General features: G+C 61.1%; 97 protein-coding genes, 8 tRNA genes and 2 pseudogenes (2 of these 107 running past the window's edge). 28 read left to right on the top strand and 79 right to left on the bottom strand.

Annotation, left to right across the window (positions count from 1 at the left end):
- The 3 genes from BN1188_RS15055 to recQ form a co-directional block, all read right to left on the bottom strand.
- Positions 1-123, bottom strand: the beginning of a protein-coding gene (locus BN1188_RS15055; protein ID WP_148485258.1) for a FimV/HubP-related protein. Its footprint begins 2,160 nt before the window's first position; 123 of the gene's 2,283 nt are visible here — the first part of the coding sequence; it begins with the start codon at positions 121-123; its stop codon lies beyond the left edge, outside the window.
- A gap of 83 nt (positions 124-206) precedes the next feature.
- Positions 207-644 carry a transcriptional regulator SlyA gene (gene slyA, locus BN1188_RS15050; RefSeq protein WP_040262240.1) on the bottom strand — a complete coding sequence of 146 codons (438 nt, stop codon included), beginning with the start codon at positions 642-644 and terminating at the stop codon, positions 207-209.
- A gap of 91 nt (positions 645-735) precedes the next feature.
- Entirely contained in the window at positions 736-2,868 is a 2,133-nt protein-coding gene (gene recQ, locus BN1188_RS15045; protein WP_040262239.1) for a DNA helicase RecQ, read from the bottom strand.
- A 160-nt stretch (positions 2,869-3,028) separates the two neighbouring features.
- On the opposite strand from recQ, the gene BN1188_RS15040 reads away from it, so the two are divergent.
- On the top strand, positions 3,029-3,616 hold the full coding sequence (locus tag BN1188_RS15040) for a UPF0149 family protein (RefSeq protein ID WP_040262238.1): 588 nt from the start codon (positions 3,029-3,031) through the stop codon (positions 3,614-3,616).
- Between the two features lie 210 nt (positions 3,617-3,826).
- Here BN1188_RS15040 and BN1188_RS15035 read toward each other — a convergent pair whose 3' ends face one another.
- On the bottom strand, positions 3,827-8,575 hold the full coding sequence (locus BN1188_RS15035) for a retention module-containing protein (protein ID WP_040262237.1): 4,749 nt from the start codon (positions 8,573-8,575) through the stop codon (positions 3,827-3,829).
- A 537-nt stretch (positions 8,576-9,112) separates the two neighbouring features.
- Between BN1188_RS15035 and BN1188_RS15030 the strand changes: the two genes are divergently transcribed.
- The gene (locus BN1188_RS15030; protein WP_040262236.1) at positions 9,113-10,468 is read left to right on the top strand and encodes a TolC family outer membrane protein; all 1,356 of its coding nucleotides are present in this window, start codon (positions 9,113-9,115) and stop codon (positions 10,466-10,468) included.
- Between the two features lie 134 nt (positions 10,469-10,602).
- Here the strand turns inward: BN1188_RS15030 and BN1188_RS15025 are convergent, their stop codons facing one another.
- Entirely contained in the window at positions 10,603-11,568 is a 966-nt protein-coding gene (locus tag BN1188_RS15025) for an NAD(P)H-quinone oxidoreductase (protein ID WP_040262235.1), read from the bottom strand.
- 174 nt (positions 11,569-11,742) lie between these two features.
- On the opposite strand from BN1188_RS15025, the gene BN1188_RS15020 reads away from it, so the two are divergent.
- The 3 genes and pseudogenes from BN1188_RS15020 to BN1188_RS15010 all read left to right on the top strand — a co-directional run bounded on the left by BN1188_RS15020 (position 11,743) and on the right by BN1188_RS15010 (position 16,316).
- Entirely contained in the window at positions 11,743-13,818 is a 2,076-nt protein-coding gene (locus BN1188_RS15020; protein WP_187375328.1) for a carboxy terminal-processing peptidase, read from the top strand.
- Between the two features lie 121 nt (positions 13,819-13,939).
- Positions 13,940-15,703 carry a bifunctional diguanylate cyclase/phosphodiesterase gene (locus BN1188_RS15015; RefSeq protein WP_040264015.1) on the top strand — a complete coding sequence of 588 codons (1,764 nt, stop codon included), beginning with the start codon at positions 13,940-13,942 and terminating at the stop codon, positions 15,701-15,703.
- Positions 15,704-15,857: 154 nt separating this feature from the next.
- Positions 15,858-16,316: pseudogene (locus tag BN1188_RS15010) on the top strand (REP-associated tyrosine transposase).
- A gap of 54 nt (positions 16,317-16,370) precedes the next feature.
- Here BN1188_RS15010 and BN1188_RS15005 read toward each other — a convergent pair.
- The 25 genes and pseudogenes from BN1188_RS15005 to leuC form a co-directional block, all read right to left on the bottom strand.
- Positions 16,371-16,751, bottom strand: a complete 381-nt coding sequence (locus BN1188_RS15005; protein WP_040262233.1) for a hypothetical protein — start codon at positions 16,749-16,751, stop codon at positions 16,371-16,373.
- A 211-nt stretch (positions 16,752-16,962) separates the two neighbouring features.
- A complete protein-coding gene (locus tag BN1188_RS15000) occupies positions 16,963-17,412 on the bottom strand; it encodes a YkvA family protein (RefSeq protein WP_040262232.1) in 450 nt (149 codons plus the stop codon).
- Between the two features lie 294 nt (positions 17,413-17,706).
- A complete protein-coding gene (locus tag BN1188_RS14995) occupies positions 17,707-18,468 on the bottom strand; it encodes a BamJ family beta-barrel-assembly machinery protein (protein ID WP_040262231.1) in 762 nt (253 codons plus the stop codon).
- A gap of 161 nt (positions 18,469-18,629) precedes the next feature.
- On the bottom strand, positions 18,630-19,568 hold the full coding sequence (gene pcaQ, locus BN1188_RS14990; protein ID WP_040262230.1) for a pca operon transcription factor PcaQ: 939 nt from the start codon (positions 19,566-19,568) through the stop codon (positions 18,630-18,632).
- Positions 19,569-19,621: 53 nt separating this feature from the next.
- Positions 19,622-19,981, bottom strand: a complete 360-nt coding sequence (gene nirD / locus BN1188_RS14985; RefSeq protein WP_040262229.1) for a nitrite reductase small subunit NirD — start codon at positions 19,979-19,981, stop codon at positions 19,622-19,624.
- The gene (nirB, locus tag BN1188_RS14980; RefSeq protein ID WP_040262228.1) at positions 19,978-22,545 is read right to left on the bottom strand and encodes a nitrite reductase large subunit NirB; all 2,568 of its coding nucleotides are present in this window, start codon (positions 22,543-22,545) and stop codon (positions 19,978-19,980) included. Before nirB ends, nirD begins: the two co-directional genes overlap by 4 nt.
- A 294-nt stretch (positions 22,546-22,839) precedes the next feature.
- The gene (locus tag BN1188_RS14975; RefSeq protein ID WP_040262227.1) at positions 22,840-26,589 is read right to left on the bottom strand and encodes a bifunctional nitrate reductase/sulfite reductase flavoprotein subunit alpha; all 3,750 of its coding nucleotides are present in this window, start codon (positions 26,587-26,589) and stop codon (positions 22,840-22,842) included.
- Positions 26,590-27,056: 467 nt separating this feature from the next.
- Positions 27,057-27,133 (bottom strand) — tRNA-Asp (locus BN1188_RS14970).
- Between the two features lie 95 nt (positions 27,134-27,228).
- Positions 27,229-27,305, bottom strand: a tRNA-Asp gene (locus BN1188_RS14965).
- Positions 27,306-27,350: 45 nt separating this feature from the next.
- Positions 27,351-27,426, bottom strand: a tRNA-Val gene (locus tag BN1188_RS14960).
- Positions 27,427-27,508: 82 nt separating this feature from the next.
- A complete protein-coding gene (locus BN1188_RS14955) occupies positions 27,509-28,276 on the bottom strand; it encodes an SDR family oxidoreductase (RefSeq protein ID WP_040262226.1) in 768 nt (255 codons plus the stop codon).
- A gap of 5 nt (positions 28,277-28,281) precedes the next feature.
- The gene (locus tag BN1188_RS14950) at positions 28,282-29,496 is read right to left on the bottom strand and encodes an O-succinylhomoserine sulfhydrylase (protein ID WP_040262225.1); all 1,215 of its coding nucleotides are present in this window, start codon (positions 29,494-29,496) and stop codon (positions 28,282-28,284) included.
- A gap of 11 nt (positions 29,497-29,507) precedes the next feature.
- On the bottom strand, positions 29,508-31,013 hold the full coding sequence (gene purF, locus BN1188_RS14945; RefSeq protein ID WP_040262224.1) for an amidophosphoribosyltransferase: 1,506 nt from the start codon (positions 31,011-31,013) through the stop codon (positions 29,508-29,510).
- 16 nt (positions 31,014-31,029) lie between these two features.
- On the bottom strand, positions 31,030-31,611 hold the full coding sequence (locus BN1188_RS14940; RefSeq protein WP_040262223.1) for a CvpA family protein: 582 nt from the start codon (positions 31,609-31,611) through the stop codon (positions 31,030-31,032).
- Between the two features lie 131 nt (positions 31,612-31,742).
- Positions 31,743-32,359: pseudogene (locus BN1188_RS14935) on the bottom strand (SPOR domain-containing protein).
- Positions 32,343-33,650 (bottom strand): bifunctional tetrahydrofolate synthase/dihydrofolate synthase, encoded by a 1,308-nt coding sequence (folC, locus tag BN1188_RS14930; protein ID WP_040262222.1) that lies wholly within the window; start codon positions 33,648-33,650, stop codon positions 32,343-32,345. The pseudogene BN1188_RS14935 and the gene folC overlap by 17 nt, the downstream one beginning before the upstream one ends.
- Positions 33,647-34,561 (bottom strand): acetyl-CoA carboxylase, carboxyltransferase subunit beta, encoded by a 915-nt coding sequence (accD, locus tag BN1188_RS14925; RefSeq protein WP_040262221.1) that lies wholly within the window; start codon positions 34,559-34,561, stop codon positions 33,647-33,649. The genes folC and accD overlap by 4 nt, the downstream gene beginning before the upstream one ends.
- A 202-nt stretch (positions 34,562-34,763) precedes the next feature.
- Positions 34,764-35,387 (bottom strand): phosphoribosylanthranilate isomerase, encoded by a 624-nt coding sequence (locus tag BN1188_RS14920; protein WP_040262220.1) that lies wholly within the window; start codon positions 35,385-35,387, stop codon positions 34,764-34,766.
- 61 nt (positions 35,388-35,448) lie between these two features.
- Positions 35,449-36,303 (bottom strand): tRNA pseudouridine(38-40) synthase TruA, encoded by an 855-nt coding sequence (gene truA, locus BN1188_RS14915; RefSeq protein ID WP_408633607.1) that lies wholly within the window; start codon positions 36,301-36,303, stop codon positions 35,449-35,451.
- A gap of 73 nt (positions 36,304-36,376) precedes the next feature.
- Entirely contained in the window at positions 36,377-38,962 is a 2,586-nt protein-coding gene (locus BN1188_RS14910; RefSeq protein ID WP_040262218.1) for a motility hub landmark protein FimV, read from the bottom strand.
- 75 nt (positions 38,963-39,037) lie between these two features.
- Complete coding sequence (locus BN1188_RS14905; RefSeq protein WP_040262217.1) at positions 39,038-40,039, bottom strand: aspartate-semialdehyde dehydrogenase; 1,002 nt, start codon at positions 40,037-40,039, stop codon at positions 39,038-39,040.
- Positions 40,040-40,230: 191 nt separating this feature from the next.
- Positions 40,231-41,343 carry an aspartate-semialdehyde dehydrogenase gene (asd, locus tag BN1188_RS14900; RefSeq protein ID WP_040262216.1) on the bottom strand — a complete coding sequence of 371 codons (1,113 nt, stop codon included), beginning with the start codon at positions 41,341-41,343 and terminating at the stop codon, positions 40,231-40,233.
- A 63-nt stretch (positions 41,344-41,406) separates the two neighbouring features.
- Complete coding sequence (gene leuB / locus BN1188_RS14895; RefSeq protein ID WP_040262215.1) at positions 41,407-42,489, bottom strand: 3-isopropylmalate dehydrogenase; 1,083 nt, start codon at positions 42,487-42,489, stop codon at positions 41,407-41,409.
- A gap of 103 nt (positions 42,490-42,592) precedes the next feature.
- Positions 42,593-43,234, bottom strand: a complete 642-nt coding sequence (gene leuD, locus BN1188_RS14890; protein ID WP_040262214.1) for a 3-isopropylmalate dehydratase small subunit — start codon at positions 43,232-43,234, stop codon at positions 42,593-42,595.
- Entirely contained in the window at positions 43,231-44,664 is a 1,434-nt protein-coding gene (gene leuC, locus BN1188_RS14885) for a 3-isopropylmalate dehydratase large subunit (RefSeq protein ID WP_040262213.1), read from the bottom strand. The genes leuD and leuC overlap by 4 nt, the downstream gene beginning before the upstream one ends.
- 163 nt (positions 44,665-44,827) lie before the next feature.
- Between leuC and BN1188_RS14880 the strand changes: the two genes are divergently transcribed.
- Positions 44,828-45,706, top strand: coding sequence for a LysR family transcriptional regulator (locus BN1188_RS14880; protein ID WP_040262212.1), 879 nt, complete (start codon positions 44,828-44,830; stop codon positions 45,704-45,706).
- A gap of 39 nt (positions 45,707-45,745) precedes the next feature.
- Positions 45,746-48,655, top strand: a complete 2,910-nt coding sequence (locus tag BN1188_RS14875; protein ID WP_040262211.1) for a sensor domain-containing protein — start codon at positions 45,746-45,748, stop codon at positions 48,653-48,655.
- Between the two features lie 78 nt (positions 48,656-48,733).
- Here the strand turns inward: BN1188_RS14875 and BN1188_RS14870 are convergent, their stop codons facing one another.
- From BN1188_RS14870 to uvrB, 9 genes are all read right to left on the bottom strand, one after another.
- Positions 48,734-49,186: an Hsp20 family protein gene (locus tag BN1188_RS14870; RefSeq protein ID WP_040262210.1), complete on the bottom strand. Its 453-nt coding sequence runs from the start codon at positions 49,184-49,186 to the stop codon at positions 48,734-48,736.
- A 112-nt stretch (positions 49,187-49,298) separates the two neighbouring features.
- Positions 49,299-50,258, bottom strand: coding sequence for a tRNA dihydrouridine synthase (locus BN1188_RS14865; protein WP_040262208.1), 960 nt, complete (start codon positions 50,256-50,258; stop codon positions 49,299-49,301).
- Positions 50,259-50,261: 3 nt separating this feature from the next.
- Entirely contained in the window at positions 50,262-50,705 is a 444-nt protein-coding gene (locus BN1188_RS14860) for an acyl-CoA thioesterase (RefSeq protein WP_040262207.1), read from the bottom strand.
- A gap of 97 nt (positions 50,706-50,802) precedes the next feature.
- Positions 50,803-50,878, bottom strand: a tRNA-Glu gene (locus tag BN1188_RS14855).
- 42 nt (positions 50,879-50,920) lie between these two features.
- Positions 50,921-50,996: transfer RNA gene (locus BN1188_RS14850), tRNA-Ala, on the bottom strand.
- A 49-nt stretch (positions 50,997-51,045) separates the two neighbouring features.
- Positions 51,046-51,121, bottom strand: a tRNA-Glu gene (locus BN1188_RS14845).
- Positions 51,122-51,191: 70 nt separating this feature from the next.
- Positions 51,192-51,267, bottom strand: a tRNA-Ala gene (locus BN1188_RS14840).
- Positions 51,268-51,468: 201 nt separating this feature from the next.
- The gene (gltX, locus tag BN1188_RS14835) at positions 51,469-52,950 is read right to left on the bottom strand and encodes a glutamate--tRNA ligase (protein WP_040262206.1); all 1,482 of its coding nucleotides are present in this window, start codon (positions 52,948-52,950) and stop codon (positions 51,469-51,471) included.
- A 283-nt stretch (positions 52,951-53,233) separates the two neighbouring features.
- The gene (gene uvrB, locus BN1188_RS14830) at positions 53,234-55,249 is read right to left on the bottom strand and encodes an excinuclease ABC subunit UvrB (RefSeq protein ID WP_040262205.1); all 2,016 of its coding nucleotides are present in this window, start codon (positions 55,247-55,249) and stop codon (positions 53,234-53,236) included.
- A gap of 228 nt (positions 55,250-55,477) precedes the next feature.
- On the opposite strand from uvrB, the gene BN1188_RS14825 reads away from it, so the two are divergent.
- Complete coding sequence (locus tag BN1188_RS14825) at positions 55,478-56,674, top strand: amino acid aminotransferase (protein WP_040262204.1); 1,197 nt, start codon at positions 55,478-55,480, stop codon at positions 56,672-56,674.
- A 135-nt stretch (positions 56,675-56,809) separates the two neighbouring features.
- A tRNA-Asn gene (locus tag BN1188_RS14820) sits at positions 56,810-56,885 on the top strand.
- A gap of 100 nt (positions 56,886-56,985) precedes the next feature.
- On the opposite strand, the gene BN1188_RS14815 is transcribed toward BN1188_RS14820, so the two are convergent.
- The 4 genes from BN1188_RS14815 to BN1188_RS14800 form a co-directional block, all read right to left on the bottom strand.
- On the bottom strand, positions 56,986-57,546 hold the full coding sequence (locus tag BN1188_RS14815) for a DUF1285 domain-containing protein (protein ID WP_040262203.1): 561 nt from the start codon (positions 57,544-57,546) through the stop codon (positions 56,986-56,988).
- Between the two features lie 11 nt (positions 57,547-57,557).
- Positions 57,558-58,172: a DUF4823 domain-containing protein gene (locus BN1188_RS14810; RefSeq protein ID WP_408633606.1), complete on the bottom strand. Its 615-nt coding sequence runs from the start codon at positions 58,170-58,172 to the stop codon at positions 57,558-57,560.
- 74 nt (positions 58,173-58,246) lie between these two features.
- On the bottom strand, positions 58,247-58,525 hold the full coding sequence (locus tag BN1188_RS14805) for a DUF1145 domain-containing protein (RefSeq protein ID WP_040262202.1): 279 nt from the start codon (positions 58,523-58,525) through the stop codon (positions 58,247-58,249).
- A gap of 63 nt (positions 58,526-58,588) precedes the next feature.
- Positions 58,589-59,323: a PA1041 family peptidoglycan-binding anchor lipoprotein gene (locus BN1188_RS14800; RefSeq protein ID WP_040262201.1), complete on the bottom strand. Its 735-nt coding sequence runs from the start codon at positions 59,321-59,323 to the stop codon at positions 58,589-58,591.
- 150 nt (positions 59,324-59,473) lie between these two features.
- Between BN1188_RS14800 and BN1188_RS14795 the strand changes: the two genes are divergently transcribed.
- Positions 59,474-59,965, top strand: coding sequence for a DUF6231 family protein (locus BN1188_RS14795; RefSeq protein WP_040262200.1), 492 nt, complete (start codon positions 59,474-59,476; stop codon positions 59,963-59,965).
- Positions 59,966-59,967: 2 nt separating this feature from the next.
- Positions 59,968-60,450 carry a YchJ family protein gene (locus BN1188_RS14790; RefSeq protein WP_040262199.1) on the top strand — a complete coding sequence of 161 codons (483 nt, stop codon included), beginning with the start codon at positions 59,968-59,970 and terminating at the stop codon, positions 60,448-60,450.
- 104 nt (positions 60,451-60,554) lie between these two features.
- Here BN1188_RS14790 and BN1188_RS14785 read toward each other — a convergent pair whose 3' ends face one another.
- Positions 60,555-61,085: a hypothetical protein gene (locus BN1188_RS14785; protein ID WP_040262198.1), complete on the bottom strand. Its 531-nt coding sequence runs from the start codon at positions 61,083-61,085 to the stop codon at positions 60,555-60,557.
- Between the two features lie 95 nt (positions 61,086-61,180).
- Between BN1188_RS14785 and BN1188_RS14780 the strand changes: the two genes are divergently transcribed.
- Positions 61,181-61,648 (top strand): LEA/WHy family protein, encoded by a 468-nt coding sequence (locus BN1188_RS14780; RefSeq protein WP_040264011.1) that lies wholly within the window; start codon positions 61,181-61,183, stop codon positions 61,646-61,648.
- 6 nt (positions 61,649-61,654) lie between these two features.
- Positions 61,655-61,855: an SEC-C metal-binding domain-containing protein gene (locus BN1188_RS14775; RefSeq protein WP_084596234.1), complete on the top strand. Its 201-nt coding sequence runs from the start codon at positions 61,655-61,657 to the stop codon at positions 61,853-61,855.
- Between the two features lie 51 nt (positions 61,856-61,906).
- Here BN1188_RS14775 and BN1188_RS14770 read toward each other — a convergent pair whose 3' ends face one another.
- The 5 genes from BN1188_RS14770 to BN1188_RS14750 all read right to left on the bottom strand — a co-directional run bounded on the left by BN1188_RS14770 (position 61,907) and on the right by BN1188_RS14750 (position 66,473).
- Positions 61,907-63,985, bottom strand: a complete 2,079-nt coding sequence (locus BN1188_RS14770) for an LTA synthase family protein (protein WP_040262196.1) — start codon at positions 63,983-63,985, stop codon at positions 61,907-61,909.
- A gap of 101 nt (positions 63,986-64,086) precedes the next feature.
- Complete coding sequence (gene speE, locus BN1188_RS14765) at positions 64,087-64,947, bottom strand: polyamine aminopropyltransferase (RefSeq protein ID WP_040262195.1); 861 nt, start codon at positions 64,945-64,947, stop codon at positions 64,087-64,089.
- 146 nt (positions 64,948-65,093) lie between these two features.
- Positions 65,094-65,282, bottom strand: coding sequence for a PLDc N-terminal domain-containing protein (locus BN1188_RS14760; protein WP_040262194.1), 189 nt, complete (start codon positions 65,280-65,282; stop codon positions 65,094-65,096).
- Between the two features lie 58 nt (positions 65,283-65,340).
- The gene (locus BN1188_RS14755) at positions 65,341-65,874 is read right to left on the bottom strand and encodes a hypothetical protein (RefSeq protein ID WP_040262193.1); all 534 of its coding nucleotides are present in this window, start codon (positions 65,872-65,874) and stop codon (positions 65,341-65,343) included.
- A 71-nt stretch (positions 65,875-65,945) separates the two neighbouring features.
- Positions 65,946-66,473, bottom strand: coding sequence for an ankyrin repeat domain-containing protein (locus BN1188_RS14750; protein WP_040264008.1), 528 nt, complete (start codon positions 66,471-66,473; stop codon positions 65,946-65,948).
- Between the two features lie 337 nt (positions 66,474-66,810).
- On the opposite strand from BN1188_RS14750, the gene BN1188_RS14745 reads away from it, so the two are divergent.
- Positions 66,811-67,089, top strand: coding sequence for a DUF3509 domain-containing protein (locus BN1188_RS14745; RefSeq protein ID WP_040262192.1), 279 nt, complete (start codon positions 66,811-66,813; stop codon positions 67,087-67,089).
- Positions 67,090-67,196: 107 nt separating this feature from the next.
- Here the strand turns inward: BN1188_RS14745 and mtnC are convergent, their stop codons facing one another.
- From mtnC to aroC, 5 genes are read right to left on the bottom strand one after another with little or no spacing between them, the layout of a single operon-like run.
- Positions 67,197-67,880 (bottom strand): acireductone synthase, encoded by a 684-nt coding sequence (gene mtnC, locus BN1188_RS14740; protein WP_040262191.1) that lies wholly within the window; start codon positions 67,878-67,880, stop codon positions 67,197-67,199.
- A 12-nt stretch (positions 67,881-67,892) separates the two neighbouring features.
- Entirely contained in the window at positions 67,893-68,438 is a 546-nt protein-coding gene (locus tag BN1188_RS14735; protein ID WP_040262190.1) for a 1,2-dihydroxy-3-keto-5-methylthiopentene dioxygenase, read from the bottom strand.
- 15 nt (positions 68,439-68,453) lie between these two features.
- Positions 68,454-69,068 (bottom strand): methylthioribulose 1-phosphate dehydratase, encoded by a 615-nt coding sequence (locus tag BN1188_RS14730; protein WP_040262189.1) that lies wholly within the window; start codon positions 69,066-69,068, stop codon positions 68,454-68,456.
- Positions 69,065-70,225, bottom strand: a complete 1,161-nt coding sequence (locus BN1188_RS14725; protein ID WP_040262188.1) for an MFS transporter — start codon at positions 70,223-70,225, stop codon at positions 69,065-69,067. Before BN1188_RS14725 ends, BN1188_RS14730 begins: the two co-directional genes overlap by 4 nt.
- 25 nt (positions 70,226-70,250) lie before the next feature.
- Entirely contained in the window at positions 70,251-71,345 is a 1,095-nt protein-coding gene (gene aroC / locus BN1188_RS14720; protein WP_040262187.1) for a chorismate synthase, read from the bottom strand.
- Positions 71,346-71,481: 136 nt separating this feature from the next.
- Here aroC and BN1188_RS14715 point away from each other — a divergent pair, with 136 nt between their 5' ends.
- The gene (locus tag BN1188_RS14715) at positions 71,482-72,477 is read left to right on the top strand and encodes an alpha/beta hydrolase (RefSeq protein WP_040262186.1); all 996 of its coding nucleotides are present in this window, start codon (positions 71,482-71,484) and stop codon (positions 72,475-72,477) included.
- Positions 72,478-72,548: 71 nt separating this feature from the next.
- The gene (locus tag BN1188_RS14710) at positions 72,549-73,337 is read left to right on the top strand and encodes a hypothetical protein (RefSeq protein WP_040264006.1); all 789 of its coding nucleotides are present in this window, start codon (positions 72,549-72,551) and stop codon (positions 73,335-73,337) included.
- 39 nt (positions 73,338-73,376) lie between these two features.
- Here the strand turns inward: BN1188_RS14710 and prmB are convergent, their stop codons facing one another.
- The gene (gene prmB / locus BN1188_RS14705) at positions 73,377-74,285 is read right to left on the bottom strand and encodes a 50S ribosomal protein L3 N(5)-glutamine methyltransferase (RefSeq protein ID WP_040262185.1); all 909 of its coding nucleotides are present in this window, start codon (positions 74,283-74,285) and stop codon (positions 73,377-73,379) included.
- 133 nt (positions 74,286-74,418) lie between these two features.
- On the opposite strand from prmB, the gene BN1188_RS14700 reads away from it, so the two are divergent.
- From BN1188_RS14700 to BN1188_RS14675, 6 genes are all read left to right on the top strand, one after another.
- Positions 74,419-75,009 carry a cysteine hydrolase family protein gene (locus BN1188_RS14700; RefSeq protein WP_040262184.1) on the top strand — a complete coding sequence of 197 codons (591 nt, stop codon included), beginning with the start codon at positions 74,419-74,421 and terminating at the stop codon, positions 75,007-75,009.
- A gap of 114 nt (positions 75,010-75,123) precedes the next feature.
- Positions 75,124-75,447, top strand: coding sequence for a hypothetical protein (locus tag BN1188_RS14695; RefSeq protein WP_040262183.1), 324 nt, complete (start codon positions 75,124-75,126; stop codon positions 75,445-75,447).
- A gap of 33 nt (positions 75,448-75,480) precedes the next feature.
- A complete protein-coding gene (locus tag BN1188_RS14690; protein WP_040262182.1) occupies positions 75,481-76,038 on the top strand; it encodes a Smr/MutS family protein in 558 nt (185 codons plus the stop codon).
- Positions 76,039-76,128: 90 nt separating this feature from the next.
- Entirely contained in the window at positions 76,129-76,674 is a 546-nt protein-coding gene (folE, locus tag BN1188_RS14685; RefSeq protein ID WP_040262181.1) for a GTP cyclohydrolase I FolE, read from the top strand.
- 467 nt (positions 76,675-77,141) lie between these two features.
- A complete protein-coding gene (locus tag BN1188_RS14680; RefSeq protein ID WP_040262180.1) occupies positions 77,142-78,332 on the top strand; it encodes a benzoate/H(+) symporter BenE family transporter in 1,191 nt (396 codons plus the stop codon).
- Between the two features lie 73 nt (positions 78,333-78,405).
- Complete coding sequence (locus tag BN1188_RS14675) at positions 78,406-79,170, top strand: meso-2,3-butanediol dehydrogenase (protein WP_040262179.1); 765 nt, start codon at positions 78,406-78,408, stop codon at positions 79,168-79,170.
- A gap of 155 nt (positions 79,171-79,325) precedes the next feature.
- Here the strand turns inward: BN1188_RS14675 and BN1188_RS14670 are convergent, their stop codons facing one another.
- The 9 genes from BN1188_RS14670 to pyrF all read right to left on the bottom strand — a co-directional run bounded on the left by BN1188_RS14670 (position 79,326) and on the right by pyrF (position 87,611).
- Entirely contained in the window at positions 79,326-80,231 is a 906-nt protein-coding gene (locus BN1188_RS14670) for a DUF1349 domain-containing protein (RefSeq protein ID WP_040262178.1), read from the bottom strand.
- Positions 80,232-80,417: 186 nt separating this feature from the next.
- The gene (gene rffA, locus BN1188_RS14665) at positions 80,418-81,554 is read right to left on the bottom strand and encodes a dTDP-4-amino-4,6-dideoxygalactose transaminase (protein WP_040262177.1); all 1,137 of its coding nucleotides are present in this window, start codon (positions 81,552-81,554) and stop codon (positions 80,418-80,420) included.
- A gap of 48 nt (positions 81,555-81,602) precedes the next feature.
- Entirely contained in the window at positions 81,603-81,977 is a 375-nt protein-coding gene (locus BN1188_RS14660) for an EamA family transporter (RefSeq protein WP_084596233.1), read from the bottom strand.
- Between the two features lie 61 nt (positions 81,978-82,038).
- Positions 82,039-82,704, bottom strand: a complete 666-nt coding sequence (locus BN1188_RS14655; protein WP_040262176.1) for an acetyltransferase — start codon at positions 82,702-82,704, stop codon at positions 82,039-82,041.
- Positions 82,701-83,336: a class I SAM-dependent methyltransferase gene (locus BN1188_RS14650; RefSeq protein ID WP_040262175.1), complete on the bottom strand. Its 636-nt coding sequence runs from the start codon at positions 83,334-83,336 to the stop codon at positions 82,701-82,703. Before BN1188_RS14650 ends, BN1188_RS14655 begins: the two co-directional genes overlap by 4 nt.
- Entirely contained in the window at positions 83,317-84,246 is a 930-nt protein-coding gene (locus BN1188_RS14645) for a glycosyltransferase family 2 protein (RefSeq protein WP_040262174.1), read from the bottom strand. Before BN1188_RS14645 ends, BN1188_RS14650 begins: the two co-directional genes overlap by 20 nt.
- Positions 84,246-84,938 carry a WbqC family protein gene (locus BN1188_RS14640; RefSeq protein ID WP_040262173.1) on the bottom strand — a complete coding sequence of 231 codons (693 nt, stop codon included), beginning with the start codon at positions 84,936-84,938 and terminating at the stop codon, positions 84,246-84,248. The genes BN1188_RS14645 and BN1188_RS14640 overlap by 1 nt, the downstream gene beginning before the upstream one ends.
- Positions 84,935-86,773 carry a hypothetical protein gene (locus tag BN1188_RS14635; protein ID WP_052469289.1) on the bottom strand — a complete coding sequence of 613 codons (1,839 nt, stop codon included), beginning with the start codon at positions 86,771-86,773 and terminating at the stop codon, positions 84,935-84,937. The genes BN1188_RS14640 and BN1188_RS14635 overlap by 4 nt, the downstream gene beginning before the upstream one ends.
- Positions 86,774-86,909: 136 nt before the next feature.
- Complete coding sequence (gene pyrF / locus BN1188_RS14630; protein ID WP_040262172.1) at positions 86,910-87,611, bottom strand: orotidine-5'-phosphate decarboxylase; 702 nt, start codon at positions 87,609-87,611, stop codon at positions 86,910-86,912.
- A gap of 147 nt (positions 87,612-87,758) precedes the next feature.
- Between pyrF and BN1188_RS14625 the strand changes: the two genes are divergently transcribed.
- Together BN1188_RS14625 and BN1188_RS14620 are read left to right on the top strand one after the other, a co-directional pair.
- Complete coding sequence (locus tag BN1188_RS14625) at positions 87,759-87,926, top strand: DUF2897 family protein (protein ID WP_084596232.1); 168 nt, start codon at positions 87,759-87,761, stop codon at positions 87,924-87,926.
- Between the two features lie 78 nt (positions 87,927-88,004).
- Positions 88,005-88,589, top strand: coding sequence for a TetR/AcrR family transcriptional regulator (locus BN1188_RS14620; protein ID WP_040262171.1), 585 nt, complete (start codon positions 88,005-88,007; stop codon positions 88,587-88,589).
- 359 nt (positions 88,590-88,948) lie between these two features.
- Here BN1188_RS14620 and fabF read toward each other — a convergent pair whose 3' ends face one another.
- The 3 genes from fabF to BN1188_RS14605 form a co-directional block, all read right to left on the bottom strand.
- The gene (gene fabF / locus BN1188_RS14615) at positions 88,949-90,217 is read right to left on the bottom strand and encodes a beta-ketoacyl-ACP synthase II (protein ID WP_040262170.1); all 1,269 of its coding nucleotides are present in this window, start codon (positions 90,215-90,217) and stop codon (positions 88,949-88,951) included.
- A gap of 174 nt (positions 90,218-90,391) precedes the next feature.
- Positions 90,392-90,646, bottom strand: a complete 255-nt coding sequence (locus BN1188_RS14610) for a ComEA family DNA-binding protein (RefSeq protein ID WP_232430963.1) — start codon at positions 90,644-90,646, stop codon at positions 90,392-90,394.
- A gap of 161 nt (positions 90,647-90,807) precedes the next feature.
- On the bottom strand, positions 90,808-91,902 hold the full coding sequence (locus tag BN1188_RS14605; RefSeq protein ID WP_040262168.1) for a lactonase family protein: 1,095 nt from the start codon (positions 91,900-91,902) through the stop codon (positions 90,808-90,810).
- Positions 91,903-92,078: 176 nt separating this feature from the next.
- Here BN1188_RS14605 and BN1188_RS14600 point away from each other — a divergent pair, with 176 nt between their 5' ends.
- Entirely contained in the window at positions 92,079-92,342 is a 264-nt protein-coding gene (locus tag BN1188_RS14600) for a hypothetical protein (protein ID WP_040262167.1), read from the top strand.
- Positions 92,343-92,381: 39 nt separating this feature from the next.
- Here BN1188_RS14600 and BN1188_RS14595 read toward each other — a convergent pair whose 3' ends face one another.
- On the bottom strand, positions 92,382-94,379 hold the full coding sequence (locus BN1188_RS14595; protein WP_040262166.1) for a polysaccharide biosynthesis protein: 1,998 nt from the start codon (positions 94,377-94,379) through the stop codon (positions 92,382-92,384).
- A gap of 273 nt (positions 94,380-94,652) precedes the next feature.
- Between BN1188_RS14595 and BN1188_RS14590 the strand changes: the two genes are divergently transcribed.
- From BN1188_RS14590 to BN1188_RS14580, 3 genes are all read left to right on the top strand, one after another.
- Complete coding sequence (locus BN1188_RS14590; RefSeq protein ID WP_040264000.1) at positions 94,653-95,567, top strand: glycosyltransferase family 2 protein; 915 nt, start codon at positions 94,653-94,655, stop codon at positions 95,565-95,567.
- Positions 95,568-95,807: 240 nt separating this feature from the next.
- On the top strand, positions 95,808-96,386 hold the full coding sequence (gene cysC / locus BN1188_RS14585) for an adenylyl-sulfate kinase (protein ID WP_040262165.1): 579 nt from the start codon (positions 95,808-95,810) through the stop codon (positions 96,384-96,386).
- A gap of 6 nt (positions 96,387-96,392) precedes the next feature.
- Entirely contained in the window at positions 96,393-97,760 is a 1,368-nt protein-coding gene (locus BN1188_RS14580) for an FAD/NAD(P)-binding protein (RefSeq protein WP_040262164.1), read from the top strand.
- A 103-nt stretch (positions 97,761-97,863) separates the two neighbouring features.
- Here BN1188_RS14580 and BN1188_RS14575 read toward each other — a convergent pair whose 3' ends face one another.
- The 11 genes from BN1188_RS14575 to BN1188_RS14520 all read right to left on the bottom strand — a co-directional run.
- The gene (locus tag BN1188_RS14575) at positions 97,864-99,768 is read right to left on the bottom strand and encodes a hypothetical protein (RefSeq protein WP_040262163.1); all 1,905 of its coding nucleotides are present in this window, start codon (positions 99,766-99,768) and stop codon (positions 97,864-97,866) included.
- Positions 99,769-99,916: 148 nt separating this feature from the next.
- Entirely contained in the window at positions 99,917-101,146 is a 1,230-nt protein-coding gene (locus BN1188_RS14570; protein WP_040262162.1) for a glycosyltransferase family 4 protein, read from the bottom strand.
- Positions 101,147-101,148: 2 nt separating this feature from the next.
- The gene (locus tag BN1188_RS14565; protein WP_232430929.1) at positions 101,149-102,165 is read right to left on the bottom strand and encodes a glycosyltransferase family 2 protein; all 1,017 of its coding nucleotides are present in this window, start codon (positions 102,163-102,165) and stop codon (positions 101,149-101,151) included.
- A complete protein-coding gene (locus BN1188_RS14560) occupies positions 102,138-103,070 on the bottom strand; it encodes an NAD-dependent epimerase/dehydratase family protein (RefSeq protein ID WP_040262161.1) in 933 nt (310 codons plus the stop codon). The genes BN1188_RS14565 and BN1188_RS14560 overlap by 28 nt, the downstream gene beginning before the upstream one ends.
- Before the next feature lies 1 nt (position 103,071).
- Positions 103,072-105,531 (bottom strand): rhamnan synthesis F family protein, encoded by a 2,460-nt coding sequence (locus tag BN1188_RS14555; RefSeq protein WP_084596231.1) that lies wholly within the window; start codon positions 105,529-105,531, stop codon positions 103,072-103,074.
- Between the two features lie 18 nt (positions 105,532-105,549).
- Positions 105,550-109,800 (bottom strand): glycosyltransferase, encoded by a 4,251-nt coding sequence (locus BN1188_RS14550; RefSeq protein WP_052469287.1) that lies wholly within the window; start codon positions 109,798-109,800, stop codon positions 105,550-105,552.
- Between the two features lie 3 nt (positions 109,801-109,803).
- Positions 109,804-111,222, bottom strand: a complete 1,419-nt coding sequence (locus tag BN1188_RS14545) for an ABC transporter ATP-binding protein (protein WP_052469286.1) — start codon at positions 111,220-111,222, stop codon at positions 109,804-109,806.
- On the bottom strand, positions 111,212-112,048 hold the full coding sequence (locus tag BN1188_RS14540) for an ABC transporter permease (protein WP_040262160.1): 837 nt from the start codon (positions 112,046-112,048) through the stop codon (positions 111,212-111,214). The genes BN1188_RS14545 and BN1188_RS14540 overlap by 11 nt, the downstream gene beginning before the upstream one ends.
- 568 nt (positions 112,049-112,616) lie before the next feature.
- Positions 112,617-113,018 (bottom strand): GtrA family protein, encoded by a 402-nt coding sequence (locus BN1188_RS14530; protein WP_040262158.1) that lies wholly within the window; start codon positions 113,016-113,018, stop codon positions 112,617-112,619.
- A gap of 43 nt (positions 113,019-113,061) precedes the next feature.
- Positions 113,062-113,802: an SDR family oxidoreductase gene (locus BN1188_RS14525; RefSeq protein ID WP_040262157.1), complete on the bottom strand. Its 741-nt coding sequence runs from the start codon at positions 113,800-113,802 to the stop codon at positions 113,062-113,064.
- Positions 113,799-115,072, bottom strand: partial view of an FAD-binding oxidoreductase gene (locus BN1188_RS14520; protein ID WP_040262156.1) — the 3' portion only. 37 nt of this gene lie beyond the right edge of the window; the window shows 1,274 of its 1,311 coding nt (coding positions 38-1,311); the start codon falls outside the window, past its right edge; the stop codon is at positions 113,799-113,801. The genes BN1188_RS14525 and BN1188_RS14520 overlap by 4 nt, the downstream gene beginning before the upstream one ends.

Genomic DNA, 115,072 nt, shown 5'->3' with positions numbered 1-115,072 from the left:
CAGGCCAAGCGCGCCAGCCAGGCTCGACCATGCCAGGATGAAGCCGCCCAGCAGCGTGCGAAGGCCCAGGCGAGAGCCCCCTACAGGCGTGGACCAGACAGTTCGGGTAAAACGCTTGCGCATGAGCATCCCTTTGGAGCGACTTCCACAGCCTTCCTTATAGCGTGCGACCCGGGGAAACTCAAAGCGCAACGCCGGTTATAGCCTTAACTGCGTTTTTCCAGGTTGGCCAGTACCTTCGCGTGCACGGCCATGGCAGTGGCCAGCTCCTGCTCGCTGACCCCCGTGAACAACTCGGCACGCAAGGCATTGGCGATGGTCTCGATCTGCTCGATCAGGGGAAGCGCCGATTCGCTGAGGCTGATCTGCTTGGCCCGGCGATCCTCCACGACCGCATGGCGGCGCACCAGGCCCTGGCTTTCCAGGCTATCGAGCAGACGCGCCAGGGTCGGCCCTTCCACGCCGACGCTTTTGGCCAATTCACGTTGGGTGGGGGGCGTTTCGAAGCGGGCCAGATGCAGCAATACCAGCCAGCGCGCCTGGGACAGGCCAAGCCCGGCCAGACGACGGTCCAGTTCAGCGCGCCAGCCACGGGACAGATGCGCCAGCTGCATGCCGAAGCGGTGTTGGTCAGTCAAAGGCATAGGCTACTCTAATCAATTGCAACTATTAGCGAGCTAAGCATGTGTCACGGTCAATTGGCAAGGCCCTGGCCACTTGCAACCATCCGCTGGTTCATAGCTCGAACTCCGACTGCAACGCGGCGCGTACGCAGTAGAGCACTCCTTCGGGGACACGCCCCTTGAACTGCTCCGCGATCTCGCTGACCGGCGGCAGCTCGCCCTCGCCATCCAGGAAACTGTCCTGAATCTCGCTGAGCAGCTCGAACGGCAAGTCCAATGCCTGTTCAAGCGACAGCTGCTGAGCGGCAATGGCTTCGGCGAGCAGCGTATAGACATTCTTCTCGGAGCAATTGAGCTGCCCGGCCATCTGCGCGGGGGTCATGCCGGCCCGAGCCAGGCTCACCAGCTCATGACGCAGATCCGCTACGGGCGCGCGGGCTGGCGCACCCTCGCCACCGGCGAGAACTTCCAGGAAGGCGGCACCATACCGTTCCAGCTTGCGCGCGCCGACGCCACTGACGCGTGCCATTTCGGCGAGGCTCGTGGGTTGGCTGCGCAGCATTTCCAGCAGGGTAGAATCCGGGAAGATCACATAGGGCGGCACACCGTGCTCTTCGGCCAAGCGCCGGCGCAAGGCACGCAAGGCTTCCCAACGCTCGCGCTCCTCGCCACGCACCAGCTGGCTGGCCGGGCTGGCACCGCCACGGGCGACTGCCTGGGGCTTGAGATCACGGCGCAATTCCAGACTGACTTCGCCACGCAACAAGGGACGACAGGCATCGGTCAGGCGTAGCCCGCCATAGCCCTCCAGGTCGATATCGGCCAGGCCGCGGGCCACCAGCTGGCGATACAGAGAGCGCCACTCGCCTTCGGCGCGGTCTTTGCCAACACCGAACACGGCCAGGCGTTCATGCCCGGCGCCGCGCACCTTTTCATTGTCACGGCCGAGCAGCACGTCCACCAGATGGCCCACGCCATAGCGCTGCCCAGTGCGATAGACGGCGGACAGCGCCTGGCGAGCGGGCTCGGTGGCGTCCCAGGTCTGCACACCGTCCACGCAGTTGTCGCAGTGCCCGCAGGGCTGGGGAAGGACTTCGTCGAAATAGGCCAGAAGCGCCTGGCGGCGGCAGCGGGTTTCCTCGCACAAAGCCAGCATGGCATCGAGCTTGTGTTGTTCGACCCGCTTGTGACGCTCATCGCCCTCGGAGTTCTGCATCATCTGCTTGAGCATGAGCACGTCCTGAAGGCCGTAGGCCATCCAGGCATCGGCGGGCAGGCCATCGCGACCCGCCCGGCCGGTTTCCTGGTAGTAGGCTTCCAGGGACTTGGGCAGGTCCAGGTGGGCCACGTAGCGTACGTTGGGCTTGTCGATGCCCATGCCGAACGCGATGGTGGCGACCATGATCAGGCCTTCCTCATTGAGAAAACGCTTTTGGTGGAAGGCGCGCAGCTCCGCCGGCAGACCGGCGTGATAAGGCAAGGCCGGGAACCCCTGGCCGACCAGGTAGGCGCAGACTTCATCCACCTTCTTGCGTGACAGGCAATAGACAATGCCGGCATCCCCCTTGCGCTCGGTGAGGAAGGCCAGCAGCTGCTTGCGTGGCTGCTCCTTGGGAACGATCCGATAGAAGATGTTCGGCCGGTCGAAGCTGGAGAGGAAGCGTTCAGCGTCATGCAGTTCCAGGCGGTTGACGATTTCTTCCCGAGTTCGCTTGTCCGCGGTGGCGGTGAGCGCGATGCGCGGCACATCCGGGAACAACTGGGCGAGCTGGCCCAACTGCAGGTATTCCGGCCGGAAATCGTGGCCCCACTGGGATACGCAGTGCGCCTCGTCGATGGCGAACAGTGCAATGTTCAACTGCTGCAGGAAACTGAGCATGCGCGGCTGCACCAGCCGCTCCGGGGCCAGGTACAACAGCTTGATCTCGCCTTGGCGCAGCCGCACCGCCAGTGCGCGCTGCTGCTCGGCATCGAGCGTGGAGTTCAGGGCAGCTGCGGGCACGCCGAGTTCATCCAGGGTCGCTACCTGGTCTTCCATCAGGGCGATGAGCGGAGACACGACGATGGCCAGGCCGTCACGCAACAGCGCCGGCACCTGGTAGCACAATGACTTGCCGCCGCCGGTGGGCATCAGCACCAGTGCATCCCCGCCCCGCGCCACCCGCTCGATGATCGCGCCCTGGCGGCCGCGAAAGCTGTCGTAGCCGAAGACGTCCTTGAGGACACGTTGTGCCTGTTCCAGCATGCATGACTCCCGGAAAGCGCGAAACACCGACCACGGGTCGCAAAAATGGCAGGCAGTATATCAAACCGCCTGGCCGGACGCTTTTACCCGCCTTGCGGTGGCGCTAGACCGGGTTGAGGGCCTAGAATTCACCCTTGTCATTTCCCCAAGGTAGCCCTACATGTCCTTCGCCGAGCAACTCACCCGCCTGCAAGTCTTCCTGGACGCCGACGAGCTCCACGAAGAAGCGCTGGATTTCGTAGCGGCGCATGGCTTCTTGACCGCGCTGTCCATTTCCACCGAAACGGTGCCGGAGCGCGAATGGATTGACGCGCTCTTCGCCGAGGAGCCGCGCTACGCTGATGCCGCGGAGCGCGAAGCGATCGAGAGTACCCTGGTGCAGCTCAAGGCACACATCGCCCGGCAGTTGGCCAGCGATGACGAGTTCGAGCTGCCATGCGACCTGGACCTGGGCGACGACCCGGACGACTCGGAACTGCGCGGCTGGTGCATCGGCTTCATGGAAGGCGTGTTCCTGCGCGAAGCGGCTTGGTTCGAAACGGCCGAGGATGAAGTGAGCGAACTGTTGCTGCCGATCATGGTGGCGTCCGGGCTGTTCGATGAGCAGCCGGAATTCGCCGACATCGCCGCCAGCCCGGAACTGCAGGCGGAAATGGTCGAGCAGATCCCGGAAATCCTCACTGGCTTGTACCTGCTCAGCCACGCCCCGGACGAAAAACCCGCGCTGCTCAAGCCGCGTACTCACTGATTCGTCGAAGGCAAGCCTTTCCCCAGCTGGCGCTGGGTCCTACCAAGGCCATGCAAGGTTCAAGGCTTTTCGGGCTGAGTGAACACTCACGGTAGGAGGCAGCGCCAGCTGCCGAACGCCCCGATGAAACGGCACTCACCTGCTCTGCCGACTCCTGCCGGGATCCCGGGAAGCCCCTCGAACGGGGCTTCCCAGATTCCCAAGCCCCGCTTACACCGTGCTGTCCACCTTCAGGGAATGGTCGCCCAGCAGGCCATTGATGATGGCCGAGTTGTTCTGCAACCCCACTACCATCCCATTGGCATCGGTGCTCACGTTATAGGCCTGGGCCAGGTTCACATGTTGCAGCTCGATGCTCTGGACAGCAGCGCCCCCGGCGGTGGCGCTGATGTCGATGGTCGAGACCAGGCTGTCGCCGCTGCCGCTTACCTTGAAGCTGAGCAAGCCTTCCAGGTCGCTGTGGCTGGCGTCCCCCAGCAGGGCAGCGAGGTCAAGGGTATCGGTACCTAGCTGGAAGTCAGTGACCGTGTCCGTACCGCTGTCGCCCGCCTGCCAGACGAAGGTATCTGCTCCAGCCCCACCGCTGAGCGTGTCGTTGCCGCTCCCCCCGATCAGCGTATCGGCCCCGGCACCGCCGTACAGTTGGTCATTTCCCTTGCCGCCTTCCAGGATGGTGGCGCTATCGCCGGCGTGGAAGATGTCGTCGTAATCCGACCCGATCAGATGCTCGATGCTGTTCAGGGTCTGCCCGCTGGCCCAGCCCCCCGTGCTGCCATCGCGCAAGTCCACGGTCACGGCGCTGGTGGCCGCGGCGTAGCTGGCGGTATCCGTGCCCTCACCGCCGTCGAGCAGCACGGTGTGGGCGCCAGCGATCAACAGGTCGTCGCCCGCGCCACCGTGCAGCTCCTGGGCGTCGGTATCATTGGCTACCAGCGTATCGTCCGCCTCGGTTCCGTTGACCACGGCAACGCTCGCCGCCTGCGTTTCGACCAAGGCGCTGCTGTGCGCGTTTGTCTCGGCCTGGGCGGTGTCGGTGGTGCTGGCCGTCGCGGTCGATGCCTGGGCCTGGCTGTAGTCTAGCGTCAGGTTCAGGTCATACGCCTCGGTGCCGGTGGCCGCGTCGGTGTTGGTCAGGGTGATATGGTAGGTGCCCGCGGTGCTCGCGGTAATGCTGTTGTCGCTGACCGCCACGGCGCTGCCATCGTCCAGGGTGTAGGTGGCCGTCACTGCCCCCGTGTTGATCGCAGCGGAGTCCAGCACCAGGGTTTCGCCCTGACGCAGGGATACGCTGATCGTGTCACTGGCAGTGGCCGACTGAGCGACGCCCAGGGTACCCGTGATCAACAGTGCCGCGGTCAGCGCGACGGTATTGGCGTAGAACTGCGCTCGCTGCACGTCCAGGCTGGTGCCGCTCACTGCCAGGGTAGCGACACTGGTAGCGGTGAAATCCGCCGCCAGGCTGGCGGACGCCTCGCTGCTCTGCGCGCTGGCAATCGCACTGGCCGCAGCCTGCGGGTTCACGTTCACAGTGAGGGTAGAGCTGGCGCGGTCACCGTCATTGTCGACCAGGGTATAGCCGAACTGCTCGGTGTAGCTGTTGCTGTTGTTCGCGGCAACGTACTGGTACTGGCCGGTTTGCAGGTTGATGACGAAGGTGCCGCCCTGGCTGGTTTCCACCGTCAGCGCGCCGCTGGTGCTGTCGAAGCTCCAGGTGCTGCCGGCGCTGCTGGCGCTGACCGCGCTGGCGCCGTCGAAGGTGTAGGTCACGCCGTCCACACTGACGGACAGCACATGGCCGCCGTCCACGCCGAACTCGGCAACACTGGTCAGGGTGCCACTGGCTGAACCACCGGTCACTGTTCCGCTGAGCACGGCTGACAGTTGCGAGAGATCGCTGACCACCACCGGTGCCGTGTCCGTGCCCGTGGTGCCATCGTAGGCGATCGGGTCCAGGTAGACAGCCTTGGCGCTTGGTCCAAGGCCGATGGCATAGGACTGGATCTGGTTGGCATCCAGGAAACTCTGCCAGGCCGCCTGCTCCGTGCTGTCGATGCCGTCGCCCAAGGCGGTATCGGTCTTGTTGCCGGATTGGCCATTGCCGGTCTTCGGACGGTCGTCCGACAGCGTCGGGTTGCCGTCGGAGAGGAAGTAACTGACGTTCTGTGCCCCGGTCAGCTTGCCAGCGGTGGCCCAGGCCTGTTCAGCGCCGGCCAGGGCGTAATCGTAGTTGGTGCCGCCACCATTGGTCAGGGCATCGCTGTTGATCAGCGCCTTGGCTTCGGCCACCGTCATCCACTGGGTGCTGAGCACGTTCTCATGGTTGTTGAAGGTCACCACCTGCACCCGCACATCGCCCAGATTGTCGTACTGGGTCAGTAGCTCGGTGATCGCCTGCTTGGCCAGGTCCAGACGGCTGAGCCCATTGACCTTCGAATCGTTGCCCATGCTGTTGGAGATATCCAGCACCACCAGTACGTTGGTATCGACAGTGGACGAGGCCACGCTTTCGGTAATGGGCGCGGCGACAGGGTTGTCGTCCTCGATGCGGACGTTGAGCCAGGCGGTGCCAGAGTCGCCATCGCAATCGGTGGCCACCAGCTTGAAATCTTCGGACAGCTCGCTCTCCCCGACATTGTGCTGCTGCGCCTCGGACAGGGTATAGCTGTAGCTCACTACGCCGGTGCTGGCATCGTAGCCAGTGATGGTCAGGGCGTTACCCAACTGACCTGTGATGGTCACCGGCAGGCCGGTGGAACTGCCACCGATGACGTCCACTCCATCGATGGTCAAGGTAGCCAGGCCATCCCTGGTATCGAGGGTAAAGGTGCCGGTACGGGTCAGCTCGGTAGCGTCGGGGTCGCTGCCGCCTGGCAGGTTGGCCTCGTAGACGCGCTGCTCGCCGCCGTCCACGCCCAGCCCGATGAAGGTCACCGGATCATCGGGGTTGGTGACGTTGACGGTCAGGGTCGTGGTTGCCGTATCGCCATCGCTGTCGATCACCGAATAGCTGAAGACATCGGTGCCGTTGCCGACGGTCGCATTGCCGGCGAGCAGGTCCCGGTAGGCCTGGCTGGTGGTGTCGAGGGTGTAGGTATAACTGCCGTCCGCCGCCAGCACCAGGGTGCCATAGGTGCCAACGTAGGTGCCGGCATTGATGACCGGGCTGGCGATGGCATCGGCGCCCAGGGCGTCGTTCCCAAGCACGTTGCCACTGACCACCGAGGTGGTGTCGTTCACGTCGGCGGTGTCAGCGACGGCAACAGGGTTATCGTCCTCGATGCGCACGTTGAGCCAGGCAGTGCCACTGTCGCCGTCGCGATCCGTAGCGACCACCTGGAAGTCTTCAGATAGCTCGCTTTGCCCCTGGTTGTGCTCCTGGGCAACGGAAAGGGTATAGCTGTAGCTGACCACACCCGTGGCGGCGTCATAGCCAGTGATGGTCAGCGCATTGCCCAACTGGCCGGTAATGGTCACCGGCAGGCCCGTGGCAGTGCCGCCGATGACATCCACGCCGTCGATGGTCAGGGTGGCCAGACCATCCCGGGCGTCCAGGGTAAAGGTACCGGTACGGGTCAAGGCGGCTGCGTCCGGATCGCTGCCGGTACTGAGGTTGGCCTCCAGTACGCGCTGCTCGCCTCCGTTCTGCCCAAGGTTGCGGATGATCACCGGGTCATCCAGGTTGGTCAGGTTCAGCGTCAGGGTCGCGGTACTGCTGTCGCCGTCGGAATCGCTCAGGGTATAGGTGAAGGTATCGCTGGCCGAGCGCCCGCCATAGAGGGCATCGAAGGCGGCCCCGGCGGCATTCAGGGTATAGGTGTAGCTGCCGTCTGCTGCCAGCACCAAGGTGCCATAGGTACCCACGTAGGTGCCAGCGGCTACACCGCCTCCGGCGACCGCGTCCGCGCCCTGGGTATCGTTGGCCAATACGTTTCCACTGACGCTGGTCAGTTGCTCGGTGGCCGTCACTGCCTGGGCATCACCCACGGCGGTTGGCACGTCGTCCTGGATCACAACGTCCAGGCTGCCCGTGGCGGTCGTACCGTTGCTGTCCACCGCAGTGACGGTGAGGCTTTCGCCCAGGGTGTTGGTACCGTCCCCGGCTGGATGCTGCTGATTGCCGACAAGGGTATAGGTGTAGGTCAATACTCCGGTGGTGGTGTCGAAACCCGTAACCGTGAAGAGGTTGCCGTCGGCGGTGGTGAAGGACTGCCCTATTCCCACGACCTGGCCGGCGCGTATCACCTCCAGGGTTCCGATGAGCAGGCTCGTCAGGCCATCGGCCGCCGTCACCGTGAAGCTGCCGCTCTGGGTCAGCGCGGCCGCGTCCGGGTTCGACCCCGTGGCCAGGTTCGCCTCGTTCACGCCCACCTCGCCCCCGGCGACATCCAGGCCGCCCAGCACGACTAGGTTATCGGGAGGCAGTACCGGAGCCGCTGCAGCCAATGTCACCAGAGGCGGCAGGTCCGGATCGGGAAATTCAGGCGTGGCGGCCAGGCCAGCGGTAGGAAAGCCGACCGTCGGCGCAACAGCGCCGCCTACCTCGGTCAGCAATACGAAGCTATGCCCCCCGCCGCCACTCGGAACCCCGGTAGCGCCCGTACCTGTCGGGCCGGCCGCGGTCGGCTCGGAGGCCAGGGTAGGGTCGACGCCTGCGGCGATGGCCTGCTGCAAGGCATTGACGTCGTCCAGGGCGGTGTCGGCGATACGGTCGCCCTCGACCTGGATGTCCGGGGCCTGATGGTCCAGCAGCCCTTCGTTCAGAACCAGCGCGCTGCCACGGCCCAGGGCCAGCTCCTGGCCGTTCTGCAGATGCACGGACACGGCACCGCCAACGCCGGTATCCAGTTGCTCGCCCGCATAGAGACGATCACCTTCCACCAGAATGCGACGGGTGCCATCACCGGCGACTGCGAATACCTGCCCAATAACTTTACTGACGACACCGATCAAGGTTGCCATTGCCCACTCCTCCATTGCTTCTCAGCACCAGGCCGTTGCGCAAAGGAGACAGGAGATGTGCCCCGGAGTTCATGACCGGCTGGCGAATTGCTAGCTCTGACCATGGCAAAGCGCCATTTTTTTGCGTAGGGTACTGAACAAACGCAGTAAAGTTACGCTCTGAGACGCTTTGTATCGAACATGAGAGCGGAAAACCGCCCTGCGGACTGCGGTGACAGAAAACCGCCACCCTCACATTTGCCCAAATTCCTTCTGGAGTACGACCCGCCGATCCCTTTTCACGCCTCTCGACTACTACCGGCAATCTATCCGGAGGCCGCCCCATGCGGCGCTTCCAGCGTTTCCGGCGTAGCTAAGATGAACCCAAAGGCACGGCGCTTCATAAGTTTATTTGGCGATAAGTGTTATGAAAAAAAGTTCTTAACGATCCAGAATTTTCTTTGTATCTCCAGTGTTAGGATCCGTGCACGGAATTATAAGAAAATTCGCCAAAAAAATGGCGACTGCCAATATTCAGGGACAGGGAGAAGTACATCGATGCGCATTTTAACCCCCATCTGCAGCGCGGTATTGTTGGCGATCGGGGCCTCCCAAGCCCACGCCATGACGCTCCAGGAGGCGATCCAGAGCACGGTGGACACCCACCCTGAATTGCAATCGAACATCAACAGCCGGCTAGCCGCTGATGAGGACATCAAGGTTGCCCGGGGCGCTTACCTTCCCAGCGTCGACTTTGTCGGCGGCTATGGCCGCGAAAGGTCGGACACGCCCACTACCCGCGCCCAGGGTGGGCATCACAAGGAGCTGCTGACCTACACCACCTCCGAACTGCGCCTGCGCCAGATGCTGTTCGATGGCTCCAGCGCCACTCGCGAAGTGTCTCGCACCCAGGCGGTGTCCACTTCGCGCGCGTTCTATGTCCAAGGCGTGGCCCAGGACCTGGCCCTGCGTGCCGTGGAGGTTTACCTGGAGGTGCTCAAGCGGCGCGAGCTGGTAGACTTGGCCAAGAACAATCTGCAGGCCCATTTGCGGGTCAACGACCAGATCGGCCTGCGCACCGAGCGCGGCGTGGGTAGCACCGCCGACAGTGATCAGTCCCGCGCCCGTCGCGCCCTGGCCGAGAACAACTACCAGACCGCCCTGGTCGACCTGGCGGACGCCGAAGCCAATTTCTTCAGCGCCACCGGCCGCATGCCCGATGAACTGGAGGCCCCGGCATCCATCCGTGGCGAGCTGCCGGCCGATATCACCGAAGCACGCCAGACGATGATCGATGCCAACCCCTACCTCAAGTCCGCGCAGGCTGATGTACAAGCCGCCGAGCAGCAGTACGAGGGAGCCAAGTCGCAGTTCTACCCACGGGTGGATGCCGAGGTGGCGGTAGGCGCCAATAACAACATCTCCGGCGAGGAAGGCCACGCCAACGACTGGCGCGCCGGTGTCGCCGTCAGCTACAACCTGTTCCGCGGCGGTAGCGACAAGGCTCGCCTGCAAGGCGACGCGCATCGCATCAACCAGGCGATGGACATTCGTAACAATGCCCTGCGCAGCCTGAACGAAAACCTGTCCCTGGCCTGGAACGCCATGCTCAACGCCCGCCAGCAGGCACCGAGCGCCCGCGAATACGCTGAGACGACCACCAAGGTACGCGCGGCCTATCAGAACCAGTTCGGCCTGGGCCAGCGTACCCTGCTGGACCTGCTCGACAGTGAAAACGAACTCTACAACGCCAACCGCCGCTATACCGAAGTGCGCTATACCGAGGAGTATTCGATGTACCGGGTATTGGCGAACATGGGTGAGTTGCTGCCAAAGTCCAGGATCGTGCTGCCGGCAGAGGCCGTGGCCAAGACTGATGTGAAGAGCGAAGCGCGGTTGCCTGAAATGCGTTAAGCCAGACCGGCGCCAGGGTTCGCCCGCTGGCGCTGGCCCCTACCGGAAACCAGGGCAAACCGAAGACCGGCAGGGGTAGCGGCAAATGACGAATGCGGCGTAAGGGCATACCCGCATTCGCCAGCCTTTGCGGGTCAACCCACCAAGGATGGATCGATCACCAGCACCACCTTGCCGGTGATCTGGTTGCTGGCCAGTTCGGCGAAGGCTTCCTCGGCTTCGCCGATTGGGAAGGTCCGGGCAATCTGAGGGTTGAGACGTTTTTCCGTGAACAATGGCAGCACTTCCTGGCCCAGCTCGCGAAGGAGTTCGGCCTTGAAGCTGTCGTCACGGCTGCGCAGGGTGGAGCCGATCAGCTGTATGCGCTTGCCCAGCATCAGCCCCATATCCAGCTGGGCCTGGCGTCCGCCCATCACACCGATCAACACCCAACGGGCGTCCTGTGCCGCTACTTGAAGGTTGAGTTCTGCGTAGCTGGCGCCGACCGGGTCGAGGATGACATCGAAGGGCCCCAGGTCCTTGAGCCCGTCCAGGCCGTTGTCGCGCACCACCCCACCCTGGGCGCCGAGCTGTTCGCAGTAGGCCAGGCGCTCAGCCGAGCCGACCGTCACCCAGGTAGGGTTGCCGAAAGCCTTGCACAGCTGGATCGCCGCCGAGCCGATGCCACTGGCGCCGGCATGCAGCAGAACCTTCTGGCCGGGCTGCAGGGCGGCCAGCTGGAAGAGGTTCAACCAGACCGTGCCATAGACTTCCAGGATAGCCGCGGCCTCGATCAGCGTCAGGCCTTCCGGCACCGGCAACACATGGCGGGCATCCACCACCACTTCCTCGGCCATGCCGCCGCCGGCCAGCAAGGTGCAGACCCGGTCTCCGATGTTGAGGGACACCCCCGCCCCCACTTCGGTGATGATCCCGGCGCATTCAAGCCCTAGGACTTCGCTCGCGCCGGGCGGTGGCGGGTAATGCCCGGCCCGCTGCAGCAGGTCGGCCCGATTGAGCCCGGCGGCCGCCACGCGTATGCGCACCTGCCCCACATCGCACGTCAAGTCCGGGTACTCGGCCCATTCCACATGCCCTTCCACGCCTTGCAATGCCTTCACGCTGCCTCCATAGTTCACTCAGACTGAGCCCCGCGCACTGGCGCGGGGTTTTTTGCATAATGTGACCCAAATACCGGGCTACCGCATGAACAGGATTTAATGTAGTAGCCCTGGAACCGGTCCATTCAAAGACGGCCTAATATGCGTGATCAATTGTCCCCTCGTCGAATGAGCATGAAGCAACTATTCCCCGGTACCGCCCTGGCGTTAGGCATCAGCCTCAGCCTGCTGTCAGCCCCAGGCTTTGCGGCCAACAGCTGGAACAGCCTTCAGCCTGACCGCGACGAGGTGATCGCCAGCCTCAACGTCGTCGAATTGCTAAAGCGTCATCACTACAGCAAGCCACCGTTGAACGACGCCCGTTCGGTCATCATCTACGACAGCTATATCAAACTGCTCGATCCTTCGCGCAGTTATTTCCTCGCCAGTGACATTGCCGAATTCGACAAGTGGAAGACCCAGTTCGACGACTTCCTCAAGAACGGTAATCTCGACCCTGGCTTCACCATCTACAAGCGCTACCTGGACAGGGTCAAGGCTCGCCTGGACTACGCGCTGGACCTTCTGGACGAAGGCGTGGACAAGCTCGACTTCAGCAGCAACGACACGCTCGAAGTAGAGCGCAAGGATGCTCCGTGGCTTACCAGCAATGCCGAGCTCGACGATCTGTGGCGCAAGCGTGTCATGGACGAGGTGCTGCGCATGAAGCTGGCGGGCAAGGATTCCAAGCAGATTCAGGAAACCCTTACCAAGCGCTACAAGAATCAGCTGGCCCGCCTGGACCAGACCCGCGCCGAAGACATCTTCCAGGCGTACATCAATACCTTTGCCCAGTCCTACGACCCGCACACCAACTATCTGTCGCCGGATAACGCCGAGAACTTCGACATCAACATGAGCCTGTCCCTGGAAGGCATCGGGGCGGTGTTGCAGAGCGACAATGACCAGGTAAAGATTGTACGCCTGGTACCGGCCGGCCCCGCCGACAAGACCAAGCAGGTAGCCCCTTCCGACAAGATCATCGGCGTGGCCCAGGGCGACAAGGAAATGGTCGATGTCGTCGGCTGGCGCCTGGACGAAGTGGTCAAGCTCATTCGCGGGCCCAAGGGTTCGGTGGTGCGTCTGGAAGTGATCCCGCACACCAACGCCCCCAACGACCAGACCAGCAAGATCGTCTCCATCACCCGCGAAGCGGTGAAGCTCGAGGAGCAGGCGGCGAAGAAGTCGGTATTGCACCTGAATCAGGACGGCCGTGACTACAAGCTGGGGGTTATCGAGATCCCGGCCTTCTACCTGGACTTCAAGGCCTTCCGCGCCGGGGACCCGGACTACAAGTCCACCACCCGTGACGTGAAGAAGCTGCTCAGTGAGCTGCAGAAGGAAAAGGTCGACGGGGTGGTCATCGACCTGCGCAACAACGGTGGCGGCTCCTTGCAGGAGGCGACCGAGCTGACCAGCCTGTTCATCGAGAAAGGGCCGACCGTGCTGGTGCGCAACAGCGACGGCAAGGTAGACGTACTCGAAGACGAAAACCCGGGCGCCTTCTACAAAGGCCCCTTGGCGCTGCTGGTCAACCGCCTCTCGGCCTCGGCTTCGGAAATCTTTGCCGGCGCCATGCAGGACTACCACCGTGCCTTGATCATCGGCGGCCAGACCTTCGGCAAGGGCACGGTACAGACCATCCAGCCCCTGAACCATGGCGAGCTGAAACTGACCCTGGCCAAGTTCTATCGCGTTTCCGGGCAAAGCACCCAGCACCAGGGCGTGCTACCGGACATCGCCTACCCATCCATCATCGACACCAAGGAGATCGGCGAGAGCGCGCTGCCTGAAGCCATGCCGTGGGACACCATCAAGCCTGCGGTCAAGCCTGAAAGCGACCCGTTCAAGCCGTTCCTGGCCCAGCTGAAGGCCTTGCACGACAAGCGCACCCAGGACGACGCCGAGTTCGCCTACATCCGCGACCGTCTTGCCCTGAGCCAGAAGTTGGCGGAGCAGAAAACGGTGAGCCTGAACGAGGCCCAGCGCCGGGCCGAGCACACCAGTATCGAGGCCCAGCAACTGGCGCTGGAAAACGCGCGTCGCAAGGCCAAGGGCCAGGAGCCGCTCAAGGAGCTGAAGAAGGAGGAAGAAGACCCGCTCGCCGGGGCACCTGACGACAGCAAGCCGGAAGAAGACGCCTACCTGGCCGAGACCGGGCGCATCCTTATCGACTACCTGCGCCTCAACACCCAGGTAGCGAAACATTGATAAGCCCGAACGTTAAAGCCGGATGAATGATGGCTTTTAGTCATCATTCTGTCATGCAACTGTCGTGAAATACCAAGCCGGGCTCAGGCCCGGCTTTTTCTTTTGCGGCATCGGGGCTCGCATGACCATCACCGAACAGCTCGGCGCCCTGGAGGCCATCCTGGCCCAGGGCAGCGTCCATACCCTCTTCCAGCCCATCGTGTCCTTGGCCGAGCGTCGCCTGCTCGGCTACGAAGCCTTGACCCGGGGCCCCTCCAACAGCCCGCTGCACTCACCGCTGAATCTGTTCGCCGTGGCCCGGCAAACCGAGCACCTCAGCGAGCTCGAAGTGCTGTGCCGGCAGACCGCATGCCGTTGTTTCAGCGAGCAGCGCTTGCAGGGCAAGCTGTTCCTCAACGTTTCGCCGGAATCGCTGCTCGAACCCGTGCATCCCTCCGGGCTGACCCTGCAATTGCTGCAACGCTATGGCCTGTCGCCGAGCCAGGTGGTGATCGAGCTGACCGAGCAGACGCCCACCGATGACTTTCAGTTGCTGTCACGGGCACTGCACCACTACCGCGCCATGGGCTTCACCATCGCCCTGGATGACCTTGGCGCCGGCTATTCGAGTCTGCGCCTGTGGTCCGAATTGCGTCCGGACTACGTCAAGATCGACCGGCATTTCATCGAGGGCATTCATCAGGACGCCCTCAAGCGCGAGTTCGTCGGGTCTATCCTGCAGATCGCTCGCCGCTCCCGTGCTCAGGTGATCGCGGAAGGCATCGAGCAGGTGGAAGAACTCACAGTGCTCAGCGAGATGGGCGTGGACCTGGTTCAGGGTTACCTGATCGCACGCCCTCAGGATCGCCCCGTGCGTGATGCCAGCGCCCTACTGCCTCGGGTTGAAACGGCACCCATACTCGCCGAGGAAGGCCGCGACCTGCGCGACCTGTTGTTATCCCAGGCCGCGGTGCGCGCCGATGTCCCCATCGCCAAGGTGCTGGAGGCCTTCCGCCTGCAAGCCAACCTCAATTCCATGGCGGTGCTCGATGAGCAAAGCCGGCCATGCGGCATCGTGCATCGTCACTCGCTGTCCGATGCCTTGCTCAAACCATTCGCCACCGATCTGCTCGCCCGCAAGCCCATCAGCCGCCTGATGGGTGAAGACTTCCTCGCCGTGGAGATGGGTCAGTCGTTGCAGCAAGTGAGCCGATTGCTTACCAGTCGCGCGCGCCAGCGCATCGAGGAAGATTTCATCATCACCGAGGGCGGGACCTACCAGGGCATGGGTCGGGTCATCGACGTACTAAAGCTCATCACGGAATTGAAGATCGAACAGGCTCGCTATGCCAACCCCCTCACCCTGTTGCCGGGCAATGTACCCATCCGCCAGTGCCTGGAACGGGCACTGTCCCAAGGGCGGGAGGTTGCCGTGTGCTACATCGACATCGACAGCTTCAAACCCTTCAATGACCTTTATGGCTATAGCCGCGGAGATGAGGTGTTGCTGGCCCTGGCTCACTGCCTGAACGAGCGGGTGGACCCGAGCCGGGACTTCCTGGGGCATATCGGTGGCGACGACTTCATGCTGGTACTGGGCTCGGGGGACTGGCAGCCGCGGCTGGACCGGCTGATCGAAGACTTCACCCAGCAATGCCGCCGGTTCTATCGCAGCGAGCACCTGGCCGAGGGCAATTTCGTTTCCCACAACCGTCAGGGGGTGCGTCAGACCTTCCCGCTGCTGTCCCTGTCCATCGGCGTGGTTCATGTAAGGGCCGAAGATTGCCATGCCCTGAATGCCGAAGACCTGGCAGCGAAAGCCTCCGAGGCCAAGCACAGGGCCAAGGAGATAGAGGGTTCGGCGGTGTTCATGCAGCCGGCAAATGGGGCGGGTATCACACCGTAGCAGCCGGCCTTGGCCGCGACCGGGTCTGACACCAAGCCATGCCCCGCCGCCACCGGCCGCGGTGGGGTCTCAATCAAACCCGGAAACAAATGATCTGTGAGCGCGTCGGCGTTCAGGCAATACCCTTTCTGTACATCCGCCAGGAAGGCTCACAATGGCTTATCGCACTCATACGCTCAGGCACGGTCGTTTTTCTGAGATTGGCCGTGCGTATCTGATTACCATCACCACGGACAAGCGCCTCGCGCGCTTCATGGACTGGTTTCAGGCCAGGCCTGTGATCGAAGCTCTCAGGGCCGCCGATCAGGAGATCGGACGTCGCCACCTACGCCTGGGTGGTCATGCCTGACCATCTGCACTGGTTGTTCTCCCTACGAAACCGCGATCTTGGTAGTGTCGTGGGTCGATTCAAATCGCGTTCCACCCAAGGCTACGACCGAGGCGTGGGGCGCACGGGGAAGCTGTGGCAAAAGGGTTACACGATAGCGCGTTGCGTTCAGAACACGCCCTACGCCAGGCGGCTCGCTATATCGTCGCCAACCCGTTACGCGCCGGCCTGGTACGCCGGGTCGGCGATTATCCAATGTGGGATGGGTGCTGGCTGGCCCTGTAGCCCGCTCTTGGCGGCGACGGAGCATGCTGGTCGTCCAGGACACGCGCCGCCAAGCTACGAGGGGTCGGCGTGGTAGGCCCCTGGATAGCTGTACTCGAATACCCGCGCCACTTCGGAGGCATGCCAGGACGCGGCGGCCACGCCATCCACCGGGCCGGAAAACCGGCCCAGGCGCTCCACGCACTCGAAAAAACCGGTACGTGGCAGGCGGCTGGCGCCCTGGCTGATCACCAGGGAGCTGCGCAAGGGCTGTTCGGCCCGAGCATCGAGCATGGCCAGATGTTCCAGGGCAGCGGTAAGTGTCTGCATGGCGGGGGTGGGCAGTTGCAACCGCTCCAGTAGCGCGCGATAGGTAAGCAAGTGCCGCTGGCGGCGCGCCACGTCCAGTTCGCTGAGTAGCTCATCCCAGTGCTGTCGGCTGATCCTCACCGGCATCCTTCGCCCTCCACGCCAAGGATGGCGCATAGCGCGACGACGCGCAGCGCGCGTTCCGGTTGAGCGACCTGCGCTTGACCTGGGAATGTCATTGAAACCCTCCTGGAAACCGGCCAGCGGCCCGATGACGACAGAAGGGACATCTTAACAGCGCCGGCGCTGGCGAGGAGCACCACGCAGCGCCGGGCCGACATACGTGACTGTCGCCCCCTCAGGAACGGCCCAGGTACTCCCCTTCCAGGGGCGCGACCTGCTCGGGTACGCGCTCGGCCACATTCAGCGCTTCCGGAGTTTGCCGGGAGCGCCAGGTGCGGAAATGTTCCAATTCCGCCTGGACCACGCGCATCACGAAGCCCAACACGGCGATGTCGTCGAGCATGCCCACGCCTAGCAGCCAGTCCGGCACCGCGTCGATCGGGCTGACGAAATACAGCAGGCCGGCAACGATGGAGAACACGGCCTTGGTGCTGACGGCTCGGTATTCTCCGCGCCAGTAGGCCAGGCACAGGGCTTGCAGCAAGGCTATATCCTCTTTCACCTGGCCCAGGCGTTTGCCACGCATCTTGCGGGTCACGGCAATGGCCAGGGCCGGGAGCCGACCACGGGCAACCAGGCGCTCGGCCAAGGGAAGAAAGCGGGTGAAGCCAAAGGGTGCCTTCATGAAGCCTCCGGGCAGGTCTGAAGGATATCCACAGTTTTTGTGGATAACCATGTGAACAGTGGCGCTGGATCGGGCTACAGGCCCCAGCGCTCAAGGGTCAGGGTCGAATCGGCGTTTTTTCGTTCACATCTCGTTGTAAACGAACGCCTATAACAGGGCCGTGAAACGGATACAACCCCTCTGGATTCTGACTTGCCGCCAGGCTGAGGGTTCGCTTCCATACGCCGCCAACGCATGCCAGGCCCTTGAAACGACAACGCCCCGGCAGGCGGGGCGTGGTCGACAGCGAACGGCTTACTGCTTCTTGGCAGCGGCGTCGTCTTCAGGCGCCTGCTCGGCGTCCTCGTTCGCGGCCGCCTTGGCCGGATCCTTGATACCGATCAGTTCCAGGTCGAATACCAGCACCGAGTTGGCCGGGATGGTCGGGCTTGGGCTCTGCGCGCCGTAGGCCAGGTCGCTCGGGATGAACAGCTTCATCTTCTCGCCCACGTGCATCAGCTGCAGGCCTTCCACCCAACCGGGAATCACACCGCTGACCGGCAGGTCGATGGGGCTGCCGCGTTCCACGGAGCTGTCGAATACCTTGCCGTCGATCAGCTTGCCAGTGTAGTGGACGGTCACCACGTCGGTGGGCTTGGGCTGCGGGCCGTCGCCTTTCTGCACGACCTGGTACTGCAGGCCGGAGGCCGTGGTTACCACGCCGTCCTTCTTGCCGTTTTCTTCCAGGAACTTCTTGCCGGCGGCCAGGGACTCCTCGCTCATCTTGGTCATCCGCTCCTCCGCGCGCTTCTGCAGCGCAGCGAAGGCCTCGACCAGCTCCTCGTCCTTGAGTTTCTGCTCTTTCTTGCCCACCGCGTCTTCGATGCCCAGGGCTACTGCCTTGGAGTCCAGGTCATCCATGCCTTCCTGGGCCAGGCTCTTGCCCATGTTCAGGCCGATCCCGTAGGACGCCTTCTGGGCAGGGGTTTTCAGCTCGACGCTGCTGGTTTGCTTGTCGCAACCGGCGAGAACCAAACCTACCAGGGCGATCGCAGCCGCCAACCGATGCTGTTTCATGCTGTTTCCTTGTGTGGGGCGCCATACGAAGGGCGGTCGAGTAAAGCCGCGAGCTTAGCAGGCGGGCCAGACCAAAGGCTATGCCATAGGAGAGGCAAAGGTCCGATAAGTTCAAGCTACCAAAGGATTTTCCCTTTGGCAGCTGAAATTTTGTTTACCTCTCAGGCACGGTTTTCCTCGCCGTCCCGATAGCTCGCCGCTACCTCGCGAACTGCGTCGCAGAGCCATTGCCCTGGTAAGGACAACGGCAAGGCCGCATTGCTGCAGATGCCCACGGAGCCACCAGGTTCGCGTACCCCCAAGCGCAGCTCGCACAGCTCGCCTTGCTGGACGTCGCTGAGCACTGCATCCCGCGGAGCCACCCAGATGGCATCGCTGGCCAAGACATAACGACGGCTCAAGGTCGGCGAGAGGGTCTCCAGGCGCTGGGCAGACGGCGCAATGCCGCACTGCACGAACAGGCTGTCGGCATGCTTGCGGATGGTGGTGCCCGCGAGCGGCAGCACCAGAGGGAACGCGGGTATCCGAGCGACGTCCGTGGCGTCCCCCTGCCGGAGCGGATGGCCCGGTCGCACGACCAGGGTCATGGCCTCGCTGTACAGATGCTCGAAGGTCAGCCCCTGGATCTGCGGATTGTCGGCCACGCGGCCGATCACCACATCCAGTTCCCCCACGTGCAACTGCCCCAGCAGATAAGCCCCCGGCCCGGTGGCCACGCTCACCACCAGGGAGGCATGACGCTCGTGCAACAGACTGAGCACCTGGGCCATGAACTGGCTCTCTACCGTCGAAAGGACGCCCACCCGTACCAGTGGCGGTTCATGGGCGCTGTCTCGCAAGGTACTGACGCCATCGCGCAGTGCCTGCACACAAGGCCCGGCGTAGCGCATGAAACGCACGCCGGCGGGCGTCAGGGCCACGCCTCCTTTGCTGCGCTCGAACAGACGCGCCTGCAGGAGCTCCTCGAGCTCCTTGAGGGTCTTGGAAATGGCCGGCTGGCTGATGGAAACCGCGTCGGCCGCCTTGGCGAAGCTGCCATGACGGGCGATTTCCAGGAAGCACAGCAGGTGACGAAATTTGATTCGGGTATCGAGATTCATGGCGCCGATTCTACTCGGATCGCCATGCCTGGCGTCGAAACCTTATCTGGGGCCTAGCTGGCGATCTCCACCCGTCCCTGACGCAACCTCACCGGCCAGGTACTCAGCATCTGGGCCGGATCTTCCAGACAACGCCCGTCGCGCAAGCTGAAATGCTGCTTGTACAAAGGCGCGGCGACCACGGGTTCGCCACTCAGGTCGCCGATCAGGCCACGACCGATCACCTGGGCGCCTGAGCGCGGGTCGCGGTTGTCCACGGCGTAGAGCTCGGTCGACTGCCCCGGCAGGTAGAAGAGCGCGACCTGGCGACCCTGGTGCCAGGCCACCACCCCTGAAAACGGCACCAGGTCCCCTTCCTGGCACAGGGTGATCCATTCGGGTTCGGCGGATTGGATACGGTTCACGGCGCTCATCCCAGCACCTCCTCGGCAACCTGGACAGGGATCAATGTGACTTCATCCGCACGGGCCGGCCGACGCTGGCCGCGCTCGCGCACGAAGCGCAGGCTCGGGTCGTCGCGATGCTCGTTGACGAAGGTGCGGAAGCGCTTGAGCTTTTCCGGGTCTTTCAGGGCATTGGCCCATTCGCATTCATAGCGATCCACCACCAGTTGCATTTGTGCTTCCAGTTCATCCCCCAGCCCGAGGCTGTCGTCGATGATCACGGCCTTGAGGTAGTCCAGCCCGCCTTCGAGGCTTTCGCGCCAGACGGAGGTCCGCTGCAGCTTGTCCGCCGTGCGGATGTACAGCATCAGGAAGCGATCGATGTAACGGATGAGGGTCTGGTCATCCAGGTCAGTGGCGAACAGCTCGGCATGCCGCGGGCGCATACCGCCGTTGCCGCACAGGTAAAGGTTCCAGCCGTTTTCCGTGGCGATCACGCCTACGTCCTTGCTCTGGGCCTCGGCGCATTCCCGGGTGCAGCCGGATACGGCGAACTTGAGCTTGTGGGGCGAGCGCAGGCCCTTGTAGCGATCCTCGATGAGCAGCGCCATGGCGACGCTGTCCTGTACGCCGTAGCGGCACCAGGTGCTGCCTACGCAGGATTTGACGGTGCGCGTGGACTTGCCGTAGGCATGCCCAGTTTCGAAGCCAGCGTCGATCAGCTCTGCCCAGATGTCAGGCAGTTCGTGAAGCTGGGCGCCGAAGAGGTCGATGCGCTGCCCCCCGGTGATCTTGGTATAGAGATCGTATTTCTTGGCCACCGCGCCGATGGCGATAAGCTTGTCCGGGGTAATCTCGCCACCAGGAATACGGGGCACCACTGAATAGGTACCGTTCTTCTGCATATTGGCCATGAAGGTGTCGTTGGTGTCCTGCAGCGGTACCAGCGAAGGCTCCATGATCGGCCGGTTCCAGCAGGAGGCCAGGATAGAGCCCACCGTGGGCTTGCACACATCACACCCGAGGCTGCCGCGGCCATGGCGGGCATGCAGCGCCTCGAAACTCTCGATACCTTCTACCCGCACCATGGCGTAAAGCTCCTGGCGGGTGTAAGGGAAGTGCTCGCACAGGCTCTTGTCCACGGCGACCCCGCGGGCGCTGAGTTCATGCTCGAACACCTGCTTGAGCAAGCCGGCGCAACCGCCGCAGCCAGTGCCTGCCTTGGTCTGGCACTTGAGCGCGCCAAGGTCGCCACAACCCCCGTCGATGGCAGCGCAAATGGCGCCCTTGCTCACGTTGTGACACGAGCATACGGTCGCGGTGGCAGGCAAGGCATCGGCACCCAGCAGCGGTGCCGCTTCGCCCCGGGGCAGGATCAGGCTGGCAGGGTCCGCCGGCAATGGCAGGCCATTCTGGGCATACTGCAGCAAGGTGTCGTAATAGCTGTTGTCGCCGACCAATACGGCGCCGAGCACCTTTGTGCCGCTGGCATCCACTACCAGACGACGATAGCTGGCGGTGGCCTCGTCGATGAAGCGGTAGCTGCGGGCCCCTGGGGTAGCTGCGTGTGCGTCGCCGATGGAGCCCACGTCGACCCCCAGCAGCTTGAGCTTGGTGGACATGTCCGCGCCGCTGAAGCTGCCGCTTGCGGTTTCGGTCAACAGGCCGGCCAGGTTGCGCGCCATGGTGTAGCCAGGGGCGACCAGGCCGAACACCATGCCGCCCCAGGCGGCGCACTCGCCGATGGCGAAGATGGCTGGATCACTGGTGCGGCAGTCATTGTCGATCACGACCCCGCCCCGTGGCCCGATCTCCAGGCCGCACGCACGCGCCAAGGTGTCCTGAGGCCGGATACCGGCGGAAAATACGATCAGGTCGGTTTCCAGGCATTCGCCGCCGTCGAAGTTCATCCGGTAGCGATAAGTCTCCCCGGCTTCCACGCACTGAGTAGCGCGAGACAGGTGTACGCCTACCCCGAGGGCTTCGATCCGCGCGCGCAAGGCAGCTCCGCCTTCGGCATCCAGCTGCACCGGCATCAGCCGCGGCGCGAACTCCACCACATGCGCTTCGAGCCCGAGTGACTTCAATGCATTGGCCGCCTCCAGCCCCAACAGTCCACCCCCAACCACCACGCCTCGCCGCGCGCTGCTGGCGGCCGCGCGGATGCGGTCGAGGTCACCCAAGGTACGGTACACCAGACGGGCGTCGCCCTCGCAGCCGGCAATGGGCGGCACAAAGGGGTAAGAGCCCGTGGCCAGCACCAGGCGGTCATAGTGGTACCGGCCCTTGTCAGTGACCACGGCACGATGGACCCGGTCGATCTCAAGCACCGTCTCGCCGTGGTGGGCCTGGATGCTGTTGTCCCGGTAAAAGCTCTCGCCATTCATGGCCAGGGTTTCGGCATCCTTGCCGGTGAAGTATTCGGACAGGTGCACCCGGTCGTAGGCGCGCTGAGGCTCTTCACCAAAGACATGGACGTCGAAGCGCGCGGTGGCGCCATGCTGTACCAACTGTTCAAGCAGATGGTGGCCAACCATGCCGTTTCCGACGACGATCAGCTGTTCACGCGGCGTGTGGGTCAAGATCGAGTTCATAGGCTGCCTCGCTTGGCTAAAAACAGAAAGGCGCCTGGAGCCCAAGAGAGCTCCAGGCGCCTTTGCCTGGTATTCACGGTATGTGTTGTAAGGGAGCCGCGTTGCTCACCACCGCCATGCCGGTCGGCTTTGACCGCATGACACCCGGGCGCTGCGCCGGGTTTGTTGATACCTACTTTGCAACGCCTGTGCCAATCCGTAACCGGTTGATTTTTCTGAGCTTCTGTCAATCTGCAGAAGCTCTGGATGACCCAGGGCGGTGCATGGCCATTCAACAGTCCCGGTTATGGGGCATCAATAAACGTCTCGCAGATAGCGATGTTCACGCCCCAGCGCGTCCAGGTAATCGTTGGCCTGGGTGGCGCTCAAGCCACCGAATCGCTGAATGACCTCCAGCAACGCCCCCTGTACGTCTCTGGCCATGCGCTGGGCATCCCCACACACATAGAAGCTGGCGCCCTCCTCCAGCCACTGCCACAGGCGCGCGCCCTGCTCCAGTAAGCGGTGTTGCACATACACTTTCTCGTCCTGGTCGCGGGAAAACGCGGTATCCAGATGAGTCAGGTGCCCGCTGCGCAGCCAGCCTTCCAGTTCTTCCCGGTAGTAGAAATCGGTGGCGCGGTACTGCTCGCCGAACACCAGCCAGTTACGGCCCCTGGCCCCTTGGGCCTCACGCTCGTGGAGAAAACCGCGGAAAGGGGCCACGCCAGTGCCAGGCCCTACCATGATCACTGGGGTGTCAGGATTTTCGGGGATATGAAAGCGCGCCGACGGCTGAATGAACAGCCGCACCTGGCTGGCGCTGGCGCGGTCCGCCAGGTAGCCCGAGGCAACCCCATGGCGGCCCTGCTGGCCATACCGGTAGCGCACCGTGGACACAGTGATCTGGACTTCGTCCGGGGTATGCGCGGCGCTGGAACTGATGGAGTAGAGCCGTGGCTGCAGGGGCTTGAGCAGCGACCGCAGTTCGTCCAGGGAGGGGCGCAGGCTGTAGGCCTGGAGTAGGTCCACTAACTGACGGCCCCACAGCCAGCCCTGCAGTTCGGTCTTGTTCTCGGGCGCCAGTAGCCGTTGCAGCTCCGAATCCCCACTGGCGCAGGCCACCCAGGCCAGCCATTGCGGGGTGACCCGGCTGATATCCAGGTGCAAGCGCAACGCCTCGGCCAGGGGCAGCGAACCCTGCTCCAGGTCCCAGCTCGCCTGGCCATCCAGCCCTAGGCTGATGAGGAACTCCTCCACCAGCGCGGGGCAATTCTCCGGCCAGATGCCGAGGGCATCCCCGGCTTTATAGGTGAGGCCCGAGCCACTGAGGTCGAACACCAGTTGCCGGGTTTCCTTGGTTGCCCCTGGGCCGCTGAGCAGCCGGTTGTGCAACAGGCGCGTGCTCAAGGGGTTACAACGGTCATAGCCTGCTTGTCGGGCTTGCTCGGCGATCGGCACGGGCACCGCCAGGGGCGACTCCAAGGCCAGGGCCTGGCATAGCTGGCGCAGCCACTGCCCCGACCTGGCGCTATCGCCGCCATGGCAGTCCTGCCGGGGCACCAGCGCGGTGGCACCCAAGGCTTGCAGTTGTTCGTCCAGGCGTCGTCCAAAGCCACAAAAGGCGTCGTAACTGGGATCACCCAAGGCCAGCACGGCATAACGCAGGTTGGCCAGCGCTTCTTCGTTTTGCAGCGCGGCCCAGAAGTTCGCGGCGTTATCCGGCGCCTCGCCGTCGCCGAAGGTGCTGGTCACCAGCAGGGCGAGGCTGGCCTGGCGCAGATGCGCCGGGGTCACCTCATGCAATCCTTTGAGCTGCAAAGGCAGGCCTTGTTGCGTCAGTTGAGCACCGAGGCGCTCGGCCAGCGCCTGTGCCGTGCCCGTCTGAGAACCCCACAGCAGCAAGGGTTGACCTTCAACAGGCGCCACCTCCGCTTCGTCCACCCGTTGTGCCGGGGGCCCCACACGCTCCAGGCGCACCGCCGCGAACTTGAACGCCGGTTGCAGCGAGTCCGCGTCCACAGCGTCCTGGGTCAGGGCATTGACAGCCAGGCCTTCGCCATGGACATCGCTCCAGTGGAAGGGCGCGAAACAGTTGCCCGGACGTACTCGGTCAGAGACCAGGGCCGGTAGCTCGGCCTGGCCGCGGCGGGTCGACAGACGCACACGGTCGCCCTGCGCGATGCCTAGAGCCACCGCGTCCTCGGGATGGATTTCAACGAAGGGCCCGGGGTTGAGGCGATTCAGGGCCGGGACCTTGCCGGTCTTCGTCAGGGTGTGCCATTGATGCTGCAGGCGCCCGGTGTTGAGTACCCAGGGAAACGCTTGGTCAGGGCGCTCCACGGATGGCAAATGTGGCCGCGCCAGGAAACAGGCCCGCCCGGTGGGCGTTGGGAAGCGCAGGCCTTCTGGCCCCAGATAACGGATAGGGTTGCGCCGGGTGTCGGTTGACTGTATCGGCCATTGCACAGGGCCCTGGCGCAACTGCTCATAGTCAGTACGCCCCAGGTCGTAGCCGGTCTGCGGGTTGGCGAAGCCGCGGATTTCCTCGAACACTTCAGCGGCGTTGGTGTAGCTGAAGTGAGCGCCATAGCCCATGGCGCACGCCACCCGGGCGATCAGCTGCCAGTCCGCCAGGGCGTCGCCGGGAGCCGTTACCGCCTGCGTCGCCAGGGTAAGGTTGCGCTCGGAGTTCACCATCACCCCGTCGGCCTCGGCCCAGAGCGCGCCAGGCAGCAGGATATCGGCATAGGCGTTGGTTTCGGTATCCAGGAAGGCGTCCTGGCTGATGACCAGCTCAGCGGCCTTGAGGCCTTCGATCACCCGATTACGGTTGGCGACACTGGCCACAGGGTTGGTACAGATGATCCAGCAGGCCTTCACCTCGCCCTGGGCCATCGCCTCGAACAGGCCAACCGTGCCTTCGCCGCTCTCGGTACGCAGGTGACCGCTCGGCAGCCCCCACCGGGCTTCGCTGAAGGCGCGATCCGCGGCGACCAGGGCTGAGCGCTGGCCTGGCAGGCCGGGCCCCATGTAACCCATCTCGCGGCCACCCATGGCGTTGGGCTGACCGGTGAGGGAAAACGGCCCGGCGCCTGGCCGGCAGATCGCCCCCGTGGCCAGGTGGAGGTTGCAGAGAGCGTTGGTATGCCAGGTACCCTGCACGCTTTGGTTCAACCCCATGGTCCAGCAGCTCATCCAGTTGGGATTTTCGCCGATCCAGCGCGCCGCCAGGCGCAGGTCTGCTTCCGCCACTCCGGTGATGGCGGCTACTCGCGCTGGGGGATAGTCCGCGAGGAATTCGGGCATGGCTTCCCAGCCTTCGCAGTGTTGGGCGATGAATGCCTGGTCGATGCGGCCTTCTTCCTGAAGCAGGAACAGCAAGCCATTGAGCAGGGCCAGGTCAGTGCCTGGCCGAAGCTGGAGGAAGAGGTCGGCTTTTTCCGCCGTAGCGGTCCGCCGCGGGTCCACCACAATCAGCTTTGCCCCGGCTTTGCGCCTGTCGAGCAGGCGCAGGAACAGGATCGGATGACAGTCGGCCATGTTCGCCCCGCTGACGAAGAAAAGGTCGGCATGGTCGAAGTCATCGTAGGCGCCTGGCGGGCCATCCGCGCCCAGGGACTGCTTGTAGCCCGTGCTGGCGCTGGCCATGCACAGCCGGGAATTGGATTCGATATGGCGGGTACGGATGAACCCCTTGGCGAGCTTGTTGGCCAGGTACTGGGCCTCGAGGGACATCTGCCCGGATACATAGAGCGCCACGGCATCCGGGCCATGGGTATCAATGATGGCGCGCAGGCGTTGGGCGCACTGCTCGATGGCAGTCTCCAGCGCCACGGCGGTCGCGGGTGATGCCCGGTCCGGCCGGGCCCATGCCTTGTCCAGGCGCCCGGGGCTGACCACCGGCAGGTGGGCCGTCATGCCTTTGGTACAGAGCCGGCCCCTGTTACTCGGGTGTGCCTTGTCGCCACTGACGGCGATGATGCGATCATCTTCTACGGTCATCACCAGCCCGCAGCCAACCCCACAATAGGGGCAAACGCTGCGTACGGTTGCCTGGGCCATTGCCGTGTCTCCTTCGCCTGAACGCAAAAAGGCGCCGGTTGCCCTCGCCTTTCAGCGGAGCAACACGGCGCCTTTGTCGTGACTGCAGCCTGCGTTGGCTGCGTTTGCGAAGGAGGAATGCAGGTTTTGGGCCAGGGCTGCTGGCGGTGCGAACCAGCCCAGCTAGCGGATAGCTATAGCAGCGCCGGATTCGACAGCTCCGCTGGCTAACCAGTGGAAGCGTCAGCGCGGGTGAAGCATTGCGCCTGATCACAGAGCCCTTTCGCTAGCTCCCACCATGATGACCTTGCTGTCCAACGAAACTTGAAGTTTCGCGAGTGACTGGAGCAAGGCTGGTCTGGCACGCACGCAAATGGCGCAAGACAGGCCTAACCGCACGACTTCGGTTCAGCCAGCGGAAACGAAAAAAGCGACCCTAAGGTCGCTTCTCCAATGCTGGAAACGGTTCAGGCGTTTCCAACGAGATATGGCGCAGCGGACGGGACTCGAACCCGCGACCCCCGGCGTGACAGGCCGGTATTCTAACCGACTGAACTACCGCTGCGTGATGAATCAGGCTTTCGCCCAGGGTGCAACGACTGACCGAGGCGGGGTGTGCTTCGATCTCAAGCTTGTAGGCAACCAAACCTGGAGTAAAAATGGCGCAGCGGACGGGACTCGAACCCGCGACCCCCGGCGTGACAGGCCGGTATTCTAACCGACTGAACTACCGCTGCGCGTCGGTGGACTTTCGTCCGCTCTAGAATCAGAGCACTTCGAAGTGGTGGGTGATGACGGGATCGAACCGCCGACCCTCTGCTTGTAAGGCAGATGCTCTCCCAGCTGAGCTAATCACCCGTGTACTGCGTCGAAGTGGTGCGCATTTTGGACAGGAGGCGCATGTAAGTCAATACCCTGCTTGAAGTTTTTTTCAAAACCTTCAAACGTAGATCATCTTGCGCGTCATCCCGCCGTCGACGACCCACTCCTGCCCTGTAATGAAGCCAGCGTTCACCGACAGCAGCCAGGACACAGCGGCAGCAATATCCTCCACCGTGCCGACGCGCCCGACCGGATGCTGGGCATGATCCTGCTCGTCCAATGGCGCAGCCCGACGCTCGCCGAGGTCTCGCGCATCGACCCATCCGGGGGAAATGGCATTGACCCGGATTTCCGGGCCGAGACTTACAGCCAGAGCATGGGTCAAGGCCAGTACGCCGCCCTTGCTGGCGGCATAGGCCTCACTATCGGGCTCGGACTGATGGGCCCGGGTCGAACAGAGATTGACAATGGCACCATTGCGCGCCCGCAGGTAAGGTGCGCAATGACGCGCCAACAGCATGGTGCCTGTCAGATTCACGTCCAGCACCCGACGCCACCGAGCCAGCGAAAGACTTTCCAGCGGGCCGTTATGAGCCGTGGCCACGGCGGCGTTGCAGACCAGGGCATCGAGGCGACCGAAACGCGCCAGAGCCTCGGCGACACCGGCCACCACCTGCTTTTCCTCGGCCACGTCCATGCCGACGAAGGTAGCGCCCTCTCCGAGGGAATCCGCCACCAGACGGCCGCGCTCCACATCGATGTCACTGAGCACCACTTTCCAGCCTTCCACCAGCAACCAGGCCGCGATGCCCAGGCCTATCCCGCGCGCGGCGCCGGTCACCAGTGCCACCTTGGCGTCCCTGAAGCCGCTCCCGACAATTTCCATGGGTATCACAGCGCCGCGAGGCCTCGAGCCATGTCGGCCTTAAGGTCAGCCAAGTCTTCCAGCCCCACCGCCACCCGGATCAGGCTGTCACTGATGCCCGCGGCTTCACGCTCCTGGGGTGACAACCGGCCGTGGGAGGTAGTGGCCGGGTGCGTGATGGTCGTCTTGCTGTCGCCCAGGTTGGCAGTGATGGATACCAGTCGAGTCGCGTCGATGAAAGCCCAGGCACCGGCCTTGCCGCCCTTGACCTCGAAACTGACCACACCGCCGAAACCGCCGCGCATCTGCTGCCGTGCCAAGGCATGCTGGGGATGACTCTCCAGGCCTGCATAGTGCACCCGCTCCACGCCCGGCTGGCGTTCCAGCCATTCGGCCAGGGCCTGGGCATTGGCGCAGTGGGCGCGCATGCGCAGGCTCAAGGTTTCCAGCCCCTTGAGAAAAACCCAGGCATTGAACGGGCTGAGGGAAAAGCCTGCGGTACGAACCACGCCGACCATTTCCTTCAAGTGTTCCGCGCGTCCAGCCACCACACCGCCCATGCAGCGCCCCTGGCCGTCGATGAACTTGGTCGCCGAATGCACCACGATGTCGGCGCCAAGCTTGAGCGGCTGTTGCAAGGCCGGCGTGCTGAAACAGTTGTCCACCACCAGCAGCGCGCCCCTGGCATGGGCCACCTCGGCCAGCGCGGCGATATCCACCAGTTCCGCCAGGGGGTTGGAGGGGGATTCCACGAACAGCAGGCGGGTATTGGGTTTGATCGCCCGCTCCCAATCGCCTACATCGGCCAGCGGTACGTAGTCCACCTCGATACCGAAGCGCTTGAAGTATTTGTCGAACAGGCTGATGGTCGAACCGAACACGCTCTGGGATATCAGCACATGATCTCCCGCGCTGCACAGCCCCATGGCCACGCCGGTGATGGCCGCCATGCCGGTGGCGAATGCCACCGCCTGCTCCGCCCCTTCCATGGCCGCGATGCGCTCCTCGAACGAGCGCACGGTGGGGTTGGTGTAGCGCGAATAAACGTTGCCAGGTACCTCTCCGGCAAAACGGGCCGCCGCGTCGGCGGCGGTGCGGAACACGTAGCTGGACGTGAAAAACAGCGGGTCGCTGTGTTCGCCCTCCGGCGTCCGATGCTGGCCGGCGCGCACCGCCAGGGTGTCGAAGCCCACGCCGTCGAGATCACTGTCAAGGCGTCCTGCGTCCCAGTCCTGGCTCATGGCCTGCTCCTTCAGTTGTTATAGAGGTCGATGATGGCGCTCACAGCCTGTGTCTTCACCTTGGCCATGTCATTGCGAGCCGTGTCGATCTTGCTCAGGTAGGCTTCGTCCACGTCGCCGGTGACATACTTGCCGTCGAACACCGCGCAATCGAAATGATCGATCTTCACCTTGCCGCCACCCACCGCGTCGATGAGGTCCGGCAGGTCCTGGTAGATCAGCCAGTCGGCGCCGATCAGGTCCGCCACTTCCTGAGTACTGCGGTTGTGGGCGATCAGCTCATGGGCACTGGGCATGTCGATGCCATAGACGTTCGGGTAACGGACCGCCGGCGCGGCGGAGCAGAAGTACACCTTCTTGGCCCCGGCTTCGCGGGCCATCTGGATGATCTGCTTGCAGGTGGTACCGCGCACGATGGAGTCGTCCACCAGCATGACATTCTTGCCGCGGAACTCCAGCTCGATGGCGTTCAGCTTCTGCCGGACCGACTTCTTGCGGGCCGCCTGGCCCGGCATGATGAAGGTGCGACCAATGTAGCGGTTCTTCACGAAGCCTTCGCGGAACTTCACCCCAAGCTGGTTGGCCAGCTCAAGGGCGGAGGTGCGGCTGGTATCAGGAATCGGGATGACCACGTCGATATCGTGTTCGGGGCGCTCGCGCTGAATCTTCTCGGCGAGCTTCTCACCCATGCGCAGGCGAGCCTTGTAGACGGAAATACCGTCGATGATCGAGTCCGGCCGCGCCAGGTAGACATGTTCGAAAATGCAGGGCGCGTAGTGCGGATTGGGGGCGCACTGGCGGGTATGCAGCTTGCCATCCTCGGTGATGTACACGGCTTCGCCCGGCGCCAGGTCGCGGATCAGGGTGAAGCCCAGCACGTCGAGGGCCACGCTCTCTGAGGCGATCATGTACTCCACACCTTCATCGGTGTGGCGCTGGCCGAACACGATGGGGCGGATGGCGTTCGGGTCACGGAAGCCGACGATGCCATAGCCGGTGATCATGGCCACTACCGCGTAGCCACCCCGGCAGCGCTTGTGAGTATCCTTTACCGCCGCGAACACATCCTCCTCGGTGGGCTGAAGCTTGCCGCGCACCGCCAGCTCGTGGGCGAACACGTTGAGCAGCACTTCGGAGTCCGAACTCGTATTCACGTGGCGCAGGTCCGAGGCGTAGATCTCCTTGGCCAGCTGCTCCACATTGGTGAGGTTGCCATTGTGGGCCAGCGTGATCCCGTAGGGGGAGTTCACGTAGAACGGCTGCGCCTCGGCCGAGGTGGAGCTGCCCGCCGTGGGGTAGCGCACATGGCCGATCCCCATGTGGCCCACGAGGCGCTGCATGTGCCGCTGCTGGAACACATCGCGCACAAGGCCGTTGTCCTTGCGCAGGAATAACCGGCCATCGTGGCTGGTCACAATACCGGCAGCGTCCTGGCCGCGATGCTGCAAGACGGTTAACGCGTCATACAGCGCCTGATTGACGTTCGACTTACCGACGATACCGACGATGCCACACATGCGACACAACCCCTACTTAGTGAACCTGAACGGACCCTTGCTGCGCCGCTTTCGGCGTCGGCAGAAGGTGCTCCTTGAACGGAATCTCGACCGGCGAGGTAACCCCGGCCGCCAACCACTGACTGCTCATCCCCAGAACGAGATTTTTCGACCAATCGGCGACAAGAAGAAAACGAGGCAACAGCTGCGATTGTTGCCACCAAGGGTCCTGCTGGACCGGCCCCAGGCTCATCAGCCCCGCGGCGATCACTACCAGCAGCCCGCCTCGGGCAGCGCCGAAGACCATGCCCAGGAAACGGTCGGTTCCCGAAAGACCGGTGACACGGATCAACTCGCTGATCAGGAAATTCACCATGGCCCCGACCAGCAGGGTAGCCACGAAAAGAATGGCGCAACTGGCGATGACACGGGCCGAGGGGGTCTGGATGTAATTCTCCAGGTACGGGGCCAGGCCGCCGCCGAACATCCAGGCCACGGCGCCCGCCACTATCCAGGTAAGCAGCGAGAGGGCTTCCTTGACGAAGCCGCGCTTCAAGCTGATCAACGCGGAGATGGCGACGACCGCGATGATCGCCCAATCGACCCAGGTGAATGCCACTTTTCGGCCTACAGACAGATAAGGCCGCGCATTTTAGCAGAGAGGAAGGTTCCGGTTAAGCGGCATTCACCATGACAGGCATCGCCCTATCGCCACTGACCGCCGGGCCTGGTCTAGCCCGGCACCCACGTTCAGGCGCGTTCAGGCTCGAAGCGAACCACGAAGCCCTTGAGGTTCTGCTGCCGATTGATGACGTCGCGCACGCGCTCGGCCTCGGCGCGCTCTATCAACGGGCCCACGAATACCCGGTTCTTGCCCTCGGAAGACCGCACATAGGCGTTGTATCCCTGGGCGCGCAGGGTTTTCTGCAGCGCATCGGCACCGGCCCGGTTGGACAGGCTGGCCAATTGAACCGACCAGCTGACCGGGACGCCATTGCCGTCGAGCTTGTTGGCTGTATCGGTCTTGGCCACCGCAGCCGGAGCTGGCGTCGCGGGGGCCGCGGCTGGGGGGCCTGGGCCGAGGCCCGGGCCGTGACGTGAACAGGCGGTTGGGCGGGCGGCATGGCCACGGGCGCCTGGGCAGGGGGCTCACTGGCCACTGCCGCTGTCGGGGCGTCCGGAACGGCGGCCGGCTGCACCTTCACATCCGGCACCACCGGAGCGGCAGGCGCCGCGGGCGCGTCCACACGCACCTCGCGCAACTCGTCAGGGCGACTGAAGAGCATCGGCAGGAACACCACCGCCAGTGCGATCAACACCAGGGCTCCAACCATGCGCTGCTTGAAGACGTTATCCAGCAAAGCCATCGACGGCTACCTCCAGGCCGTGTCGCTCGAGCCACTGCAGGGCATCGGCGACACAATAGAAAGATCCGAACACCAGTATCTCGTCGTGGGCGCCCGCCTGCTCGCACTGGTAGGCCAGGGCATCCTCGACACTGCCATGTGACGTTACCCGAGCGCCAAGGTTCGCCAATGCGCTGTCCAGTTCGCTGGCAGGCCGGCTTCGCGGCGAGGGCAGCGGCGCCACCGCCCAGTCACCGAGGCAGGGCAGCAGCGGCTCGACCACGCCGGGCAGGTCCTTGTCGGCGAGCAAGCCGAACACAGCGTGCCGATTGGCCGGAGCGGCTCCGCCAGCCAGACGCCGGCTCAGGTATTGGGCGGCATGGGGGTTGTGGCCAACGTCGAGCAGCAACCTCAAGGGCTTGCCGCGCCAGTCGATGCAGCGACGATCCAGGCGGCCGGTGACCCGGGTGGCGAGCAGGGCCTGGACGATCTCGGCCTGCCGCCAGGGCAGCGCCAGCAGGGCAAAGGCCTGCAACGCCAGCGCGGCGTTCTCCATGGGCAGGTCAAGCAATGGTAGATCGCTCAACGCCAACGCTTGTCCGTCAGTGCCCTGCCCTCGCCACTGCCAGGCGGCATCGCCCATGGTCAGATCGAAGGCGACCCCGCGTACGAGCAACGGGCAACCCTTGGCCTGGGCGACGTCCACCAAGGGCTGTGGTGGTGAGGGATCGCCACAAAGCGCTGGGCGACCGGGCCGAAGAATGCCTGCCTTCTCGAAGGCAACCGATTCCCGGGTATCCCCCAGCCATTCGGCATGATCGATGCCGATGCTGGTCACCAGCGCCAGATCGGCGTCGATCAGGTTTACCGTATCAAGACGCCCCCCCAGGCCAACCTCAAGTACCACCGCGTCGAGGTTCGCCGAAGCGAAGAGCCAGAAGGCCGCCAGGGTGCCCATTTCGAAATAGGTAAGCGTGGTGTCGCCACGGGCGGCCTCGACGACCTCGAAGGCGGCGCACAGCTGCGCATCGCTGGCTTCACGACCATCGAGCCGCACCCGCTCGTTGTAGCGTATAAGGTGCGGCGAACTGTATACGCCTACTCGCAAGCCTTGCCGTGCCAACAGGCTGGCCAGGAACGCACAGGTGGAACCCTTGCCATTGGTGCCAGTGACCGTGATGACCCGAGCTGCCAGTGGGCCCAGTTGCAGCCGGTCGAGCACCTTCCGGGAGCGCTCCAGGCCCATGTCGATCGCCACGGGGTGAAGCTGCTCCAGGTAGGTCAGCCAGTCGGCCAGGCTACGAGGCTTCATACCTCGACAGGCGCGGGCTCTGCCGACGGAGCGGCGATCACGGCCTGGCCGGGGGTTGGCACGTTCATCATCTGGGCCAGCAGGCGGGCCAGGCGCGGGCGCAACTCCTGGCGGTCGATGATCAGATCGATGGCGCCATGCTCCAGGAGGAATTCGCTGCGCTGGAAGCCTTCGGGCAGCTTTTCACGCACGGTCTGCTCGATGACCCGTGGACCGGCGAAGCCGATCAGCGCCTTGGGCTCGCCCACGATCACGTCGCCGAGCATCGCCAGGCTGGCGGATACGCCGCCGTAGACAGGATCGGTGAGCACCGAGATGAAGGGCAGGCCTTCTTCGCGCAGCCGGGCCAGTACGGCCGAAGTCTTGGCCATCTGCATCAGGGAAATCAGGGCTTCCTGCATGCGTGCCCCGCCGGAAGCGGCAAAGCAGATCATCGGGCAACGGTTCTCGAGGGCATGATTGGCCGCGCGCACGAAGCGCTCGCCGACGATGGCGCCCATGGAACCTCCCATGAAGCTGAACTCGAAGGCGCTGGCCACCACCGGCATGCCCATCAGGGTACCGCTCATGGAGATGAGCGCATCCTTTTCGCCAGTCTGCTTCTGCGCGGCGGTGAGGCGATCCTTGTACTTCTTGCCGTCGCGGAATTTCAGGCGGTCGACCGGCTCCAGGTCCGCCCCCAGCTCCTCGCGACCGTCGGCATCCAGGAAAATGTTGAGCCGCGCGCGGGCACCGATGCGCATGTGGTGGTTGCACTTGGGGCAAACGTCGAGGGTTTTCTCCAATTCCGGGCGGTACAGCACCGCCTCGCAATTCGGGCATTTGTGCCAGAGCCCCTCGGGCACCGAACTCTTCTTCACCTCGGAACGCATGATCGAAGGGATCAGTTTGTCTACCAACCAGTTGCTCATGCCTGTTTCTCCAGTAACTGGGCGACCCGATCGCGGGCCGGGCCGGGGACCAAGGGGCCGCCACGGTCATTCAAAACCAGGGGAGCGCCGGCGCGCCTCACCCTCTCGAAAAATACGCAAGCGCGCTCGGGGACCACCCAGGCGCGCTGAAGAATTACGACGGCGGCTCCGCCGCCGCCGTCACATTGCCATCCAGGGCGGTTCAATCCCGGGAACGCACGGCCTTGACGAAGGCCTCGACACGATCGGCATCCTTGATGCCCTTGCTCGCTTCAACCCCGCCACTGACGTCGACTGCATAGGGCCGCACGCGCTCGATGGCTTCGCCGACGTTTTCCGGCGTGAGACCGCCGGCCAGGATGATAGGCTTCGGCAGCCCGGCGGGCACCAGGTTCCAATCGAATGCCAGGCCCGTTCCGCCAGGCACGCCTTCGACATAGGCGTCGAGGAGCAAGCCGCTGGCGTGACGGTAATGCTCACAGGCCGCGGCGATGTCATCCCCGGGCTTCACGCGCAGGGCCTTGATATACGGACGCTCGTAGCGCTGGCACTGCTCGGGGGTTTCGTCGCCGTGAAACTGGAGCAGGTCGAGGTGAACCGCGTCCAGGGTTTCGTTGACCTCGCAGGACGATGCATTGACGAACAGCCCTACCACCGTCACGAACGGCGGCAGCGCGGCGATGATCTCCCGTGCCTGGCGTACATTCACCGCGCGCGGGCTTCGTGGATAGAACACCAGGCCTATGGCGTCGGCCCCGGCGCGGGCCGCGGCCAGGGCGTCCTCGACGCGGGTAATGCCACAGATTTTGCTGCGAACGGCGGCCATGACGCTACTACCTCCAGCTGTTCGAAAAGTCGGGGGATGGTAGCAGAGGTGCCGGCCCGCGTCAGCTTGGCAGGTCGGCGAAGCCGGTAAGGAAGTGTGGCCCGATATAACGATCAGGCAACGCATAGGCCTGGGGATACTCCACGCTAACCAGGTACAGTCCATAGGGATGAGCGGTGACTCCACCCTGGCGCCGCTCTCGGCCTTCGAGCACTTCCCTGGCCCAGCTCACCGGTTTGTCGCCACTGCCGATGGCCATGAGCACACCTGCCAGGTTACGCACCATATGGTGAAGGAAGGCATTGGCGCGAACGTCGATGACGATCATCTGGCCATGACGGGTTACCCGTAGATGGTGCAACTGCTTGATCGGCGACTTGGCCTGGCACTGACTGGCGCGGAAGGCACTGAAGTCGTGGGTGCCGAGCAGCGGCGCGGCCGCCTCGGCCATGCGCGCGACGTCCAGGGGCCGGTGATTCCAGGTCACTTCTTCACCCAGGTGCGCGGGACGTATCGGGTCGTTGTAGATGACATAGCGATAGCGACGGGCTACTGCCTTGAAACGCGCATGGAAGTCCGCCGGCATCGGCCTTGCCCAGGTGACACTGATGTCATGGGGCAGCTCGGCATTGGCCCCCATTACCCAGGCGCGCTCTGGGCGAACCGCCTGGGTATCGAAATGCACCACCTGCCCGCAGGCGTGCACGCCGGCGTCGGTGCGTCCGGCGCAGAGTACCGAGACCGGGCTGGCCGCTACCCTGGATAAGGCCTTTTCCAGGGTTTCCTGCACGCTGCGCACGCCGTCGGCCTGGCGCTGCCAGCCTTTGTAGCGCGAGCCCTTGTATTCCACCCCGAGGGCAATGCGGCTGTAGCCCGCCGCGGCCACTTCATCGACCGCGCTTTCGTAGATATCCACCAACTCAACAACCCATCTTAGGAAACGACGACGGCAGCCCGGGAGGCTGCCGTCAACGGAATTGCACTTGAAACTAGCTCAGGGCGGCGAGCATCTGCCGCGCCTCCTTCTGTTGAGCCACCGTGCCTTCCTTGAGCACTTCGTCGAGGATGTCCCGCGCGCCCTCGGCATCGGCCATCTCGATATAGGCGCGGGCCAGGTCCAGCTTGGTGGTAACTTCATCGGAGTCAGCCAGGAAGTCGAATTCGTCGAGCCCGCCGGAAGCGCCACTGCCATTATGCAGGCCGTTGCTGGCTGACGCCTCGCTCAGGCTGCGAGACAGCTGGTCGAGCTGGGAATTGACGTCGCTCACATCCGAGGCGAAGCGGTCCTGATCATCCTGCTGCTCGTCCGAGAGAGACAGATCGAAGTCATCCAGTGGATCGCGCTCTTCCTCCGCCTCCGCCGGGGCGGCAGACTCGGGAAGTTCCTGCTCGGTCAATGCTTCAGCCTGGACCGACTCCAGTTCTGGAGCGGGCTCGCTGGCGCGTTCGGCCGCGCTCTCTCGAAGCAAGGTGTCGAAGTCTGGCGTATCGGTGGCCGCCGCCAGGCTTTCCGGCGTGGCGGCCTCCGCTGGCTCACGCACGGGGGCCGGCGTTTCCGGCGCGGTTTCGATGCCGTCCAGGCTCAGGTCGAAATCCGTATCGAACACATCGCCGATAGGTTCAGGCGCACCGGCATCGTCCTGCAGCAGGTCCTTGACGTATTGGGCGTCAAGCTCTGCGGCAACGGCCGCCGCGCTCAGCCCGGCGGCGAGCCCGGCCATGGCCGGGAAGCGTGACTTGAGCTCTTCGACGCGCGCCTGGTTGGCCCCGTCGGCCATCAGGCGACGCTCCTGGGCCACGAAACCATCACGGTCACCTTGGTGAGCGTAGGCCTCCATCAGTTTCAAACGCAAATCGCTGCGCTCGGGCTCGGCTTCGCTGGCAACTTCAAGTATGTCGGCGGCTCGCGTGTACCGCCCATGAGCCATGTGCTCCTCGGCCTGGGCCAAAGGGTCATCCTCGGCCGGCGACACCACCAGGGAGGCGACCGAAGGTACATCGCTCACCGGGGCCGGGCGGCTGGGACGTTCATAAACGGGCGGCGCGGCCGCGGCCGCGGCGGCAGCCGCCGAGGCCGCGACCATTGCCGGCGACAGGCGCACCGAGGGCGCGGCGGTGCCAAGCCCTTCGAAGCTGGTGGCGGGCAAATCGAAGTCTTCAGCGCGCATGTCCTGGCTCTCGGCCAGCTCTCGTGCCATGCGCGCGTGCCGCTCCGACTCTTGTTGGGCCTTTCGTCGGCGGGCCAGCAGCCAGGCGGCCAGCAGCAGCGCGGCCACGGCCACGCCGGCGGCAGCGCCTACCAGCCAGGGATTGCCCTCGTCTTCCTGGGTACCGTCTGGCGCAAGCGCCGGGGCTGCCGCGGTCGGGTCCGGCGACGGGGTTGGCGTCACCTGCGCCGCGTCGCCAGGGGCCGTTGCACTTTCCGGGGTCGCGGGAACGCTTGGCGGTGGTGTCAGCTCGGCATTGATAGCTGGCGCCGGTTCAGGCGCCGCGGCGTTGTCGGATGGCTGGACCGTAGTAGCGTCGGGCGACCCGGCGAGCCCTTGCAGGCGGGCCAACTGATCGCTCTTGAGTTGCAGCAGCCGCTGGGCCTTGTCCAGCTGGCTTTGCAGATCGGCCAGTCGGCTTTGTAGCTCGCCGTTTTCGCGACGGGTGCTGTCCAGGCTTTCCTGGGTCACCGCCAGCTTGTCCGCCAAGGCCTTGCTGTTATCAGACGCTGGGCCATTGCCGCGTCCCTGTGCGTTTTCACCGGAAACCAGGCGCAGGTTATCCTGCTGAGCCGGGGCCGGGGCCGTGCCGGAGCCGTTGCGCTGGGTAGCGTCAAGTTGCTGAGCTCGCGGCCCCAATCGGCGACCCTCGCGCCAGGCGGCGTTCTGCCGCGCCACCTCGGCCACGGCCTGGGCCTGTGGCAATGCGGTGGCGTCGCTGGCATCCGGCAGGCGCAGCACCTGGCCGGAGCGCAGACGGTTGATGTTGGCGTCCTGGAAGGCGTCCGGGTTCAAGGCCTGAATGGCGAGCATGGTCTGCTGAACCGAAGCTTGCTGGCGGTAGCGGGCAGCGATTTCCCAGAGCGTGTCACGGTTGCCGGTCTTGTATTCGCGGGCCGCTGGGCCAGGCGCGCTTACCGCTGGGGTGGGCGCGGGGGTCACCGCTGCCTGAGCGGCCTGGGGCGAGAACCGGGAAGGGTCGACCAGCACGTTGTAGTCACGCAGCAAGCGGCCACTGGGGTAGATCACCTGAACCAGAAACTTGACCAAGGGCTCGGGCAAGGGCGCCGCCGAGGTCACCTGGATGACACTGCGACCGCTGGGGTTGATCACAGGTGTGAAGCTGAGCTGGTTCAGAAAAGCCTGGCGGTCCAGCCCGGCGCGAGCGAACTCCTCGGGGGAAGCGAGGCTGGGCACGATTTCCGGCGCGGTCAGCGCGGCGACGTCGCGTAATTCGATTTCCGCCACCAGGGGCTGGTTGGCGGCCGACTTCAAAGTCAACTCACCCAGTTCCAAGGCTTGCGCCAGCCCGGAAGACAGCGTTGTTGCCGCGGCTATCGCCAAGACCAGTTTGCGAACTTGAACCATGGCCAGATCCTTTTGTGCGTGCCGGACGAGCGTCGTCGTTCGTGAAAACTTTTACAAAGTATGCCCAAGTATCTTTTACGAAAGGCCTTTTATCAACAATTCCGCCAGTTGTACCGCGTTGAGGGCCGCGCCCTTGCGAGCATTGTCCAGGGTAAGCCAGAGGCTGAGCTCGCACGGGGCGTCGATGCCCGAGCGTACCCGGCCTATATACAAAACGTCCTGACCTACCGCATCGCCCACCGCGGTGGGGTAGTCCTGCGCCCCGGTCCACTCCACTCCGGGCGCTCGCTCCAATGCCTGGCATACCGCCTGCAGGTCGACGGGCTCGGCGGTGCGTACTGTCACGCTCAGACTATCGCCGAAAAACACGGGTGCCTGGATGCAGCTCACCGCCACATTGAGTAAAGGCATTCGTAGCAGTTCGCGCAATTCACGGTGAGCACGTTTTTCCAGTGCCAGGTGACCCGCCGCATCCGGAGTGCCAACCTGGCCCAACAGGTTGAAGGCTACCTGCCGGTCGAATAGCTGGGGTTCCAAGGGGCGCGCATTGAGCAGTTCGGTGGTTTGCCGAGCGAGTTCCCTGACCGCCTCGCGACCTTGGGCAGACATGGGCAGGCAGGCGGTCACCGTCAGGTGCTCGAGCGTCAGCAGATGGCTCAGGGGCGATAACGCCAAGGCCACCGCCGTGGCGATACTCCCTGGGGTGCCCAGCCGTTGCGGCCAGGGCGCTTCGCCCAGCTCGTGGCCGTTGATTTCCGGTACCACCACGGGCACGCCACCGGCCGCGGCTAGGTCGATCACCGTGCAACCAGCCTTCGCGGCCATCTGCGCGCAAGCCTCGCTCACCGCTTCAGTGGCGCAGAAAAACGCCAGGCCTACCTGGGCAAAATCGAAACCGTCCAGTGCCTTCACCCGCAGGTTACGACCCTGGAAAGGCACGGACTGCGCCACCGAGGCCTGGCTCGCCAACAGATGAAGCTGGCCTACCGGGAAATTACGCTCCTCGAGTACCTGTACAAGGGTTTCGCCTACGGTGCCGGTGGCGCCAACAATGGCGATATCCAGGGTATCGGGCATGAATCGTTCTCCAGAACAAGGGTGTCATTGTCCGGGCCCGGAAATGAAAAACGCGGCTGACGGCGACCTTCCCATGGAAAGCCACCAGCAGCCGCGCCGGCCCGGCGGGTACAAGCGCTTCATATGCGCCAACGGCTGGAGGAGCCCGCGGATCGAGCTCGCCGCGCCGGCCGTGGCCCTGGAAGCCGCGATCAGCGTTCCAGCAGGATGCGCAACATGCGCCGCAACGGCTCGGCCGCGCCCCACAGCAACTGGTCGCCGACGGTGAAGGCGCCCAGGTACTGCGAACCCATGTTCAGTTTACGCAGGCGCCCAACCGGGATGTTCAGGGTACCGGTCACCTGGGTGGGGGTCAGTTCCTGGATGCTGGCCTCACGGTGGTTCGGCACCAGTTTCACCCAAGGGTTGTGCTGGCTGATCATGCCTTCGATATCGGCCAGGGGTACGTCCTTGTTCAGCTTGATGGTCAGCGCCTGGCTATGGCAACGCATGGCACCGATGCGCACGCAGATACCGTCCACCGGCACCGGGTTCTTGAAGCGGCCGAGAATCTTGTTGGTCTCGGCCTGGCCCTTCCACTCTTCACGGCTCTGGCCGTTGGGCAATTCCTTGTCGATCCAGGGAATCAGGCTGCCGGCCAGGGGTACGCCGAACTGCTCGGTAGGGAAGGCCTCGCCACGCATGGCGGCCGCCACCTTGCGGTCGATGTCGAGGATGGCGCTGGCCGGATTGGCCAGGTCATCGGCCACGGCCGCCTGGGTGGCGCCCATCTGGCGAATGAGTTCGCGCATGTTCTGAGCACCGGCACCGGAGGCGGCCTGGTAGGTCATGGCGCTCATCCACTCCACCAGGCCGGCTTCGAACAGGCCACCGAGCCCCATGAGCATCAGGCTCACGGTGCAGTTGCCGCCGATGTAGTTGAGGGTGCCGGCGTCCAGTTGCTGGTCGATCACCTTGCGGTTGACCGGGTCCAGCACGATGACCGCGTCATCCTGCATGCGCAGGGTGGACGCCGCGTCGATCCAGTAACCCTTCCAGCCCGCCTCGCGCAGCTTGGGGAAGACTTCGCTGGTGTAGTCGCCACCCTGGCAAGTCAGGATCACGTCCAGGCTTTTCAGTTCGTCGATGCTGTAGGCATCCTTGAGGGGCGCGACATCCTTGCCCACGGCGGGGCCCTCGCCACCTACGTTGGAGGTGGTGAAAAACACCGGTTCGATCAGGTCGAAGTCCTGCTCCTCCAGCATCCGCTGCATGAGCACGGAACCGACCATGCCGCGCCAACCGATCAGACCTACACGTTTCATCGCAACTACACCCTTGAAAAAAGTGGGCCGCCGCCCTTGCCGAATCGCGGCGGGCCCGAGAGATTACAGATTTCGCAGGGCCGCGACTACTGCGTCGCCCATTTCCTGCGTACCGACCTTGACGCAACCGGCCGACCAGATGTCTCCAGTGCGCAGGCCCTGGTCCAGTACCTTGCCCACCGCCGCCTCGATGGCCTCGGCCGCTTCGACCTGGTTGAAGCTGTAGCGCAACATCATGGAGACCGAAAGAATGGTCGCCAGGGGGTTGGCGATACCCTGCCCGGCGATGTCCGGCGCCGAACCATGGCAAGGCTCGTACATGCCCTTGTTGTTCGCATCGAGGGACGCCGAGGGCAGCATGCCGATGGAACCGGTAAGCATGGAGGCTTCGTCGGAAAGGATGTCGCCGAACATGTTGTCGGTGACCATCACGTCGAACTGCTTGGGGGCCCGCACCAGTTGCATGGCGGCGTTGTCCACGTACATGTGGCTCAACTCGACTTCAGGATAATCCTTCGCGAGGTCTTCCACCACTTCCCGCCACAGCTGACTGGATGCCAGCACGTTGGCCTTGTCCACCGAGCAGAGTTTCTTGCCGCGCACCTGGGCCATCTCGAAGCCCACCCGGGCAATGCGGCGGATCTCGCTTTCGCTGTACGGCAAAGTGTCATAGGCCTGGCGTTCGCCATTATCCAGCTCGCGCATGCCGCGTGGCGCGCCGAAATAGATGCCCCCGGTGAGCTCGCGCACGATCAGGATATCCAGGCCAGCGACGATCTCCGGCTTGAGCGACGAGGCGTCCGCCAACTGGGGATAGAGGATGGCCGGACGCAGGTTGGCGAACAGACCCAGCTGGGAGCGGATCTTGAGCAAGCCACGTTCCGGGCGGATGTCACGCTCGATCCGGTCCCACTTGGGGCCGCCCACTGCGCCGAGAAGGACCGCGTCGGCGGCGCGAGCGCGTGCCAGGGTTTCGTCTGCCAGAGGAACGCCATGGCGGTCGATGGCGGCGCCGCCGATCACGTCCTCGAACAGGGTCAGGCCCAGGTCGTAGCGTTCGTTGGCCAGGGTCAGCACCTTGACGGCCTCGGCCATGATTTCCGGGCCAATGCCGTCGCCAGGGAGAATCAGGATCTGCTTGCTCATGCGTGTTCTCATTCAAATGTTCAATGGCGCCATGGATTCATTCGCAACCTGGCGTTTGTCTGTTGGGCCCGGTCGCGCGCAAGCGCGGCTGCTGCCAGGACGGTTATTGACGGAACAACCAGGGCTGCGCGGCCCTGTGCCTGCTTTCGAAAGCACGGATGGCGTCGGCGTCCTGCAGGGTCAGGCCGATGTCATCCAGGCCGTGAAGCAGGCAGTGCTTGCGGAATTCGTCGATCTCGAAGCTGTAGGCCTTGCCGTCGGGACGGGTCACGGTCTGCGCGGCCAGGTCAACGGTCAGCTGGTAGCCCGGCTCGACCTCGACCTGCCGGAACAGCTTGTCCACCTCCGCGGCGCTGAGAATGATCGGTAACAAACCGTTCTTGAAGCTGTTGTTGAAGAAAATATCGGCGAAGCTGGGCGCAATCACACAGCGGAAGCCGTATTCGTCCAGGGCCCAGGGTGCATGTTCGCGGCTGGAACCGCAGCCGAAGTTTTCCCGGGCCAGCAGGATGCTCGCGCCCTGGTAGCGTGGCTGGTTGAGCACGAACTCCGGGTTCAGTGGCCGCTTGGAGTTGTCCTGGTAAGGCTGGCCCACGTCCAGGTAACGCCACTCGTCGAACAGGTTGGGCCCGAAACCGGTGCGCTTGATGGACTTGAGGAATTGCTTGGGGATGATCTGGTCCGTGTCTACGTTGGCGCGATCCAGGGGGGCGGCAAGGCCGGTGATACGGGTAAAGGCTTTCATGCTGCGCGCTCCTCGGACAATTCACGGACATCGACGAAGTGGCCGGTCACCGCGGCGGCCGCGGCCATGGCCGGGCTCACCAGGTGAGTGCGACCGCCCGCGCCCTGACGGCCCTCGAAGTTGCGGTTCGAAGTGGACGCGCAGTGTTCCCCGGCCTCCAGGCGATCCGGATTCATGGCCAGGCACATGGAGCAGCCCGGCTCACGCCATTCGAAGCCCGCCTCGATGAAGATACGGTCGAGCCCTTCACGCTCGGCCTGGGCCTTGACCAGGCCCGAGCCTGGTACCACGATGGCCTGCTTGATGGTGGAAGCTACCTTACGCCCTTTGGCCACGTCCGCCGCGGCACGAAGGTCTTCGATCCGCGAGTTGGTGCATGAGCCGATGAAGACGCGGTCCAGGCGGATGTCGGTGATCGGCTGGTTCGGCCGCAGGCCCATGTACTTGAGCGCGCGCTCTATGGAGCCACGCTTGACCAAGTCCGCCTCGGCGGCCGGGTCCGGCACATTCTGATCCACCGCCAGCACCATCTCCGGCGAGGTCCCCCAGCTGACCTGAGGCTTGATCTGGGCGGCGTCCAGGCGCACCACGGTGTCGAAATGGGCGTCGTCATCGGACTTGAGGCCTTGCCAGGCCGCAACGGCCTTGTCCCAATCCGCGCCGCTCGGAGCGAAGGGGCGCCCCTTCACGTAGGCAATGGTCTTCTCGTCGCAAGCTACCAGGCCAACCCGGGCCCCTGCTTCGATGGACATGTTGCAAATGGTCATGCGGCCTTCCACAGAGAGGTCGCGAATGGCGCTACCGGCGAACTCGATGGCATGACCGTTGCCGCCAGCGGTGCCGATCTTGCCGATGACCGCCAGCACGATGTCTTTGGCGGTCACGCCAAAGGGCAAGGCGCCTTCGACCAGAACCAGCATGTTTTTCATCTTCTTGGCGACCAGGCACTGGGTAGCCAGTACATGCTCCACCTCCGAGGTACCGATGCCGTGGGCCAGCGCGCCGAAGGCGCCATGGGTGGACGTGTGGGAATCACCACAGACCACGGTCATGCCGGGCAGGGTCGCACCCTGCTCCGGGCCGATCACGTGCACGATGCCCTGACGCTCGTCATTCATCTTGAATTCGGTGATGCCGTATTCATCGCAGTTGTCGTCGAGCGTCTGCACCTGCAGGCGCGACACCTGGTCGGCGATGGCCTCGATGCCGCCCTTGCGTTCCGGGGTGGTGGGCACGTTGTGGTCCGGCGTGGCAACGATGCTGTCGACGCGCCAGGGCGCGCGACCGGCCAGGCGTAGTCCTTCGAAAGCCTGGGGCGAAGTCACCTCGTGAACGATATGACGATCGATATAGATCAGCGCGGAACCATCGTCCCGCTGCTTGACCAGGTGGGAATCCCAGAGCTTGTCATAAAGGGTTTTACCGGCCATCGAAACAACTCCTCGTCAGGCATGACTTTGCACAGGGGGCGGCGGCGTTTTGTCGCGGCTCAAATAAAAACCCCAGGCTTGTGATAGACATGCTATGGCGTTAGATTCAATAACTCAAATTCATATTTTTTATATTCTGGATAACAACAAGGAATTCGAGTCCGTGGATCTGGCCAACCTTACTGCCTTTATCAGCGTCGCTGAAACCGGGAGTTTTTCCAATGCCGGCGAGCGCCTGCATCTTACCCAGCCGGCCATCAGCAAGCGCATCGCCGGCCTCGAAACCCAGCTCGACACACGGCTGTTCGACCGGCTGGGCCGTGAAGTAAGCCTCACCGAGGCGGGTCGCGCCCTGCTTCCCCGGGCCTACCAGATCCTCAATGTGCTCGAGGACACACGCCGCGCACTGAGCAACCTCAATGGCGAAGTCACCGGCCGCCTGACCCTGGCGACCAGCCACCACATTGGCTTGCACCGGTTGCCGCCCTTACTGCGGGCCTTCACCCGCCGTTACCCCAACGTGGCACTGGATATTCAGTTCCTCGATTCCGAAGTCGCCTATGAGGAAATTCTCCATGGCCGCGCGGAACTGGCCGTCATTACCCTGGCGCCGGAGCCTTACGGCCTGATCAAGGCCGTGCATATCTGGGACGACCCATTGGACCTGGTAGCGGCACCCGAGCATGCCTTGGCCCGGCAAGCCGAGGTATCGGTGGAGGACATCGCTCGCCACCCCGCCGTGTTCCCTGGAGGCAATACCTTCACCCATCACATCGTGCGGCATCTGTTCCAGGCGCGGGGGCTGACGCCAAATATCGCCATGAGCACCAACTACCTGGAAACCATCAAGATGATGGTATCCATCGGACTGGCCTGGAGTGTGCTGCCGCGCACCATGCTGGACGAGCAGGTGACTCGGCTTTCACTGCCAGGCGTACAGCTGAGTCGCCAGCTAGGCTACATCGTACATACGGAACGTACGCTTTCTAATGCCGCCCGCGCGTTCATGGCATTACTGGAAGCGGAGACTGTCCCTTCTTGAAAGCACCAGGCAATTGCCCGATCAAGGAAGCCCGGCCCCATGCCCAAGAGCCTCAACCCACGCGCTCGCTTGCCCCGCATCCAGGCAGTGGACCCCAAGGAAGCGGAAGCCGCCTGGGAGAACGCCTCACAACTGCTCGCCGCGCTCAATGGCGCGCGCCTGGGCGCCTGGTATTGGGATATCGAGCGCGGGCTGATCAATTGGTCCAGGGGCACCCAGGCCTTGTTCGGCTTCGACCCCAATGAACGCCTGGCGGCCGACATCGACTACCTGGATCTGCTGCCGGAGGAAGACCGCGGCCGTACCGTACTGGCCTTCGAAGCGGTGCTGCGAGGCGAGCCCCAGGATCATCCGATGCGCCATCGCATTCGCTGGCCCGACGGCAGCCTCCACTGGATCGAGATCAGTGGCAGCCTGGTAACGGGGCGGGACGGCCGGCCACACATGGTCGGTGTCGTCCGTGAGATCACCCTCCAGCGGGAGCGGGAAACCGCCCTCATGGCTTCGGAGCAACGTTTCGCCACACTCTTCCATCTGAGCCCTAACGTGGTCATGGTGACCCGCCGCAACGACGGCATGATCTACGAGGTCAACCATCACTTCGAGAAGGTGCTGGGCTGGCCCGTTGCCCAGGCGGTAAACCGCACCACCGAAGAACTCGAGTTGTGGGCCGACCCGCCCCGACGCCTGGAGTGGGTACAGGCCACGCTGGCCAACAATGAGCCAGTCACCCGGGAAGTGAGGCTGCGCACGGCGGCCGGACACTTGCGCGAGGGCATTCTGTGCAGCCAGAACATCGAGCTGGACGGCTACCCGTTCCTGCTCAGTACCTTCGTTGACACCACCGAACGCCTGCGCGCCGAGCAACTGCTCAAGGACAGCCAGGAGCGGCTGGACCTGGCCATTGAGTCGGCGCGGCTGGGGACCTGGGACTGGCACCTGCCCAGCGGCATGCTCTATGCCTCGCCCCGGGCCGCGGCGCTGCACAATTTGCCGGAGCAAGCCCTGCACGCGCCGTTCCGGGCATTTTTCGGGCGGCTGGCGCGCAAGGAGCGCGAAGCCTTGATCGAGCACTTCCGCGAGGTACTCAGCGGTGCCAGCCCTCATTACCAGGCCACCTACTGCGTACAACTGAACGACGGCAGCCATCGCTACCTGGAAACCCGGGCGCGTCTGTATCGCGACGGACAGGGGATCCCGACCCGGATGGCCGGCACCCTGATCGACATCTCTGACCAGGTGGGCCGGGAACACCGCCTGCAGAATTCCGAAGACAAGTTCATCCGCCTGTTCCAGGCCAGCCCCTATCCGGTGTGCGTGAGCGAGCAGGCCAGCGGTCGTTTCGTTGAGGTGAACTCGTCGTTCTGCGAAACCTTCGGCTGGACCGCCCGCGAGGTAATCGGCCGCACCGCCGAGGAATTGGAGCTGTGGTCCGATGACCATCAGCGCGATGCCCTACAAGACCAACTCAAGCGCTTCGGTCGAGTTCGACACCGAGAAGTCATTGGCCGACGCAAGACCGGTGAGCCGTTGATCCTGGAGATCACCCTGGAGCCGATTGCCCTGGAGCAGGGGCCGTGCCTGTTGATGACCGCCAGGGACATGAGCCAGTTGAAGAACGCTCAGGCGCAGATCCAGCACCTGGCCTACCACGACCCCCTCACCAACCTGCCCAACCGCGCCCTGTTGATGGAACGCATCAGCCAGCAAATCACCGTGCTCAAGCGCCATAACCAGCGCGGCGCCCTGCTCTTCCTGGACCTGGACCACTTCAAGCATATCAATGACTCCCTCGGCCACCCCGTGGGCGATACTGTGCTCAAGGTGATCACGGCGCGGCTGGAAGCCAGCGTACGCCTGGAAGATACCGTGGCCCGCCTGGGTGGCGACGAATTCGTGATACTCATCGGTGGGCTGGAGGGCAGCCGTAGCGAGGTGACCGAAGAAGTGCGCGCCCTGGCCGACACCCTGCGCGAACTGCTCGCGGAACCCATGTCGCTGGACGGTCATCGGCTACGGGTCACGCCCAGCATCGGCATGGCACTGATACCCGACCACGGCACCACGCCGGCGGACTTGCTCAAGCGCGCCGATATAGCCCTCTACCGCGCCAAGGATTCGGGGCGCAATACCGCGCAGATGTTCCATAGCGCCATGCAGAAGATAGCCAGCGAACGCCTACGCATGGAGAACGACCTGCGCCTGGCCATTGCCCGAGGCGAGCTGCATTTGTATTTCCAGCCCCAGCTCGACGCCCGGGCCGAACGGATCATAGGCGCGGAGGTGCTGTTGCGCTGGCTGCATCCTCAGCTAGGTCAGCAATCTCCTGCCCAATTCATTCAGGTGCTGGAAGAAAGCGGAATGATTCTGGATGTCGGCAACTGGATTCTCGATCAAGCCTGCGGCGCTTGCGCGCGCTTGCTGCAGGCCGGCCTGATCGATGTCGACGGCTTCAGCCTGTGCGTGAACATCAGCCCGCGGCAATTCCGGCAGGCGGATTTCGTCGACCGTATCGAGCGCAGCCTGCGTGACAATCAGTTGCCCTGCAGTCTGCTCAAGCTGGAAATCACCGAAGGCATCGTCATCCAGAACCTGGACGACACCATCAACAAGATGCGCGCGCTCAAGCGCATGGGGGTGACCTTCGCCATGGATGACTTCGGCACCGGTTATTCCTCCCTGACCTATCTGAAGCGCTTGCCCGTAGACACCTTGAAGATCGACCAGTCTTTCGTGCGAGATTGCACCCATGATCCCAACGATGCGGAAATCATCCGCGCGATTGTGGCGATGGCGCGCAGCCTGAACCTTACGGTAATTGCCGAAGGTGTCGAACTCAGCGAGCAATTGGAGTTTCTAGACCGCCTGGGCTGCCACCTGTACCAAGGCTACCTGTACAGCCGGGCCGTGCCCTTCGAGGAATTCCAGGCCATGTTGATCGGGGCATGAAAGGCCCCTCGATGGCCGAATGCAAAAAAAAGGGGGCGCCCCACCAGGCGCCCCCTTTTCACTTCTCGCGTCGAGCGATCAATGTTCCAGCACAGGCTGCTGCGTACCACCGATCGGGATGCGTTTTGGCTTGGCCTCTTCCGGCACGACGCGCAGCAGGTCGATGTTCAGCAAGCCGTTCTGCAAGGCCGCGGCCTTGACCTCGATGTGGTCGGCCAGACGGAACGACAGCTTGAAGGCCCGCTGGGCAATGCCCTGGTGCAGGTAGGTGACGCTGCTGGTGTCACCTTCGCGGTTCTTGCCGCCGGTGACGGTCAGCACACCTTTCTCGACCTGCAGGTCGAGGTCCTGCTCCTGGAAGCCTGCAGCGGCCACGACGATACGATATTCGTTATCGCCATGCTTCTCGACGTTGTAGGGTGGATAGCTGCTACCCGACTCATTGCGCAACGCCGACTCGAACAGATCGTTGAAACGATCGAAGCCAACGGAATGACGGAACAGTGGTGCCAAGGAAAATGCAGTGCTCATGACGATCTCCTGAGAGTTCAGCGAGTAGTTGAATCCGCGACCCGACTGCGGCATCGCGTACTAAACAGATATGGACTCGCCAAACACTTTCAAGACCGTTCGTCAGCTTTTTTCAAGCCAGGGCAGGTTCAGTCAGCCCCAGCAGGGCATCGATGCGCGCGCAATCGGTTTCCTTTCTGAGGGCCGAGAACAGCGCCACTGCTCTAGGGTAAGTGCGCGTCAACATCGCGACCCACTGCTTGAGGCGGCCGGGTGCATAGCGCGGTGACAGCTTCGCCGTGGCCTGGCCCCAGAAATCTTGCAGCATGGGCACTACCTGCTCCCATTCCATCGGCGTGATGGCCTGGCCCTGAGCTGCCGCGGCAATCTGCAGGGCCAGGTCCGGACGCGATACCAGCCCTCGGCCCAGCATGAAATGCGCCGCTCCGCTGATTTCACGGCAGCGCTGCCAGTCTTCCACTGTCCAGATCTCACCATTGGCATAGACCGGAACCTTCACCACGTCCTGCACCCGCGCCACCCATTCCCAGTGCGCGGGTGGCTTATAACCGTCGAGCTTGGTACGCGCGTGGACGACAATGCGCTCGGCGCCACCCTCGGCCAGCGCCCGGGCGCAGTCCATGGCACTGGAGGGGCTGGCATAGCCCAGACGCATCTTCGCGGTGACGGGAACATGGGACGGGGTATCCCGACGCACCTGGCTGACAATGGCATGCAGCAGTTCCGGCTCGTTGAGCAACACCGCGCCCCCTCGGGAGCGGTTGACTGTCTTGGCCGGGCACCCGAAATTCAGGTCGATCACAGGCGCGCCCAGCTCGCAGGCCACCGCCGCGCTATCGCCCAGAAGGTTGGGTTCAGACCCTAGCAACTGCACATGCAAGGGCGTACCCGAGCGGGTCTGGCTGCCATTGGCCAGTTCCGGCGCCAGCTTGAGAAAGCTCGAGGGTGGCAGGGCACGGTCCGAGACGCGGATGAATTCAGTGACGCACCAGTCGATGCCGCCGACCCGAGTCAGTACATCGCGCAGAATATTGTCGACCAGCCCCTCCATGGGGGCCAAGGCAAGTTGCATGGTTCAGGATCCGGGCGTAGGCAGAACGGCACAGCCGTAGCCATCGATGAATTCGCTGGGCATTCGCTTGGGCCGGCCACTGGAGAGCTCAATGCATACGAAGGTGGTCCGGGCGCGCAACAAGGTGGCGCCATCGCTGGGGCGTATCAACTGGAAACGGCGGTTCATTTTCAAACGCTGGTCCCAGTCGATGATCCAGGTCCCCAGGATAAGCTCGTCCCCTTCATGAGCGCTGGCCAGGTAATCGATTTCATGGCGCAGCACGGCCATGGCCCGGTCCAGCCGGTGGTACTCCGCCAGGTCCAGGCCCAGGTAGCTGGAATGACGCCAGGCGCAGCGTTCCAGCCAGGTGACGTAGACAGCATTGTTGGCATGGCCAAGGCCGTCGATATCGTCGACGGTGACGCGCAGATCGAGGGTGAAAGGTAACGGCAGATCCCAGTTCATATGCTCTCCTGCGCGCAACGTATACCGTAGGGCCGAAAAAACAAAAGGCCCATTCAATAATCGAATGAGCCTTGATTCCCGGAGATCGGGGTAAACGTGGCGTCCCCTAGGGGACTCGAACCCCTGTTACCGCCGTGAAAGGGCGGTGTCCTAGGCCACTAGACGAAGGGGACGCAAACCTTCGAGCAGGCCCGCCGTAGCGAACCCTGGCAAATTGGTGGAGCTAGACGGGATCGAACCGTCGACCTCTTGCATGCCATGCAAGCGCTCTCCCAGCTGAGCTATAGCCCCAAATTTAACGCCTGGCGGCGTGTACCACCCAAGGGTGATACAGGTAAAGTGGCGTCCCCTAGGGGACTCGAACCCCTGTTACCGCCGTGAAAGGGCGGTGTCCTAGGCCACTAGACGAAGGGGACAGACCTTCTTTCCGACCGGCCTGGTGACCGGCTTGCCCTAGATCTACAACAGCACCTCGGGCGAGGAATTTGGTGGAGCTAGACGGGATCGAACCGTCGACCTCTTGCATGCCATGCAAGCGCTCTCCCAGCTGAGCTATAGCCCCACAGCGCGGCGCTTTGTTTCAGCACCATGTCGTGGACGGGGCGCATATTAAGACGCTCCCCCTACCCTGTCAAACTAATTTTAAGAAATTCATGAAAAATTTCTCCCGGCATTCAAAGGCTTAGGGAAGCGGCCTGGTCCTGCAGGGGCTGGAGGCCAGGCCGGACGGCGCCGGGCCGGCCTCCATGCTCAGGTAAAGGGATCAGCCCAGCTCAGCCAACAGCTTTTCCCACTCCTTGTTTTCCTTCTTCGAAACGCCACCGAGCAGGTCCAGTGCCTGGCGCAAGCGATAGCGGGTCAGGTCCGGCCCGAGGATTTCCATGGCATCGAGCACCGAGACGGAACTTGCCTGTCCGGTAATGCCGGCGAACATCAGCGGCATGGCGTCACGCAACTTGAGGCCAAGCCCATCGACCACAGCTTGGATGCAGGCGGTGATGCGATCCTTCTCCCACTGCCGCAGGGCCTCCAGTTTCCACAGGATCAACTGGATGACCTGGCGCACCTGATCGGGGCTCAGCTTCTTCGACACGAACAGCGACGGATCCAGGCGCACGCCACCTTCGAAGAAGAAACCACCGAGTGGCGCGATCTGGCTGAAGGTTTCGACCCGACCCTGCACCAGGGGGGCGATCTTGAGCAGGTACTCCGGTTTGAACGCCCACTTCTGCACGCGAGCGGCGAACTCCTCAACGGGCAGCTCGCGCAACCATTGCCCGTTCAGCCAGGACAGCTTCTCGATGTCGAAGATGGGCCCGCCCAGCGAAACCCGCGAAAGGTCGAAGTGCTCCACCATTTCCTCCAGGGAGAACTTCTCGCGCTCGTCCGGCATGGACCAGCCCATGCGGCCGAGGTAGTTGAGCATCGCCTCGGGCATGAAGCCCATGCGCTCGTAGAAGGTCACCGAGGTGGGGTTCTTTCGCTTGGACAACTTGGACTTGTCCGGGTTACGCAGCAGGGGCATGTAGCACAGCTGCGGCTGCTCCCAGCCGAAGTACTCGTACAACTTCATCAGCTTGGGTGCCGAGGGCAGCCATTCCTCGCCGCGCAGCACGTGGGTGATGCCCATCAGGTGGTCATCCACCACGTTGGCCAGGAAGTAGGTAGGCAGGCCATCGGTCTTGATCAGCACCTGCATGTCCATGCGATCCCACGGGATCTCCACGTCGCCCCGCAGCATGTCCGGCACCACGCAGATGCCCTCGCTGGGCACCTTCATGCGGATCACGTGGGGCTCCCCCGCAGCCAGGCGCCGCTGCACTTCCTCTGGGGAAAGCAAGAGCGCGCGGCCGTCGTAGCGTGGTGTTTCGCCGCGGGCGATCTGCTCGGCGCGCATCTGGTCCAGCTCCTCGGCCGTGCAGAAGCACGGGAAGGCATGGCCGGCATCGACCAGTTGCTGGGCGTAGCGACGGTAGATGTCGCCGCGCTCGCTCTGCCGATAAGGGCCGTGTGGGCCGCCTACGTCCGGGCCTTCGCTCCATTCGATGCCCAGCCAGCGCAAGGCGTCGAAGATCTGCTGCTCGGATTCACGGGTCGACCGCAGCTGGTCCGTGTCCTCGATACGCAGAATGAATTCACCACCGTGCTTTTTGGCGAAGCAGTAGTTGAACAGGGCGATATAGGCCGTGCCAACGTGGGGGTCGCCGGTGGGCGACGGCGCGATTCGGGTGCGAACAGTGCTCATGAGAGGTCTCGGACAGGATAGTACAAAACAGCAGATCTTAGCAGGCCGGGCCGACTAGGCCCAAGGGGTGCGCGATTCACGTTTCCGCGTGGGAGGCAGCGCTAGCTGCCGAACGATCTCGGCCCAGCCGCCTGAACATTCGCCAGCTTCGCTGGCTCCCCCCCCTCAAACAGCGCGCACTATCCAGTGGGAGGCAGCGCTAGCTGCCGAACGATCTCGGCCCAGCCGCCTGAACATTCGCCAGCTTCGCTGGCTCCCACCAGCGATCCACGGGACGCTCGTCTCAAACCGCCAACAGCCGCTCCCGCAACTTGGCGATCTCGTCGCGGGTCTGGGCGGCAGCTTCGAACTCCAGGTCGCGGGCCAGTTGCAGCATCTTTTCTTCCAGCTGGCGGATGCGCTTGTTGATCTCGCTGGGGCTGCGCAGCTCGGCTTCGTACTTGGCACTTTCCTCGGCGGCCTTGGCCATGCCCTTGCGTTTCTTGCTCTTGCCGCCAGGGATGTTGGCGCCTTCAAGAATGTCCGCGATGTCCCGGACCACGCCCTTGGGCACTATGCCATTGGCTTCGTTGAACGCGATCTGCTTCTCGCGGCGCCGCTCGGTTTCGTTGATGGCGCGTTCCATGGAGCCGGTCATGGCGTCGGCGTACAGGATCGCCCGCCCATTGAGGTTTCGGGCCGCGCGTCCGATGGTCTGGATCAGCGAGCGCTCGGACCGCAGAAAGCCTTCCTTGTCAGCATCCAGAATGGCTACCAGGGCTACCTCAGGCATGTCCAGGCCTTCGCGGAGCAGGTTAATGCCCACCAGGACGTCGAAATTGCCCAGGCGCAGGTCGCGGATGATTTCCACTCGCTCCACGGTGTCGATGTCCGAGTGCAGGTAACGCACGCGTACGTCATGATCGGCCAGGTAATCGGTAAGATCCTCGGACATGCGCTTGGTCAGGGTAGTCACCAGTACCCGTTGATCGAGCGCCACCTGCTTGCGGATTTCCGAGAGCAGGTCGTCCACCTGGGTGGAGGCCGGGCGTATCTCGATCTGTGGGTCCACCAGGCCGGTGGGGCGCACCACCTGCTCCACCACCCGGCCGGCATGCTCCTGCTCGTAGGGCCCAGGGGTGGCGGAAACGAAAATGGTCTGCGGCATCACCGCTTCCCACTCATCGAAGCGCATGGGCCGGTTGTCCAGGGCCGAGGGCAGGCGGAAGCCGTATTCCACCAGGGTTTCCTTGCGCGAGCGGTCACCCTTGTACATGGCACCCACCTGGGGAACGCTCACGTGGGATTCGTCGATCACCAACAGGGCTTCGGGTGGCAGGTAATCGTACAAGGTGGGCGGCGCCGCGCCCGCGGGCCGGCCCGAGAGGTAGCGCGAGTAGTTCTCGATGCCGTTGCAGTAGCCCAGCTCCAGCATCATCTCCAGGTCGAAGCGGGTACGCTGCTCAAGCCGCTGCGCCTCGACGAGCTTGTTCGCCTTACGCAGGTAATCCAGTCGTTCTTCCAGCTCCACCTTGATGTTCTCGATGGCGGAAACGATGGTTTCCCGAGGCGTCACGTAGTGAGTCTTCGGGTAGAGCGTATAGCGGGGCAGGCGCTGGATGACCTCGCCCGTCAGCGGATCGAAGGACGAGATGTTTTCGATCTCGTCGTCGAACAGCTCGATCCGAATGGCTTCCAGGTCCGATTCGGCGGGGAACACATCGATCACATCACCGCGCACACGGAAGGTCGCGCGGGCAAAATCGATCTCGTTACGGGTGTATTGCAGCTCGGCCAGCCGGCGCAACAGCTCGCGCTGGTCGAAGCGGTCGCCCCGGTCCAGGTGCAGCACCATGCGCAGGTAGGTTTCCGGACTGCCCAGGCCGTAGATGCAGGAAACCGTGGTCACGATGATCGCGTCCTTGCGCTCGAGCAAGGCCTTGGTCGCCGACAATCGCATCTGCTCGATGTGGTCGTTGATGGACGCATCCTTTTCGATGAAGGTGTCCGACGACGGCACATAGGCTTCCGGTTGGTAATAATCGTAGTAGGAGACGAAGTACTCCACGGCATTGTTGGGAAAGAACGCCTTGAACTCACCGTAGAGCTGGGCCGCCAGCGTCTTGTTCGGCGCCAGGACCAAAGTAGGCCGCTTCACCTGGGCAATGACGTTGGCAACGCTGAAGGTCTTGCCGGAGCCGGTCACCCCCAGCAATGTCTGGTGGGCCAGGCCGGCATCGATGCCTTCCACCAGCTGACGGATCGCCTCCGGTTGATCTCCGGCGGGCCGATATTGGGTAACGAGCTGGAATTCCGACATGACTGACCTCGTGAACCCTTGCGGGCTGTATCCATGAACAGTACTTCGGGCCTGACGAAGCCGTCAAATCACGACACAAGCGCCACGACCCCGTACCGGTGTTTCAGGGTGTAAAAAAAATCGAACAAGCTGTCGCCTAGCCTCGGCTTGCCCTCTATACTCAACGACCGTTGGCGCACCGCAAAGGTGCGGACTTCTCATCCTCCACTTACAGAGCCACGGTCCATAATGAGCCTGTTTTCCGCTGTCGAATTGGCGCCCCGCGATCCCATCCTCGGCCTCAACGAAGCCTTCAATGCCGATACCCGCCCTGACAAGGTCAACCTGGGTGTAGGCGTTTACTACAACGAAGAAGGCAAAATCCCGCTCATGCGCGCGGTGATCGAGGCTGAACAGGCGCGGGTCGCCCAGCAGGCGGCTCGTGGCTACCTGCCCATCGACGGTATCGCCGCCTACGACAAGGCCGTGCAGACCCTGCTCTTCGGTGCCGATTCAGCGCTGTTGGTCGAGGGCCGCGTGGTCACTGTACAGGCCGTTGGTGGCACGGGCGCGCTCAAGCTGGGCGCGGATTTCATCAAGCGGCTGCGCCCCGAGGCCGTGGTCGCCATCAGCGACCCGAGCTGGGAAAACCACCGCGCGCTCTTCGAAACCGCCGGCTTCCCGGTCCGTGACTACCGTTACTATGATGCGACCAGCCATGGGGTGAACCGTTCCGGCTTGCTGGAAGACCTCAACGCCCTGCCCTCCGGGTCGGTGGTGGTGCTGCATGCCTGCTGTCACAACCCCACCGGCGTGGACCTGAGCCGCGACGACTGGCAGCAGGTGCTGGACGTAGTGCGCGCCAAGGCACATATCCCCTTCCTGGACATCGCCTACCAGGGCTTCGGCGACGGCATCGCCGAGGACGCCGAGGCTGTGCGACTGTTCGCGCAGGCAGGGCTGACCTTCTTTGTGTCCAGTTCCTTCTCCAAGTCCTTCTCGCTCTATGGCGAACGGGTAGGGGCGCTGTCCATCGTCACCGCCTCCAGGGACGAAAGCGCCCGGGTACTGTCCCAGGTGAAGCGCGTGATCCGCACCAACTACTCCAACCCGCCCACTCACGGCGCCATGATCGTGGCTACGGTGCTGAATACGCCGGAACTGCGTGCTCTGTGGGAAGGCGAACTGGCGCAGATGCGCGGTCGCATCCGCGAGATGCGTCTGGAAATGGTCGATCGCCTCGACAAGCTGGGCGCGGCTCAGGACTTCAGCTTCATCAAGCAACAGCGGGGCATGTTCTCCTACTCCGGCCTGACCACCGCTCAGGTGCATCGCCTGAGAGACGAATTCGGAATCTACGCCCTGGATACCGGCCGTATCTGCGCCGCCGCCCTCAACGCCCATAACCTGGGACCTGTGACCGAAGCCATAGTCAAGGTGCTATAAGAGCGCTTCCCTCGCCGGCCTGTGCACCGTGGCAGCTGGCGAAAAAGGGTTAGCGGATAATGCCCATTGGCCAGCTTTCGCCGATGCCCGCAGCGTTGACTTTACGAGGGTTATCAGTAAGATACCCCTCGTTGTTCCGCGATAGCTCAGTCGGTAGAGCAAATGACTGTTAATCATTGGGTCCCTGGTTCGAGTCCAGGTCGCGGAGCCAACCTCCCCTCGCTATCCTTCCTTTTTTCCTGACTTTCAGCCAAGCCCACACCAAGCGGATACCGCTGTCGGTACCAATCCCGGCCGCTCATCTGAATCGCTCAGGGCGCTTCCCCCAGTTCGAAGAACAGGCCATCACTCCATACACCCAGCAGTGACTGCCCGTTGGCCACCCGAACGACGGCCAGGTCTACCAACTGGTAAAACACGTTGCGATGGATCAGCGCATCGAGCTGATCCCGTACACGAACATAAGGGGACGGCTCGCCCGTGACCGGGTCGGTATCCACTCGCAATGGATGCTCAGCGCCGGCGACGAAACGGTTCTCCACGTTGTCAGTGAAATGCAGTCGCTGCGCTTCGCCCTGCCCTTCGACTTCCAGGGCTACCGCAACGAAGGGCGCATCCTCGACCCGAATGCCGACCTTCTCCACAGGGGTAACCAGGAACCACAGATCCTTCTCCCGCTTCAGGACGGTGGAAAACAGGCGCACCATCGGCTGCCGAGTAATGGGGGTTCCCTGGTAGTACCAGGTGCCGTCTCGGGCGATGCGCATGTCGATGTCCCCGCAGAAGGGCGGGTTCCACCGATGCACCGGCGGCAACCCGGCGGCCTTGGGGATCTGGCCAAGCAATGAGTCTGCTTTCACCGGGTCACTCATGGTCCTGCTCCTCACTCGCTCATGCCCAACAAGCGCTGAGCGTAGTCCTCCATGGGCGGGCCAAGCAAATCTTCCGGCTTATTGTCATGGAACGTCAGCAAGCCCCCGCGACTGCGGATGGTGGCGGTGTCGATGAGATAGCGGGTGCTGGTTTCGATCAGCATCATCTGTACCACACCGCTGTCGATGCCCAAGCGGTCGATGGCCTCCTGGTCGGACCATTCATCCAGGTTGCCGATGCGGTCGTCGGCCCGTGCGAAACGGGTATAGAGCACATAGTGTGCCCCTACGCCTCGCGCTTCGCTCAAGGCCTGTTCCAGGCCTTCAGGCTGAGCGGCGCGACGAACCATGGGGAAATACTCGACGAAGCCGCGAAAGGCTTCCTCCGCGACCACGTTCGGTCGTGGATAGGCGCCGCCTGGCGGCATGAAGGCGCCCTGGGCGATGTAGATGAACGAGTCGGGCTGCAAACGGAAGTTGGTGGAACGGCGGGTCTGGCTGTGATCCAGCACGCCGGCATCACTGAGTTGATCCTTGGCGACCATCCCCATGTCGCTGACGCTCATGCAGCCGCCCAGCATCGACAGCACCATTACCCCTACTGCTGCTCGCACCCTACGCATCATTCTCTCCAAAGCCGTGACGGAAACCCGGCGAATGCCAGCCTGGATGCAGCTTTTGCGCCAATCCGCCGCAGCCATCAAGGGCGCGGCAATGCCTTGCGCATCGATTGCACATGGAAAATGCCAAGAAGCAGGATTTGCACGCGGTCCAGCCAGGGATGAGAACGGTGCCGCAGCAGGGCGCTAACGGCGAGCAGTTCAAGGATATGCAGCCCCAGCAGGCCGATACCGGCCAGCAGCATCCAGGCCGAAAACGGTTTTGGGAAGGCATTGAGCAGGTTGACCAGGAACAACCACCAGAACACCAGGGTAAGAGCCTTGGCCACCCCGGTCGCCAACCTTGGAAGATTTATCATTGAAGCGGCCTCGCGACACGATCATAAAGGCGTACCTTACTGAAAATGCCGCGAGGCGTCTGCTCAACGGTTCAGGTGCAGCTCGACCCGGCGGTTCTGGGCGCGGCCGGCATCGGTCTCATTGTCAGCCACAGGCTGGCTTTCGCCGAAGCCTTCGCTGCTGAGCTTGGCCTGCGGTACACCCTGTTGGACCAGGAAGTTCACCACGCTGGCGGCACGACGCTCTGACAAGCCCTGGTTATAGCCATCGCTGCCTACGCTGTCGGTATGCCCGTCGACCTTCACGCTCACCACATCGGCAGCGGTTAAACGACCCAGCAAGGCGGTCAGCTGGCTTTGCGCCTCGGCGGTCAGATCAGATTTGTCGAACTCGAACAGCACATTGCCCGCGTCATTGAGCGTAATGACTTCTTCCTTGGGCGCGGGCGCTGGCGGTGGCTCGGCGGCGACTGGCGGTGCCGGTATCACGGGAAGTGGGCAACCGTTATGGGACACAGGCGTGCGTGCCGGTGTATCCGGGCAGCGGTCGCGACGGTCGAATACGCCGTCTCCGTCGGCGTCGCCATCCTGGGCAAAACAGATCAAGCCACCGGCCACCGCGCCGGCGAGCCCTCCCCCGGCGGCCCAGGCGCTGCTTTCCAGCGCGCCCAGACCTGCGCCCGCAACGCCCCCCAAGGCACTGCAAATAGGCCAGTTCCCCTGGTTGAGCGGCGCGGTTCCATCACTGCGCGAGGCACAACCAGTCAGAACACTGCTGACCAGAAGAACGGGCAACAGCGCCCGCACGATCATTCTCATCGTCGAAACTCCTGTGTCGCCGGCCGATGCCGGTATGAGGATTAAAGCGCAAGGCAGATCAGTCTGCCGAAATACAGGCAAATTGATTGCGCACTAGGCGCGAAGTTTCGTGAGCGCTAGTCTTTGTTTTCGTAATACAAGGAATGCCTCATGAGCAGTTCAACCCAAACGCCCCAGCAAGCCATCGCGGCCCTGCTCCAGGAACAACAGCCGACGCGCTTGCTGGTGCTCTCGGCCAGCGGTTTTCCGGCCCTGGACGCCTTCATGGACGCTTACCCGGACACGGCCCTGGGGCTGGCCGGCCCCGGTCGACTACCGGCGGAACTGGCGGGCCGCCGTTTCGACCTGGCCTTGGTGGTAGATTGCCTGGAACATCTGAGCCTACGGGAAGGCCAGGAATTGCTCGGCGGTGTCCGCAATCTCAACAGTGGTCGCCTGGCGGTGCTGGCTGACCTGCAGGCCAGCCCGTGGAAGGAAACGGATTTCTACGCCCTTGCCCTGCAGAAGATGGCCACCTTCGTCCGGGACGAGCAAACCCTTGGCCTGTTCACTTATGACGTTCGTCAATACAAGCAAGCGCCGGACTGGCTGAACGCTCGCTTCTGGGCCAACCCTCAGCACTTTGGCAAATATTGGTGGTAAGCATGACAGTAGCCGTATGCCCCTGCGGCAGTGGTAACCAACTTGAACTGTGTTGTGGCCGGTTTCACCTGGGCCAGCCCGCCCCGGATGCCCAGCACCTGATGAGATCCCGCTACAGCGCCTATGTGCTTGGGCTGGTGGACTACCTGGTAGCGACCACCCTACCCGCCCAGCAAGCCCGGCTGGATCGCCAGGCCATGGCTGCCTGGAGCGCGGAAGCGACCTGGCTGGGATTGCAGGTGGAAGCCGCCGAGGTCATCGGCGGCAAGCCGGAACACGCCTTCGTGACCTTCGTGGCCCGCTGGCACGACCAGGGTGGAGAGCACAGCCACCGGGAACGCTCGGCCTTTGTCCAGCACGACGGGCGCTGGTATTTCATCGACCCCACCGTGCCACTGGCTGCCGGGCGCAATGATCCCTGCCCCTGTGGCGGCGGGCAGAAATTCAAGAAGTGCTGCGCTGGGTATCTTTCCAATGCCGCGTAGGCGTCGGGGGGTGGCAGTGGGAGCCAGCGAAGCTGGCGATTCGTACCCGTAATGAGGGCTGTTCGGCAACATTGCTACCCTCAGGGTGAGCCGAGCCCTCTGGGTCACGCCAGCTTGAGGTGAGACGTATCCGGAGGCGGCGGCGCGGCAGTAGCAGGCCGGCTACCGAGTTCCGCGCCCACGGGTGCCAGGCTCAGCCCGGAGAGATCGACCCTAGGCGCAGGGGCCGGGGCAGCATCGGGTTGCATCAAGGCACCCGGCTCGGCAATTTCGTAGGCCGGGGCATCGACTTCAGCGAAGGCAGCCATGTAGTTGTCCCTGGGCACCACCTTGGCACGGGCCGTCGGGGCCACTGCGGGAGGCGCTGCCAGTTCGATGGCTTCAACCTCGGCCGTGGGCGCGGTCGCGGGCATGGCCTCCACCTGGGCCCAGGCGCCTACCTTGGCCATAGCCTGGCGAAAGCGTTCGGCCGCCGCCAGCTCAAGGTGCGCCTTGAGCACGAGGCGGCGCCCTGAGAACAGCAACTCGGTGCGCTCGGCGTCCGCGCGGAACAGACGGCCCACGTCGGCCTTGACGGTGTCGGGATCATGGCCCGGCAGGCATTCACCGCGAAAGGCTATTTCGTACAAGGGCATGCTATGGTCTCCTGCAATGGGCTGGATGCGAGCGGACATGAAAGCATACCCGCCCAGCCAGCCAAGGGAGACGGTAGATGCGATTGGCGCGATCCATGGTACAGCTCGTCGGCCTGGCAGTTCTGCTTGGGCTGGGCGGCTGCGCCACCTGGCTTACCGGCAATTATGACGACCCAGAGGTACACCTCAAGCGCGTCGAGGTGGTAAAGGCCCGACTGCTTGAACAGCGTTTTCGCCTGCGCTTCGAGATTCGTAACCCCAACGACCAGGCCTTGCCTGTGCGCGGGCTGACCTACAAGGTTACCTTGGAGGGCATTCCCCTGGCCGAAGGCGAGGACGACAGCTGGTTCAGCGTGCCGGCCAACGAACGGGCGGTACACGTGGTGGAAGTGCGCACCAATCTCTGGGAGCACCTCAAGCCCCTGGCCAGGCTGCTGCGCCATCCCGACCGTCCGCTGCACTATCAGCTGGAGGGAGAGCTGCGCACCGGGGTATTATTCGGCCACAACCTTACCCTGCGGCGAACCGGTGAAGTCACCCCCGCAGGCTTGCTTCCGGAGTAGTAATCAATGTCGCAGCAACCACACGTGCATGGGCCCGATTGTAATCACGACCATGATCATGGCCATCACGACCACGGCCATGTGCATGGCCCGCACTGCAACCATGGCCCCCAGGAGCCTGTACGCAACGCCTTGAAGGACGTCGGCCGCAACGACCCCTGCCCTTGCGGCAGCGACAAGAAATTCAAGAAGTGCCACGGGGCCTGATTCTTTCCTGACGCACAACGAAGAAGCCCTGGCGACGCCAGGGCTTTTTTGTCACTCCGTTTTGCTCTGCACCGCGCCGGCGGTGTTGTCCATCAGGCTCTTGGTGGCCGTCTGGATGAACGCGTCAAGCTTGTTGCGAAGCGCGGGTGCGTCCGCCGTCTCCGGGATCAGCTCCGCCTTGGGCTCGCGACCCAGGGTATAGCGGTAGAGCTTGGGTTCCATGTCCCGGGACTCGATCAGGATGCGGTCGCCGGTAACGATGGCCACGCTCTGCTCGCTTCCGGAAGGCTTGATGACACCGAAGCCCTGGTCACCCTGCTGCAGGTTGAGCAGATCGCGGCCCCAGCACTGGTGCTGCGCTTCCCCGCCCAGCCGTCCCATGATGGTGGGCACGATGTCGATCTGGGTGCCCACGGTGTGATTCACCGCGCCGAACTTGTCCTGAATGCCCGGGGCGATCAACAGCAACGGTACGTTGAAGCGGCTCAGGTCCATTTCAGTCAGTTGCCGCTCGTTGCCGAAACCGTGGTCACCGACGATCACGAACAGGGTTTCCTTGTAGTACGGCGACTGCTTGGCCTTCTTGAAGAACTGGCCCAGAGCCCAGTCCGAGTAGCGCATGGCGGTCAGGTGCTGGTCCAGGCTGCCACGGCCGGTGACCGGCTCCACCGGGAGATCCTTCGGCAAGGCGTAGGGCGTATGGTTGGAGAGGGTTTGCAGCAGGGCATAGAAGGGCTTGCCCTGGGCGGACAGCTTGTCCAGTTCCTCGTTGCCGCGGCTGAACATGTCCTGGTCGGAAACGCCCCAAGTCGGGTCCGAGAACACCGGATTGACGAAGTCGTTGCGGCCGATGAAGGTGGTCATGCCCTGGTTGCTGAAGAAGCCGGACTGGTTGTCCCAGGCGAAGTCACCGTTGTAGACGTACACGTCATTGTAGTCGCGCGGGCTGAGCATCGCCGGCAGGCCGGAGAGCTTGTGGCTGCCTTCGGGGGTCTGCATCAGGTACTCGAAGCCTGGCAAGTTCGGGAAGCACCCCATGGTGGCGAACATGCCCTGGTGAGTATGGGTGCCGTTGGAGAAGAAGTGGTCGAACAACAGCCCCTCCTTGGCGAGTTTGTCGAAGTACGGAGTGATGCCGGCCTGGTCGCCAAGCGCGCCCACCGAATGGCCAGCGAAGCTTTCCATCAGGATGACCACCACGTTGCGGATCGGCAGGGTATTGCCCACGGGCGGCGTGAATACCCGACGCACCGCGGCGGTGTCGGCATCGACCAGGCGCTCGTTGCTGGTCAGCAGCATGTCGCGCACGGTGCGGGTGGCCTGCGCCTGGGGCAGCGTGGCGTGCCAGATGTTGTCGCGGTCTTCGGACATCCGGCTCTTGGCGGCGCTGATCAGGGTGAGGATGCCGTTGAGGCCCAGCTGGTTGGCGAAATTGGAGTCCGTGGTGTAGGCATCACCCCAGCGCAGGGGCGGGCCCTGGCGCAGGGTGCCACGGGCGGCGACCACCGCGATCAGCAGCAGCACCACGAACACGCCGACACGGGCGTACCAAGGGGCGACGCGGCCACCTGCCCGGGTATCGACCGATGGGCGGGTGGCCCGGCCAATGCCCTTGAATACCAGACTCAGCAGCCAGGTCACCAGGGCCCACGCCAGCAGGTAGCGCACCACCGGGTAGCCGTACCAGATCATGCTGAGAACGGTTTTCGGATCTTCCTTTACATACTGGAACACCAGGCCATTGAGCCGCTGGTGGAACTCCCGGTAGAAGTCCATTTCCAGCAGGCCGGCGAACAGCGCCAGGCTGGAGGTAATGGTCAGCCAGGCGCGAAACAGGCCACGGCTGGCCATGGCCCGGGCGCTGAGCACGGCCAGCAGCAAGGGAATGAGCAGGTATACCGTCAGGCGCAGGTCGAAGCGCAGCCCGTTGGTGAAGGCTTCGACCAAGGCCGAGGTGCTGGCATCGCCGGCCGAGTCGAGGTTGTAGGCCAGCAAGGCCACGCGCAGGCCGCTGAGCAGGACCATGATGGCAAGCCCGCTGAGCAGGAGATAACCCAGGTGGGCTTTGAGCGAAGGCTGCAACGAGCGCTTGGATGTGCGGTCAGCGCGGGGGACTTCCAGGGTAGCCATGTGTCGTCGGGTATCCGTAGAGGGTGGGCGGGAGGTCGCGGAGCGGGCCGGAATTCTGCAGCCTGACGGATGAAAAATTCGTGGCCCGCGCCGCGGCCGGCTTAGTCGTTGCTGGGCTTGCCGATGGCCTGGAGCACATACTGCGGCAAGGCGAACGCCCCCAGGTGGATTTCCGGGTTGTAGTAGCGGGTCACGATGCCGCTGCCGGCATAGCGTGCCCGGAGCACGTCCAGCGACAGCTTGCGGTAGTCGGGCCGGGTCGCGCCCCAGGCGAAGGTCATGGCGCCGCCGATGTAGGTGGGCACGGCGGCGTGGTAGAAATGCCAGTCGGCGAATAGCCCACGCAGGCGGCTGGCAGTGGTTTGTACGCCTTCGCGCTGCATGAAGGGCGTACCGTTCTGGGTTACCAGGATGCCGCCCTCGTTCAGACAGCGGTGGCACGCCTGGTAGAAGTTCTCGGTGAACAGCACCTCTCCCGGGCCGATCGGGTCGGTGGAGTCGGAGATGATGACGTCGTAGCGTTCCTGGGTGGTGGAGACGAAACGCATGCCGTCGTCGATCACCAGGTTCAGGCGCGGGTCGTCGAAGGCGCCATTGGAATGGTTGGGCAGGAACTCCTTGCACATATCCACCACGGTGGCGTCGATTTCCACCATGGTGATGTGCTCGACGCCCGGGTGACGCGCCACTTCACGCAGCATGCCGCCGTCGCCGCCACCGATGATCAGTACCCGCCGCGCTGCGCCATGGGCCAGGATCGGCACGTGGGTGAGCATTTCGTGGTAGATGAATTCATCCGCCTCGGTGGTCTGGATGACCCCGTCCAGGGCCATCACCCGCCCCATCACCGGGTTCTGGAAGATCACCAGGTGCTGGTGGTCGGTACGCACTTCATGGAGCAGCTTCTCCATGCGAAAGCGCTGGCCGTAGCCTTCGTAGAGAGTTTCCTGGTATTCGCTCATGTATGTGCCCCCTGACTGTCCACGGCAGCCGATGGCCGCTCGGGTGAGAAAGGGGCGCATTCTACGACGTCGCCCGCGCTCTGGCGAACACGACGCATGAAACTTGGTTAGGGAAGATTGCCCCGGGCGCCGTTAGGGTAATTTTTCTAACGGCAGGCGGCCCTGGGACCAAGGATGGCCCAGATGATCAACCCCAATATCGGCACGATGGCGATCAGCAGGATCCACAGCACCCGGATGCCGACCTCTTCTCCACTGCGCAGCACGTGGACGATCGCCCACAGGTCCAAGGCCAGTACCACCAGGCTGAACAGGCTATTGAAAGTGGCGCCCATGCCGCGCTCCTTGACGACGCAATTTATTTCCAGCGAACCAGGCCAGGCCTCGAGCTGCTCAACCGGCAGCCGCCTCGGCCCGGGCCGCTTCCAGCGCCGGCGCGGCGTAGATGCTCAGCGCCTCGCACAGGCCGCGGACCCGCTCCAGGTCGTTGCCATACACCAGCACCGCCTGCAATTCAGTATCCAGCACTCGGCTGAAGTTGAGCAGCACATAGCCCCCGGCTTCCCGGTTCATGCTGGAAAGCTGGATCTGCAACCGATTCAGGGCGGTGACCGCGTCTGCCTTCTGTAGCTGGCGCGGCTTGAGGTTGAACGGCACCTGCGGGCCGAAAGACCCCATGATCTGCTCCAGCAGCTCGGGGTAGGTGTCAGCCTGGAACAGCACGGTATCCGGCAGGCTGCCGACCACCACCCATTCGCCCAGGGGGATGGGGAAGCTGTCGTCATAGTTGACGTCGGGATTCGCGGCCAGGAAAGCGTCCGGATCCGCGTAGGCATCGGCTGCCTCCGCGGCGATTCGAGCGATGTCTTCCTCCTTCATGCAGCCGGAGCTGATACAGGTAAGGAGTTCGGTCAACTGGCTTTGCATGGCGGCTTATCGGCTAACAATGGGGAGGCGCAGGATAGCAGAACCTCACCCTTAGGGCTTCCAGGCGACGCTCAGTCGGCCACCAGGGCTTGCAACTGCGCCTGGGTATCCAGTGCACCCATGGCCCGCGCCGCGCCCAAGGCATCGACGCCGGCCAGGTCACGGGCGCTCAGGTCAGCCCCGGCCTCGAGGAACAGCTTCACCAGCTCTGTGCGGTTGAACATCGCGGCCATCATCAGGGCGGTACGGCCGTCGGCGGCACTGCCGTTGACCTTCGCGCCACCGGCCAGCAGCCGACGCGCCATCTCCAGGTTGCCCTTGAACGCCGCGCCAGCGAGTGGCAGTTGGTTCTTGCCGTTGGGAATATCAGGATGAGCACCGGCCTTCAATAGCACATCGACCGCCTCGAGGTGGCCATGGTAGCTGGCAAGCATGAGCAAGGTATCGCCGTTCTGATTCCGCAGATCCGCCGGCAGCCCCTTTTCAAGCAGTTGCCGCAGGGTAACTGCGTCGCCCTCACGGGCAAGGTCGAATACCTGCGCGGCGAGTTCGCCAAGCTGGTCATCGCTCACGGCTGGGGTCGGGATGGAATTTGCCATGGAGAGCTCCGGCTGAATGAATAGGTAGCCAGTGTTCTGGAGACTGGGACCGTCGGTCAACAGCGTGGCTCAATGCTGCCAGTTAAGGGAACTAATGGGCAAAATGATGTCATACCTGTATCCCTTCATACGCTCCCCTCACCGCCTCTGCAAATGTGATGTCCATCACGCAAAATGCATCCTTGACCGCTGCGTATCTTGCAAGATGCACGATGGAGTAAAAATCCTCATTCCCTCAACCACCTGATTTTACTGGGGTTTCCTGAGTCTTCGCAGTTGGCACGGTGGCTGCAATACCCTATGCATAGCCTGCCCATTGATGCTTAGGAGTCGCCAGATGGATTTCCTTCAAGAAAAATTCGCTAGCCTGTTTTCCGAATACGACGTGGTGACCCAGCCACGCCCGGATGGCGCCGTCCTGCTGACCCTGCGCGATGGTGAAGGCCGCCAGATGCGCCGCTCGATCTCGTACTCGCAGCTCAACACTCCAGAGCAACTGTCCTGGGTCATCAGCGCCATTCGCCGTGATCTGGCCGGTGAGGTCAGCCAGCTGCCGGACATCCATCTGCTGCAAAGCCAGAACCGCTTTGCCCTGCCGACCTATCATTCGGTCTGAAGCTGGAGCGGACCGCAAGGCCATCACGGTGGGAGCTAGCGCCAGCTAGCGAAATGGCTTCCCTGAAAGAGCGCCATTCGCCAGCTTCACTGGCTCCCGCAGCGTATTCAGAAGTGGCCTGGGTCGATCGCCGCGAAGCTGTCGACGATTGGATGATTGGCCTGCAAAGAGGTTCCTCGCGCCAGGCCACAAGTTTTCATGCCGGCCAACCGTGCCGCATCCAGTTCCGCGGCGACATCCGATAGAAACAGAATTTGCTCCGGTGCCAGGTCGATCGCGGCCGCGATACGGCCATAGGAGTGCGCCTCACGCTTGGGTCCGCTGGTAGTGTCGAAATAACCAGAGAAGAGCCCGCTCAGGTCCCCAGCTTCGGAACAACCGAAGATCAGCTTCTGCGCCTGGATAGACCCGGACGAATACACATATAACCCATAGCCACTCCGATGCCAGCGCTCCAGAGCGGCCACTGCGTCCGGGTAGACATGCCCCTTGAGTTCGCCCTGGGCATAGCCTTGCTGCCATACCTGGCCTTGCAGAGCCTTCAGCGGCGTGACCTTGCGATCTTCTTTCATCCAGCCCAGCAGCAGTTCGAGGGTGCGTTCCAGGTCGGCGCCAGGCTCGCCGGCTTCTTCGCGCGCGGCCGCCAGCGCCTGGGCGACCTCAGGCTCGGCCTCATGCTCGTGCACAAAGGCCGGCAGCCGGGCGGCCGCATAGGGAAAGAGCACGTCATAGACGAAGCTGACCGCGCTGGTGGTGCCTTCGATGTCGGTAAGAATGGCCTTGATGGGCATGCGGGGTCCTTGTCAGTCTTCCAGGCGCGGGAAGCGCTGGGCAATGGGCTCGCCAGTGAAGCGGGCCACCCAGCCCTCGGCGTTGTTGAACAGGCGAATGGCAACGAAATGCGGATGCTCGCCCATGTCGAACCAATGGGGGGTGCCGGCGGGCACGGAAATCAGGTCGTTCTTCTCGCACAATACGGCGTAGACGTATTCGCCCAGGTGCAAGGTGAACAGCCCGCGGCCGGCGACGAAGAACCGTACCTCATCCTCACCATGGCGATGCTCTTCCAGGAACTTGGCCCGCAGCGCGGCCTTATCCGGATGGTCGCTGGCCAGGCTGATGACATCCACAGTCTGGTAGCCGCACTCGGTTACCAGGCGGTCGATCTCGTCACGATAGGCGGCGATCACCTCCTCCTCGCTAGCGCCGGGCGCGATCGGAGCATTGGCCTGCCAGCGTTCGAAGCGCACGCCCTGCTCCGCCAGGGTAGCGGCGATGTCCTCGCCATGGGTGAGCACCTTCTCGGGCAAATCCGGGGTGCTTTCGTGGTAAACGGTCAAGCGACTCATCAGGCACTCCTTGGGTCAGCGTACCGCCCGTAGTTTCAATTCACAGTCGAAGAGGAATTCGAACGCCTCGACCTGGCGCAGCGCATCGGTCATGGTCGCGCCCCAGGTATACAAGCCATGGCCGCGGATCAGGTAGCCCACGCAGTCGGGATGAGCCTCCAGCCAGGGCTGCACCTCGCCAGCCAGGCGGGCAATGTCCTGGTCGTTGTCGAACACGGGCACCACTACCCGGCTTTCATGGGTCACCACGCCGGCGAAGGCTTTTTGCAGCTCGTAGTCTTCGAACACCAGTTCGTTGCCCTCGGTGACACGGGACAACACCGTGGCGTTCACCGAATGGGTATGCAACACGGCGTTGATGCCTGGCTGCCAGCGGTAGAGCTGGGTATGCAACAAAGTCTCTGCCGATGGCCGCTTGCTAGGCTCCAGGCTGTTGCCGCTCATGTCGGTGGCGAGCACGTCGTTCGGGGTGAGCTGGCCCTTGTGCTTGCCGGATACCGTCAGCAGCGCCTGGGTTGGCGAAAGGCGGGCAGAATAGTTGCTGCTGGTCGCCGGAGACCAGCCCCGGGCATAGAGGAATTGCCCCGCCTCGACGATCTGCCGGGCCAGGGTGTCACGGTCCGGGGTCATACCGGCTCCTTCTTGTCGAAAACCACGATCATAACCGTTGCGGCCGCCGCGGCCAGGCTGGCCAGCGCGAAGGTGCCGAACGGCCCCAGCGCCTGCCAGCTGTACCCGGCATATACCGCGCCCAAGGCGCCTCCGATGCCAGCCAAGGCTGCATAGAGCGCCTGGCCCTGGCCCTGGTAGCGCAGGCCGAAGGTCTGCCGAACCTGCTGGATAGCCGCGGCATGGAAGCTACCGAAGGTGGCCGAGTGCAGGACCTGCGCCAGCACCAGAACGGTTGCGTTCTGCGCCAGGCTGCCAAGCAGCAACCAGCGAACCGCTGCCAGGGCGAAGCTCACCGTCAGTACCTGGCGCACACTGAAGCGCGCCAGCAGCCAGGCCATGGCCAGAAACATCAGGATTTCAGCCACCACGCCCAAGGCCCAGCACAGGCCGATCACCACCGCGCTGTAGCCGAGTTCGCCAAGGTAGATACTGAAAAAGGTGTAATAGGGGCCGTGACTGAGCTGCATCAAGCCCACACAGGCATAGAACGCCAGCACTGCCGGCTGGCCCAGGCGGGCGAGGAAGCCGTCGCCAGGGGCCACCTGGCTGGTTTCGTCTTCACCCCGGATCGGGGCCGGCACCCAGGCGCTGGCCAGCAGGATGCCCATCATGATGACGGCAACGGTATAGGGATAGCTACTCAGGCTCTGGTATTCGAACCAGCGCCCCAACGCCACCACCGCCAGGATGAAACCGATGGAGCCCCAGAGCCGCACCTGCCCATAGCGAGTTGGCTGCTGGCGCAGATGAGCCAGGGTGATGACTTCGAATTGCGGCAGTACTGCATGCCAGAAGAAGGCATGCAGTGCCATGACCATGGCCAGCCAGGCGTAACTTTGCCCCAGGAAGACCAGGGAAAAAGTGGCCAGAGTGGCGGCGGCGCCCAAGCGTACGATGCGCAGGCGCTGGCCTGTGCGGTCACCCAGCCAGCCCCACAGATGCGGGGCCACGCAACGCATGAGCATGGGAATGGCCACGAGCTCGCCGATGCGCGCCGGCGCGAACCCCAGGTAAGCGAACCAGGGCGCCAGGAAGGGCGCGGTGGCGCCCAGCAAGGCGAAGTAGAACAGGTAGAAGCCGGACAGCCGCCAGTAGGGAACCGCCACGCCCGTCAGACCCCGGGCGCGGCCGAAGCCAGGATCAAGACTGCAGCCCCAGTACTGGCGTGCTTACCCGCACATCGGCGTTCTGGCCGCGATGACGCAGCAGGTGATCCAGTAGCACGATGGCCATCATGGCTTCGGCGATAGGGGTGGCACGGATGCCCACGCAAGGGTCGTGACGGCCTTTGGTGATCATGTCTACCGGCTGCCCGGCCACGTCGATGGATTGCCCCGGCGTGGTGATGCTGGAGGTCGGCTTGAGCGCCAGGTGCGCCACGATCGGCTGCCCGGACGAAATGCCGCCGAGGATGCCGCCGGCGTTGTTGCCGACGAAGCCCGTTGGGGTCAGGGCATCGCGATGCTCGCTGCCACGCTGGGCCACGCTGGCGAAACCGGCGCCGATCTCCACGCCCTTGACGGCATTGATGCTCATCAGGGCGTGGGCCAGGTCCGCATCCAGGCGGTCGAAGATCGGCTCGCCCAGGCCGGGCATCACGCCCTCGGCCACCACGGTGATGCGCGCGCCTATGGAATCCTGGTCCCGTCGCAGCTGGTCCATATAGGCCTCGAGCTCCGGCACCCTGGACGGATCCGGGCAGAAGAACGCGTTCTGCTCCACCCCGTCCCAACTGACGAAGGGAATCTCGATGGGGCCCAGCTGGCTCATGTAGCCGCGCACCTGGATGCCCAGGGTCGCCAGGTATTTCTTGGCGATGGCCCCGGCAGCCACGCGCATCGCTGTTTCCCGGGCGGAGCTGCGACCGCCGCCACGGTAGTCGCGCAGGCCGTACTTGTGATGGTAGGTGTAGTCCGCGTGGGCAGGGCGGAAAATGTCCTTGATCGCCGAGTAGTCCTTGGACTTCTGGTCCGTATTGCGGATCAGCAAGCCGATCGGGGTGCCGGTGGTCCGGCCTTCGAACACACCGGAAAGGATCTCGACCTCGTCGGCCTCCTGGCGCTGGGTGGTATGCCGGCTGGTGCCGGGCTTGCGCCGGTCCAGGTCCCGCTGCAGGTCGGCGACGTCCAGCGCCAGGCCGGGCGGGCAGCCATCGACGATGGCAAGCAACCCAGGGCCATGGCTTTCGCCAGCGGTGGTGACGGTGAACAGCTTGCCGAAGGTGTTGCCAGACATGCGAGAGGCTCCGCGAGATGAATCCTGATGAAACTTGAGGCAGCGCAGTATACGCAGGCTGGCACCTCAGTTCACCCTTGGCGAACCGGGCACCGCCGCTTCGGTCCAACGTACCCCTTCTGTGAACTGGTTAAAGATGCTGCGCCTATTCCTACTGTTGAGCCTCTGCCTGGCTTCCCTGGCCCAGGCGGCTGCCCCCGCTACCGTACCTGCCGCCGCGCAGGCTCCTGCGCCCGCTTCCATCCTGCAGCGCCCCATCAGCCTGGACACCGGCAGCGGCATCCTGCAAGGCAGCCTGCTGTTGCCCCGCTCGAACCACCCGGTGCCGGTAGCGCTGATCATCTCCGGCTCTGGTGCCACGGACCGAGACGGCAACAACCCTGACGCCGGACGTACCGACAGCCTGAAGAAGCTGGCCTGGGCCCTGGCCCGTGCCGGTATCGCCAGCGTGCGCTATGACAAGCGAGGCGTGGCCAGCGGCCTGCCGTTGGCACCGGATGAACGCCAGCTGAGCGTGGAAGCCTACGTCGCCGACGCCGTCGCCTGGACCCGCAAGCTGGCGGCAGACCCGCGCTTTGGCCCGTTGACCCTGATCGGCCACAGCGAAGGCGCCCTGATCGCCAGCCTGGCGGCCCCGCAAACCAGTGCGACCGGTGTGGTCGCCCTGGCCGGTAGCGGTCGGCCCATCGATCAGGTGCTGCGCGAACAGCTGCGCGAGCGCCTGCCGCCGGCCCTCTACGCGCGCAGCGAACAACTGTTGGATGAACTCAAGGCCGGCCAGCAGGACGAGCAAGTCCCGCAGCCCTTGCAGGTGGTATTTCGACCCAGCGTGCAGCCGTATCTGATTTCCCTGTTCCGCCAGAACCCGGCGCAGGCCTTCGCGGCCCTGCTGGTGCCCGCCTTGGTGGTGCAGGGCGAGCATGACATCCAGGTGGGCGTGGAGGATGCCGATGCCTTGGTAGCGGCCAATTCCCGGGCAAGGAAGGTGCTGATCCCGGGCATGAACCATGTGTTGCGTATCGTGCCCCTGGACATGAAGCAGCAGGTCGCTTCGTACAACAACCCGAACCTGCCGTTGGCGGCGGGCCTCGCCGACGCGCTGGCCCGGTTCATCAAGGGCAACGAACCCTAGCCCTCAAGAATCGTCAGGGCTGGCCGATACCCTCTTCCAGAGAGAGGATCGCCCTTATGCCCTACATTCCCATGCACGACGCGGCGCCCGCGAACGCCGAGGCGGAGCCGGTGGCTGCTGCGGAGCTACCTGCCCTCCCCTGGGGTGAAGTGACGCCGGAACATCATGAACTGCTTCGCCTGGCCGCCTTGCCCAGCGACCGAACCAGCGGCCCCCGCCCGTTGCGCTTTGCCCAGTTCGGTTGGGCGGAGCGCCATAGCGAGCGCTACAGCCTGCTGCGGCTGGTCATCGACTTGCCAGGCCAGCGGGTGCGCAAGGAGCAGAACTGCCTGGACCTGTGGGCCGATCACGCTGAAGGGCGGGTCTGGAGCCAGCCGGAAACCCTGAGCCTGGAGCCTGCCAACCGCGGCCTGGGCCGCTACCTGCTGAACCAGGCGGTTGCCTGGGCGCAAGCCCGTTGGCCGGGGTATCGATTCGATGGGATCGTGTTGCCCAATCGAGACGCCCTGGTGGAAGACACCCGCCTGCGCCGTGATCACGTTTTGCGCAGCCACGGCTTCGACGTGCATTACGAAGACGCCCAGCACCTCAAGGGCAGCGTCAAGCAGACCCTGGTCAGCGCATTGCTGCCCAACTGGAATGCCGAGAAAGTGCAGCGGGTGAATACGCTGGAAAGCGCCAGCATGCTGCAGGCGGCGGACAGAAGCTTGCAGGAAATGGAGGCCCAGCTGCGTCAGCGGGACGAGCGCATCGGCAAATACCGACGCGAAGACGGCAGCCTGCGCTTCACCATCGGCTGCCTGATCGCCTTCGCGCTGTTCCAGGCCGCGCTCTTGATTTACATCGCCACCCACCGCTGAATGGCATGGCCGGGGCCGCTACCCCGGCTGTTACCTGGCTTACAGACGCGAGGCAAACAGCGCCTGATGGTCCCGGCACTGGCGGGCAGTCAGGGCGAAGACACCGTGGCCGCCGTGCTCGAAGTCGAACCAGGTGAAATCCACTTCCGGGTACAGGGCCTCGACGTGCACCTGGCTATTGCCCACTTCGACCACCAGCAGGCCGTGCTCGGTCAGGTGGTCGGCCGCCTCGGCAAGCATGCGTCGCACCAGGTCCAGGCCATCTTCGCCACAGGCCAGGCCCAGCGCCGGTTCATGATGGTATTCCTCCGGCATGTCGGCGAAATCTTCCGCATCAACGTAGGGCGGGTTGGAAACGATCAAGTCGAAGCGCTGGTTCGGCAAGCCGGCGAAGCCGTCGCCCTGCACCGTATACACCCGCTCTTCCAGCTCATGCCGCTCGATGTTCTGGTTGGCCACTTCCAACGCATCGAAGGACAGGTCCGCCAGCACCACTTCGGCCTCCGGGAACGCCCGGGCGCAGGCGATCCCGATGCAACCCGAACCGGTGCACAGGTCGAGGATGCGCGTTGGGGTTTCGGCCAGCCAGGGGGCGAAACGCTGGCCGATCAGCTCGGCAATGGGTGAGCGCGGCACCAGTACCCGGTTATCGACCACGAAGGGCAGGCCGCAGAACCAGGCCTCACCGATCAGGTAAGCGGCCGGGATGCGCTCCTTGATGCGCCGGCGCAGCAGGTGCTGCACATGGCTGAGCTCATCGTCTTCCAGGCGGCAATCCAGGTAGCTGTCGCTGATATCCCAGGGCAGATGCAGGGCGCCCAACACCAGCTGCCGCGCTTCGTCCCAAGCGTTGTCGTTGCCGTGGCCGAAGTACAGCCCTTCGGCATGGAAGCGGCTGACGGCCCAGCGGATATGGTCGCGCAGGGTGCGCAAGCGAGTAGTGATCACGGCAAGCTCCTTGGAATAGACAGGCGATTCTACCAGCCCAGGCCACGGCCGACGCGGCTTCGCATCGCGGTGATTCCCATATCGGCCCCGGCAGTGGAGAATATGGCAAAAGCCCTCTTCAAAGGAGCCCCTGATGCCCGATGTCAAGACGATGTTCCAACTCAGTGGTCGCGGCTACCCGCCGTTCACCCTGAGCAATGCCACGTTGATCATTATCGACGCGCAGAAGGAGTACCTGAGCGGGCCTCTGGCGCTGTCCGGCATTGAGGACGCCGTCGAGCATATCGCCCAGCTGTTGCGCGCGGCGCGCGAGGCGAACCGGCCAGTGGTGCATGTGAAGCACCTGGGCATTCCGGGCGGCCTGTTCGACCCCCAGGGCGAGCGCGGCCAGTTCATCGACAAGGCGGCCCCGATCGACGGCGAGCACATCGTCGAGAAGCGCATGCCCAATGCCTTCAACAATACCGACCTGCACGAAACCCTGCAGAACCTCGGCCACGTGAACCTGATCGTGTGTGGCTTCATGACCCACTCAAGCATCAGCACCACGGTGCGCGCGGCCAAGGACTACGGCTACCGCTGCACCCTGGTCGAAGATGCCTGCGCCACCCGTGACCTGCCCTACAAGGGCGGCGTGCTGAGCGCCGAGCAGGTCAAGCAGGTGGGCATGGCCACCATGGCGGACAACTTCGCCGCCGTGGCTTGCACTACGGATGTGATCTGACCCGGCGCCGTTCGTCGCGGCGCTGCCGGCGCGCTCGAGGATTATGGCGAGTACAGGAACCCGACCGCCGCCTGGGGGTCGAAGGGCCGATATTCACCCTGAAGGAAATCCCTGATGAAGCTATCCGACGACGGTTTTAACGCCCGCAGGCTGCGGCCCCGCGGACCGAACCGGTGGCGGATGCGAATCGGCGCCGCCCTGGCGGCGGTACTGGCGGCCTTCGGCATCCTGCTGGGCATGGCCGGCATCGCCAGCCTGCTGGGGCGCCCGCCAGCGATCGATGGCCTGGACACCAGCACCACCGGTGCGGCCATCCTGACAGTGTTCGGGGTGCTTTTCCTGTACCTGGGAATCTTCGTCTGGCGTCGCTGCCGCCGGCGCATGCGCCGCACCCAGGACCTGAACCTGGCACCGCACCTGATGAAAAGACACGACTGACTCTTGTAGACTGGCACCCTGCTTGGAGGCCACATGCAAGACGATGATTTTTCCCTGTTCCAATCCGAAGTCCGGGGTGTGAAGCCGATTCGTCACGACCGCGCCGACACCGGCAAGCCGCGGGCGGACCGCCAGCGCGTGCAGGCGCTGCGCCAGGCGGCCACGGTGCGCCAGGACGTAAAGACCGTAGATGGCCTGTCGGACCAGTTCGTCATCGACGTAGGCGCCGAGGACGAACTGCACTGGGCCCGTGATGGCGTGCAGGAAGCCCAGATGCGCAAGCTCAAGCTGGGGCAGATCCCCTTCGAAGGCAGCCTGGACCTGCACGGGATGGCCGTGGAGAAAGCCCGGGAAACCCTCTGGGAATTCCTTGCCGAGGCCGCTCGCCTGGAGATCCGCTGCGTGCGCGTCACCCACGGCAAGGCCGCCCGCCTCGATGGCAAGCGGCCGATGATCAAGAGCCACGTCAACACCTGGCTGCGCCAGCATGCACAGGTGCTGGGCTTCACATCCTGCCAGCCCCGCCATGGCGGAACAGGCGCGCTCTACGTGATGCTCAAGCGCACCATGCTCGAAGGGCGCGACGAATAGCCCGCCCTTCCCCGCCCAGCTCGCACTTGCGGCGCTCCGGCGCGGGCCTTAACCTACGCGCCTGCTTAAAATTCTCCTACAGGTAAACCCATGTCCCTGGAACAGCAATACAGCGCCATTCTCGGCGAGATCGGCGAGGACATTTCCCGCGAGGGCTTGCTCGACACGCCAAAGCGGGCCGCCAAGGCCATGAAGTACCTTTGCCGCGGCTACGAGCAAACCTTGGAAGAGGTGACCAACGGCGCACTGTTCAGCTCGGACAACAGCGAAATGGTGCTGGTCAAGGACATCGAGCTCTACTCTCTCTGCGAACACCACATGCTGCCCTTCATCGGCAAGGCGCACGTGGCCTACCTGCCTAACGGCAAGGTACTGGGGCTGTCGAAAGTCGCCCGCATCGTGGACATGTACGCACGCCGCCTGCAGATTCAGGAAAACCTCAGCCGCGAGATCGCCGAGGCCATCCTCAAGGTCACCGGCGCCGCCGGCGTGGCCGTGGTGGTGGAAGCCAAGCACATGTGCATGATGATGCGCGGCGTGGAAAAGCAGAATTCCAGCATGATCACCTCCGTGATGCTCGGTGAGTTCCGCGACAATCCGGCTACGCGTAGTGAGTTTCTTAGCCTGATCCGCTGAGCCAACGCACTGTGGGAGGTAGCGAAGCTACCGAATGCGGTCTACAGGCATTGCGCTAGCTCACCGACTGTATCGCCCATTGATCCGCCCGCTGTACCGTCCAAACCCGCCTGTACGGCGGTACCCTGCATGCACCCCATGCAAGGACCGCCCGCCATGCTCAGCGCTGCCCCGCCCCGCCTCCGCCCTTTGGCCGACAGCTCCCCTTCCGCCGTAGTGGCGGGCTTCCTCGCCCCGATGAACCGGCCCACCCCCTCGCCCCTCCCGCTGTACCACGCCGCGGCGGGGGGGGGGCCGAGCGCGGGGCAGGGCGCCCCCCATCGGGGAGGGGCGCAACCCCCCAAAGTGGGTTACAACGTCGTGTCCCGCCCCCCCCGCTTGTCCCCCCTTTTCCCCCCCCCTCGTTCCCCCACAACCCCGCCTGTACGGCGGTCCCCTGCATGCCCCCCATGCAAGGACCGCCCGCCATGCTCAGCGCTGCCCCGCCCCGCCTCCGCCCTTTGGCCGACAGCTCCCCTTCCGCCGTAGTGGCGGGCTTCATCGCCATGATGACCGGCTACACCAGTTCGCTCATCCTGATGTACCAGGCCGGGCAGGCGGCTGGCCTGAGCGCGGCGCAGATCGCCTCATGGATCTGGGCATTGTCTATCGGCATGGCCCTGTGCAGCATCGGCTTGTCGCTGCGCTACCGCACACCGGTCACCGTGGCCTGGTCCACGCCTGGCGCGGCCCTGCTGATTACCAGCCTTGGCGGGGTCAGCTATCCCGAGGCCATCGGTGCCTACCTCACCTGTGCCTTTCTGGTCACGGTGTGCGGCCTGACCGGCACCTTCGAGCGGCTCGTCAAACGGCTGCCCGCTTCCCTTGCGGCGGCGCTGCTCGCGGGCATCCTGTTTCGTATCGGCAGCGAAATCTTTATCGCCGCCCAGCATCAAACCGTGCTGGTGCTGGGCATGTTCTTCGGCTATCTGCTGTGCAAGCGCCTATCGCCTCGCTATGCCGTGTTGGGGGCCTTGCTGATCGGGCTGGCATTGGCGGCCATGCTAGGGCTGCTGGACTTCAGCGGCGTTCGCCTGCAACTGGCCGTACCGGTATGGACGACGCCCACTTTTTCCCTGGCGGCCACCGTTAGCATCGCCATTCCGCTGCTCGTGGTGTGCATGACTTCGCAAAACATGCCCGGCATGGCCGTGCTCAGGGCAGACGGCTATCAGGTGCGGGCCTCCCCTTTGATTTCCGTCACCGGCATCGCCTCCTTCCTGCTGGCGCCGTTCGGCTCCCATGGCATCAATCTGGCGGCGATCAGCGCGGCCATCTGCACCGGCCCCCAGGCCCATGAAGACCCTGGCAAGCGCTACACGGCGGCGGTGTGGTGCGGCCTGTTCTATGGCATCGCCGGCACCTTCGGCGCTACCCTGGCAGCCCTGTTCGCCGCGTTCCCCCGGGAACTCGTGCTGTCCATCGCCGCCCTGGCGCTGTTCGGTTCCATCGTCAACGGCCTGACCCAGGCCATGGCCGAGCCACGCGAACGGGAACCGGCCCTGATCACCTTCATGGTCACCGCCTCAGGCATGACGCTCTTCGGCATAGGCTCGGCTTTCTGGGGAATCGTGGGGGGCGTGATTACCTTGCTGGTGTTGAACCTACGCAAGGCGTAGCGCTAGGGATTGGAAGGAACCCCGCCCGGCCGCGACCCTCAGAAAAAGGACCATTCATTCCCGAGGGCCTTCCATGTCCAGATTCACCGATAAAGTGGTTATCGTCACCGGCGCCGGCTCCGGCATAGGCGCGGCCACCGCCAGGCGCTTCGCCGCCGAGGGGGCCCGGGTGACCCTAGTAGGGCGTGACCGCGCCAAACTAGAAAAGGTGGCCGCCTCGCTACCCCAGGGCCAGTACCTGGTACACCCGGCAGATGTGTCCAACTGGGATGAAGTACAGGGGCTGGTCGCCCAGACGGTGCAACACTTCGGTCGGCTCGATGTGCTGGTGAACAACGCCGGTGTCGCGCCCACCGGGTCGCTGACCGACACCCCCATGGAGGACTGGCATCAGGTAATGGCCATCGACGTGAACGGCGTGTTCTACGGCTGCCGCGCCGCCATGCCATACCTGATCGCCAGCCAGGGCTCGGTGATCAACCTGTCTTCAGTGTCCGGCCTGGGCGGGGACTGGGGGATGAGCTTCTATAACGCCGCCAAGGGCGCGGTCAGCAACTTCACCCGCTCGCTGGCATTGGAATACGGCCGCCAGGGCGTGCGCGTGAACGCGGTATGCCCGGCCCTGACCTGGAGCGACCTGACCGCCGACATGAAGAACGATGACGCCCTGATGGCCAAGTTCAAGGAACGCATCCCCATGGGCCGCGCCGCCGAACCGGAGGAAGTGGCCGACGTGATCGCCTTCCTCGCCAGCCATGACGCACGCTTCGTCAACGGCGTCAACCTGCCGGTGGATGGCGGTTTGCATGCGTCCAATGGGCAGCCGCCGCAGGCGTGAAACCTGTAACTTGAAGGCCTCTGTAAAGGCTCGCCAGGCGCTCGCCGGCGAGCCATTTTCTGGCTTATGCGCCTGGTCGGATGGTCAAGCCCGCCCGGGGCTCGTTCACTGTCCTGCCAATGGTCAAGGAAGGACGCCGACGAGCCGTGTCTATGTCAGCCTTGGTAAATAGCCAGACCGAATCCGGACTGACCATAGCCGTTGCCGTTATAAAGCATGTAAAACGCCCCGTCATGCTGGAAAACAAACGGATACTCGATCATCTCAGAGTCCCAGCCTGTGGACGATATATCGATACCTGATTCGTCCAGGGCCAACTGCCAGATCTTGCCGTCCAGGGAGTTTGCTTGTCCTATACGGTAGGTTTCGCCTGAACCACTGCGGTAAGAGAACCACATGCGTCTGCTACCGTCCGGAAGTGTCATTACCGTCGGCCTGGAAAACGCCTGGGCTACCCCGACAATGTGGGGGACTGCCTGGCCAGTCTTGATCCACGCCTGCCCGTCCGTTGAGTGGGCATGGTTCAAGACATGGATCATCTCGCCGTTCCCTGCGTCCCATGTCGTCGTAGAGCCATACCACATTTCGAATCCGTGGACAGTTTGCTCGACCCATGGGTAAGAAAGACTGATGCGGTCCACGTCGCTACAACCAATGAGGGGCTCGTGCGAGTCGAGAGAGAGACTCAGGTCTGAACCTACCAAGAGCCGACCGATATCACCGCGCCAGTGCCCATCTGCAGGATTTTGCCATCCCATGAACATCATGTAGGTCGACCCCTGCGTCGAATAGCAGTTTCCGATACTCACCCCATGTTCATAGAAGCTTCCGGCGGGCCCATGCTGGAAGACTGGACGATCGTGAACGTAGACCACCTCCCTCTTTCCAAGATCGAAGTCAACGTAGCCAATTGACGATCTCTTGGAAGCATCCCTTCCACTATAAAATATCCGATATACGTCATCGCGAAGGTAAACTGGCAGCGGATTTGCAGCATGACTCAAGAGCTTCTCGTGAAGGGGTGTCGGCGTATAGATATTCCCAAGCTTTTCCCATGTCATTCTGACACCCTTTAAACTGTAGCGACTGGAACTGCGCTTCACAGATGCTCGGTTTTAAATACGAAAAGGAAGATATCAGTTTGATATCCTAATCCCTCAAGAATCATTACAGCCTCCTTGCACAGTGGCCAGCTAGCCAATCGGCGCGCCTGCCCCAGACTGCGGGGAAAGCGTGGTAAACTCAGGCTACAGCATGCTCGATTCGAGAACGGAGACGACCCTTTCCTGCTGCTCCTGAGTCAAACCGACCCAGAGCGGCAACCTGATCAAACGTGCTGCCTGGCGGTTGGTTACGTCAAGACTGTCCATAGCCCGGCCGTAACGCAAACCGGCTGGCGAAGAGTGCAACGGAACATAATGAAATACCGAGTTTATGTTAGCGGCTTTTAGAGTATCCAGGACCAATTGGCGATCGAAGCGCTCCGAAATGATGACATAATACATATGTGCATTATGCTGACACTCCGGTGGGATAACTGGGCGTCGAAGTATGCCCTGCGCTTCCAAGGGCTCCAATAGTTGATGGTAGAAATTCCAACTGGACATGCGTCTTTCAGTGATACGATCCGCCTCTTCCAGTTGGGCCCACAGGAAAGCTGCGATCAGCTCCCCTGGCAGGAAAGACGAGCCAACTTCCTGCCAGGTGTATTTGTCTACCTCACCTCGAAAGAACCGGCTACGATCGGTGCCTTTCTCGCGCATGATTTCAGCGCGCAGCGTCATCCCGGGATCGTTGACAAGCAGCGCCCCACCTTCACCTGAAATTACATTCTTTGTTTCATGGAAACTGTAAGCACCGAAATCGCCAATACCACCCAGTGCGCGACCTTTGTAGGTTGCCATCACCCCTTGAGCGGCGTCTTCCACGACCTTCAAACCATGACGCGCAGCAATGGCCATGATCGTGTCCATTTCGCAGGCAACACCCGCATAGTGAACTGCCACGATTGCCTTGGTACGAGGCGTGATAGCAGCTTCTATCAAACGCTCATCCAGATTCAAGGTGTCTTCCCGGATGTCGACGAAGACCGGTATTCCTCCCCGGAGCACAAAGGCATTAGCCGTGGACACGAAGGTATAGGATGGCATGATGATTTCATCGCCTGGCTGCGTGTCGAGCAGCAACGCGGCCAGCTCAAGTGCCGCCGTACACGAGTGAGTCAAAAGGGCTTTTGGGCAACCTAAGCGCTCCTCGATCCATTGGTGACACCTCCTGGTGTAGGGGCCGTCGCCGGCCAGACTGCCATTGAAATGCGCTTCGGCGATATACGATAGCTCCTTGCCGGTCATATAGGGCCAATTGAACGGAATGCGATTGTCCATGTTTCTTCACTCCTGGAACCGGATGGCTATCACCGTAGGCGCAACTTGTCAGCCGCGGGCTGCGACTATGGTACCAACGACGATCATCCCGATCCCGAAAATCTTCTGAGCGCTGATGGGCTCGTGGAACAACCAGCCACTGAACAGAATGACGATCACAAAATTCAGGCTCATGAACGGGTAGGCATGGCTGAGCTCGAACTTGCTCATGGCAGCCATCCACGTCAGGGAAGCCAGGTAAGCTGCGGCGAAACCGGAAAAAATGGCAGGATCGAACGGTAACAATACCAGAAACTTGATCTTTGCCATGCCAGACGCGGGAAGCGGCCCGAGCTGCTCTATACGCCACTTCAAGATCAACTGTCCATAGACAGTGAAGAGTACTGTAGCGAGGATATAAAGATAGTCCAAGGCACGCGCCATCAAACTCCTCCTTCCAGCGCGCCCAAACCAATAGCGCTTTGCACTCGCTTCGCAGGTCCGCTCATAGACTTCTCAACCTATGGCTGGGCACTCTGGAGCGCGGAGTAACTGCCCCTATGTAGACCCCCTCCGCCTCTGTATCGTCCAATATGAGGGCACCGGCGCCAATGACGCATCGCTCGCCGACCCTGATGTGATCACGAAGCGTGGCATTCACGCCAATGAAACACTGCTGGCCGATGGTTACCCCACCCGAGACCACCACGTGCGAAGCCAGGAAGACGTGATCATCAAGTATCGAATGATGACCAATATGATTGCCGCTCCAAAGAGTGACATTATTGCCTATAGTAACGAAGGGTTGCAGGGTATTGTCTTCAAGAATGAAGCAATTCTCTCCGATACGCCCATCGTTCAGCACTGTGGCCCGGGAGCTTACATAAGTGGCAATGGGATACCCGAGCGCCTTGGCTGCAAGGTACTTTTCCTTCCTTATGCCATTCAGCCTGGAATAACCAAGGGCGATGAAAACACTGTACTCTTCACGATCGTAGGTTTCTGAAAGGGTCTCAAACGGGACCACAGGCAGGCCACAGAAATTCGGATCCTTCAGAAACTCCCTATCTACGGAGAAAGCAACCACATCGTAGCAGGAGTCATTGGAAAAGTAGTAATGCGCCACCTCTGCGATCTCACCGGTTCCAAATATGATCAGCTTCCGCTTCATGTATTCTTCCTCACCACAATCGTGAACTCGTATAAACCGTAGTCATGCAATAGGGCCACCTGTTTTGAATACCGGCGTTTGCATAGATCGAACAGGACACAGGGGTTTGCATAGTAGAGGTCAGGACGCATTTTTTCAGGATCGGAATATGAGGTCAGGCAGTTAAAAGCGAACCCTCGTTTACTCGTGGAATCCAGAATTTCCAGGATATCTTCCAAGTATGCAACCCACTCAGTATCCGTACGGCCCAATCTGACGTTGAGAATCCCACTGGCCACCCCGAAATCCGCTACGCTATCAGGCCTATCAGAGGTGATGAACCGAGCTTCGGCTGCACCGTCATATTGTTGCCGTGCAGCCGATACCATTTCTTCCGAAACATCGACACCTAGGTAGCCAGCCGCAGGGCGATTTTCTCGAAGAAAACCAAGCAAGGCGCCATACCCACAGCCCAGATCGTTCAGCGTGAACGGCTGATTTTCAGGCAAGAGGGACAGAAACTGTTCGAAGCGCAGGTGCTGCCCGGAGGCCCCATTCCAATCTACGCCAAGCGGGGTCGCTCCATGCTGGGCAAGCTTTTTAGCGTAATAGGAGGCTACATCGCCCAAGAGTTCAGTCTTTGCGTTTTTCATAGACCTGCCTCACGATCGTATAGGGCCGCTGTTTGGTTTCTGAATAGATTTTCGATAAGTAGATGCCGACCACGCCAATAAAGGAAATTATCATTCCGCCCAATAGCCAGATGGACGCCATCACTGACGTCCAGCCACTCAAAGTCTGTGCCCTATATAGCCAGAGCAGAATCAGATACAGGCAATACACTGATGCGAGCCCGGAAATACTCAAGCCAATATAGAAGATACCAATAAGTGGCGCATTACTGAAGGAAGTCACGGAATTGACTAGCACCGCCATCTTGCGCCGGAAGGTATAGGAAGTCTGGCTCGTGCTATGCTTCGTCACCATATGCGGCTGCTGCGTGAAGCCGGTGGTGTACCACAGCCCCGCGATAAACACCTCTCGCTCGGTATGCATAAGCAGGGCGTTTACGTAACGCCGAGTCATCAAGCGTGCCGTCACTATGTTCTTTGGCAACGCCAGCCCTGTCAGCGCTTCGAACATGCGGTAGAATCCCTGGCCGCTCCAACGTTCAAACCAGCCGCCCTTCCGCTGCTGCTGCACGCCATAGACAACATCGCAACCCTGACTAAGCAATTGCTCGGCAAATGGATTCAGGTATTCAGGCTCTTCTTCAAGATCGCTATCTATAAGAAAAATGAAATCGCCCTGAGCGTGTTGCAGGCCGGTCATCATGGCCTTGTGATGACCAAAGTTCCGTGAGAGGTCGACCACCTTCACGTGGTAATCTGCCATGGCGATGTCGATAGCCTTTTCGAGGCTGTCGTCCGGGGAGCCATCATTGACTAGAACAATTTCGAAATCGTCCTGCGCCCACTGTCGGGCCACGGAAACACACCGCTGATAGAATTCAATGAGATGGGGAGCGCTTTGATAAAGAGTCGACACGATCGAAAGCTTCATCAGCGAACGTACCTCATGTACCCTGGTGCCTCCGGGCCACAGTTGAAAAGCAGATCGAGAATGGTCACGGCATGAATGAAGCCATCCCATAGCTGAGGGTATTCGGGGTAACCCGCGTAATCGAACCACTGTAGTTCGATACCCTGGGACGTGAATACCGAAGCGTCGATGTAACTCCTCGCAGCCGGCCCGGAGACATAGATGTCTCCCCCCGCTTGCCGGCAGAGGTCCGCCAATCTCTCGGTCTTTCCTTCGATCAAGGTATAATCGCTGGAAAGCGTAATGCGGGTGCCAATCTGAAGGTAGCTACAGACGGCTTCGATCAAGCGCCGATTCAATGCCGCCAGATGGCTATGTTGTTGCTCGCGATAAATAGGCTCAAGCCACTGTGCAATGTCGTTGAAATAGGGTGAACGCCTATAGTTTTGGCATAAGGCCTTCCAATGTGCCTCTGCCCATTGGGCTCCCTCGATCTCTGTCTCGTTGATGGTCTGAAAATATCTACCTTTCACACGCACCGGCACGGTCAACCACTGGGCTCCCTGGGGTGTTTTTATCTGATTACGATTACGCCAATCGCGTCGAGTGTACTGCATGTCATCATAGAGCACGAACTCATCAACCCTCGCGATCAGATCGAAATAACCTTTCCAAGGGATGTAGTTGGACTGAAGTATTGCAACCGCTTTCATTGCACAGCCACCTTATTGAACACCCGATAGCGCCCCAAGCGCGGACCTTCCATATAATCGCACGCCTTCAACAAACCGATCACATCGCTGACCGGTGGCCGGTCGGCCCGAAGCACGACATATGATGGCCCTCGCGAAGATGCCAAAAGGATTTGAGCGGCGTTGCGAGCATCAACGTCTTGCGGGTTTTCATATAGGAAGCGAGCGGTTTTCTGTCTTAGCGAAAGCTCTCCGTCCAGGTGCAAATTTTCCAGAACGTAACCCAGATAGTCCTCACGGTAATTGTATTGAGGAAACTTGGCCGTCACTAGAACGACACTGCTGGCTATCTCGATCGGGGCAAACATGCTGCCTTCAGAAAGGTCTTTCCTCATGGCCTCGGCGACGGAGAGAAGTTCGGGGCCGACTTTTTTCGAAAAAATTTCCCAGCGAGCGCTATTTTCCGCGCGGAGCACTGATGTCGGACCACACAACCCTAGACCGATCAGCACCAATAGGAATCCGCATTGCGCCAGGCGCGCCCGGGGGCTTTCACGATAGAGACACAAGGCTGCGATTGGCACTATCAGCGGGAATGGCAGCAGGTAGAAGAATCGCCAGTAGATGTTCTCAGTGGTGACGTATTTGATCACCGCTGGCGCCACCCATGGATTCAGCATGAAAACGATCGGTATTATCAACCATGCCAGGAAAAGCCGACGATAGGGCGATAAAAGCGCTACAATCATGGAACAGATGCAAAACAATGTCGGTGTGACTGGCAGCGCTGGGTTTATCAGGTAACCCAACTGCCCTTGGAAGCTTGATGAAAATACCGCGTTCACGGAGCTTCCAGCGGCTACATACTGGCGTGCTTCCAGGCTGAACACGACGCCCCAAGCTATCACCGGTACCAGCGTGGCGCAGTAAAGCACTCCTGAACGAAAGCTCCTTAGGCTAATTATCTGCCCATGCTGAATATTGTAGCTTGCCCACAGTACTGCCGACAGCACGGGCAGGAAAACCAACGCTGTGGTTGTCAGCCCGACCATACCTATTCCGCCGATCAGTAGTAAAAGCCAGTCTACTCTCTTCGGCCGCGACAAGTAGCGCAACGAAATGTACACCCAAGCGAACACTCCGAACTGAACGAATACAAACTTTCCCTGAAATGCGCGTGCTATGCTCAAATTGCCAAAGGCTCTGTGTGTTTCACCCAGACACAATAAAACACCGACAAAAAGCAGGGTGGCCCACAAACATGCCCAAGGCCTGGGCTCGAACAAGGATACTGTGAGGAAAACCACCAGAAACATCAAGGCACCTACCACAAACGGAAAAGCTATGTGGTAAAGCGAGAGGAACTCACTGTGAGTAGTCCAGGCCAATGCGGCCTGAGCAGTTTCGTAGTATTGAAAAACAATCGAATGCGGTTCTTCAGCCAACCCAGCCAGCCAGGTTACGCCTTGATCCAGCCGCCGGTCAGGATGCTCGGTGTAATAGACTGGTTTAGGCGCATACACGGAATCATCTATATCTGGGCGTTGAATAGAGGATGCCAGAACGCCGCTCAGGACAGCTGCCAGTACCGCTACCATAATGGGACCGGTGATTGAGGCGCCTCCTCGCCGTACCAGCCTGATAGTTTTGATGCCCCACCAGATGAGGATTGCAACAGCGACCGCTGAAATCAGCTTGGCCGCGAGAGCAAAAGAGAAGGAAAGCAACAGACCCGAAATAAGTACAATCGTGGAGATTCCCAAGAAAAGCAGAAAAGCTACCACTGGGAGTTGCAATAATGTGTATTCGCCCAGATTGAAATCGGCGGCGCGGACGTTCCTTTTGCTGATACTCATCTACCCTTCCATTGATCATGATTCGCCAGCGCCTACTATCGGATTGTCGCTGACCCTCCAGCGGATCCGATACCGGGCTCGCTCTTTGCGAAGAGGTTACCACCGAAGCTTGTGCGCCAGGACCTTGCTTCTGAAATCAGCTGCCAAGCTCCGCCACCACCCGCGCCAAGGCCCCGGCTGGGTCCGCCGCCTGGCTGATGGGCCGGCCGATGACCAGGTAATCGGAACCGGCATCCAGAGCCTGGCGCGGGGTAAGGATGCGGCGCTGGTCGTCCTGGGCGCTGCCCGCCGGACGAATACCGGGGGTCACCAACTGCAGTCCAGGGTGAGCGGCCTTGAGCGCAGGCGCCTCCAGGGCGGAACACACCAGCCCGTCCATTCCAGCCTTCTCGGCCAGCGCCGCCAAGCGCAGCACCTGCTCCTGGGGGTCTACATCCAGCCCGATACCTGCCAGGTCTTCGCGCTCCATGCTGGTCAATACCGTCACGCCAATCAGTAGGGGCTTTGGCCCGCCGCGCTGCTCCAGCACTTCCCGGCAGGCACTCATCATGCGCAGGCCGCCAGAGCAATGGACATTGACCATCCAGACGCCCATGTCCGCGGCGGCCTTGACGGCCATGGCGGTGGTGTTGGGAATGTCGTGGAATTTCAGGTCCAGGAACACTTCGAAACCGCGATCATTGAGGGCCTGAACGATGCCAGCCGCGCTACTGGTGAACAGCTCCTTGCCCACTTTCACTCGGCATTGAGTAGGGTCCAGACGATCAGCCAGCGTCAGGGCGGCTTCGCGAGTGGAAAAATCCAGGGCGACAATGACAGGCGACTGGCAGGTGGGCATGGGACTCTCTCGACCATAGAACTTGAACGGCGCGCATTGTAGCGGATTCAACGCGGCCAAGGGCTGGCGTTTCGACTAACACCCACCAACGCCTTACACTTGAACCATAGTCGTTGATGGCGACTCGAAGCGGTAAAGGAGACGGTTATGCCCTGGTATGCGTGGTTGATCCTCTTGGTTGCCCTTGGCTCCATCGTAGGGGGCTTGATGTTGCTGCGGCAAAGCGCCCAAAAGTTGCCGCTTACGGAAGAACAGCTCAAGCGCGTCCGTCAGCGCAATGCGGAGATGGACGCGAAGGAAGCACGGGACCGCTGAGCCGTTCTCACGCCCGCAGGTCATGCCCTTCCCCAGGTGATAGAATGTCATCCGACATTTGATCAGCCTGGGGGTGCCATGCGTTATTCACAGGAGCATAAGGCTCAGACTTATCGCCGTATCGTCAAGGAAGCCAGCGCGCGTTTTCGTCGCGACGGCGTGGCAGCGACGGGCCTGCAACCCTTGATGAAAGCCCTTGGGCTCACCCATGGCGGCTTCTATGCCCACTTCGAATCCAAGCAGGCGCTGGTCGAAACCGCGTTGCAGGACGCCACGGCGGAAATGCAGGAGGTGTTCGCCGCCGCCACGGCTACGCCCAAGCCCATCGAGTCGCTGCTCGAACGCTACCTGAGCGAAGCCCACCGTGACCACCCTGAACGGGGCTGCCCTTTGACCACCATTGCCGCGGAGTTAGGCCAGCGAGGCGAACCCAGCGAATCCGTGGACGCCGCCGTGCTCAACCGCCTCGCCATTATTGCGAGCCACCTGAGTGGTGAGAACCGAGAAGCCAGGGCGGTCTCCATGCTGTCCGCCATGGTTGGGGCATTGATCCTTTCTCGCAGCGTCAAGGACTCGGCTTTGTCCAACCGAATCCTGCAAGACGCCAAGCGTCGCCTGGCGCTGGAGTCTGAGCACGGAGGCGGTTATCCCGAAAAGCCGTGAGCCGAACTGTGGAAAACCTGGGGGGCATCCTCTACAGCCCACGCCGCGCGAGGGCTTGCGGGCATTGATCATTTATTGACCTACGGCTTGGCTTTTTCACAATCTCGGTGGACCTTCATGTGGATAACCCTTGAACAAGCCTTTGGAGAGCCCAGCGCAAGCGGGCCTGCATGAATTGATCAATTAATGATCAATTGCGCCATTCACTGCTTTCAGCCTCCTTGCGGTGATAGTTCACCTGACCCGAAGACTTATCCCTGATAAAGCTGCACATCGCTGTGCATAAGCTGGGGGGAATCGGCTGCAGGCCAGGGACCGCAAGGCCTGCAGAGACCCGATCAAAAAACGACCGGCCGCTTTCACTCCTTCCAACGCTTGAACAGGACGCTGGCGTTCACCCCACCAAAGCCGAAACCGTTAGACATGGCGTAGCAGGTGGCAAGGCGTTGCCCTGCCGGCCCGACGATATTCAACTCATCCGCCGAGTCATCCGCCTGCTGGAAGTTGAGGGTGGGTGGCGCCCATTGCTCGGCAAGCGCAAGCAGCGTGTAGATAGCCTCCAGCCCGCCCGCGGCACCGAGCAGGTGACCCGTGGCCGACTTGGTTGCCGAAATGGCAAGGTCCGCGCCTGGCCCAAACACCGCCCGAATCGCTGCCAGTTCTGCGCTGTCACCCACCGGGGTCGAGGTGGCGTGGGCGTTGAGATGGCCAACCTCGCCTGGCTCCACCCCAGCTTGGGCCAACGCCAGCCTCATCGCTTGTTGAGCCCCATGACCGTCTTCCGGGGCCGCAGTGAGGTGATAAGCATCGGCGCTCGTGCCATACCCCACCAGCTCAGCCAATGGCTGCGCCCCGCGCGCCAGCGCATGTTCGAGGCGTTCGATCACCAGCAAACCGGCGCCCTCCCCCATCACGAAACCGTCGCGGTCTCGGTCGAACGGGCGTGAGGCCTGATCCGGGACAGGGTTCAAGGAAAGCGCACGGGCCGCGGCGAAGCCTGCCAGGCTGACACGGTCGATGGCAGCCTCGGTGCCTCCGCACAGGGCGATATCCGCTTCGCCAGCGCGGATCAACCGTGCCGCATCACCGATGGCTTGCACACCGGCCGCGCAGGCGGTTACAGGGGCACCCAGGGGCCCTTGGAAACCATGTCGGATGGACACCTGCCCGGCGGCAAGATTGACCAGGAAGGACGGTATGGTGAACGGCGATAGCCGCTTGGGACCACGCTGATCGGTGGTTCTCACAGCATCGGCGATGGTGCCGAAACCCCCTACGCCCGAGCCTATGATAGTGGCGGTTCTGGCGCGGGCGAACTCATCATCAGGACGCCAACCCGCCTGCTCCAAGGCTTCCTGTGCCGCTGCCATGGCATACAGGATGAAAGGGGCCATCTTCTTCTGGTCCTTGGCGGGTACGAACCGATCCGGGTCCAGGCCGGCCTCGGCATCCTCAACCAGGCTCGGCACTCGGCCGGCTACCTGAACCTGAAGGCCATCGACGGTAGCCGGGTCCAACAAGCGTATACCGGACCTACCCGAGCGAAGTCGCTGCCAGTTCGTGGCCACGCCCACGCCAAGCGGCGAGACCGCGCCCATGCCAGTCACAACGATACGGGGCTGGTTCATGCCTGTACTCCCCTCGTGGTCATACCCAGCGCCTGACGTGTTACCAATGAGTTCATAGCACAGATCCATCCTTTACATGTCGACTGTAATTCAAAGAGCTTGCGATACCGAGCTATTGAATGTCAACCGACATGCAAAGAAGATCACTGTTATGAGCAGAGGCGAATAACGAGGCTAGTTGACGGCAAGCCGGTCCCGATTGCGATCGACCAACGCTTTGCCAATGCCTTGCACTTCCAGCAGCTCATCCACCGAAGTGAACGCGCCATTTTCCTCTCGGAAAGCGACGATAGCCTTGGCCTTGGCCATACCGATGCCGGCGAGCTCCTTCTGCAAAGTAGCCGCGTCTGCCGTGTTGAGGTTGACCTTGCCTTCGCTCACCGCCATCGCAGCGGGTGCGGGGGCGGCACTGGTCGCGTTGGCCTGCATCGACAGAGGCACGAAGGCCAAGGCGGTGATGAACAGAGAAGAGAGGATGGTCTTGCGCATGGGATGCTCCTTGACAGGTAAGCACGGCACCTCATGTACCGTGCGATTACCTTAGCGGAGCCCAAGGAAGCAATGCCAGGGCGGAGCTGTTAACGGAGTTTTCAGCGCTGCGGCAGCACTTCGATCCAGAGCGCCCCATCGCCCGACGGCGCCTCGCTCACCCGGGTCAATTCACCACTCGCCTCGATCCGATAGCTGCCGACGACAGGGCTTAGTTCGCCACAAGCCAGCAACCAGCGACCGTCCGGCGAAATGGCGATGTTCCGAGGCTGCTTCTCTACCAGTTTGTGGTTGCCCGCGAACGCAAGCCGCCCCTCGGCAGATACATCGAAGACGCTGACTGAGCTGGTAGTGCGCTCAGTGATGTACAGCCGCCTGCCTCCAGGAACCAGACGAATATCAGCGCACCATATACGCGGCGTAGGGTCGTCGCTCAGGTTGTTATTACGGCTATCACGCACTAGGCCCTGTTCCAGGTTCATCCCGGGGGTAATGCCGCTTTGCTCGTGAACCGGTGTCAAGGCACCGGTTTGCGGGTCGATGCTGAAAGACAGCACGGTGCCGCTCATTTCACCTACCACGAACACAAGGCGCCCATCTTCGGAAAACGCCAAATGACGCGGGCCAACATTTTCCGCAACCGACACAAAGCCTTCACCGATGGGCTCCAGCGCGGCAGAGGCTTCATCCAGGCGGAATTGCAGGATCCGGTCCACCCCCAATACACAAGCGTAAACGAAGCGGTTGCTCGGGTCTGGCCGCACCGAATGGGCATGCATGCCACTGGCGTATTTGCGGATATTTTCCTGCACCTGCATTTCGTCATCGATGGACTGCAGCGTGACCACGTCTTCGCCATAGGAGGCGCCGAACAGGAAACGTCCCTGGCGATCCGTGGCCAGGTAGGACATGCCGGCTCCCAAAGGCGCCCGAGCACGGCGTAGCAGCTTGCCGCTCCCGGCATCCACGCTGAAGCTGACCACCTCGGAAGGCTGACCGCGCAGCGCGCCATAGAGCGTGCTTCCATCGGGCGTCAGGGCAAGGGCATTGACCTTCTCGCCCGCCTTCACCTGCTCCACCAGCGTAAGCGCACCGGTGTCGTCGTCCAGGTGGTAATGAGAAACGAGCCCATCATTCGGGCTGGAAATGTAGACAAAGCTCACGGCGGTCCCTCGGCAGGCATCGGAATTAGGCAGTCATCCTATGACCACAGCCCCAGGGACTCAAGCCTGGCGAGCACACGCCCAACCACGCAACAGCTGGTCACGCTTTGATTGCACCTCTGCCGCGCGACCTGTCTAAAGTGAAGGAGAGAGCTGACTGATATCGAGATATGGCCTAGGCAGACGCGCTGATACACGGAGAATTACCCATGAACAATGACATCTACCTGCTGATCGAACATGGCCGGGAATTCGGCGAAGCCTACGTGCTGGGCTGGTTCGAGAACGAAGCCACCGCCAGGGAGGCGGCGTTGAAGCTTGAATGGGATGCCTATCGCGCCGAACTCAAGCGCCCGTCCGGGTGGTTCAATGAGAAGCCGGTACCGCCGGGCGAGGCGGATTACAAGCGGTATTGGGTGAAGCCTTTGAGCAAGTTTGCGTATGCGCCGGTGGAAGCCACCGCCGTTCACTAGGCAGATGCTTATCTATGACTTCGGGCCTTGGCCGTTTGCCTAGTCAGCGTCGAGCCGATGCTGGACGTGGAACCAGTCAACAATTTCCTGCTGAGGCTCATAACCTGCAACGGCATACCGGAGCAACACCCTGACCTGACTGAGATCCTCAGCCCTCAGGGCAGCCTGAAGCTTTTCAAGCAGGAGCTTGAACTCAGCCCATTCAAACGCCTCCTCATTGGCACACATGATCATAGGGTGCCTAGTTGGGGAAACATTGTCCCCTATCAGCAGCTCCTCGTATAATTTTTCTCCAGGCCGAAGCCCGGTATATTCGATGGCGATATCCCCATAAGGATTACGTTCGGAACGAACGCTGAGGCCCGACAGCTTGATCATTTTTTCAGCAAGCTCAGCGATCAAGACTGGCTCACCCATGTCCAGTACAAAGACCTCACCGCCCTTCCCCAGCGAGCCCGCCTGAATTACCAACTGGGCTGCCTCAGGAATGGTCATGAAGTAACGAGTTATCTTGGGATGCGTGACGGTCAGCGGGCCGCCCGCCCTAATCTGCTTATGGAAAAGAGGAATCACCGAGCCAGACGAGCCCAATACGTTTCCGAACCGCACCATGCTGAACCGCGTTTTATTTACATGAGCTACATTTGACGACTGATCGAAAAGTCTTGGCGCTACTTCGGCACTCAAGGCCTGAAGAATGAGTTCGGCCATCCGCTTCGTACTTCCCATTACATTGGTAGGTCGAACCGCTTTATCAGTGGAAATGAGGACAAAGTTTGGAACGCCAGCACGAAGCGCGGCTTGCGCGGAGTAAAGAGTTCCAAATACATTATTTAGCACGCCTTCAGCTATATTATGCTCCACTATAGGCACATGCTTGTAGGCCGCAGCGTGATAAACCGTTTCCACTTTCCAGGTGCGCATTGTCTGCTCGAGCTTGACCTCATCCTTGACAGTACCAAGTATAGGTAGAATCTCGACGTTAAAAGAGTGTCGACGCAGTAGTTTTTGCAACTCTTCGTTTATACAATAAAGATTGTATTCGCCATGATCGAATATGATTAGCCGAGAGGGCTTCAGACAGATGATCTGTCGGCATAACTCTGCGCCTATGGACCCCCCTGCGCCGGTCACCATCACTACCTGCGCTTCTATGCATTTTTCCAGAAGATCATCCATTGGCGGAACCGCGTCGCGGCCAAGAAGGTCGGCGATATCGATTTCCTGAATATCCTCCACCTTTACCCTGCCACTGGCAAGATCCGAAAGATTCGGAACGCTTCTAACATGAAGCGGAAAACTTTCCAGGAACTCGAGTATTTCGCGCCGCCGAGCCCTACTCGACGAAGGAAGCGCAAGCAAAATTTCGGTAGCGCCAGTTTCTTCGATCATCCTCTCGATATGTCGAGGCTTATATACTTGCAGGCCGGCGATGACACGCCGAGAGAGAGAGGGATCGTCGTCTATGAAAGCCACGGGACGCATTAGCCTTCCCATGCGTAGGCCCGCTACCAACTGATTACCCGCGACACCCGCGCCATAAACAGCGACTCGAGTAAGACCTTCATCGCGACTTGAAGCAGAAGTCAAATGCTGGCCGGCGAACCAGTCACCAAGGAAAAACTGTCGCATCGCCAAGCGTAATCCACCCAGGATTACCAGACTAAGCCACCAATAGTTGAAGATGACCGACCGGGGAACCATGGCCTTGTGATTGCTGTACCAGAATATTGCCAACGCCAGTATCAAGGCGGCCAGAGTCACCGCTTTGGCGATGGTCAGCAGTGCGTCGTTTCCAAAGTAGCGAAGAACCGCCCGGTACATGCCGAGCCGGATGAATAGTGGAATGGAGATAACCGGGGCCGCAATGAACAACCACATATAGTCGCCCAGGGGGCTGATCAAGTCCTCGATGCCTAGCCGTACCACGAACGCCAACCAAAGCGCCAACCAGACCAGCAAGATGTCGACTACCACCTGAAGTAGGCGCTTTTGCCTCCTCGGCAGGGCGAGCATGTACAGACGCAAAGCGTTCACTCAAGCCCCTTCCGTATGGTATGCCACGAATCGCGGCGGCTCAACAATTGATATCTTTTAGCCATCAGCCTCTCAATTCGCTGGTGAATTCGTATTCTGGTATCGTCGGCAACGACGGCGCCAGGGTTGAAGCGTATGTCAAAAACGTTTGGCTGGGAACGTTATCCTCGTGGTCAATCCGGCAAATTCGGAACGTAGGCGCAATTCAGGAGATTTCATGCACAAGCCCTCCCTTACCGTAGCAAGTGAAGTCACACCGGGGCACAGCCGGTGGTGAACGAGGTAGCAGTTCTTCTTTGTACGTATAATGGCGAGGCCTTTCTACAGGAGCAGCTTGAATCCATAGTCAGCCAACGTTACCAGCACTGGCGGCTGTACGTATCCGACGACGGTTCGACCGATTCAACGCTGCAGATCCTTAGAAGCTGCCAGCGACAGCTTGGTGACCGCATGTCCATCCTTGAGGGTCCGCGGCGCGGGTTCGCGAGAAACTTCTTTTCATTGCTCCAACACCATGGCCTTGCAGCCGACTATTACGCCTTTTGCGACCAGGATGATATCTGGTACGACGACAAGCTGGAGCGCAGCGTAAAGGCAATTGAAAGCTTCCGTGGCGAGCCAGCCCTTTATTGTAGTCGCACTCGCCTGATCGACGAGCAAGGCCGGTGCATGGGGCATTCTCCATTGTTCAAGCGCCCCGCCTGTTTCCGCAATGCGCTGGTACAGAGCGTGGCCGGCGCCAATACGATGCTTATCAACAAAGTAGCGCGTGAGCTTTTACTTCAGGTTGACAGTGACGTCCGGATCGTCGCCCATGATTGGCTGGCGTATCTGGTGGTGAGCGCGGCCGCGGGCCAAGTCATATATGACCCTGTTCCAACATTGGACTATCGACAGCACGCAGCCAATCTGATAGGAGGGAATACCACACTTCGAAGCCGTATACATAGGCTACGCTTCCTGTGGGATGGCCGCTTTGCGCAATGGAACGATGCGAACATCGAAGCCCTTGCGCCTTTCTATGAAAAAATGCCTTCCTCCAACAAAAGCTGCTTCAATCTTTTTCAACGCGCCCGTAGCGCTTCCATATTTGGGCGAATTCACCATCTCCGACAGTCAGGCGTCTATCGTCAAACCAGCCTTGGAAACCTCAGCCTGCTCCTGGGCAATATCATAGGTCGCATCTAGGCGGCCCGAGACAAGCCAGGCTGCGGAATGCTGCCGATAGGCTTACCTACGGCTGTAGCGCAAGGAACAAAAACCTAACTTGATCGTCATATCGGTCTGATTCAAGTCAGGGCTCGACGTCGTCCGCCGAGCTAATCTGAAAATATTTTGTGTCAAAGCCCACCGGCTTCCCTCCCTTCGTTTCAGGGAACGGCGGTACACTACTGGCTCTGAGCGGTTACCTTCCACTGGATTGACCTAATGCAGAATCTTACAAAACACGCTTTTACGGTCACTGCGCAGACACGGGCGCAACAAAAGCACCAACAGCCCATGGTTGTCTGGCTTACCGGACTGAGCGGTTCCGGAAAATCAACAGTGGCAAGCGCCCTTGAACAGAGACTAGTGGCGCAGGGCAGGCACACCTACCTGCTGGATGGAGACAGCGTACGCTTGGGATTATGCTCCGATCTTGGGTTCTCGGACGACGACAGGCAGGAAAACATTCGCAGGGTTTCCGAAGTTGCCAAGCTGTTCGTTGAAGCGGGGCTAATAGTCATCACAGCGTTCATTTCACCCTTTCACCGGGATCGAGCGCTGGCCAAGAGGGTGATTGGTGCTGATCGTTTCGTAGAAGTATATATAAGCACTCCGCTGGAAGAATGCGAGCGTCGCGACCCCAAGGGCTTATACAAGAAAGCCCGTGAAGGGCATATCAAGCATTTCACTGGTATCGATTCCCCGTATGAAACGCCGAATTCCCCGCAGGTGCGGGTAGAAACTCTTGACCGAAGTGTGGATGAATGCGTAACTCAAATCCTCAACCACCTCGAACGGTAAGTTTCAATGAGCACCGTGGCCATCGTCGGGGGCGGATTCAGCGGTATCGTCACCGCGATCAGGTATCTGAATGAGGCAGGGCCAGATGATCGCTTGTTGATCATCGATCGCGCTCTAGGGCCGCCGGGTGGACTCGCCTATGGACTCTGTGATGAACATCATCTACTCAATGTGCCCGCCGGCGGTATGTCGGCATTCGATGAAGCGCCCAACTCCTTCGTCGACTATGGAAGAACACGCGGCTGGGACATCCACGCAAGCACCTACGCATCCAGGCAGTGTTATGGGGAATACCTGAGGTATCAGTTGGAGGTGGCTGTAGCCTCGTCGCAGGGGCGCTACACATTCATTGCCGGTGAAGCCGTGGCGGTTAATCCTCACTCGTCCGGAGCAAAGATCATCATAGAGGGTCAACCGCCCTTATTTGCCGACCACGTAGTGCTGGCGCTCGGTAATTTCCCGCCCGCCTCAATATCTTCGCTTGCACAGATGAGAAGATCCGAACGATATGTAGCCGACCCCTGGAACGGCCGTTTTGCCTTGCGGCCATCAGGCGATGCGACCGTCCTATTGATAGGTTCAGGCTTAACCGCAGCCGATTTGGCACTTAGTATCCTGGGCAGTGCACCAAATGCGCGAGTGATCATGCTTTCCCGGCGGGGTCGAGTGCCTCGGGAACACATTGTCGGTGCACGGATGACCGTGTCGTTCCAACAAATGGTTGATGAAATGCTCAAGGCGCAGCCGTCCGCTAGAGCTTACGTCCGCACTCTGAGGCACCACTTGGCATCCAGGCCCGATCATTGGCGGGAAGCCTTCGCTGCGCTGCGCCCTATAACATGTGAATTATGGGAGCGCATCCCTCTTGTAGAGCGACGTCGATTTCTTCGGCACGTTAAACCGTTATGGGATACACATCGCCATCGCGTACCGCCGGACATGCAGCTAAAACTGCAAGGCGCGTTTTTAAGCGGCAAGCTGTCTTATCTAGCCGGCCGCCTCACGGAGGTCACCGAGCGAGAGAGCCGACTCGAAGTGAAAGTATCCCCGCGTGGCCAAGAGCGTGCCTGTGTTCTCGAATGTGACCTGATAGTGAACTATACCGGGCCATCCATGCGCCTGTGGGAAATAGACTCTCGGCTGGTACAACATCTGCTGGCCCGAGGCTTTATCACTCCCGACGAGCTCGGCCTTGGTTTACACGTCCAGGGCGATGGGGCTGTTATCGAATCAGACGGCACGACTAGCACGTGGCTTAGCTATATCGGGCCAATGCTAAAGGCAATGCACTGGGAGGCGACTGCCGTACCTGAGCTGCGACGCCATGCTCACCGCTTGGCTAGAAGACTCGTACATCAGACAATTGGTACTTAGACCAGCTGAAGATAATACTCAAAGTGCTTGCATCCTTTTAGGCTATTGCCATGCCAATAGCCAGCCAAACCGGGCGGGCGACTGCCCGCCCGGTATAATGAGGTCAGTCTGCAGGAAGCTGGCGGATGATCGTCCAGTCAGTGTCAGGATTTCCGTTGTTATCAACGACTACCTTATAGTTTGGCCCTGGCGACGTATCTAGTACTATCGAGATTGGACGCCCAAGCGTCACCACTTCGCGCTCATGGTAGCGAGTACCACCTCTGGTGACCTCAATGCCAACGCTTGCCGCCCCTCGGGCTACAGCATCCGAAGGCACATTGTCCGAAATGGACACCACCAGCGTAGCTGTGGGCATGTGTGATTTCGTAAGGGCGGTAGGCGAAAGCTCGAAGCTACTCGGCGTCTTTTCTCCAGGGTGGACAAAGATTGCCCCCCCTTTCCCCGCAGCGCGGATCACTCCAAAGTTATCACCCAGCTGAGGCGCGAGCGCTTGCTTGATCAACGGCGTATCGAGCGCGCCGCAGCTGTCATCGCCACTGCAGGCCTTCAATCTTTCGTCCTTGTCAGTCACTTTATTCAGAACGTCATTCCGAACGTGAACGCCAAAGGCGAAATCTATTCCCTCCTGACGGGCGCTCGCAAACACCTTGACCAAGGTATAGTCATCTGATTCACGGTTCGTTCGAGCAACGATAATCTCGGGTCGATATTTCGCCACCATGTTTTCTTTTTCATAAGGGCGATTCAGGAAAGAGGCATCGTAGACGTAACGTTGAGAATAAAAAGCCGGCCCCCCGAAGTAGGTATATACTCGAAAATCCTTTGGCGTATGTTCGTCAACCCATTTGCCGGCTTGCATTCGATCTTTTTCGAGATAAAGATATTGTTTTATCGCAGCTGACAGGAATTCACCATGCTCCTTGACATGAAAAATGAGATAAAGAGACGCCACCAAGAAAAGTAACGCCGCAGTATAGCCATGGGTTCTACACTTCTCCCATAGCGCCTGCGCGCCCACCGCAGCAACCACCAGCAACCCATATATCGACGGCATTGCATACCAGTTATAGGGTTCCAGCGGATGCTTCAGGGTATAGGCTACAAGGTGAGTAATTATCAATCCAAGCAAGTAGATATGCACCGGAGCGGCCACTCGCCGCTTGAGCAGGATCGAAACCAGCGCCAGACCGGACAAGACTATGTGATAGTTTTCATAAAGTACGAACCTGCCAAACCAACGCCAGTCGATGATTGCAGGCTGGTTCTGGAAAAGGCTTTTGGTTATGAACGAATTGGGAATAGGAAGACCAAACCAGCACCATGCGAAGCCATACCATACAACGGAGATTGCCGCCGCTATTCCCACTGCCCGGTATTGAATCCTACCCGCCTTGAAGCTGAAGGCGCACAGCAACCAGAACGCAACGGGAATCTGGTCGATCTTATCAATCGCCAAAAGCCCGGCCGCAATGCCGACATACCAGGCGTTATTGTTCGCCGACAGCGCGAACAGGCCAGCCGTCAAAAAGGCAATCGTCAACGGTGACTCAAGCCCCGCAGTGCTCAGAAACCAGATGAAATGGCTGTCACAAACGGCGAATGCTACGAATAAAATGCCAGCGATGTATCCGAAACGTCTTACCAGCAAGCCACTGGTAGCGCTCAGTGCCAGCGCGCCCAGGGCGCTCCCTCCAGATACGATAGCGTCTAGAGGCGTGAATCCTAGCTTTATTATGGCCGCGATATAAAGTGGATACAACGGCGCTGAAGCCCCCCATACTGGCGCCTCCCCTGGATTCCAGATCCAGAAATAGCCGTTGGCCATATTCTGCGCGTACTTTAGGAAAAACGCGCCATCATCAGCGATAGCGCCATACCAGGCGCCGTGCATCTTGACGAGAAAAAGGAGCAGACTAAAAAGTGAAAAACATACTGCCGCCATATGAGAGCGAGGCAGACCTTTGAACAACGTCGTGATGCCTGCGGGCGTGCTTGCTTCCAGCATTGGAACTCCGCTAAATGTCTCAATCAAAAAAAGAAGCCGACCATAGAACTACGTAGCTGGCACAGCACACTTCATAAGTGTGTAACCAGGCCAGCATTCTATACATCCGAATGTCATGCAGCCACTGGCGGCCTAATACCGCCGACAACTATCCTCCTTCAACAAGCGCAGCTACCTGACCCGAAAATTTCTTGCCTTCCGCCTCCCAGCTAGTCGAGGCAACGAGTGCCAAGCCGTTTTGTCTCAGGCGCAGCGCTGTCTCAGCTCCGCCCAGGACCTCCTCTAGGGCATTGGCCAAGCCATCGACAGTGGGCTCGGCGAGCATTGCCACGTCGTCGTTGAGCAGCCACTCTGTGAACTCCGCACGATTGCTGACCACAGGCACGCCGCACGCCATGATTTCCAGCGGTAGAAGCGAGACATTGGTGAACGATAGAACCAGGGCAGCGTCACAGGATTGATAAAGGGCACGCAGCCTCTCCTGATTCATTAGCCCGGCGTGTTCGCACGTGAAAGGAAACGCGTAGTGGCTTACATCCCATCCGGCCATGACAACCGTGAATCCGGACAAGCGCCTGCCAAGTTCAGCGAACACCAATACCCCGAGATCAAACGCGCGCCTGGCAGTAGGCGGACGTACATAGAAGAATATTCGCGGCTTCTCATTTCTGAGCGGTGGGTCCACCGGCCCGTAAAGATCTCGATCATAGGAAAAGCCTAAGGGGGTGGTAACCATAGAAAATTCATCAGCCAAACGACGTGCTAACCAATCGCCTGCTGTAAAACCGTGGAAACCAAACCGATAGGTCTGCTCGGCAAGTGCATACTCGGTACCGGCCGGGAAGAACCATGGCTCATAATCCTGGACGAAATAACATTTATGCGTTTGTGCACGGAGATTGTGAACAGCATATGCAGTCTGCCACGACGTGGCTATGCTAACCGCCGCGCTAGGCACAATATCGTTAATGTAGAATACTTCCGCACCAGGCAAATCGAACCAGTCACGAATCTGTTTTTGAACTTGTCTGATCGATAGATGGCTTTCATCGTCTACAATGATCACCCGGTTGGAGAAGCCCTGATCACCCAGGTACCTTAGGAAGCGAAAGATGTTCAGATGCCCGCCTGACCCCTTTCCTATCGGAGGAATGTACCAGTTTACGGAACGCTCGCGCCGAGTCATGGCGTGATCGGGCTGCTGCACACTTGGGGTCCATTCAAGAAAACGATAGGCATGCACTACATCCGGCTTCGTCAGCAGTGCACGCGAACTTCTCAAACGTCTGGATACAATCTTTAGCAATGATCCCAGCCCCTCGCGTCGGATATGGTCGAGTGCCTTCTTCAATTGCGAACGGAATAAATGAATATTCAATATCAAGCCTTAACGCGTTTCAGCTTCTGATCTCTGGAGCAAAGCGCTACCAGGCAGGGTGTGTGTAGATCCGTACGACTGCCAAGCCATCCTCCCGCGACTCGCATGAGGTTATCTATCGGCATCTTCAGTACATCAAGCATCCGAATGCCTTTTCCCTTCGCTCGAGCGATACGCAGGGTTCGGATATCTCGCAGCGTCAATCCCAACCACCGTCGCAACAGGACAGTCACGCCTTTGGCATCGTTGTACCTGAACAAAGCTTCCAGCGCTCGACTTTCATCGAAGCTACGCTGGAAACGCTCGAAAAGGCCGTAATTATGGGAGTGGTAGACTACCGAACCTTGAGCGTAGGCCTTTTTGAATCCCGCCTCGATTATAGACCTTGCCCATGCCTGGTCTTCCGAAAAATCGATTTCCGGGTAAGGGTATTGTTCCCAGATAGAACGCCGGATCAAAGCATTGTTATTAGAGAAGAAATAGAGTTTCTGGCGGTAACCAGGGTCCCTTTCGTATCTGGTACAGTCCTGCAACCAAACAACCGGTTCAGATTCGAAATTCAAGAAATGATGGTCGATTTCCTGCCTGGTAAATACCGAAGCGTCCGTATGCGCTATATGTCTGCCAAACACCCCAGCAATCTCGGGGGTTTGCTCGATTGCATCGACCAACCCTGCCAGCCATAGATCGTCATAGGGCAGCGCATCCTGCGTAATCACAGCGATGTACTCCCCCTTCGCATGTGCAATAGCAAGGTTTCTCGTCCGCCCGTGTTGAAACTCCTCAGCTGAAATCCGGATCAGCTTGACTTCCGGAAAACTTTCAATGATCGGTACGGTTTCATCCTTGGAGCCCGAGTCAACGACAATGACCTCATAAGGCCAGTTCGTTTCCTGAGCGAGGACCGAAGTCAGAACTTTCCGAAAAAGGCTCCCGCCATTCTTGGTCGGTATCACCACCGACACCTTCGGACGCCTGGGCGACGCGGAAATCATTTTGCCAGCGATCCCCGCATCCATGCGGTCGTCAATTTCAACCCTTCTTCAAGGCCCACCCTAGGCGTCCAGCCAAGCTCGCGACTTGCCAGGCTATTATCCAACACACTCACCGGGACATCGTAAGGCCGTCCAGGCAGGTATTCCTTTCGTATGGATTCACCTGTTGCGTTTTCAATATGCCCTACCAACTCATTGATATCAACGCCGATGCCGGAACTGATATTGAATACGCTGTGAGCTCCGTTGTATTCAATGGCGGCGGCGAAAGCATCCGCTACGTCAGATACATAGATATAGTCACGGGTGACGCTACCATCACCCCATATTTGAATCGGCTGATGCTGCAAGGCCTTGCTTAGGAACACTCCGACAGCGCCCTGCGCAGTTTCGACCCGCTGGCGCTCACCGTATGGGTTGGCAACACGCATGATGGTTGCGCGGATACCATGAAGCTGCTGATACATTAGCAGAAACTTCTCAATAGCTAGCTTCGTGATCCCATAGGACACCAAGGGCTCCGTGGGATGAGATTCCATTATAGGCGTGGAAACGGGCTTGCCGTAAACTGTCCCGCCTGAAGAAATGAACATCACGCGAGAGATTTTTCTCTCGACCATTGCGTTCAACATATGCAACGTGCCTACCAGATTGCTCTGGACGTCGTAGATAGGGTCATCATTCGATGTCTTGGGTAATGTCGTTGACACGAGATGTAGAACCACGTCCATTCCGTCGAGCGCCGCGGTGACATCATGGTTGCTGGTCAAGTCGCCAGCAACCCAGTCCACCGATTCGGTTGCGAGGAAGTCGCGATACGGTTGCACACGAGGGCGCTCGAAGATGCGAAGCGCATGGCCATCCTTGAGCAGCCTGTCGGCGATTGCCGAACCAATGAAGCCGCCTCCGCCAAAAATCAGAATATTCATTTTATCTCGTAATGTTCTGCACGTTGGTGGAAGAAATAGTGTAGCCCTTGGCGACAGCAACCATCGGCATCAGACGCTCCAGGGCATGCAGCATGGTACCGTCGAACGGCAAAGGCTCGGTAGGGTAGTCATCCCAGCAAAGGCCCAGCTCCAACAGAGGCCGCATGCATTCAGCGCGCGCCCAGAACATGGTTCCCACGGGAAAGACAATGTCGTTCGGCAAGTGATCGAGACCGAGCTTTGCCATGAACGGTCGGGCGAATGCCATGTTGGAGTCCCACCCTACCAGGTTGGGGTCATCCGGAAAGACCATGCCGAGCTGCTTGTTCTCAATTAGCCTGGATACGATGATATCAGCCATGGGCGCGGACTTACCGAGCAGGTTGGCAAGCAGGAACTCGTACCATATCCGGCCGACCATAGGGTCTTTGTAGTCTTTGGTCTTCTTGGTATGGAGATGACCGACTATTTCATAGTCCAGCAAATGGCGCTGTTCGAAGCCACTTAGGAACGGACCTATGTCGCGCCCCACATTAGGCACGACTTCGATTGCCTTTACAGTACCTTTATAGCGCTGGCATGCGATGGTCGCAGCTTGCTTGATGGCTTCGTCAGGCACGCTGAGGAACAGGTCCGGCTGTAGGGTATTGCCTTCAAGCCCCTCGAGGATGTCTTCGAATAGGTCAACATAGTAAACGTGCACATGCAGAGCTATCCGAAGGCCCGCCGGTATAACGGCCGCAGGCGTATCGGGCGTTATGACGTCCCACGCCCATACCCCAGCCGGGCGCCCATTCTGCAGGTAGCTGGCCAGTGGATCCTGGCCCGGTCGATAATCGGCGCACTGTTGTGCATACATGCCGGGATGAAAGCCGGGGAAGAGCTTTCGTTTTTCCACGCCGCTGGCCCAGGCCCGTACATAGGTGCGCAAGGTATCGAAGTCGGTTTTGCATACCAAGTGGCGAGCAATGTAATCCTGCCGATATACCTTGGCGGCGGTAATCAGGTCGAAATCAGCCTTTTCCTGCCGTGTACGTACAGCTGCCGCATTACCGATGTCCTCCAGCCCCTGAATATAGTTATCCATGGAAAATACATCCAAGGCGCTCGCTCTGAGTGTGGCGCCAAGTGCTAGCCGCGCGTGATCGTCCCTGGCAAGTCCAATGACTTTGTCCGCAAGCTCCGGGACATGAAGATACCGAGCGACACATGCGTGTTGTACGCCGCAACGCTCCAGAAAATCGGTCAAGCCGGTGGTGCGCTCGAAGCACAGCACCGGCACCCCGAAGCACATTGCGTCGATTGCTACATTTGGCAAAGGGTCGAGCCTGGAAGTGATCAGGACCATTGCCGATTGTTCATAAGCTACCTCGATCGCTGAGGTCTCCGGTATGAAGGTGACATGGTCTTCGAGCCCGGCTCTCAGTATTTGGTCGTACAAGTAGGCCGAGTACTGGATATCACGCTCAGGATCATAACCCTTCCCTACCCAAACGAAATGCAGGTCATCCATTCCTCCACGTTCGTATACCCGCAGCGCGCAGTCGATGAACAGTTCCACGCCCTTGCGAAGCTGGACGAGGCCGGCGCCTAGAACGATCTGTTTGCCTTCTTGCTTGAGTGCCTTGAAGCGTGCCTCGAGGCGTTCGGCTTCTGTCGAGTCCGTGGGCTCGTCCTCTGGTACGAAGGATAGATCGCATCGTCCTTGGGGGAGGATATGTACAGGACGATCAGCGAGTACAGGTAGCTCCTTTACCGCACTTTGATGAATTACCGTCGAAGAAAACACGACCTCTGTGGACCAATACAATACCTCCAGAAAGGCGGTCTTCGGTCGAATGTAGGCTGGAAATTCATGAATCAGGCTGACCGTCGGGACAAAGTTGGAAGCCAGCCCCGGTAGCACTACTCTTGATTCGACACTATTGATGTAGGCGAGCTTGATAGGCTTCAATGCGCAGACTTTGTCCATGAATAGACGCGCGTGGTCAGCGCTGGCGCGTAGCCCATAAGCGTTGACCACGGCTACGCCCGGCTGGGCGAATGCCTCGCTGAGTTCTCCTGGGCCAAGCAACACCGCAATAACGTTGTACCTGGCCTTGAGGCGCATGACCAGATTCAGGCTCAGGACAGGCGCGCCGGTGCGCGACGCCTCGTGACTGACCACCATCACGGTCTCCCGTGAAGGGTTCAATGCCGCGATCCGATCTCCATTCTCGACCGTCGGGGATTGGCCTACCCGGCCTTCCCGGCGACCATGAAACACGTAATGTCGATAAGGATCTACTCGTGATGCAGCGATATCGGGGTATTGAGCCAGATAGAAGTCGGGGTCGAACCGGATCTTGTCCTGGTTAAGCGAAACGTACGCGCGGGCGTACAGGTTCTTCAACAATCTAGCCGCAAGTTGCTTGAGCCGAGCGCCTGTATTGCTTGAAACATATTGCCGGGGTGAGGTCATGGGGTCGCTTGACTCGCTTTAATAGGTGATGCCGGCGACAACTGTCGTCGCCGCTGCCTTGCCAGCGCTCTCTGCCGCATGCACGAGCAAACGCGCAAGGAGGCGCTCCTGCTGCACGCTGCTCAAGCGAGCGTGCTTGAACACTGAGGCCCACACTTCTTCTTGGGATAGCAGCGTGCGTAATAGCGAAGGTGCGCACAGGAAGGCGCCGTTCAACGGGAAGGGTGTATTCTGGGCGCCTGGGCTGGCATAGCCCAACCTGTCGCACAATTTAGTCAGCAGCGGCATATCCTCCGGATAGACATGCACATTCGGGTCGTCCGGGTAGATAAGACCGATGTCTGAGCTACCCGTAGGTTCCGCCAGCACATTTACCAAGTTTTGCCAGGTCTTCTGGTGGCCTCCAATCAGATTCTCGATCAGGAAGGTACGGTAGGCGTCCATACTGCTGAAATCGATATCGACAGGCGCGCCAGCCAGGTCGAGATGGCCGACGACGGCATAATCCAAGGTCTCGGAGGCGCGGATGTAATCATACATAGCCGCAAGTGGTTGCTCTGTGCATACGATTATGCGCAGGGGGGCCCGCAACTCCTCCGCCAACTGGCGGCGTATGTTCAAGGCGATCAGCTCGTTGCCTACCAGCACTACCAGTTCTGGTGCGGCAGCCTGCGTTTCCAAGGCGGTAGTCAGTAACTGGAGTGTCTCATAGCCGTCCACGGTGACGAACAACAAAGCGGTCGGGGAATGTGCCGCATCAATTTCAGCTTTCCATTCAACCTGGCGCGTACGCCACGAGCCATGAGGTCGCCCGGCCTTCAGATAGTGCACTAGCGGGTCTTCATGCCCGACCTGATCCTGGTTCAACTCTTTATAGAGAGCTGGTTCAAACCCAGGGAATGCCTTGCGCCGCAATACCCCTCGGGCCCACGAGCGTACATAGCGCCTGATTGCTTCATGGGGTTCATGGAAAGTCATGGCTGCCGGCGTGTAGTAATCGAGATCAAGAACGCTGGCCTGATGCAGGTAATGCGCCGCAGCTGCTTCTCGCTCAGCAGAAATGCCATTGTCCTTGGCGAAACCGATCAGTTGCTGCACATAGGTTTGCATGTTGAATTCGCGGGCAGCCACTGCCTGAGCATGCCGACCTACTCGGGCGCGCTCCGTTTCTGAGGCAGCAAGACGACATAGCAGGCCTGCCATATATCCTGTATCAAGGTATGGGGCCACACAATCCGCTTCGAGGTCGTTACGCTTGAGAATATCGGCGACACCCGTCGTTCGATCGAAGCACAGCACCGGAAGACCCTGCACCATTGCATCGATTGCAACATTGGGCAACGGATCGAGGCGCGACGTCAGCAGAAGCATATCGCTCAAGCGATACACATGTTCGATAGCCGCCGTTTCTTTGATAACCGTGAACCGATCCTCGATACCTGCCCGTTGTATCTGATCGTGCAGATACACTGAGTAAAGGGTGTCATGTTCGGGATCATAGTTATTCCCGATCCATACGAAACGACACTTAGCCCCCAAGGGAGACTTGAGTACGCGGGTGGCACACTCAATGAACAAATCGACGCCCTTACGGATTTGCACCCAACCCGCGCCGAGTATGACTACTGTGCCATCGTCGAGTCCATTCGGACGCATGAGCTGTTCGATCGCTCGTTTCTCCGCTTCGAGACGTTCGTTATCTTCAGCCTCCCCCGGTACTACGCTCTTGCCCTGGGCCAACACTGGAAGGCCACACGCCCGGAGCTCCGGAAGCACGCAGGTAGCGCTATCCAAGGTAACGTCAGCGGAAAATACGGTTTCGCTTGCCCACAGCAAAGCGTTCTGGATAGCTGTCTTAGGGCGTGTATATACCGCGAATTCGTGAATGAGGCTCACCGTGGGAATATAACGATCAGCCAGGGGCTTGAGGGCTACATAGGATTCCAGACTGTTGACGATCGCAAACTCGAAATCGTACTGATCAAGAAACTGATTAAGCACCCAGTGAGCGTCGATTGGACGATGCTTGAGCGCCACCGGTCCCGCGACCACCGCGCCCGCATCAATGAATGCTTGCTCCAGAGGCCCACCGCCGAAAATCATTGCCACCACGTCATAGTGGGTGGTCAGCTGCTGAACGATATTAAGGCTTAGAATAGGCGCGCCGGTTCGTGACGCCTCATGGCTGATCAGCAGAATGCGCGACTTGCCGGGCGATGGTGGGCTTATGCCCTGACTCAGCGGAATCTTCGGGACCGCACCCAGGCGCCCCTCGAATCGGCCATGGTTGCGATAATGCTGCTCGGGGTTGATACCAGCCTTGGCGATATCAGGATAGATAGCTAGATAGAACTGGGCATCGAAGGGCTCGTCGTTCTCTGCCGAAACAGCTGTAGGCCTAACGTGCTCCATTACAGGTTGCGCGATGGACTCGCAAGCCGACAGGAGGCTTACTTGGGTATCCGACGCCGACAAGTCAGCCGAATCAAGCATCACCAGGGCTGGCGCCGTTTCAGGCTGAGGATGCGCTTCCCTGCCTTCAGCGAGACCATGGCTCAGATAATGAGCCTTCGGCTCAAAGCCTGCTGCTTTGACATCTGGATATCGGGCCAGATAGAACGCTGCGTCGAATGTCCGGCCGCCCGGCAGCTCAAGGGGAGGAAGGTCCTTGTGTCCTGACAACTTGCGGAACAGCCGCCACGCCCTTGAACTGAACAGCGCGCCCCAGGCCTGGCTGAGAATCTTCACCTGCTCCTGTAGCCTTGCGCTCCGCTGTTCATGGGCAGACAACATGCCAGCCTGCAATTGAGCCATTTCCCCTGTCCGGGCGACAAGGTTCCGCTCTTCCTCTTGAGACACTCGAAGTCTTTCATTGGCCTCGCCCAAGGCAGATCCCAGCTGTGCCGATTGCTGCCTGGCCAGCTCCTCCGCGGCTGTAGCAGCGGCAAGCTTTACACGAAGCGCCTGGTGACGGGCGCCCAGCTCTGTGAGCTCCATCCGCAATTCCTGCACATCGGCCCTGAGCTTTTCGAGCTGCGATCTATTGGCATTCTCGGATTTGGACACTCCCTGTATGGAGAGTGCCTTACGCAGGGAAGCAATGTCTGCTTCTTTCTCAAGCAGCAGTACCTGATAACTTTGCTCGGATTTGTCAGCCTCGAAGCGAAGCGACGCTACCAGAGCTTCAAGACCTTTTATTTCAGCAAGCAGCCCGGTATTTACCGACTGTTCACTCTCTCCCGGCGGCGACTGATGATCACTCAAGGCTGTCACCTTCGCCTGCAAGGCGATATTTTCCAGGCTCGATTCGTGTAGCGCCTTTTGAGAAGTTTTCAGTTGCTCGCCTAACCCGTGAAGGGCTACGTTCAGCTTCTGAATGGTCTCAGCAGCCTCGCCGCGTTCTTTTTCCGCAACAGCTATCAATTCGCTGATTGGAGCAGATCGCCGCATCATGCTGAGCTTGGGTGCAAGACGTTGCTCGAATGCGCTGCTGTTGATGGCCAACCGGTCATGCGCGCACTCGCTAAGCAAGCCATAAGTGTCTGCCAACGCATAGGGCTCTATTTTGCCGCTGTAAAGCTCGGCATCGGTGCGCGAGTCGTGGCGCAACCCTGGATCAAGGAATTCATCCATGTACAGCGCGACTTCCCTATCGTCCGGAAGGGGCAAACCCAGCGCATTCGCCACTCGGTTCAGCTCATGCCGGGCGTTACTCAGCAACAGGTCATACGCCACGACCAGTCGCTTTTCCCCCTTCGTATACAGAGCGGCCTGAAGCATGTGCTCAAGCCACAGCAGGTAGGACTTCGTGGGGGGGAATCCATTCCGGTGCGCAAGCGAGTCGGCTACGCTAAGCGGATTACGCAGCGCAATAACGTAAGCGGCTTCAGCGCCGATTTCATTGATCGCGCGTTGCCAGAAGGGAAGCAGGCGAGGTAGTCGGGGATCTTTCATGCCCCAAAGCTCAAATCGTCCAAGCTTGTCGAGAAGCAAAGATCTGGCTTCTTCACCAAGGGAATCGATGACTGGATCGGAATCGAACGCAGCGTCTATCAGGCCGACACGGTCGTAGGCCGAGCCTAGATGGCGCAATAACCGGTCATTGATGGCAATGACGTCACTGTCTTCCCAGAAGCCGGTGGGATTATCAATACCGGCCGGGTGCAGGTTCTCACCAAGCGCGACCCCCAGCGTCCTGAGCCCCCTCGTGAGCGCGCTGGTGCCGCTGCGGTGCATACCCAGCACGATGATTATTTTCTTCGTAGTCATAAGTTAATGGCCTTGGGAAAGGGACACCGAGGGCGTACAGGAAAAATCGACCACACTGGTGGCGAGGCACCGACTATCGGCCATCACTCTGAACGCCGCGAGATCCAGCGCGCGGTGCAAGAAGGTTTCAGTATCGTCAACCATGCCAGTGACCCCTGCATTCAGAAAATAGACGCCGGGCGTCAGGCTGCAGGTAAACTCGAATCCGACACTGGCAGTTGAGCCTGCGGAAATATCGGGGATCGCTTCCAGAAGCGAAATGGCCGACATGGCGCCGCCCAGCTCCGCTCCGCTGGTGGTCTTGATCAACATGCTGAACCGTACGCAATCACGGCCACTTTCGAAGTCCACCTCATAGCGATAGCGGTACCGGCGCCCCCGAACCAGATTGTTGACCCGTGCGCCGGACAGGGTATAGATCCCCGCATCACGAATACGCGCGCCCTTGGCTTCGTATTCGATGGTACTGTCAGGCCGCAGACCAGGGTCGTAGCTTTCTTCAATAGGCGCTTCGACTGAGCCGGGCAGCGCCTGGGAGGGACCAGGGTTCGAACCAGGCCCCCCGAGCCGACCGGCGATGATCTGGTCTCTGATCGCAGCTCTACGATCAGCCGGGGCATACAACATCTTCTGGTAGCTGCCCACGACCTGCTTGGGCGCGCCTTCAGTCAGCAATTGGCCACTGTCCAGCAGGATCGCCCGGTCGCAGAGTTCGACGACCGCGCTACCGGCGTGCGAGACAAAGAGAATAGTGGCGCCTTTCTGGCGAATGGCTTCGATGCGGGAAAAGCATTTGCGCTGGAACAGCTCATCACCGACGGACAAGGCCTCATCCACGATGAGTATTTCAGGGTCGGCATTGATGGCTACCGCAAACGCCAGGCGCACGGCCATACCGCTGGAATATGACTTGACCTGCTGATCGATGAATTCTCCGATATCGGCAAAGGCTTCGATTTCGGCGAAGCGCTGGTCGATTTCCTGACGGCTCAAACCAAGGATCGTACCATTGAGGTAGACATTTTCACGTCCGGTGAAATCCGGGTTGAACCCGGACCCCAACTCGAGCAGGGCTGCGACTCGTCCATTGACTTCCACCGAGCCCTGCGTGGCCGACAACGTGCCACAGATCACCTGAAGAAGAGTGGACTTCCCAGATCCATTTTTCCCGATCACCCCTACGGTCTCGCCCTTCCCTACTTCGAAGGAAACGTTATCGAGCGCCCAGAACTCTCTGTAATACTTTGCCTCGGTACCGCTCAGGCGACTCTTCAACGGGGCGAGAAACAGTTGTTGCAGGCGCTGGCGAGGCTTTTCATAAATGTGGAAGCACTTGCTCAGGGCCTGAACTCGGATAGCCACCTCGGATGAGCCACCAATGCCGGGGGCTACCGTATCGCTAGACTGCTTTTCAGAGGACATCGGCGAACCCCGCACGTGTTTTCTGGAACCAGGCATAACCCGCCGCGGCGAATAACAGTGAAATTGCCAGGTAGACACCCAGCCCGGCGAAGTCAGGCAAACGCCCCCAGACCAGAACGTCGCGCATCTGCTCGATGATGAAGGTCAAGGGATTTAGAAGTATGAGAGATTGGTACTGGGCCGGGAGCGAGTGCATTGGAAAGAAAACGGGTGACATGAAAAGCAGGATGGTTGTGGCGATTCCGGTTGTCTGGGCGACGTCCTGAAGGTAAACGCCCAGAGAGGTGAGAAACCAGGCGAGCCCCAGGGTCAGGATCAGAAGAGGAAGTATAACCACGGGAGCCAGGAGGACGGTCAGGTGTGGGAGGCCTTGGAAGACTGTATAAGCCATCAGTAGCACACAAAAACTGATCAGCATATGAAAAAGCGCCGCGCCCAGCGTGATGACCGGGAGAATCTCCAGCGGGAAAACCACTTTTTTAACATAGTTTACATTATTGACTACTATGCCCGGTGCGCGGTTTATCACCTCGGCGAAAACGGCATGTACGATCAATCCTGTAAAAAGCATGATCGCGAACATGGTTTTGCTTTCTTCCGTGCCCGGTGGAGATATACCCCAGCGCGACTTGAAGACGACTGAAAAAACGAAGGTGTAAACACTAAGCATCAATAGCGGATTCAGGAACGACCATAGCAGGCCCAATACCGAACCCCGATACCGGCCGATCACTTCCCTGCGCGTCATCTGGAAGATTAGCTGACGATGAGCCCATGCACTTTTAGCCAACTCGAAGAGCGAGCAGCTATTTCTGAAAGCAGTCATCAAGGTTCCTGATGTGAAGGTATCAATGGACTTTGGCCGTGGCTAAGGCGGCGTGCGTCGCTCCAGCAACATTCGGGCTGAGCAGGATGGCAAGGAGGCGCGGCGTGAGGATGCCCCTGGGGTCGATCTGTCTCGGCTCGGCAATAGGAAGGCTGCTCTCTCGGACATTGCATGCCCGCTCCGCCTGATGACTGCGTGGCGCGTCGGCCCTCTGGACGTACAGCCTGCAGGCCTGGGATCGCTGTAGCGACATGAATTGAAAGCCCTTTCATGAGTGATATAGCGATTCCGATCGCTCTACGAAGCCGCCGATGGTAACGCCTCTGGGACAAAGTTCCAACACTGCCACCGAACAGAGGGTTCCCGCCCGCAGCCCGTGCCACTCCAAGGCATACACCAGATTTGTCGAGGCTGCCGCAGGGTACGGTCGCCAGACAGTCCATGCGTAAATGGACAGCGCAAGGCAATCGCTGCTTCAACCGTCAGCGCCTGACCTGATCGATGTAGTGGCCCGCTTTGAACGCTGACAGCGATATGCTAGTTCGCGGCAGCCTGCCGGTAGTAATGCTCATGACTTGAAGGTGAAATGGCGATGCCCTAGGTAGCTTGAAAACACAGGCACTATGATTCCTACAGCATGGGAAAGCTCACGCTGAAATATCTCTATGCCTAAGGCGGGCACTACATAGCGGTACATAAGCATGCTCACTGCCCAAGTTTGCATTATCGCAACAGCATTGACAAGAGCGAACCATAGCGCTGACTGATGAAGAGGCGTAGTACTTCTTTTAAATACGAACAACCTGAAAAGCACAAAGGCAGTGACCATCCCGCATAAATAAGCCAAGACGATCGCTATTGAAAATCCGAACCACTGACTAATAAGTATTCGCGACAAAAAGTTCACCGCAGCGGCTATGCCGCCGGTTGCGATGAAAATCAAGAATTCCCGGCTCAGCAAGGCTTGCACAAATAAGATCCTTTGACAGTTACCTGACTGGCTGCAAATACCTTCACAGATTAAGTCGTTTGAATATGAACCCCGGGATCGTCCGGATGACCAGCATGATGAGGCTCCAGAAAGCGGGCGTATAAATGACGTCCTTGCGAGTGTCAATGGCCTTGAGAATGGCGGAAGCGACAGCGTCGGGCTGGGCGACCAATGCTTGCGGAAGGGCCAGTCCTTGCGTCATCGGCGTATTTACGAAGCCCGGCTTTATCGTCAAAACATGCACGCCCAGCTTGTACATGCGGGAGCGCAATCCTTCAGCGAAGGTAGACACTGCTGCTTTGGCCGCGCCATATAGATAGTTCGTAGGCCTGCCCCGCTCGCCAGCCACCGAGGAAATCACCGCCAGGGTCCCACAACGCTGCTGCTCGAACCGGTTGGCCAGCAAGCCGAGCAAGGCAATGGTGCAGGTCGCATTGACATTGAATTCGTGGAATGCGGTATCAGCCTGCACTTCGCAGACGGCCTGGTCAGGCAAGGTGCCATGTGCGATCAAGGCAATATCGATTTGGTGAAACGCCGTCCAGCATTGCTGAACCATCGCTTTTTGTTCCTCGATATTCTGTACGTCGAGGTTGAACGTTTCCACGCGACCGGCGCCTCTTCCTACGAGATCGGCTGCATTGCTGGTCAGTCGTTCATTATCGCGGGCTACTAGATAGAGCGCATGGCCAGCCCCTGCCCATTGGCGGGCGCAGGCATGAGCGATGGCGGACGTTGCGCCCACGATCAGAATTCGTTTCATTGAGTCACTCTTTTCCAGAAAACAGAAGACAGCCCCGGGTCGCGCAAGCGTTCCAGAGTCTCCCAAGCCGGATACGCCGCTTGGAAATCCGTGGCAAGCATGTGCGCATCCTTGGCAGGATATAACCGACCACCCGTTTCACGAACGATGTCATCGAGCCGAACGAACAATTGCGTCAACGAGGGAGATTGAGGGAAATCCAAAGCAAGGGAAACCCCAGCCATCGGGAAGGACAACAGCCCCGGCGACGGTAACTCCCCACACCGCTTTAGCACAGCCAGGAAAGATCCCTGCCCGGTATCGGCAATGGCTTTGAGAATGTCCGCGATCGCCTGTTGCCCATCGCTCGGAGGTATCACACACTGATACTGCTGAAACCCTTTACGGCCGTAAATCCGGTTCCAGTGACTCAAGGCATCCAGCGGGTAGAAGAACGGCTCATAACCTACCCTGGCTTGAGTAAGCTTCGCGGGGTGTTTACGCCAGTAGACCTCATTGAAGGCCCTGAGCGAGAACGGGTTCACCAACGATACAGGAGGCGTCAACGCCACGGAGCGTTTGGTTCGGCAAGGCAGGATACGATCCCCGTATGACGCATGATCACCGACGATGAAAACGCCTCGGCCCGCATTTTTCCCCTTGGCCACGCAGTCGACCCATGCCACGCTGTATTCGTGCTGGTGATCGAGTTCTCGCGAAAGATCGAAGAACTCCGCCAGTCCACCAAAGCGTACTGTTCGCGTGTCAATCTGGGCAGTAGCTACCTGCATCAGTTGAACATGCGCCCAGGTAATGATACCGGTCAGGCCAAGCCCACCAATAGTGGCCGAATACAGTGACGTGTGCTCGGAAGGGCTGCAGATCAGCTCAGTACCTTCGCGGTACAAGCCAAAACCCAAAACATGACGGCCAAATGTGCCTCTGACATGGTGATTCTTGCCATGCACGTCGTTGGCGATCGCTCCTCCCAGGGTGGCGTATTGCGTACCTGGCGTGACCGGAAGAAACCAACCGTGGGACAGAGCAATGCGCTGTATCTCGCCCAGGCTTATCCCGGCCTCGGCCTTGAAGGTGCCTCGTTCCCAGTCTACATCCATGACCCTATCCAGACCTGTCATGGCTAGTACATGGCCGCTCTCGGCCAAGGGGCTGTCTCCATAGCTCCGTCCGGCACCATAAGCCAAAATACTGCCATGGCTGGCTACCAGGCCCTGCGCCAATGAACGAAGGTCGTGACGCCACGCCGCATAGTGGCCAGTCTGCGGGAGAT

Source organism: Pseudomonas massiliensis (assembly GCF_000826105.1).
GTDB lineage: Bacteria > Pseudomonadota > Gammaproteobacteria > Pseudomonadales > Pseudomonadaceae > Aquipseudomonas > Aquipseudomonas massiliensis.
Note: the sequence above shows the minus strand (reverse complement) of the source record. Positions and strands in the feature narration are given on the sequence as shown.

Excerpts from the sequence above, each read along its gene's own strand:
- slyA (WP_040262240.1), bottom strand. The coding sequence starts at position 644 with ATGCCTTTGACTGACCAACACCGCTTCGGCATGCAGCTGGCGCATCTG.
- recQ (WP_040262239.1), bottom strand. The coding sequence starts at position 2,868 with ATGCTGGAACAGGCACAACGTGTCCTCAAGGACGTCTTCGGCTACGAC.
- BN1188_RS15040 (WP_040262238.1), top strand. The coding sequence starts at position 3,029 with ATGTCCTTCGCCGAGCAACTCACCCGCCTGCAAGTCTTCCTGGACGCC.
- BN1188_RS15035 (WP_040262237.1), bottom strand. The coding sequence starts at position 8,575 with ATGGCAACCTTGATCGGTGTCGTCAGTAAAGTTATTGGGCAGGTATTC.
- BN1188_RS15030 (WP_040262236.1), top strand. The coding sequence starts at position 9,113 with ATGCGCATTTTAACCCCCATCTGCAGCGCGGTATTGTTGGCGATCGGG.
- BN1188_RS15020 (WP_187375328.1), top strand. The coding sequence starts at position 11,743 with ATGAAGCAACTATTCCCCGGTACCGCCCTGGCGTTAGGCATCAGCCTC.
- BN1188_RS15015 (WP_040264015.1), top strand. The coding sequence starts at position 13,940 with ATGACCATCACCGAACAGCTCGGCGCCCTGGAGGCCATCCTGGCCCAG.
- BN1188_RS15005 (WP_040262233.1), bottom strand. The coding sequence starts at position 16,751 with ATGCCGGTGAGGATCAGCCGACAGCACTGGGATGAGCTACTCAGCGAA.
- BN1188_RS15000 (WP_040262232.1), bottom strand. The coding sequence starts at position 17,412 with ATGAAGGCACCCTTTGGCTTCACCCGCTTTCTTCCCTTGGCCGAGCGC.
- BN1188_RS14995 (WP_040262231.1), bottom strand. The coding sequence starts at position 18,468 with ATGAAACAGCATCGGTTGGCGGCTGCGATCGCCCTGGTAGGTTTGGTT.
- pcaQ (WP_040262230.1), bottom strand. The coding sequence starts at position 19,568 with ATGAATCTCGATACCCGAATCAAATTTCGTCACCTGCTGTGCTTCCTG.
- nirD (WP_040262229.1), bottom strand. The coding sequence starts at position 19,981 with ATGAGCGCCGTGAACCGTATCCAATCCGCCGAACCCGAATGGATCACC.
- nirB (WP_040262228.1), bottom strand. The coding sequence starts at position 22,545 with ATGAACTCGATCTTGACCCACACGCCGCGTGAACAGCTGATCGTCGTC.
- BN1188_RS14975 (WP_040262227.1), bottom strand. The coding sequence starts at position 26,589 with ATGGCCCAGGCAACCGTACGCAGCGTTTGCCCCTATTGTGGGGTTGGC.
- BN1188_RS14955 (WP_040262226.1), bottom strand. The coding sequence starts at position 28,276 with ATGGAAATTGTCGGGAGCGGCTTCAGGGACGCCAAGGTGGCACTGGTG.
- BN1188_RS14950 (WP_040262225.1), bottom strand. The coding sequence starts at position 29,496 with ATGAGCCAGGACTGGGACGCAGGACGCCTTGACAGTGATCTCGACGGC.
- purF (WP_040262224.1), bottom strand. The coding sequence starts at position 31,013 with ATGTGTGGCATCGTCGGTATCGTCGGTAAGTCGAACGTCAATCAGGCG.
- folC (WP_040262222.1), bottom strand. The coding sequence starts at position 33,650 with ATGAAGCCTCGTAGCCTGGCCGACTGGCTGACCTACCTGGAGCAGCTT.
- accD (WP_040262221.1), bottom strand. The coding sequence starts at position 34,561 with ATGAGCAACTGGTTGGTAGACAAACTGATCCCTTCGATCATGCGTTCC.
- BN1188_RS14920 (WP_040262220.1), bottom strand. The coding sequence starts at position 35,387 with ATGGCCGCCGTTCGCAGCAAAATCTGTGGCATTACCCGCGTCGAGGAC.
- BN1188_RS14910 (WP_040262218.1), bottom strand. The coding sequence starts at position 38,962 with ATGGTTCAAGTTCGCAAACTGGTCTTGGCGATAGCCGCGGCAACAACG.
- BN1188_RS14905 (WP_040262217.1), bottom strand. The coding sequence starts at position 40,039 with ATGCCCGATACCCTGGATATCGCCATTGTTGGCGCCACCGGCACCGTA.
- asd (WP_040262216.1), bottom strand. The coding sequence starts at position 41,343 with ATGAAACGTGTAGGTCTGATCGGTTGGCGCGGCATGGTCGGTTCCGTG.
- leuB (WP_040262215.1), bottom strand. The coding sequence starts at position 42,489 with ATGAGCAAGCAGATCCTGATTCTCCCTGGCGACGGCATTGGCCCGGAA.
- leuD (WP_040262214.1), bottom strand. The coding sequence starts at position 43,234 with ATGAAAGCCTTTACCCGTATCACCGGCCTTGCCGCCCCCCTGGATCGC.
- leuC (WP_040262213.1), bottom strand. The coding sequence starts at position 44,664 with ATGGCCGGTAAAACCCTTTATGACAAGCTCTGGGATTCCCACCTGGTC.
- BN1188_RS14875 (WP_040262211.1), top strand. The coding sequence starts at position 45,746 with ATGCCCAAGAGCCTCAACCCACGCGCTCGCTTGCCCCGCATCCAGGCA.
- BN1188_RS14870 (WP_040262210.1), bottom strand. The coding sequence starts at position 49,186 with ATGAGCACTGCATTTTCCTTGGCACCACTGTTCCGTCATTCCGTTGGC.
- BN1188_RS14865 (WP_040262208.1), bottom strand. The coding sequence starts at position 50,258 with ATGCAACTTGCCTTGGCCCCCATGGAGGGGCTGGTCGACAATATTCTG.
- BN1188_RS14860 (WP_040262207.1), bottom strand. The coding sequence starts at position 50,705 with ATGAACTGGGATCTGCCGTTACCTTTCACCCTCGATCTGCGCGTCACC.
- gltX (WP_040262206.1), bottom strand. The coding sequence starts at position 52,950 with ATGAGCACTGTTCGCACCCGAATCGCGCCGTCGCCCACCGGCGACCCC.
- uvrB (WP_040262205.1), bottom strand. The coding sequence starts at position 55,249 with ATGTCGGAATTCCAGCTCGTTACCCAATATCGGCCCGCCGGAGATCAA.
- BN1188_RS14825 (WP_040262204.1), top strand. The coding sequence starts at position 55,478 with ATGAGCCTGTTTTCCGCTGTCGAATTGGCGCCCCGCGATCCCATCCTC.
- BN1188_RS14815 (WP_040262203.1), bottom strand. The coding sequence starts at position 57,546 with ATGAGTGACCCGGTGAAAGCAGACTCATTGCTTGGCCAGATCCCCAAG.
- BN1188_RS14810 (WP_408633606.1), bottom strand. The coding sequence starts at position 58,172 with ATGATGCGTAGGGTGCGAGCAGCAGTAGGGGTAATGGTGCTGTCGATG.
- BN1188_RS14805 (WP_040262202.1), bottom strand. The coding sequence starts at position 58,525 with ATGATAAATCTTCCAAGGTTGGCGACCGGGGTGGCCAAGGCTCTTACC.
- BN1188_RS14800 (WP_040262201.1), bottom strand. The coding sequence starts at position 59,323 with ATGAGAATGATCGTGCGGGCGCTGTTGCCCGTTCTTCTGGTCAGCAGT.
- BN1188_RS14795 (WP_040262200.1), top strand. The coding sequence starts at position 59,474 with ATGAGCAGTTCAACCCAAACGCCCCAGCAAGCCATCGCGGCCCTGCTC.
- BN1188_RS14790 (WP_040262199.1), top strand. The coding sequence starts at position 59,968 with ATGACAGTAGCCGTATGCCCCTGCGGCAGTGGTAACCAACTTGAACTG.
- BN1188_RS14785 (WP_040262198.1), bottom strand. The coding sequence starts at position 61,085 with ATGCCCTTGTACGAAATAGCCTTTCGCGGTGAATGCCTGCCGGGCCAT.
- BN1188_RS14780 (WP_040264011.1), top strand. The coding sequence starts at position 61,181 with ATGGTACAGCTCGTCGGCCTGGCAGTTCTGCTTGGGCTGGGCGGCTGC.
- BN1188_RS14775 (WP_084596234.1), top strand. The coding sequence starts at position 61,655 with ATGTCGCAGCAACCACACGTGCATGGGCCCGATTGTAATCACGACCAT.
- BN1188_RS14770 (WP_040262196.1), bottom strand. The coding sequence starts at position 63,985 with ATGGCTACCCTGGAAGTCCCCCGCGCTGACCGCACATCCAAGCGCTCG.
- speE (WP_040262195.1), bottom strand. The coding sequence starts at position 64,947 with ATGAGCGAATACCAGGAAACTCTCTACGAAGGCTACGGCCAGCGCTTT.
- BN1188_RS14760 (WP_040262194.1), bottom strand. The coding sequence starts at position 65,282 with ATGGGCGCCACTTTCAATAGCCTGTTCAGCCTGGTGGTACTGGCCTTG.
- BN1188_RS14755 (WP_040262193.1), bottom strand. The coding sequence starts at position 65,874 with ATGCAAAGCCAGTTGACCGAACTCCTTACCTGTATCAGCTCCGGCTGC.
- BN1188_RS14750 (WP_040264008.1), bottom strand. The coding sequence starts at position 66,473 with ATGGCAAATTCCATCCCGACCCCAGCCGTGAGCGATGACCAGCTTGGC.
- BN1188_RS14745 (WP_040262192.1), top strand. The coding sequence starts at position 66,811 with ATGGATTTCCTTCAAGAAAAATTCGCTAGCCTGTTTTCCGAATACGAC.
- mtnC (WP_040262191.1), bottom strand. The coding sequence starts at position 67,880 with ATGCCCATCAAGGCCATTCTTACCGACATCGAAGGCACCACCAGCGCG.
- BN1188_RS14735 (WP_040262190.1), bottom strand. The coding sequence starts at position 68,438 with ATGAGTCGCTTGACCGTTTACCACGAAAGCACCCCGGATTTGCCCGAG.
- BN1188_RS14730 (WP_040262189.1), bottom strand. The coding sequence starts at position 69,068 with ATGACCCCGGACCGTGACACCCTGGCCCGGCAGATCGTCGAGGCGGGG.
- aroC (WP_040262187.1), bottom strand. The coding sequence starts at position 71,345 with ATGTCTGGCAACACCTTCGGCAAGCTGTTCACCGTCACCACCGCTGGC.
- BN1188_RS14715 (WP_040262186.1), top strand. The coding sequence starts at position 71,482 with ATGCTGCGCCTATTCCTACTGTTGAGCCTCTGCCTGGCTTCCCTGGCC.
- BN1188_RS14710 (WP_040264006.1), top strand. The coding sequence starts at position 72,549 with ATGCACGACGCGGCGCCCGCGAACGCCGAGGCGGAGCCGGTGGCTGCT.
- BN1188_RS14700 (WP_040262184.1), top strand. The coding sequence starts at position 74,419 with ATGCCCGATGTCAAGACGATGTTCCAACTCAGTGGTCGCGGCTACCCG.
- BN1188_RS14695 (WP_040262183.1), top strand. The coding sequence starts at position 75,124 with ATGAAGCTATCCGACGACGGTTTTAACGCCCGCAGGCTGCGGCCCCGC.
- BN1188_RS14690 (WP_040262182.1), top strand. The coding sequence starts at position 75,481 with ATGCAAGACGATGATTTTTCCCTGTTCCAATCCGAAGTCCGGGGTGTG.
- folE (WP_040262181.1), top strand. The coding sequence starts at position 76,129 with ATGTCCCTGGAACAGCAATACAGCGCCATTCTCGGCGAGATCGGCGAG.
- BN1188_RS14680 (WP_040262180.1), top strand. The coding sequence starts at position 77,142 with ATGCTCAGCGCTGCCCCGCCCCGCCTCCGCCCTTTGGCCGACAGCTCC.
- BN1188_RS14675 (WP_040262179.1), top strand. The coding sequence starts at position 78,406 with ATGTCCAGATTCACCGATAAAGTGGTTATCGTCACCGGCGCCGGCTCC.
- BN1188_RS14670 (WP_040262178.1), bottom strand. The coding sequence starts at position 80,231 with ATGACATGGGAAAAGCTTGGGAATATCTATACGCCGACACCCCTTCAC.
- rffA (WP_040262177.1), bottom strand. The coding sequence starts at position 81,554 with ATGGACAATCGCATTCCGTTCAATTGGCCCTATATGACCGGCAAGGAG.
- BN1188_RS14660 (WP_084596233.1), bottom strand. The coding sequence starts at position 81,977 with ATGGCGCGTGCCTTGGACTATCTTTATATCCTCGCTACAGTACTCTTC.
- BN1188_RS14655 (WP_040262176.1), bottom strand. The coding sequence starts at position 82,704 with ATGAAGCGGAAGCTGATCATATTTGGAACCGGTGAGATCGCAGAGGTG.
- BN1188_RS14650 (WP_040262175.1), bottom strand. The coding sequence starts at position 83,336 with ATGAAAAACGCAAAGACTGAACTCTTGGGCGATGTAGCCTCCTATTAC.
- BN1188_RS14645 (WP_040262174.1), bottom strand. The coding sequence starts at position 84,246 with ATGAAGCTTTCGATCGTGTCGACTCTTTATCAAAGCGCTCCCCATCTC.
- BN1188_RS14640 (WP_040262173.1), bottom strand. The coding sequence starts at position 84,938 with ATGAAAGCGGTTGCAATACTTCAGTCCAACTACATCCCTTGGAAAGGT.
- BN1188_RS14635 (WP_052469289.1), bottom strand. The coding sequence starts at position 86,773 with ATGAGTATCAGCAAAAGGAACGTCCGCGCCGCCGATTTCAATCTGGGC.
- pyrF (WP_040262172.1), bottom strand. The coding sequence starts at position 87,611 with ATGCCCACCTGCCAGTCGCCTGTCATTGTCGCCCTGGATTTTTCCACT.
- BN1188_RS14625 (WP_084596232.1), top strand. The coding sequence starts at position 87,759 with ATGCCCTGGTATGCGTGGTTGATCCTCTTGGTTGCCCTTGGCTCCATC.
- BN1188_RS14620 (WP_040262171.1), top strand. The coding sequence starts at position 88,005 with ATGCGTTATTCACAGGAGCATAAGGCTCAGACTTATCGCCGTATCGTC.
- fabF (WP_040262170.1), bottom strand. The coding sequence starts at position 90,217 with ATGAACCAGCCCCGTATCGTTGTGACTGGCATGGGCGCGGTCTCGCCG.
- BN1188_RS14610 (WP_232430963.1), bottom strand. The coding sequence starts at position 90,646 with ATGCAGGCCAACGCGACCAGTGCCGCCCCCGCACCCGCTGCGATGGCG.
- BN1188_RS14600 (WP_040262167.1), top strand. The coding sequence starts at position 92,079 with ATGAACAATGACATCTACCTGCTGATCGAACATGGCCGGGAATTCGGC.
- cysC (WP_040262165.1), top strand. The coding sequence starts at position 95,808 with ATGCAGAATCTTACAAAACACGCTTTTACGGTCACTGCGCAGACACGG.
- BN1188_RS14580 (WP_040262164.1), top strand. The coding sequence starts at position 96,393 with ATGAGCACCGTGGCCATCGTCGGGGGCGGATTCAGCGGTATCGTCACC.
- BN1188_RS14575 (WP_040262163.1), bottom strand. The coding sequence starts at position 99,768 with ATGCTGGAAGCAAGCACGCCCGCAGGCATCACGACGTTGTTCAAAGGT.
- BN1188_RS14565 (WP_232430929.1), bottom strand. The coding sequence starts at position 102,165 with ATGGATGCGGGGATCGCTGGCAAAATGATTTCCGCGTCGCCCAGGCGT.
- BN1188_RS14560 (WP_040262161.1), bottom strand. The coding sequence starts at position 103,070 with ATGAATATTCTGATTTTTGGCGGAGGCGGCTTCATTGGTTCGGCAATC.
- BN1188_RS14555 (WP_084596231.1), bottom strand. The coding sequence starts at position 105,531 with ATGACCTCACCCCGGCAATATGTTTCAAGCAATACAGGCGCTCGGCTC.
- BN1188_RS14550 (WP_052469287.1), bottom strand. The coding sequence starts at position 109,800 with ATGACTACGAAGAAAATAATCATCGTGCTGGGTATGCACCGCAGCGGC.
- BN1188_RS14545 (WP_052469286.1), bottom strand. The coding sequence starts at position 111,222 with ATGTCCTCTGAAAAGCAGTCTAGCGATACGGTAGCCCCCGGCATTGGT.
- BN1188_RS14540 (WP_040262160.1), bottom strand. The coding sequence starts at position 112,048 with ATGACTGCTTTCAGAAATAGCTGCTCGCTCTTCGAGTTGGCTAAAAGT.
- BN1188_RS14525 (WP_040262157.1), bottom strand. The coding sequence starts at position 113,802 with ATGAAACGAATTCTGATCGTGGGCGCAACGTCCGCCATCGCTCATGCC.